The following is a 94536-nucleotide window of genomic DNA, read 5'->3' as shown; positions in this document are numbered from 1 at the left end:
CGCCGCCCGGAAGACCGCAGCGGCGGCACGTTTCTGCTGGTGGTGCGGGGGTTCAGCGCTCGTCGTGCTGCACGGCGCGGCGTGCTTCGGCGTCCAGCACGCCCCAGCTGATCAGCTGCTCGGTGAGGACCGAGGGGGACTGGTCGTAGATCACGGCGAGGGTGCGCAGGTCGTCCTGCCGGATCGAGAGCACCTTGCCGTTGTAGTCGCCGCGCTGGGACTGGATCGTCGCCGCGTAGCGCTGGAGCGGGCCGGCCTTCTCCTGCGGGACGTGGGCCAGTCGCTCCAGGTCCAGGACCAGCTTCGGCGGGGGCTCGGCGGCCCCGCCCGGGGTCGTGCCCGGCAGGAGCTCCTGCACCGGCACCCCGTAGAAGTCGGCCAGCTCGGCAAGGCGCTGCACGGTCACCGCGCGGTCCCCGCGCTCGTAGGAGCCGACCACGACCGCCTTCCAGCGGCCCTGGGACTTCTCCTCCACCCCGTGGAGGGACAGACCCTGCTGGGTGCGGATGGCACGGAGTTTGGCCCCGAGCTGCTTTGCGTATTCGCTGGACATAACGCTCCCGGACGCTGTGACGACATGCGGCTGCGCCGCGCGGCTGGTAACTCACTGTGATGTTACGCAGCGTTACACCTACCCGTCAAGCCGAAAGGTCCGTACCGCCTCCTCCCGGGGGACGGCGCCCGGAGGGGGGCGGAGGGGGACGGAGGGGAGCGTGGGACACGCCCGTCCGCCCCTGGTAAAGTGAACGGCGCAAATCCGACGTCCTTTAAGAACCGTCCCGTGAGGCGGAGAAGGAGGTCCGTTTTTCATGGACACCCAGCAGCAGTACGGCGATGACGCCCGGCCCGTGCTCGAGGCCCCCGACATCGCGAGGGTCTTGACCCGCATCGCCCACGAGATCGTCGAGCGCGCCAAGGGCGCCGACGACGTGGTTCTGCTCGGCATTCCCACCCGCGGCGTCTTCCTCGCCCGTCGGCTCGCCGAGAAGCTCGAATCGGTCACCGGTGCCAAGGTTCCGGTCGGCTCCCTGGACATCACCATGTACCGGGACGACCTGCGGATGAAGCCGGCACGCGCCATCGGCCGCACCGAGATCCCCGGCGACGGCATCGACGGCCGCCTCGTCGTCCTCGTCGACGACGTGCTCTTCTCCGGCCGCACCATTCGCGCCGCCCTCGACGCCCTCAACGACATCGGCCGCCCGCGCGCCGTCCAGCTCGCCGTCCTCGTCGACCGGGGCCACCGCGAGCTGCCGATCCGCGCCGACTACGTCGGCAAGAACCTCCCCACGTCGTTGCGGGAGACGGTCAAGGTCCAGCTCGCCGAGGAAGACGGTCGCGACACCGTCCTGCTCGGTTCCAAGCCCACGGCCTGACCGGACCGGCTTCCCGCCCGGGCCCGGAGCACACCCCTGTGCCCCGGCACGCCCTCTCACCTCCCCACCACGGAGAGAAACACCGATGATGCGTCACCTCATCTCGGCCGCCGACCTCACCCGCGACGACGCCGTCCTGATCCTCGACACCGCCGAGGAGATGGCCCGGGTGGCCGACCGGCCCATCAAGAAGCTCCCGACCCTGCGGGGCAGGACCGTCTGCAACCTCTTCTTCGAGGACTCCACCCGGACCCGGATCTCCTTCGAGGCCGCCGAGAAGCGCCTCTCCGCCGACGTGATCAACTTCGCGGCCAAGGGCTCCAGCGTCTCCAAGGGAGAGTCCCTGAAGGACACCGCACAGACCCTGGAGGCCATGGGCGTCGACGCGGTCGTCATCCGGCACAGCGCCTCCGGCGCCCCCTACCGCCTGGCCACCTCCGGCTGGATCGACGCCCCCGTCATCAATGCCGGCGACGGCACCCACCAGCACCCCACCCAGGCCCTCCTCGACGCCTTCACCATGCGCCGCCGCCTCGTCGGCCGCGACGCCGGCCTCGGCAAGGACCTGGCCGGTCGGCGCATCACGATCGTCGGCGACGTCCTGCACAGCCGCGTCGCCCGTTCCAACGTCGACCTGCTGCACACCCTCGGGGCCGAGGTCACCCTGGTGGCCCCGCCCACCCTGGTCCCCGTCGGCGTCGAGACCTGGCCCTGCGAGGTCTCGTACGACCTCGACGGCGTGCTGCCGAAGTCCGACGCGGTGATGATGCTGCGTGTGCAGCGCGAACGGATGAACGCCGCCTTCTTCCCCACCGAGCGCGAGTACTCGCGCCGGTACGGGCTGGACGGCCACCGGATGGCCAAGATGCCCGAGCACGCCATCGTCATGCACCCCGGCCCCATGGTCCGCGGCATGGAGATCACCGCAGAGGTCGCCGACTCCGACCGCTGCACGGTCATCGAGCAGGTCGCCAACGGCGTCTCCATCCGCATGGCCGTCCTCTACCTGCTGCTCGGCGGCAACGACTCCGCCGCCCCCGCCCCCAGCGCCACCCGCACCGAGGAGAACAAGTGACCATGAGCAAGATCCTGATCCGCGGTGCGCAGGTCCTCGGCGGCGACGTCCAGGACGTCCTGGTCGACGGGGAGACCATCGCCGAGGTCGGCTCCGGCCTGTCGGCCGAGGGCGCGACCGTGATCGAGGCCGCGGGCCAGATCCTGCTGCCCGGCCTGGTCGACCTCCACACCCACCTGCGGGAGCCCGGCCGCGAGGACTCCGAGACCGTCCTCACCGGCACCCGCGCCGCCGCCTCCGGCGGCTACACCGTCGTGTTCGCCATGGCCAACACCCATCCGGTCGCCGACACGGCCGGCGTGGTCGAGCAGGTCTACCGGCTCGGACAGGAGCACGGCTACTGCGACGTCCAGCCCATCGGCGCCGTCACCGTCGGCCTCGAAGGCAAGAAGCTCGCCGAGCTCGGCGCCATGCACGACTCCGCCGCCGGCGTCACGGTCTTCTCCGACGACGGCAAGTGCGTCGACGACGCCGTCATCATGCGCCGCGCCCTGGAGTACGTGAAGGCCTTCGGCGGCGTCGTCGCCCAGCACGCCCAGGAGCCGCGCCTCACCGAGGGCGCGCAGATGAACGAGGGCATCGTCTCCGCCGAACTCGGCCTCGGCGGCTGGCCCGCCGTCGCCGAGGAGTCGATCATCGCCCGTGACGTCCTCCTCGCCGAGCACGTCGGCTCCCGCGTCCACATCTGCCACCTCTCCACCGCCGGCTCCGTCGAGATCGTCCGCTGGGCCAAGTCCCGCGGCATCGACGTCACCGCCGAGGTCACCCCCCACCACCTCCTCCTCACGGACGAGCTGGTCCGCACGTACAACCCGGTCTACAAGGTCAACCCGCCGCTGCGCACCGAGCGGGACGTGATGGCGCTGCGCGAGGCCCTCGCCGACGGCACGATCGACATCGTCGCCACCGACCACGCCCCGCACCCGCACGAGGACAAGGACTGCGAGTGGGCCGCCGCCGCCATGGGCATGGTCGGCCTGGAGACCGCCCTCTCCGTCGTCCAGCAGACGATGGTCGAGACCGGCCTGCTCGACTGGGCCGGCGTCGCCGACCGGATGTCCTTCGCGCCCGCCCGCATCGGACAGGCCAAGGGGCACGGGCGTCCCGTCTCGGCAGGTGAGCCCGCCAACCTGACGCTGGTCGATCCGGCTTACCGTGGTGCCGTGGACCCCGCGGACTTCGCCTCCCGCAGCCGCAACACCCCCTACGAGGGCCGCGAGCTGCCGGGACGCGTCACCCACACCTTCCTGCGGGGCCGGGCAACGGTCGTGGACGGGAAGCTGGCGTGACACCACTCATCGCAATCGCCGCAGAGGCTGCCGAACAGAAGTCGGCGGAGGTGACCGATTGGGCCGGACGGCTCGGCTGGGTCGCCGGACTGCTGCTCTTCATCGCCTTCGTGTACTGGCTCATGCGCCAGGGATGGAAGTGGCGCGGCAGCCTCCAGTCGGACCTGCCCGAGCTGCCCACCGCGCCGGAGCCGACCGGTGAGGCCACACTGACTCTCAGCGGGCGCTACCACGGGTCCACGACCGCGGGACAGTGGCTCGACCGGATCGTGGCCCACGGACTCGGCACCCGCAGCCGCGTCGAGCTCAGGCTCACCGACGCCGGGATCGAGGTCGTGCGCCCCGGGGCGAACGACTTCTTCGTGCCGGCCGCCGCCCTGCGCGAGGCCCGCCTCGACAAGGGCATCGCCGGCAAGGTCCTCGCCGAGGGCGGGCTCCTGGTCATCACCTGGGAGCACGGCGGCAAGCCGATCGACTCCGGCTTCCGGTCCGACCGCGCGGCCGAGCACACGGCCTGGGTCGAGGCCATCAACTCCATGAACCCCGTAACCACCACGACGGAAGGCATCGCACGATGACGACCTCCACCAGGGGAGCCGCACAGGTTCCCGCCGTACTCGTCCTGGAGGACGGCCGCGCCTTCCGCGGCCGTGCCTACGGGGCCGTGGGGGAGACCTTCGGCGAGGCCGTCTTCTCCACCGGCATGACCGGCTACCAGGAGACCCTCACCGACCCGTCGTACCACCGCCAGGTCGTGGTCATGACGGCCCCGCACGTCGGCAACACCGGCGTCAACGACGAGGACCCCGAGTCCGGTCGCATCTGGGTCTCCGGCTACGTGGTCCGCGACCCCGCCCGCGTCTCCTCCAACTGGCGCGCGCAGCGCTCGCTGGACGAGGAGCTGCAGCGCCAGGGCGTCGTCGGCATCTCCGGCATCGACACCCGCGCCCTCACCCGCCACTTGCGCGAGCGCGGTGCCATGCGCGTCGGCATCTTCTCCGGCCCCGCCCTGCTCGGCGCCTCCGGCACGGGCACCGCCGACGACGCCGCCCTGCTGGCCAAGGTCCAGGCGCAGCCGCAGATGAAGGGTGCCAACCTCTCCGCCGAGGTCGCCACCAAGGAGACCTACGTCGTCCCCGCGATCGGCGAGAAGAAGTTCACCGTCGCCGCCGTCGACCTCGGCATCAAGGGAATGACCCCGCACCGGATGGCCGAGCGCGGCATCGAGGTCCACGTCCTCCCCGCCACCGCCACCGCCGAGGACATCTTCGCCGTCGACCCCGACGGGGTCTTCTTCTCCAACGGCCCCGGCGACCCGGCCACCGCGGACGGCCCCGTCGCCGTCATGCAGGCCGTCCTCGCGCGCAAGACCCCGCTCTTCGGGATCTGCTTCGGCAACCAGATCCTCGGCCGCGCCCTCGGTTTCGGCACCTACAAGCTGAAGTACGGCCACCGGGGCATCAACCAGCCGGTGCAGGACCGCACCACCGGAAAGGTCGAGGTCACCGCGCACAATCACGGCTTCGCCGTCGACGCGCCCCTCGACAAGGTCTCCGACACCCCCTACGGGCGTGCCGAGGTCTCGCACGTCTGCCTGAACGACAACGTCGTGGAAGGCCTCCAGCTGCTCGACCAGCCGGCCTTCTCCGTCCAGTACCACCCCGAGGCGGCTGCCGGCCCGCACGACGCCGCGTACCTCTTCGACCGCTTCGTATCCCTGATGGAGGCCGAGCGTGCCTAAGCGCACCGATATCCAGTCCGTCCTGGTCATCGGCTCCGGCCCGATCGTCATCGGCCAGGCCGCCGAGTTCGACTACTCCGGAACCCAGGCGTGCCGCGTCCTCAAGTCCGAGGGCCTGCGGGTGATCCTGGTCAACTCCAACCCGGCCACGATCATGACCGACCCGGAGATCGCCGACGCCACGTACGTCGAGCCGATCACCCCCGAGTTCGTCGAGAAGATCATCGCCAAGGAGCGCCCCGACGCCCTCCTGCCCACCCTCGGCGGCCAGACCGCCCTCAACACCGCGATCTCCATGCACGAGCAGGGCGTGCTGGAGAAGTACGGGGTGGAGCTCATCGGAGCCAACGTCGAGGCCATCCACAAGGGTGAGGACCGCGACCTCTTCAAGGGCGTCGTCGAGGCCGTCAAGGCCAAGATCGGATACGGCGAGTCCGCCCGCTCCGTCATCTGCCACTCCATGGACGACGTGCTCAAGGGCGTCGAGGAGCTCGGCGGCTACCCCGTCGTCGTCCGCCCCTCCTTCACCATGGGCGGCGCCGGCTCCGGCTTCGCCCACGACGAGGAAGAGCTGCGCCGCATCGCCGGCCAGGGCCTCACGCTCTCCCCGACCACCGAGGTGCTCCTGGAGGAGTCCATCCTCGGCTGGAAGGAGTACGAGCTGGAGCTCATGCGCGACAAGCACGACAACGTCGTGGTCGTCTGCTCCATCGAGAACTTCGACCCGATGGGCGTCCACACCGGCGACTCCATCACCGTCGCCCCGGCGATGACGCTCACCGACCGCGAGTACCAGCGGCTCCGTGACATCGGCATCGCGATCATCCGCGAGGTCGGGGTCGACACCGGCGGTTGCAACATCCAGTTCGCGGTCAACCCCGACGACGGCCGGATCATCGTCATCGAGATGAACCCGCGCGTCTCGCGCTCCTCGGCACTCGCCTCCAAGGCGACCGGCTTCCCGATCGCCAAGATCGCCGCCCGGCTCGCCGTCGGCTACACGCTGGACGAGATCCCGAACGACATCACGGAGAAGACTCCGGCGTCCTTCGAGCCCACCCTCGACTACGTCGTCGTCAAGGCCCCGCGCTTCGCCTTCGAGAAGTTCCCGCAGGCCGACTCCACCCTCACCACCACCATGAAGTCCGTCGGCGAGGCCATGGCCATCGGCCGCAACTTCACCGAGGCGCTCCAGAAGGCCCTGCGCTCCCTGGAGAAGAAGGGGTCCCAGTTCGGCTTCACCGGTGAGCCCGGCGACAAGGCCGAACTGCTGCGCGCCTCGGTCCGCCCCACCGACGGCCGCATCAACACCGTCATGCAGGCCATCCGTGCCGGCGCCACCCCGCAGGAGGTCTTCGACGCCACGAAGATCGACCCGTGGTTCGTCGACCAGCTCTTCCTGATCAAGGAGATCGCCGACGAGCTGGCCGCCGCCGAGAAGCTCCACCCCGAGCTGCTCGCCGAGGCCAAGCGGCACGGCTTCTCCGACGCCCAGATCGCCGAGATCCGCGGCCTGCGCGAGGACGTCGTCCGCGAGGTCCGGCACGCCCTCGGCGTCCGCCCGGTCTACAAGACCGTCGACACCTGCGCCGCCGAGTTCGCCGCCAGGACCCCGTACTTCTACTCCTCGTACGACGAGGAGAGCGAGGTCGCCCCGCGCGAGAGGCCCGCCGTCATCATCCTGGGCTCCGGCCCGAACCGCATCGGCCAGGGCATCGAGTTCGACTACTCCTGCGTCCACGCCTCCTTCGCGCTCAGCGACGCGGGCTACGAGACCGTGATGGTCAACTGCAACCCGGAGACCGTCTCCACCGACTACGACACCTCCGACCGGCTCTACTTCGAGCCGCTCACCCTGGAGGACGTCCTGGAGATCGTCCACGCCGAGAGCCTGGCCGGCCCCGTCGCCGGTGTCGTCGTCCAGCTCGGCGGACAGACCCCGCTGGGCCTGTCCCAGGCGCTCAAGGACAACGGCGTGCCGATCGTCGGCACCTCCCCGGAGGCCATCCACGCCGCCGAGGACCGCGGCGCCTTCGGGCGCGTCCTCGCGGAGGCGGGCCTGCCCGCCCCCAAGCACGGCACCGCCACCACCTTCGCCGACGCCAAGGCCATCGCCGACGAGATCGGCTACCCCGTCCTCGTGCGCCCCTCGTACGTGCTCGGCGGCCGTGGCATGGAGATCGTCTACGACGAGGCCCGCCTGGAGTCGTACATCGCCGAGTCCACCGAGATCAGCCCCACCCGGCCGGTCCTGGTCGACCGCTTCCTCGACGACGCCATCGAGATCGACGTCGACGCCCTCTACGACGGCGAGGAGCTCTACCTCGGCGGCGTCATGGAGCACATCGAGGAGGCCGGCATCCACTCCGGCGACTCGGCCTGCGCGCTCCCCCCGATCACCCTGGGCGGCTTCGACATCAAGCGCCTGCGCGCCTCCACCGAGGCCATCGCCAAGGGCGTCGGCGTCCGCGGACTGATCAACATCCAGTTCGCCATGGCCGGTGACATCCTCTACGTCCTGGAGGCCAACCCGCGCGCCTCCCGGACCGTCCCCTTCACCTCGAAGGCGACCGCAGTGCCGCTGGCGAAGGCCGCCGCCCGCATCTCGCTCGGCGCCACCATCGCCGAACTGCGCGCGGAAGGCCTGCTGCCGAAGAACGGCGACGGCGGCACCCTGCCGCTCGACGCGCCGATCTCCGTCAAGGAGGCCGTGATGCCGTGGTCGCGCTTCCGCGACGTGCACGGCCGCGGCGTCGACACCGTCCTCGGACCGGAGATGCGCTCCACCGGCGAGGTCATGGGCATCGACGCGGTCTTCGGCACGGCCTACGCCAAGTCGCAGGCCGGCGCCTACGGCCCGCTGCCCACCAAGGGCCGCGCGTTCATCTCGGTGGCCAACCGCGACAAGCGCTCGATGATCTTCCCGGCCCGCGAGCTCGTCGCACACGGCTTCGAGCTGCTCGCCACCTCCGGCACCGCCGAGGTCCTCAAGCGCAACGGCATCAACGCCACGGTCGTCCGCAAGCTCAGCGAGGGCGAGGGCCCGAACGGCGAGAAGACCATCGTCCAGCTCATCCACGACGGTCAGGTCGACCTGATCGTCAACACCCCGTACGGCACCGGCGGCCGTCTCGACGGCTACGAGATCCGTACGGCCGCGGTGGCCCGCAGCGTCCCCTGCCTCACCACGGTCCAGGCGCTCGCCGCGGCCGTCCAGGGCATCGACGCGCTCAACCACGGCGACGTCGGCGTCCGGTCGCTCCAGGAACACGCGGAGCACCTGACCGCGGCCCGCGACTAGCAGCCCGAACGACGAGGGGGACACCGAACACCTGCGGTGTCCCCCTCGTCATGAGCACACCTGGACCCGAGAACCATGTACAAGTTCTTCTTCGACCTCGTCTTCAAGCGCATGGACCCCGAGGAGGCCCACTACCTGGCCTTCCGCTGGATCCGCCTCGCCGCCCGCATCCCGGTGCTCCGCACCTTCGTCGCCGCCGTCCTCGCCCCCCGCCACACCGAGCTGCGCACCGAGGCGCTCGGTCTGCGCATGCACGGCCCCTTCGGGCTCGCCGCCGGCTTCGACAAGAACGCCGTCGCCATCGACGGCATGTCGATGCTCGGCTTCGACCACGTCGAGATCGGCACTGTCACCGGCGAGGCCCAGCCGGGCAACCCCAAGAAGCGCCTCTTCCGGCTCGTCCCGGACCGCGCCCTGATCAACCGCATGGGCTTCAACAACGAGGGCTCCGCCGCCGTCGCCGAGCGCCTCGCCGCCCGCACGCCGGTCTTCAGGACCGTCGTCGGCGTGAACATCGGCAAGACCAAGCTCGTTCCCGAGTCGGAGGCCGCCGCCGACTACGTGAAGTCCACCGAGCGCCTGGCCGCCCACGCCGACTACCTCGTCGTCAACGTCTCCTCCCCGAACACCCCCGGACTGCGGAACCTCCAGGCCACGGAGTCGCTGCGCCCCCTCCTCACCGCGGTCCGCGAGGCGGCCGACCGCACGGTCACCGACCGCCGGGTCCCGCTGCTGGTCAAGATCGCCCCCGACCTGGCCGACGAGGACGTCGACGCGGTCGCCGACCTCGCCCTGGAGCTCGGCCTCGACGGAATCATCGCCACCAACACCACCATCGCGCGCGAGGGCCTCGGACTGAAGTCCGATCCCGCACTGGTCAAGGAGACCGGTGGCCTGTCCGGCGCACCCGTCAAGGAACGCTCCCTCGCCGTCCTGCGCCGACTCCACGCCCGCGTGGGCGACCGCCTGGTCCTGGTGGGCGTCGGCGGCATCGAGAACGCCGAGGACGCCTGGCAGCGCATCCTCGCCGGCGCCACCCTGATCCAGGGCTACAGCGCCTTCATCTACGAGGGCCCGTTCTACGCCCGCGCGATCCACAAGGGCCTCGCCGCACGGCTCGCGGCCTCCCCGTACGCCACCCTCGCCGAGGCCGTCGGCGCCGACAACCGAAAGGCCGTCCAGTGACCGCCCTCCCGTCACCGTCCGCCCCCCACCCCTCGTCGACGCCCTCCGTGCAGTCCCCGGCCTTCGGCGCTCGTCTGCGCTCCGCCATGGACGAGCGCGGCCCGCTCTGCGTCGGCATCGACCCGCACGCGACCCTGCTCGACTCCTGGGGCCTGACCGACGACATCAGCGGTCTGGAGCGCTTCACCTTCACCGTCGTCGAGGCGCTGGCCGGGACGGTGGCCGTCTTCAAGCCCCAGTCCGCCTTCTTCGAGCGCTTCGGTTCGCGCGGCATCGCCGTCCTGGAGCGTGCCGTCGCCGAGCTGCGGGCGGCGGGCGGCCTGGTCGTCATGGACGCCAAGCGCGGCGACATCGGCTCCACCATGGCCGCGTACGCCGAGACCTTCCTGCACAAGGACTCCCCGCTCTTCTCCGACGCGCTGACGGTCTCCCCGTACCTCGGCTACGGCTCGCTGAAGCCGGCGGTCGACCTGGCCCGGGAATCCGGCGCCGGCCTCTTCGTCCTGGCCCTCACCTCCAACCCGGAGGGCGCGGAGGTCCAGCGGGCGGTCCGCGAGGACGGTCGTACGATCGGCGCGACGATGCTCGCCCACCTCGCCGAGGAGAACGCGGGAGAGTCTCCGATGGGGTCCTTCGGCGCGGTCGTCGGTGCCACCCTCGGCGACCTGTCCTCCTTCGACCTGGACATCAACGGTCCACTCCTGGCTCCCGGCATCGGCGCCCAGGGCGCCACCGCCGCGGACCTGCCGGCGGTCTTCGGCGCGGCCGTCGGCAACGTCGTCCCGAACGTCAGCCGCGGGGTCCTGCGGAACGGGCCGGACGCGGTCGCGCTGCGGGACTCGGCACTCCGCCACGCCGACGAGATCCGGGCGGCCGTCGGCGGCTGACCGCCCGCCCGGACAATCCGCAGGTCGGAGCGGACGGGGCCCCCGATGGTGAGCCGTCTCACTCCTTGACGAAAACTTGGCTCAAAACCGGGTCGTTTTGCCTGAAAAGTCCTAGTCGGTCGATCCTGACCAGGACTTTTCTGCTGTTCTCGCTGACTGGAGCGGCCTTGGCCGCTAGTCTCCGGGGCAGAGCAGGCGTTCAACGGCCACTCCGCTGAACCGTGCTCCGCTGGTGAGGGGCGACTGAGGTTCCCCACCGGTCCGTATCCGACAGATCGACATCCGAGGTGACGTAGGCGTGGCTCTTCCGCCCCTTACCCCTGAACAGCGCGCAGCCGCGCTTGAAAAGGCCGCCGCGGCTCGCCGGGAGCGGGCCGAGGTCAAGAATCGACTCAAGCACTCCGGCGCCTCCCTCCACGAGGTCATCAAGAGTGGCCAGGAGAACGACGTCATCGGCAAGATGAAGGTCTCCGCCCTGCTCGAGTCGCTGCCCGGCGTCGGCAAGGTCCGCGCCAAGCAGATCATGGAGCGGCTCGGCATTTCCGAGAGCCGTCGGGTCCGTGGCCTCGGTTCCAACCAGATCGCTTCGCTGGAGCGCGAGTTCGGCAGCACCGGAGCCTGATCCGGGACACGCGTCCCGGGCATACCGGGAGAGCTGGAATAATCGCTGCATGGCAGCAGAGGCACGTCCGCGACTGACCGTGCTCTCCGGCCCCTCAGGGGTCGGCAAGAGCACGGTCGTCGCTCATATGCGCAAGGTCCACCCCGAGGTCTGGCTCTCGGTGTCGGCGACGACCCGGAAGCCCCGCCCCGGCGAGAAGCACGGCGTCCACTACTTCTTCGTCACGGACGACGAGTTCGACAAGCTGATCGCCAACGGTGAACTCCTCGAATGGGCCGAGTTCGCGGGCAACCGCTACGGCACTCCGCGCGGCGCGGTCCTCGAGCGCCTGGACGCCGGAGAGCCCGTGCTCCTGGAGATCGACCTCCAGGGCGCCCGACAGGTCAAGGACTCCATGCCGGAGTCCCAGCTGGTCTTCCTGGCCCCGCCGAGCTGGGAGGAACTGGTCCGTCGGCTCACCGGTCGCGGCACCGAGTCGCCCGACGTGATCGAGCGCCGGCTGGACGCCGCGAAGGTCGAGCTGGCGGCGGAGTCGGAGTTCGACACCACCCTCGTCAACACCTCCGTCGAGGACGTCGCACGCGAGCTGCTAACGTTGATGCACGTTGTCTGATCTTTTTTCCATCTTCGGAAGGTAGAGCGTGTCCTCTTCCATCACCGCGCCCGAGGGCATCATCAACCCGCCGATCGACGAGCTGCTCGAGGCCACCGACTCGAAGTACAGCCTCGTGATCTACGCGGCCAAGCGCGCGCGTCAGATCAACGCGTACTACTCCCAGCTCGGCGAGGGCCTGCTGGAGTACGTGGGTCCGCTCGTCGACACCCACGTCCACGAGAAGCCGCTCTCGATCGCGCTGCGCGAGATCAATGCGGGTCTGCTGACGTCCGAGGCCATCGAAGGCCCCGTTCAGTAAGCATCACGACGCGAGTCGCATCTGTCACCACGGGCCCGGCGGAACATCCGCCGGGCCCGTGGTGTCTCATGGAGTCGTACGCATCCGAGTGCGGGGAGCAACAGTGGGCGCAGGAGCCAAGCCGAAGGTCGTTCTGGGCGTGAGCGGCGGCATCGCCGCCTACAAGGCGTGCGAGCTGCTCCGCCGGCTCACCGAATCGGGCCACGACGTGCGCGTCGTCCCCACCGATTCCGCGCTCCACTTCGTCGGCGCCGCCACCTGGTCCGCGCTCTCGGGCAACCCCGTTTCGACCGGGGTGTGGGACTCCGTGCACGAGGTCCCGCACGTGCGGATCGGACAGGGGGCCGACCTGGTCGTCGTCGCCCCCGCCACCGCCGACATGCTCGCCAAGGCCGCCCACGGCCTCGCCGACGACCTGCTCACCAACACCTTGCTCACCGCGCGCTGCCCCGTCGTCTTCGCCCCGGCGATGCACACCGAGATGTGGGAGCACCCGGCGACCCAGGAGAACGTGGCCACCCTGCGCCGCCGCGGCGCCGTCGTCATCGAGCCCGCCGTCGGCCGCCTCACCGGCGTCGACACCGGCAAGGGCCGGCTCCCCGATCCGGTCGAGATCTTCGAGGTCTGTCGGCGGGTCCTCACCCGCGGCAGCGCCGCCCCGGACCTCGCCGGACGGCACGTCGTGGTCAGCGCGGGCGGCACCCGCGAACCCCTCGACCCCGTTCGCTACCTCGGCAACCGGTCCTCGGGGAAGCAGGGCTACGCCCTCGCCAAGGCGGCTGCCGCCCGCGGCGCCCGCGTCACCCTGGTCGAGGCGAACACCGGCATCGCCGATCCGGCCGGGGTCGACGTGGTCCACGTCGGCACCGCCGTCCAGCTCCGCGAGGCGGTGGTCAAGGCCGCCGCCGACGCCGACGCGGTCGTGATGGCCGCCGCCGTCGCCGACTTCCGGCCGGCCGTCTACGCCTCCGGAAAGATCAAGAAGAAGGACGACGGGGGTGCTCCGACGGTCGAGCTCGTCCGCAACCCCGACGTCCTCGCCGAGCTGTCCGCCGACCGCGCCCTGCCCGGACAGGTGGTCGTCGGCTTCGCCGCCGAGACCGACGACGTCCTTGCCAACGGTCGTGCCAAGCTCCGCAGGAAGGGCTGCGACCTGCTCGTCGTCAACGAGGTGGGGGAGCGCAAGACCTTCGGCTCGGAGGAGAACGAGGCCGTCGTCCTGGCCTCGGACGGCACCGAGACCCCCGTGCCGTACGGGCCCAAGGAAGCGCTCGCCGAGACGGTCTGGGACCTGATCCTGCCGCGGCTGCGTCCGGCGACCTGACGTATCCGCCCCTTGCCCCGGGGCGCGCGACCGGCGCGACGGTGCTCCTCCAGGAGCGTGAATCGTCGCCCTGCGAGTGATTTGCGCCCCATTCGGGCGGGCAGGTCTGCCTTGCCGGAGGCCGGTTCCGCACCTTCGCCGGCATTCGCCAGGCGAGACACCTGGTCCATTGTCCGACCGTGACCGATAGACTGTTCGTGGAACGTCGCGGGGCGCAGCCCCCTGCCGGTCCGCGTCACGAGTAGCCAGCAGCCGCTGCAACCCCAGGGAGCGTTGTGTCCCGTCGTCTGTTCACCTCGGAATCCGTCACCGAGGGTCACCCCGACAAGATCGCTGATCAGATCAGCGACACCATTCTCGACGCACTGCTGCGCGAGGACCCCACCTCGCGCGTCGCCGTCGAGACGCTGATCACCACCGGCCTGGTGCACGTCGCCGGTGAGGTGACGACCAAGGCGTGGGCGGACATCCCGACCCTCGTCCGGAACAAGATCCTCGAGATCGGCTACGACTCCTCGAAGAAGGGCTTCGACGGCGCCTCCTGTGGCGTGTCGGTGTCCATCGGATCGCAGTCCCCGGACATCGCCCAGGGTGTCGACACCGCCTACGAGAAGCGTGTCGAGGGCGACGAGGACGAGCTCGACAAGCAGGGCGCCGGCGACCAGGGCCTGATGTTCGGCTACGCCTCGGACGAGACCCCCGAGCTGATGCCGCTGCCGATCCACCTCGCGCACCGGCTCTCCCGCCGCCTCACCGAGGTCCGCAAGAACGGCACCATCCCCTACCTGCGTCCCGACGGCAAGACCCAGGTCACCATCGAGTACGACGGCGACAAGGCCGTCCGCCTCGACACGGTCGTCGTCTCCTCGCAGCACGCCTCCGACATCGACCTGGAGTCGCTGCTCGCGCCCGACATCCGCGAGTTCGTCGTGGAGCACGTGCTCAAGCAGCTCGTCGAGGACGGCATCAAGATCGACACCGATGGCTACCGGCTGCTCGTGAACCCGACCGGCCGCTTCGAGATCGGCGGCCCGATGGGCGACGCCGGCCTCACCGGCCGCAAGATCATCATCGACACCTACGGCGGCATGGCCCGCCACGGCGGCGGCGCCTTCTCCGGCAAGGACCCCTCCAAGGTCGACCGCTCGGCCGCCTACGCGATGCGCTGGGTCGCCAAGAACGTCGTCGCCGCCGGCCTCGCCGCGCGCTGCGAGGTCCAGGTCGCCTACGCGATCGGCAAGGCCGAGCCCGTCGGCCTCTTCGTCGAGACCTTCGGCACCCACACGGTCGAGCCCGAGAAGATCGAGAACGCCATCGCCGAGGTCTTCGACCTCCGCCCGGCCGCGATCATCCGCGACCTCGACCTGCTGCGCCCGATCTACTCCCAGACCGCCGCCTACGGCCACTTCGGCCGCGAGCTGCCGGACTTCACCTGGGAGCGCACGGACCGCGTGGACGCGCTGAAGAAGGCCGCAGGCCTGTAAGCGGGACGCACTCCACCGAAGCCCGGCCCCCTCACGGGGTGCCGGGCTTCGGTCGTGTCCGGCTGTCGGTGACGTCTGGTAGGTATGGGGCCGTGAGCAGCGACGACGAGAAGCACGAGGAGCCCGAGCAGCTCGCGCTCATCCGGGAGACCGTGCGGAAGGCCAAGGTGCCGCGGGCCAAGCCGCGGACCTGGCGGGGGGCCGCGCTGGCCAAGGAGCTGCCGGTCGCCCGGGTCGTCGTCAACAAGGGGGCCCTCCACCTCGACCAGTTCTTCGACTATGCGGTCCCCGAGGAGTTGGACGGGGCCGCCCGGCCCGGGGTCCGGGTCCGGGTGCGCTTCGGCGCGGGCGCCCACCAGGTCAAGAACGGGCGGCGCGAAGGCGGTCGGCTCATCGACGGGTTCCTCGTCGAGCGCCGGGCCGCTTCGGACTACTCCGGGCCGCTGGCCGCGCTCGCCGACGTCGTCTCGCCCGAGCCGGTGCTCGGACCCGAACTGCTCGGCCTCGCCCGGGCCGTCGCCGACCGTTACGCGGGAAGCCTCGCCGACGTGCTGCAGCTCGCCGTGCCGCCGCGCAGCGCCCGCGCCGAGTCCCGTCCCTCCCCGGCCCCGCTGCCGCCGCCCGGGCCGCCGGAGCCGGGGAGCTGGACGCGGTACGAGCGCGGCCCGGCCTTCCTGGACTCCCTCGCGCGCGGCGGGACCCCCCGCGCCGTGTGGAGCGCCCTGCCGGGGCCCCACTGGGCCCAGGAGATCGCCCGGGCCGTCACCGCCACCCTCGCCTCCGGGCGGGGCGCCCTCGTCGTCGTCCCCGACGGGCGGGCCGCCGGCCGGGTCGACGCGGCGCTGACCGGGATCCTGGGGGAGGGGCGGCACGCGCTGCTCACCGCCGAGGCGGGCCCCGAGAAGAGGTACGCGCAATGGCTCGCCGTGCGGCGCGGCGCCGTGCGGGCCGTCGTCGGCACCAGGGCGGCGATGTTCGCTCCCGTGCAGGACCTCGGGCTCGTTGTCATCTGGGACGACGGCGACGGCAGCCACAGCGAGCCGCACGCCCCCCAGCCCCATGCGCGCGAGGTGCTGCTCCTGCGCGCCGCCCGCGACCGTTGCGCCTTCCTCCTCGGCTCCCCGAGCTGCACCGTCGAGGCCGCCCAGCTCGTCGAATCCGGTTGGGCGAAGCCGCTCAGACCGGGGCGGGAGGAAGTCCGCAAGGCGGCCCCCCTGATCCGTACGGTGGGGGACGGCGAGCTCGCCCGGGACGAGGCCGCGCGCGCCGCCCGACTGCCCTCGCTCGCCTGGCGGACCGTACGGGAGGGGCTCCGGACCGGACCGGTCCTCGTGCAGGTGCCCCGCCGGGGGTACGTGCCGAGACTGGCCTGCGAGCGCTGCCGCACGCCCGCCCGCTGCCGACACTGCGCCGGCCCCCTGGAAGCCCCCGAGCAGCAGGAACTGCGCTGTGGCTGGTGCGGACGCGGCGCCGACGACTGGCACTGTGCGGAATGCGGTTCCGCCCGGCTGCGGGCCCAGATCGTGGGCGCGCGACGGACGGCGGAGGAACTCGGCCGGGCCTTTCCCGCGGTTCCGGTGCGGACCTCCGGGCGTGACCACGTCCTCGACAGCGTGCCCGGCCGCCCCGCGCTCGTCGTCTCCACGCCGGGGGCCGAGCCCGTCGCCGACGGCGGCTACGCGGCCGCGCTGCTCCTCGACGGCTGGGCCATGCTGGGCCGTCCCGACCTGCGTGCCGGAGAGGAGGCGCTGCGTCGCTGGATCGATGCGGCCTCCCTGGTCCGGGGGCAGGCCGAGGGCGGCACGGTCGTCGTGGTCGCCGAGCCGACGCTCCGTCCGGTGCAGGCGCTCGTCCGCTGGGACCCGGTCGGGCACGCCCAGCGCGAGCTGGCCGAGCGGACCGAGCTGGGCTTTCCTCCGGTCTCCCGGATGGCGGCCGTGACCGGACCGCCGGCGGCCGTCGAAGGCTTCCTGGCGACGGCCGGGCTGCCGGCGGGCGCCGAGGTGCTCGGGCCCGTGCCGCTGCCCGTCGTCCGCGCCGGAGGTCCCCGCAGGCCGGGCGATCCGCCGGCGGGCGAGCAGTGGGACCGGGCCCTGGTCCGGGTCCCCCGGGGCGGCGGCGCGGCCCTGGCGGCGGCCCTGAAGCAGGCCCGGGCGGCACGGCTGGCACGCGGCGGAGCGGAGCCGGTACGGATCCGCATCGACCCCCCGGACATCGGCTGAGGGGGCGTTCCCGGACGCACCGCGGCCGCCCGGCCCCCTGTCGGGGCGGGGCGGCCGTGCTGTCCGCGGGTCCTGGGCGATCAGCCGTTGCGCGGTCCGGGGAGGGCCGAGGCGCGGGTGTCCTCGCGGAGGGTGGAGCTGCCCGAGGTGGGCTGGGGCGGCATCGAGCGGGCGGCGGGGACCGAGGGGAGCGTGTGGGGCGCACCGGCCTCCACCGTCTGCTCCTGCTCCACGGCCGCGCCCTGCTGGGGCGCGCGCCGAGCGCCGTAGCGGCGGTGGACGGCCTGCTTGGTGACCCCGAGTGCGGAGCCCACCGCGTCCCAGGAGAATCCGAGCGAGCGGTCGAAGTCCACCGCGGCGGTCACCAGGGTCTCGACGCTGTCCCGCAGCTCCTGGGCGAGCCGTACGGTCGGGGCTGGCGCGCGCCCGTAGACGACGAAGCCCGTCGACGGGCCGGAGCGGCGAGGTCGGTAGACGTTGCCCAGCTGGGCCGTGAGCGTGCGCAGTGCGTCCACCTGCCGCCGGACCCGCTCGATGTCCCGCACCAGCAGGTGCAGGCTCGCCCGGGCTTGGGCGTCGTGGGCTGCGTGTTCGGCCATGTGAAAGCCTCTCGAACCGGCATCAAGGGGGCGGGCCGCCGGAGGGGAACAGCGGCCCGGTTCGGTCAATCTCTCTTGACCAACGCGCCACCGGGAGTTGGGTCACGGTGCGGGGGCGCAGACGCATATGCGCAGGGCGCTCGTCCTCCCGTACGCCCCCTCGCGAGGTCCCGCCTAGACTGGTGCGTCGCCCACAACGCCCCCGGAGAGACAGGCAGTCGCCCCCCATGAAGCTCGTCTTCGCAGGCACCCCCGAGGTCGCCGTTCCCGCCCTGGACGCCCTGCTCGCCTCCGGGCGGCACGAGGTGGCCGCCGTGGTCACCCGACCGGACGCCCCGGCGGGGCGCGGTCGGCGGCTCGTCGCCAGCCCGGTGGCCCAGCGGGCGGAGGAGGCCGGGATCGAGGTGCTGAAGCCGGCCAGGCCCCGCGACGAGGACTTCCTCGCCCGGTTGCGGGAGATCGCCCCGGACTGCTGCCCGGTCGTCGCCTACGGCGCCCTGCTGCCGAAGGTCGCCCTCGACATCCCCGCCCGCGGCTGGGTCAACCTGCACTTCTCGCTCCTGCCCGCCTGGCGCGGTGCCGCGCCCGTGCAGCACTCCTTGATGGCCGGCGACCAGGTGACGGGCGCCTCCACCTTCCTGATCGAGGAGGGCCTCGACTCCGGCCCGGTCTACGGGGTGGTCACCGAGGACATCCGCCCCACCGACACCAGCGGCGACCTGCTCACCCGGCTCGCCTTCGCGGGTGCGGGCCTGCTCGCCGCGACCATGGACGGCATCGAGGACGGTGCGCTCCAGGCCGTTCCGCAGCCCGTCGAGGGCGTCACCCTCGCCCCCAAGATCCAGGTCGAGGACGCCCACGTCGACTTCGCCGCGCCCGCGCTCCGGGTGGACCGCGTGGTCCGCGGCTGCACCCCCGCCCCCGGTGCCTGGACGGTCTTCCGCGGCGAGCGCCTCAAGCTGATCCAGGTCGCCCCCCTGCCGGACCGCACCGACCTCGCCCCGGGCGAACTCGTCGCCGGCAAGAACGACGTCTACGCGGGCACCGGCTCGTACGCCGTCGAGCTGCTCTGGGTGCAGCCCCAGGGCAAGAAGCCGATGAAGGCCGCAGACTGGGCCCGCGGGGTGCGCATCGCCCCCGGTGAGCGGCTGGGAGCATAGGCGCGGGCGGCTCCGCGGGCGACGTAGGCTGGGAGCGTTCGACCCTCTTCAGCACGTCACGCGGAGCACCTTTTGAGCGAGCAGGCACGTCGTCGTCCCCACAAGCCCTACCGGCGGCCCCAGAAGGACCCCGTCCGGATGCTGGCCTTCGAGGCGTTGAGGGCGGTGGACGAGCGGGACGCCTATGCGAACCTGGTGCTGCCGCCGCTCCTGAAGAAGGCCCGGGAGAAGGGCGACTTCGACGGACGGGACGCAGCGCTCGCCACCGAGCTCGTGTACGGGACGCTGCGCCGCCAGGGCACCTACGACGCGGTCATCGCGGCCTGTGTGGACCGGCCGTTGCGCGAGGTCGACCCGCCCGTCCTCGACGTCCTGTCGCTCGGCGCCCACCAGCTCCTCGGCACCCGGATCCCGACCCACGCCGCCGTCTCCGCCAGCGTCGAGCTGGCCCGGGTGGTGCTGGGCGACGGCCGGGCCAAGTTCGTGAACGCCGTGCTCCGCAAGATCTCGCAGCAGGACCTCGACGCCTGGGTGCAGCAGGTGGCCCCACCGTACGAGGAGGACGCCGAGGACCACCTCGCCGTCGTGCACTCGCACCCCCGCTGGGTCGTCTCTGCGCTGTGGGACTCCCTCGGCGGTGGTCGCGCCGGGATCGAGGACCTCCTGGAAGCGGACAACGAGCGCCCCGAGGTCACCCTCGTCGCCCGGCCCGGTCGTGCCACCACCGAGGAGCTCGCCGCGGCCACCGAGACCCTGCCCGGCCGCTGGTCGCCGTACGCCCTGCGGATGGCCGAGGGCGGTGAGCCCGGTGCCATCGGGGCGGTGAAGGAGGGACGGGCCGGGGTCCAGGACGAGGGGAGCCAGCTGGTGGCGATCGCCCTGGCGAACGCCCCCCTGGACGGGGCCGACGGCCGCTGGCTCGACGGTTGCGCAGGGCCCGGCGGCAAGGCCGCGCTCCTCGCGGCCCTCGCCTCCGAGCGGGGGGCCGCGCTGCTCGCCTCCGAGAAGCAGCCGCACCGCGCCCGTCTCGTGGAGCGCGCCCTGGCCGGCAACCCCGGCCCCTACCAGGTGATCGCTGCCGACGGCACCCGCCCGCCGTGGCGTCCCGGCTCCTTCGACCGGGTCCTCATGGACGTGCCCTGCTCGGGGCTGGGCGCCCTGCGCCGCCGTCCCGAGGCCCGCTGGCGCCGCCGTCCCGAGGACCTGGACGCCTTCGCCCCGCTCCAGCGGGCCCTGCTCACCGAGGCCCTGCGGGCCGTGCGCGTCGGCGGCGTGGTGGGGTACGCGACCTGTTCGCCGCACCTGGCCGAGACCCGGGTGGTCGTCGACGACGTCCTGAAGAAGGTGGGCGGTGCCGAGCTGATCGACGCCCGCCCGCTGATGCCCGGCGTTCCGGCGCTCGGCGAGGGGCCGGACGTGCAACTGTGGCCGCATCTGCACGGTACGGACGCCATGTACCTGGCGCTGCTGCGCCGAACCGGCTGACCGCTCGGTCGTCCCCCCTTCGATCGCCTGACCGTAATCTCCCGGTCCGTACGGGTCCTGGACTCGTCACTTCGTACCGAAAATGGTCTGGACCGGAATCGGAACCGCCCAGCGGCAAAGAAGTGCCCAAGAACGTGGGAGGCTTGGCACATGGCGCAGATCAATCCCAGCATTCTGTCCGCGGACTTCGCCCGGCTCGCCGATGAGGCGAAGGCGGTCGGCGGGGCCGACTGGTTGCACGTCGACGTGATGGACAACCACTTCGTGCCCAACCTGACGCTGGGCGTGCCGATCGTGGACTCGCTGGCCCGTGCGACGGACACCCCGCTCGACTGCCACCTGATGATCGAGGACCCCGACCGCTGGGCCCCCCAGTACGTGGAGGCCGGTGCGGGTTCGGTGACCTTCCACGTCGAGGCGGCCGCCGCACCGGTGCGGCTGGCCCGGGAGATCCGGGCCAAGGGGGCGCGCGCCTCGATGGCGCTCAAGCCGGCCACTCCGATCGAGCCCTACGAGGACCTGCTCCCCGAGCTCGACATGCTGCTCATCATGACCGTCGAGCCCGGCTTCGGCGGACAGGCCTTCCTCGACATCATGCTGCCCAAGATCCGCCGCACCCGTGAACTGATCTCCAAGCACGGTCTGGAGCTCTGGCTCCAGGTCGACGGAGGGGTCTCCGAGTCCACGATCGAGCGGTGTGCCGAAGCCGGCGCCGACGTCTTCGTCGCCGGTTCCGCGGTGTACGGAGCGACGGATCCGGCCGGTGCCGTCGCCTCGCTCCGGGCCCGCGCGGAGGCGGCGACGGCCTCTGCCGCGTGGGCGTGTGGCCACTGAGCTTCCGGTGGATGAACGCGGTCCGTCGGGCCGTCGACAGGACTGATCAAGGCCCGCCGGATCTGACAGGATGGACGGCGAGTCCAAAGTGTGAACAACAGCGGTACCTGAACAGCGGTACGTGAACAGCAGTGAGGAGATCGCGGTGGCGGGAATGTCGGCGGGACGATCAGCCCTGCGGATGGGCCCCGCGGAGCTGGTGCAGGCGGCGGCCATGGCCCGCCGCTTCTACCTCGAGGGCAAGTCCAAGATCCAGATCGCCGAGGAGTTCGGCGTGAGCCGCTTCAAGGTGGCCCGGGTGCTGGAGACCGCCCTGGAGCGCGATCTCGTGCGGATCGAGATCCGCGTACCGGCCGAGCTGGACGCCGAGCGCTCCGACGCGCTGCGGGCCCGCTACGGGCTGCGGCACGCGGTCGTCGTGGAGTCCCCGGCGGAGGGCGACGACGAGTCCCCCGACCCGGAGAACCTCGGAGAGGTCGCGGCCGACCTGCTCGGCGAGCTGGTCACCGAGGGCGACGTCCTCGGCCTGGCCTGGGGCCGCTCCACCATCCACATGGCGGCGGCCCTCGACCGCTTGCCGCCCTGCACCGTCGTCCAGCTCACCGGCGTGTACGACGCGGGGACCGCGGAGCGCGGCTCGGTCGAAGCGGTGCGCCGCGCCGCCCAGGTCTCGGGCGGGGAAGCCCACCCCATCTATGCGCCCATGCTGCTGCCCGACCCGGCGACGGCCGCCGCCCTGCGCAACCAGACCGGCATCGCGCGTGCCTTCGAGTACTTCGACAAGGTGACCGTCGCCTGCGTCTCCATCGGCTCCTGGGAGCCGGGCATCTCGACCGTGCACGACATGCTCTCCGACGCCGAGCGCGCCCACTACGCCTCGCTGGGCGTCGCCGCCGAGATGTCCGCCCACCTCTTCGACGCCGAGGGGCGCCGGGTCGGTCGTGACCTCGGCGAGCGCTGCATCACCGTCGAGGCGGATCGGCTCCGCCGGATCCCCGAGGTCGTCGCGATCGCGGGCGGCCAGCGCAAGGCGGCGGCGATCGGTGCGGTGCTCCGCTCCGGCCTCGTCACCAGCCTGGTCACGGACCGTGCCGCGGCGGACTACCTGCTGACCCAGTCGAACCCGGGCACGCACCCGGCCCTCGACCGCAAGGACCCCGACGGCAGTTGAGCGCCGCTGCCCGTCGGCGAGGGGGCGGAGCCGTTCCGTGACGGTATGTTCGGGGCATGTTGCTCCGGCCCCTGCGCGTGCTCCTCGCGCTCGTCCTCGCCGTCTTCCTGGCCGGGTGCTCCTCGGCCGGTGGCGGTGCCGCCCCGGCTGCTCCCCGCACCCCCACGGCCGCCACCGGCGTCGGGGCTTCCGGACTCCCCGTCGTGCGGATGTCGGAGCTGCCGCCCGAGGCGCACCGGACCCTCGACCTCATCGCGCGCGGCGGTCCCTTCCCGTACGCCAAGGACGGCGCCGTCTTTTCCAACTTCGAGCGGTTGCTGCCCCGAGAGGCGCGCGGCTACTACCACGAGTACACCGTGAAGACCCCCGGTGCACGCGATCGGGGGGCCCGCCGGATCGTGACCGGGGGGAACGGCGAGGCGTACTACACCGCCGACCACTACGCGAGCTTCCGGGAGGTGGTCGCCGATGAGGCATGAGGACCCCGTCCTGTTGGACCTGTCCGGAGTCACGGACAAGGCCGTGTTCATGGACCGCATCGCCGAGGTGCTCGCCCTGCCCGACTGGTTCGGTCGCAACTGGGACGCCCTCGCGGACTGCCTCGGCGACCTGCCCGGACCCGTCACCCTCGTGGTGACCGGCTGGCAGGGGTACGCGGAGACCCACCCGCACGACTGGCGGACGGCCCAGGAGGTCTTCGCCACGGCCGTCGACGAGAGCCCCGGTGGCCTCTCCGTCCTCCTTGCCCTCGGGGCCCCTTCGGAGGATCGTACGAAGCGCCTGCCGTAAGCCTCGGAGGATCAGCCCGGGGCTGGTATTCGTACGGGCGTGGGACAATGAACTACGTGCTTTTTCCCCTGGCTGAAATGCCTAGGGGCCGATCCGAACGACTGGGATGTCAGCACGTGCGTTTCCTCAATGACGTCAAGCCGCCCTACGACCTGACGTACGACGATGTGTTCATGGTGCCGAGCCGCTCGGCCGTCGGTTCCCGCCAGGCGGTGGACCTCTCCTCGCCGGACGGAACCGGGACGACGATCCCGCTCGTCGTGGCCAACATGACCGCCATCGCCGGCCGTCGAATGGCCGAGACCGTCGCCCGCCGCGGCGGGCTGGTCGTCATCCCGCAGGACATCCCGATCGAGGTCGTCACCGACGTCATCGGATGGGTGAAGAGCCGTCACCACGTGCTCGACACCCCGATCGTCCTGGAGCCGCACCAGACCGTCGCCGACGCGCTGTCCCTGCTGCCCAAGCGCGCCCACGACGCCGGTGTCGTCGTCGACGAGAACCGCCGCCCGGTCGGCGTCGTCACCGATGCGGACCTCTCCGGCGTGGACCGCTTCACCCAGCTCTCCGAGGTCATGTCCAAGGACCTGCTGCTCCTGGACGCCGACATCGACCCGCGCGAGGCCTTCAACACCCTCGACGGGGCCAACCGTCGTTACGCCCCCGCGGTGGATGCCGAAGGCAAGCTGGTCGGCATCCTCACCCGCAAGGGCGCCCTGCGCGCGACCCTCTACAGCCCGGCCGTCGACAAGGACGGCAAGCTGCGGATCGCCGCCGCCGTCGGCATCAACGGCGACGTCGCCGGCAAGGCCAAGCAGCTGCTCGACGCGGGTGTCGACACCCTCGTCATCGACACGGCGCACGGCCACCAGGAGTCGATGATCAGCGCGATCCGCACGGTGCGGGGGCTCGACCCGCAGGTGCCGATCGTCGCGGGCAACATCGTCGCCGCCGAGGGCGTCAAGGACCTCATCGAAGCGGGCGCGGACATCATCAAGGTCGGTGTCGGCCCCGGCGCGATGTGCACCACCCGCATGATGACCGGCGTGGGGCGCCCGCAGTTCTCCGCCGTCCTGGAGTGCGCCGCCGAGGCGAAGAAGTACGGCAAGCACGTCTGGGCCGACGGTGGCGTCCGTCATCCGCGCGACGTCGCCATGGCGCTCGCCGCCGGTGCCTCCAACGTGATGATCGGCTCCTGGTTCGCCGGCACGTACGAGTCCCCGGGCGACCTCCAGCAGGACGCCAACGGCCGGCTCTACAAGGAGTCGTTCGGCATGGCTTCGGCCCGCGCCGTCAAGAACCGGACCTCGGAGGAGTCCGCGTACGACCGCGCCCGCAAGGCGCTGTTCGAGGAGGGCATCTCCACCTCGCGCATGTTCCTGGACCCGCAGCGTCCGGGCGTCGAGGACCTGATCGATTCGATCATCGCGGGCGTCCGTTCCTCCTGCACCTACGCCGGTGCCGCCTCGCTCGCCGAGTTCGAGGAGAAGTCCGTGGTCGGCATCCAGTCCGCCGCCGGCTACGCCGAGGGCAAGCCGCTCCACGCCAGCTGGAGCTAGTCCCGCGTGCGTCGTGGGCCCCGGGGAGGTTCCCTGGGCCCACGGCGTTTCCGTCCCGTTCCCTTCCCGCCGCCCTTCCCGCGCGGCATCCGCCGGGTCAGGCCTCGGCCGTGCCCGGGAGGCACGGGCCCAGGGCCTCCGCCACGGCCCGTGCGATCCGGGCATGTCCGGCGTCGTTCGGGTGCAGGCCGTCGGCCAGGTGTTCCGGGCCGAGCAGCGGGCGCCCCGGGAGGACCGACAACCGGCCGTCGCCCTCGGCCGCCAGGTCCCGACCGGCCCGCTCCATGGCCCTGCGTAGCTCCGTCAGGGTGGCGCCGAGGGCGTTGCGGGTGTGCTCGGCCTCCGGGCGCAGCACGGGGGAGACGATCAGCAGCGGGCTGTCGGGATGGCCCCGGCGGACGAGTCCGACGAAGGCGCGGACCGTTGCGTACAGCCAGTCGGCGGTGGCGGGCACCCGGGACCAGCAGTTGGTGCCGAAGGCGAGGGTGACGGCTTCGCCGGGGAGCCGCGCCAGCTGCTCGGCCAGCGGCAGCTCGCCCCTGGCCCCGCCCGCGTACCCCAGGTTGACCGGATCCAGGCCCAGCAGCCGCCCTGCCGTGGCCGGCCAGGAATGTGCCGGGCGGGTCGACCACCAGCCCTCGGTGATGGAATCGCCGTGGACGAGCCAGCGCGGCCGGGGCGGGGCGGGGGCTAGGTGCCCTCCGACGGCGCGCAGGGCGAGTGGCACCGGAGCCTGCCCCTCCGGCAGGTGCACGGTGAAGACGCCGCCGTGCGCGGGCAGCGGAAGGGTGACGACGGCCTCGGCGGCCGGAGCGGTGCAGGTCTCCCCGACGAACCGGTTGCCCTGCCAGAGGGCGAAGCAGTGCCGCAGTGCGCGCAGCGGGTCGTCCGCCGGGGGGACGGCCGCCCGGTAGCGCAGTTCCACCGCGCGCGTGCCGGGCGCGGCCCTGAATTCGATCCGCACGCCGATGGGCAGCGCGGCCCGCTCGGCGGTGTCCCACGGCAGCCGGGCGAGGTCTTCGGGATCGGCGCGCACGGGCCGGTCCCCGTCCAGCCAGGCCGTGCCGCGCAGATAGGGAGCCGGGTCGAGCCAGCCCACTGGTGCCTCCGATCGGAAGTCGTCGGGAAGGTGCGTCAGCAGCCCGCAGGATCGGTCATCGGGCGTGAGGAGTCCCTCTGCGTGACCGTGCCGGTTCACACCCCGATGTGCCGATTCATGCGGGTGAACGCAATGTTTACCCGCCTGCGCCCGAAGTGCGCAATGATCATGCGGGATTGCGCAACAACACTGCATTACGACTGCGAACCTCCGCCCCTTAGGCTCGTGCCCCGTACCAGGAGTGGCGGCGACCGCCTGCTCGGCGGTCCCCGTCCCCCGCGGGCTTGCTCCGGCATGCCCGCACACACCGCCGCGGTCGCCTCCTCAACCACAGGCAGCGATAAGGAGCCTCCGCAGTGCTGGATCAAGGCGCAGCCCCGCCGGTCGACGAAGCGACCACCTCGAAGACCTCCGCCCTTGGCGCGCTCATCCGTCGAAAGCCAGTGGAAGACCTGGTCAACGAGGGAGGGCAGGGTGAGGGCGGCAGCCTCCGTCGATCGCTCTCGATGTGGCAGCTGACGATGATCAGCATCGGTGCCACGCTCGGCACCGGCATCTTCGTGGTCCTCGGGGAGGCCGTCCCGAAGGCCGGTCCGGCCGTCACGATCGCCTTCGTCATCGCCGGTCTCACGGCCCTGTTCTCGGCGCTCTCGTACGCCGAGCTGGCCGGCACGATACCGGTCGCCGGCTCCTCCTACTCGTACGCGTACGCAACGATGGGTGAACTCGTCGCCTGGGTGTGCGGCTGGTGCCTGGTGCTGGAGTACGGCGTCTCCGTCGCGGCCGTGGCGGTCGGTTGGGGCGATTACCTGAACGAACTGCTCGACGGGACCCTCGGCTTCACGATCCCCGAGGTCCTCTCCTCGGCGCCCGGCGAGGGCGGCGTCATCGACCTGCCCGGCCTGATCGTCGTCCTGCTCGCGATGGTGTTCCTGCTCGGTGGCGCCCGCGAGTCCGCCGCGATCAACACGATCATGGTCGTGGTGAAGATCGCCGCTCTGGTGCTCTTCTGCGCCATCGGCTTCATGGGATTCAAGTCCGGCAACTACAAGGACTTCATGCCGCTCGGCACGGCCGGCGTCAGCGCCGCCGGCGCGAGTCTGTTCTTCTCGTACATCGGCTTCGACGCCGCCTCCACGGCCGGCGAGGAGGCGAAGGACCCCAAGCGCGACCTGCCCCGCGCGATCATGCTTTCGCTGCTCATCGTCACCGTGCTCTACGTCCTGGTCGCGGCCGTCGCGGTCGGGGCGTGGAACTGGAAGGAGTTCGAGGGCTCCGAGGCCACCCTCGCGGCGATCATGAACGACGTCACCGGCCAGACCTTCTGGGGCACCATGCTCGCCGCCGGCGCGGTCATCTCCATCGCCAGCGTCGTCCTCACCGTCCTCTACGGCCAGACCCGCATCCTCTTCGCGATGTCCCGCGACGGCCTGGTCCCCAGGGTCTTCGGCAAGGTCAGCGGCAAGACCGGCACCCCCCGCGTGAACACGGTCATCGTGTCGCTCTTCTGCGGCCTGCTCGCCTCCGTCGTCCCGCTGGGCAAGCTCGTCGACGCCACCAGCATCGGCACCCTCTTCGCCTTCGGCCTGGTCAACATCGCGGTCATCGTGCTCCGCGTCACCCGCCCCGACATGCCGCGCACCTTCAAGGTGGCGCTCGGTCCGGTCTTCCCGGTGCTCGGCTTCGTCTTCTGCGCCTACAACATGTTCAACCTCGACGCCTTCACCTGGGGGGTCTTCGGTTGCTGGATGGCCGCCGGGCTCGTGTTCTACTTCCTGTACGGCATGCGCCGCTCCCGTCTGGCCCCGGCAGAGCCCTCAGCAGAGAAGTGATCCACCCGTAGTGCGACTCAACGACCTCGACGAACGCATCGTCCACGCCCTCGCGGAGGACGCCCGACGCAGTTACGCCGACATCGGCTCGATGGTCGGACTCTCCGCGCCCGCGGTGAAGCGGCGCGTGGACCGGCTCCGGGCCGAGGGCGCCATCACCGGCTTCACCGTACGGGTGGACCCGGCGGCGCTCGGCTGGGAGACCGAGGGCTTCGTGGAGATCTACTGCCGCCACAACACCTCGCCCGACGACATCCGGCGGGGTCTGGAGCGCTACCCCGAGGTGGTGTCCGCGTCGACCGTCACCGGCGACGCGGACGCCGTCGTCCAGGTCTTCGCCTCGGACATGCGCCACTTCGAGCGCGTCCTGGAACGCATCGCGGGCGAGCCCTTCGTGGAGCGCACCAAGTCCGTCCTGGTGCTCTCGCCGCTCCTGCGGCGCTTCTCCTCGGGCTCGCCCGCCTGAGGAGGAGGACCGTCCCTCGCACTCGGGGCGCTGCGGGCCGTGCTTCCCGCAGCGCCCCGAGCCGTTGCGCGGTCCGCCCGGCCGTCCGGCCGCACCGCAGGGACGCCACCTCGAACATCGTCCGTCCCCTCGAACGCCGCCGGTCCCCTCCACGACCTCCTCGAACGGCACGCGGCGGGGATCCTTCCCCCGCTCCGAGCCGCACGCAACGAATCGACGCTCCGGCCGCGGATCGCGCAACGCTTCGACGGTCGGTCCGCAACGCTGCCGCCTTGTCCCGGCCGAGCACGAAACCGTACCGTTTTTTACGTCTTCTCCTTGTACTCCGAGCACCAAGGACCGCCCATGCCCGCGCTGCGCACCGCCCTGCTCCAGAGCTCCGGAGAGCTCGGTGACGTGGCCGCCAACCTCAAGGTCCTCGACGAGGCCGCCGCCCGGGCCGCAGCCGCCGGCGCCGGCCTGCTGCTCGCCCCCGAGCTGTTCCTCACCGGCTACGCCATCGGCGCCGACCTGGCGCGTCTGGCCGAACCGGCCGACGGGCCCTCCGCGCGCGCCGTCGCGGTGATCGCCGCACGTCACGGGCTGGCCATCGGCTACGGATATCCGGAGCGGGACGCCGATCAGCACGGCGTCCTGTACAACTCCGCACAGCTCATCGGTGCCGACGGAGCCCCCCTCGCGCAGTACCGCAAGACGCACCTCTTCGGTGACTTCGAGCTCGCCTGGTTCACCCCCGGTGACCGTGCCGTCGTCCAGGCGGAGCTCCACGGACTCACCGTCGGCATGATGATCTGCTACGACGTCGAGTTCCCCGAGAACGTCCGGGCGCACGCACTGGCCGGCACGGACCTCCTCCTCGTGCCGACCGCGCTCATGCACCCGGCCGAGATCGTGCCCCTGTCCGTGGTGCCGGTCCGCGCCTTCGAGAACCAGCTCTACATCGCGTACGCCAACAGGACCGGCCCCGAGGGCGACTTCGAGTTCGTCGGCCTCTCCACCCTGGCCGGCCCCGACGGCACCCCCCGGGCCCGCGCCGGACGGGGCGAGGACCTCGTCGTCGGCGAGGTCGACCCGGCCCTCCTCGCAGCCTCCCGCGAGGAGAACCCCTACCTCCGTGACCGGCGCCCCGGCCTCTACGGCCCCCTCGTCTGAGCCCCAGCCCCCGCCGCCCCACCCCCTTTCCGCGCAAGGAGTCCGTACCCCATGACGTCCACGGTGCCCACGACCGCCGTTCCGCACAGCGACGGCCAGCCGCCGATCACGATGTTCGGTCCGGACTTCCCCTACGCCTACGACGACTTCCTCGCCCACCCGGCCGGCCTCGGCCAGATACCGGCCACCGAGCACGGCACCGAGGTCGCCGTCATCGGCGGAGGCCTCTCCGGCATCATCGCCGCGTACGAGCTGATGAAGATGGGCCTCAAGCCCGTCGTCTACGAGGCCGACCAGATCGGCGGCCGGCTGCGCACCGTCGGTTTCGAGGGCACCGGTGCCGAAGGCCTGACCGCGGAGATGGGCGCCATGCGCTTCCCGCCCTCCTCCACCGCGCTCCAGCACTACATCGACCTCGTCGGTCTGGAGACCAGCCCCTTCCCGAACCCGCTCGCCGAGGCCACCCCGTCGACCGTCGTCGACCTCAAGGGCGAGTCGCACTACGCCGAGACCATCGCGGACCTGCCGCAGGTCTACCGCGACGTGGCGGACGCCTGGAACAAGTGCCTCGACGAGGGCGCCGACTTCTCCGACATGAACCAGGCCATGCGGGAGCGCGACGTCCCCCGCATCCGCGAGATCTGGTCCAAGCTCGTCGAGAAGCTCGACAACCAGACCTTCTACGGCTTCCTCTGCGAGTCCGAGGCCTTCAAGTCCTTCCGCCACCGCGAGATCTTCGGCCAGGTCGGCTTCGGCACCGGCGGCTGGGACACCGACTTCCCGAACTCCATCCTGGAGATCCTCCGCGTCGTCTACACCGAGGCCGACGACCACCACCGCGGCATCGTGGGCGGCTCCCAGCAGCTGCCGCTGCGCCTGTGGGAGCGCGAGCCGGAGAAGATCGTCCACTGGGCGCCGGGCACTTCCCTCAGCTCCCTGCACGAGGGCTCCCCGAAGCCGGCCGTGACCCGGCTGAACCGCACCGCCGGCAACCGGATCACGGTCACCGACGCCTCCGGCGACATCCGCACCTTCCCGGCGGCGATCTTCACCGCCCAGTCCTGGATGCTGCTGTCCAAGATCGCCTGCGATGACTCGCTCTTCCCGATCGACCACTGGACGGCGATCGAGCGCACCCACTACATGGAGTCCTCCAAGCTCTTCGTGCCCGTCGACCGGCCGTTCTGGCTGGACGAGGCCGTCGACGACGAGGGGAACCCGACGGGCCGCGACGTCATGTCGATGACGCTCACCGACCGGATGACCCGCGGCACCTACCTCCTGGACGACGGCCCGGACAAGCCGGCCGTCATCTGCCTCTCGTACACCTGGTGCGACGACAGCCTGAAGTGGCTGCCGCTCTCGGCGAACGAGCGGATGGAGGTCATGCTGAAGTCGCTCGGCGAGATCTACCCGAAGGTCGACATCCGGAAGCACATCATCGGCAACCCGGTCACGGTCTCCTGGGAGAACGAGCCCTACTTCATGGGGGCCTTCAAGGCGAACCTGCCCGGCCACTACCGCTACCAGCGCCGCCTGTTCACCCACTTCATGCAGGACCGGCTGCCCGAGGACAAGCGGGGCATCTTCCTCGCGGGCGACGACATCTCCTGGACGGCGGGCTGGGCCGAGGGAGCGGTGCAGACGGCGCTCAACGCGGTCTGGGGCGTGATGCACCACTTCGGCGGCGGCACCGACGCCACGAACCCGGGGCCGGGCGACGTGTACGAAGAGATCGCCCCGGTCGAGCTGCCGGAGGACTGAGCACCGGTGCCGACACCGGGGTCAGGGCCTGGCGAGGGGGGTCAGCAGCATCCGCCCCACCAGGCCCACCGACCGGTCGAGGCGCTCGGTGAACTCCCCCGCTAACTCGGGGAGGCCGCGCAGTTGCCACAGCGACCGCGCGGCCAGCCAGGCGCCGTCCCTGGCCCGGTCCAGGCTCCAGCAGCCGAGCAGGTGGGTGAGCGGGTCCGCGACCTCCAAGAGGTCCGGGCCCGGCATCAGTTCCTCCCGGATGCGCTCCTCCAGGAGGACGAGGACGTCGCCGACCCGGTCGAACTCGTCCTCCAGGTCGGCCGGTGCGCACTCCAGGGTCCGGCAGGTGTCGACCACCGCGAGCGCCAGGTCGTGTCCGATGTGCGCGTTGATCCCGGCGAGCGCGAACTGCAGCGGCCGTACGCCGGGGTGGCGCCGGTAGTGGAAGAGGGGTCGCCAACAGGCGGGGACGGGTCGACCGGTGGTGACGGCGTCGACGGCCGCGAGGTAGCGCTCGGCGAACCGCACGTCGAGGGTGGCGGCAGCCCGCCGATCGGTGAACGCGTCCGATGCGATCGCGTGACCGATCTCTTCGGTCACCGTCAGGTAGACCCGGTTGAAGACGGCGACGCCGTCCGAGGGATGCCACGCCGCGCGGAGCGCCCGCATCCGGTCCACCACGGGGTCGACCGCGACGAACTGCCCGAGTTCCTGCCCGATCCGCTGGGTCTGCACCATGGGGGCAGGCTTCCAGTCGCGGGGGCCGGGAGGGAACTCCTCCGGCCGGGCTTCCCCAGAACGGGCGAATCACTCGGCTCTTCGACGCGTCCTCGGGCCCCGTCCCACGGGCCCGTACCGGAAGTCCCACGGCGTTTCCCGGTCCTCGGGCCGGGCCGGGCCGAAGGCCCGCAGCACGTGGTGCCCGGTGATGACGACGACCGTGCGGAGTGCGGTGCCGTCCACGGTCGTGGAGCCGCCCGCGTCGAAGGCGACGGCCCCGGGACTCTTCATCGAGCCCGTGGGGAGGGGCGGCGCTCCGAGTGCTGAGGCGTGGCCTTCCCGGACGTTGAACCGGTCGATAGGTTCGCCTCCACGAGATCACCACGGGCGGACGTGCACCATGCGGCTCCTTCCTGGCGGCAGCCCCTTCCTCCGGCGGCTTCCGCCGAGCGCAGCATGCTGGTCGAAGAGGCCGCCGAGCGCATCCACCTCCAGGAAGTCGACCCGCTGCCGAGGAGGGACGTCGTCATCGACGACTCGGTGTTCGCGCGTCCCCGGCGGCTGACGGGGAAGCGGTGGTCTCGCCGGCGTGGGGGAGCGGGGGAGTGGTCGAACGGGCGGTGGGGCCAAGGCCGTCGTGAACCCGGTCTAGGCGACCGGGCCGGCACTCCGTACCGGGGCCGGCGCCGGGGGCGCCGTCTCGCGGCCCCCGGCCCTCAGCACGCCCGCGCCGCACACGAGTCCCAGGGTCAGCAGGGTGACCAGACCGAAGGAGACGACCAGGGAGGTGGCATCGGCGATGCCACCGATCGCCGAGGGGGCGATGAGCCCCGAGGTGTAGGTGATCGTGGCGACGCCCGCAATGGCCTGGCTGGGGTTCGGGCCGCTGCGCCCGGCCGCGGCGAAGGCCAGCGGGACGACGACCGCGATGCCGAGGCCGATCAGGCCGAAACCGGCCATGGCGACCGCCGCGTGCGGGGCGAAGACCACCAGGAGGCCGCCGAGGGTGGCGACGGCGCCCCCGACCCGTACGGTGCGGACCGCCCCGAAGCGGTCCACGACCCGGTCGCCGGCCAAGCGGGCCACTGACATCGTCAGGGCGAAGGCGGTGGTGGAAGCCGCTGCGGCCCCTGCCGAGCCGTCCAGTGCGTCCCGCAGGTAGACCGCCGACCAGTCGAGGCTGGCACCCTCCGCGAACACCCCGCAGAAACCGACGGCGCCGATGACCAGGGCGGATTTCGGCGGCAGCGAGAAGCGCGGCGGCGGTTCTTCCTCCGGGGCGCCGCGCACGTCGAGCACCCCCTGGCAGAAGACCAGGCCCAGCGCGGTGAGCGCGAGGGCCGCGACCAGGTGGTGGAGCCGGGCGTCGCCGCCGAGGTGGGCGGCGACCGTGCCGGCGGCGGAGCCGAGCAGGGCGCCCACGCTCCACATGCCGTGGAGGCTCGACATGATGGACCGGTCGAGCCGGATCTCGGTCTCCACGCCCAGCGCGTTCATCGCCACGTCGGACATGCCGGCGGTCGCCCCGTACACGAAGAGCGCGCCGCACAACCCCCAGATGTTCGGGGCGAGCGAGGGGAGCGTGAGGGAGAGCGTCCACAGGACGAGCAGGCCGCGCAGCGCCGTGCGACCGCCGAAGCGGTGGGAAACGGCTCCGGCGAGCGGCATGGCGAGGGAGGCGCCGAGTGCGGGGAAGGCGAGCGCGAGTCCGAGCTGTCCGGCGCTGACGCCCGCGTGCTCCTGGATCCAGGGAATCCGGGTCGCGAAGCTGCCGGTGACCGCACCGTGGACGCAGAAGACGGCGGCCACGGCGAGGCGCGCGCGTCGGAGGTGCTCGGTGCTGGTGACGGTCCGCGCCGCCATGGGCCCTCCCGGGGGTCGTGGTGTGTCGCGTAAACTATCAGGAACCTTGCCTGATAAATAGTTTTCGAGGGAAGCCCAGCCCTCCGCGAGTCTGAGAGGATCGCCGCATGGCCGCATCCCCGAGCACCGCACGGGCCATCAACGACCGGCTCGCCCTGCGACTGCTCCAGGACGAAGGCCCGTTGACGGCCGCTCAGCTCAAGACGCTCACCGGACTCTCCCGCCCGACCGTCGCCGACCTGGTCGAGCGCCTCCAGGAGTCCGGGTTGGTGCACGTCGTCGGCGAGGCCGGGGCCGAGCGCCGCGGCCCCAACGCCAAGCTGTACGGGATCGTCGCCGACCGCGCGCACCTCGCCGCCCTCGACGTCCGCACCCGTTCGGTTTCCGTCACCGTCGCCGATCTCCTCGGCGCCACGCTCGCCGAGGCCACCGTGCCGGTGGGCGACGAGGGCGGCACCGCACCCGCCGTCGAGAAGGCGGTGGAGCTCCTGGAGCGGACCGTGAAGGACGCGGGCGCCGACCGGCTGCACAGCGTGGTCATCGGCGCTCCCGGCCTCATCGACCCCACCACCGGTGAGCTGCGCGACTCCTCGGGGCTGCCCGCTTGGCACCGGCTGCTCGTCACCGTCCTGCAGGAGCGCCTCCCCGCCCGGGTCCTCGCCGAGAACGAGACCAACCTCGCCGCCGTGGCGGAGCTCCGCGAAGGCGCGGCCCGCGACCGCGAGGACTTCGTCCTGTTCTGGCTCGGTCAGGGCGTCGGTTCCGCCGTGGTCCTCGACGGGAAGCTCCGGCGGGGGGCCTCGGGCGGAGCCGGCGAGATCGGTTTCCTCCCCGTTCCCGGCACCTCGGGGCTGCCCTCGGCCACCGGCTGCGACGGTGGTTTCCACGAGCTCGCCTGTGTGGCGGCCGTCCGGGAGCTCGCCGCGACCCACGGGGTCGATCCGGTCGAGGCGCTCGCCGAGGGGCGCGGTCCCTTCATCGACGCCCTCGCCCACCGCCTCGCGGTCGGTGCGGCTGCGGTCGTGTCCGTCCTCGACCCCGGCTGCGTGGTCCTCGGAGGGGAGACGGGGCACCGGGGAGGACCGGAACTCGCCGCGCGGGTCGGGGCCGAGCTCGCGGCCCTCTCACCGCTGCGCACCGAAGTCCGCGCCACGGCCCTCGGGGACGCGGCGGTCCTCCGCGGAGCCCTGCTCCGGGCCCGGGACGCAGCGCAGGAACAGCTGTTCCCCTAGGGCGCGCTCCGTTTCGGGGCGCGGGCCTCCGTGCGCAGCGACGACGGTCGAGGGGCTCCTCACCGCCGGAGCGCCCGTGCGGCCCGTGCGCACGCGGACGCGCCGCGCCCCGGACAGGGGGGCGCGGCGCGAAGCGGGCCCGGCGGCGGCAAGGGCCGTGAAGTCCGCCGCCGGGGGTTGGGGAGGGGGCGTCAGCAGGCGCCGAGGTCCTTCCAGACGCCCCAGTCGCCGGTCGTGCCGGGCTCCTCGTTCTGGGTCCACCACTGGGCCTTCCAGGTGTGGCCGTTGTGGGAGACCTCGGTGCCGCCGGTGTAGATGGTGCCGGCCACGTACGCCGGTGCGGTGCAGCCCGTGGGGGGCTCGGTGGTCGGCGGGGTGGTGGGCGGCGTGGTGGTCGGCGGGGTCGTGGGCTCCGTCGTCGGCGGGGTGGTCGGCGGGGTGGTGGTGCCCGGCTCCACGACCGTCGTGCCGCGCGCCAGGTCACCGACGAGGGCGTACGCCGTGCCGTTGATGTTCACCGTCCAGTTGGAGGGGGTGGACACCGGCAGGTAGTAGTTGAACGCCAGGTCGATCGTTGCGCCCGGGGCCAGCGACTGCCAGGCCGGGAGCTTGAGCGACACGCGGTGGAAGTCGCCCTTCAGCCCGCCCACGTTGGAGCCGGTGTGGTCGCTGCTGATGACCTTGGTGCCGAAGCCGGACTGGTCCGAGGCGTTGCTCGGGGCCGAGGTGCCGTAGTCGAACTGGAACTCGGTGCCGCCGGGCAGCGTCGTCGCCGTGTTGTTGGTGATCTTGATCTTCGGCGTGATCGGGTAGTTCGAGTCGCCCAGCTTGAACTCGGTGAACTGGGTGTCGATCTTCACGGCCTGGGTCGGCAGCGTCGCGTTGGACTTCTTCGCGCCGTACGGGGCGGCCGCCTTGAACTTGTCGTACATCAGCGAGGTGAGCGTGGAGCCCATCTCGTACTGGCCCTTGGTCGCGTTCCAGGCGTAGTCACCGGCCATCTCCCAGACCATGGTGCCGCCGATGCCGCGGTCGACCACGTAGTCGGCCTTCGCGGCCACGGACTGCTCGTCCTCGGTGGAGAGGAAGACCTTCTTCTCGGCGTTCCACAGCCACGGCGCGACCAGGGTCGAGTCGTACTTGCGGGCGTAGGTGCCGGTCAGGGTGGTGCCGGCCGGGAAGCCGTACTGCGTGACGTAGTCGCCGACGATCCCCTTCTCCAGGTTCTTGGCGTGCCACATCGGGTTGGAGCCGGCGGGCGACTCGACGCCGTTGGTGTCCTTGTCGTGCCACAGGTTGTCGATGCCGATGGCGCCGTCGCCGCACTTGGTCAGGCCGGATCCGGCCGGGCAGGTGGTCGCGGAGGCCTTGCCCCACAGGCCGTCGGTGCCGCCCTGCACGTTCTTGTGGCCGCGGGTGTAGTAGGGCAGGCCGATGTTGATGCGGCCGGCCGGCATCGAGCCGCGGAAGTAGTGGTAGGCCCAGTCGGTGTTGAGGTAGCCGATGTTGCCGTACTGCTGGCTGCCGTAGACGTTGGCGGCGGCGAGTTCGGCGTCCTTCCCGTCGTCGAAGAGGGAGGCGTTGGGGCCGACGTACTCGTTCCAGGCGCCGTGCAGGTCGTAGGACATGATGTTGACGTAGTCCAGATACTTCTGCATCTGGAAGGTCTCCATGCCGCGCAGCAGGTAGCCGGAGGAGGGGGCGGCGACGGTCAGCAGGTAGTGCTTGCCGTCGGTGGCGCCCGCCGTGTCCAGCTTCTCGCGCAGGGACTTCATGAGCGCCGCGTAGCCCTGCACGAGACCGGCGCGGCGCGCGTTGGCGAGCTGCCAGTCGAGCGGGTTGCCCGCGTCCTTCATCGTGGTCGGGTACTCGTAGTCGATGTCGACGCCGTTGAAGCCGTACTTCCGGATGAAGTCGACGGCGGAGGTGGCGAAGGTGTCGATCCCGGCCTGGTTGACCGAACCGTCGGCGTTGGTGGCCATCGAGTAGAAGCCGCCGGAGGCGACCCGGTCGCCGTTGTCGGCGAAGTAGCCGCCCGTCTCCGCCCAGCCGCCGACCGAGATCAGCGTCTTCACGTTCGGGTGCTGCTTCTTGAACTTGTTGAGCAGGTTGAAGTGGCCCTTGTAGGAGAACCCGGGGTCCATCTCCGCACCGGCGACGCCGGGCCAGGTCATTCCGGTGGCCGCGTTGTCCGGGCCGTCCGTGCCCACGGACAGTTTGTTGTCGCTGCCGACGTGACCGAAGGCGTAGTTGATGTGGGTGATCTTGTCCCACGGGATGTCCTTGGCCAGGTACGCGGGCTCGCCGTTCTTGCCGGTGCGCCAACCCGTGAAGTAGCCGATGACCCGGCGCTGGTGGTCCGCGCCCATCTTCTCGCGGCCGTCGGCGTCGTAGACCGAGCAGTAGGGGACGTCGACGCCCGGGGTCTTGTACAGGCCGTCGGGGCGACAGGACTCGTTGTCGGCCGCGTACGAGACGCCACCGGAGAGCGAGCTGAGCAGCAGTCCGGCGACGGCGGCGCCGGACGCGAGCAGCGAGGCTCTCTTGGTCGTGGGGGACAGCACGATCGGTTCCTCCTGGGGCGGGGAGTCTCCCCACGCCCTCGGGCGCGGGGGTCGGACGAACGCAACGAACAGGGGGGTGGAGCGTGTTGGGCCCGAGGAGTGCACGCCGCCGGACCGGTACCTCGGAGGTGACACGGACATTAAAAGGACTAGACCAGTGCGTCAATAGGTCTGGACCATAGAAGAGTTCTCCGAGGGGCTGTGACCCAGCCCACAGGACCCCGCTCCTGTCGACCGTCGTCGGCCGTGGCACACTGGCCCTGTATCAGCAGCAGCGCACTCCGGGGTCGGTGTAATTCCGAACCGGCGGTATAGTCCGCGACCCGTCCGCAGCCAGCGGCCGGTTGACCAGGTGAAATTCCTGGACCGACGGTGAAAGTCCGGATGGGAGGCAGTGCGCGGCGGGTGGCCCCTTTCGAGGGTGCGCCGGCCGTACGTCCGCTGGTCGTCGATCCCTCGTTGATCGGCGTACCCGGAAACACGGCCATCGGCGCATCCTGCCCGAGGTGTCCTTCCCGCTCCTTGTCGTCATCGACAGGCCCCGGAGTCCGTGCCCGAAGAGGCAGGAGGACCCGGTGGCCCAACAGGCCGACACCACCGCCATGCGACGCGCCGTCGAGCTCGCCGCCCGCGGTCTCGGCGCCACCAGCCCCAACCCCGTCGTCGGGTGCGTCATCACCGACGCCTCGGGCCACCGGGTGGGCGAGGGACACCACCAGCGCGCCGGCGGCCCCCACGCCGAAGTCCACGCCCTGCGCGAGGCGGGCGCCCTGGCCCGCGGCGGCACCGCCTACGTCACCCTCGAACCCTGCAACCACACCGGTCGCACCGGCCCTTGCGCCCAGGCCCTCATCGAGGCCGGGATCAGCCGGGTGGTGTACGCGGTCGGTGACCCGAACCCGCAGGCCACGGGCGGCGCCGACACCCTCAGGGCTGCCGGGGTCGAGGTCTCCCAGGGGCTCCTCGCCGACGAGGCCGAGGCGGGCAACATCGCCTGGCTCACCTCCGTGCGCCGCGGCCGGCCCTTCGTCCGCTGGAAGTACGCCGCCACCCTCGACGGCCGGATCGCCGCCGCCGACGGCACCTCCCGCTGGATCACCTCCGCCGAGTCCCGTGCCGACGTCCACCGGCTGCGCGCCGAGGCCGACGCCGTCGTCGTGGGCTCCGGCACCGCCCGTACCGACGACCCCCACCTGGCGGTGCGGGGCATCGAGGGCGCCGTGCAACCGCTGCGGGTCGTCGTCGACACCGAGGCGACCGCCGTCAAGCCCGGGTCCCGGGTCCTGGACGGCGCCGCGCCCACCCTGATCGCGATCGCCGAGGACGCCGGGACCACCCTCACGGAGGTCGTACGGCTCCCCAGGGCCGAGCGCGGCCTCTCCGTTCCCGCCCTCCTGGACGCCCTGCACGCACGCGGCGTCCGCTCCGTCCTCCTCGAAGGCGGCCCCACCCTCGCGGGCGCCTTCCTCGCCGCGGACGCCGTCGACCAGGTCGTCGGCTACCTGGCCCCGGTCCTCCTCGGCGCGGGCCCCACCGCCCTCGCCGACGCCGGAATCACCACCATCACCGAGGCGTTGCGGCTCCACATCACCGAGACCGCACCCATCGGACCCGACATCCGCATCACCGCCACCCTCAAGGGAGCCTGACCGTGTTCACCGGAATCGTCGAAGAGCTGGGCGAGGTCGTCGCCGTCGAGCAGCTGGAGGACGCCTCCCGCTTCCGACTGCGCGGCCCCCTGGTCACGGAAGGCGCCCAGCACGGCGACTCCATCGCCGTCAACGGTGTCTGTCTCACGGTCGTCGAGTTCGGCGACGGCGAGTTCACCGCCGACGTCATGGCCGAAACGCTCAAGCGTTCCAGCCTCGGCGCCCTCGGCGTCGGCTCCCGGGTCAACCTGGAGCGCCCCATGGCCGTGGGCGGCCGGCTCGGAGGCCACATCGTCCAGGGCCACGTCGACGGCACCGGCACCGTCCTGGAGCGAACCCCTTCCGAGCACTGGGAGCTCGTCAAGGTCGGTCTCCCCGCCCACCTTTCCCGGTACGTCGTGGAGAAGGGCTCGATCACGGTCGACGGCGTCAGCCTCACCGTCGTCGAGGTCGCCGACGACTGGTTCACCATCAGCCTCATCCCGACCACCCTCGACCTGACCACGCTCGGCATCAAGCGGTCCGGCGACCCGGTCAACCTCGAAGTGGACGTCATCGCCAAGTACGTCGAGCGACTGCTCGGCACCGACGCCAAGGAGAACGAGAAGTGAGCTGGCTCAACTCCGAGGCGTTCACCGTCTTCGGCCAGTCCATTGTGTGGTCCGACATGATGGGCAACACCATCGGCCTGATCGCGCTCGCGCTCGGCTGGCGCCGTTCCCTCCTCACCTGGCCCGCCCAACTGCTCTCCGGCGTGATCCTCGTGGGCGCCTATGCCTCCGCGCACCTCTCCGGCGGCGTCGGCAAGCAGCTCCTCGTCATCGGCGTCGCCGCCTGGGGCTGGTGGCAGTGGAAGCGCGGCAAGCAGCAGGCCCAGGACGGCTCCATCGCCGTCCGCTTCGCCAGCTGGCAGGAGCGCGGACTGCTCCTCGGCGGTGCCGTCGCCGGAACCCTCGCCGTCGGGGGCCTCTTCACCCTCTTCCCGCAGCTCTCCTGGAGCCCCTGGGCCGACGCGTACATCTTCGTCGGCACGCTCGTCGCGATGGTCGCCCAGGCCCGGGGCCTCGTCGAGTTCTGGTTCGCCTGGCTCCTCGTCGACCTCGTCGGCGTCCCGCTCGCCTTCAGCAGCGGCCTCGCCTTCTCCGGAATGGTCTACGTCATCTACTTCGTCCTCGTCATCTGGGGCATGCGCGACTGGTGGCTCCGGACGCGCACGCCCTCCGCTCTGGAAGGAGCCACGGCATGAGCGCGCTTCCGATCTGGGACACCACCGACCTGGCCCTCGACCCCGTCGAACAGGCCATCCGTGACATCGCCGCGGGCCGCCCCGTCGTGGTCGTCGACGACGAGGACCGCGAGAACGAGGGCGACCTCGTCATCGCCGCCGAGAAGGCCACGCCCGAGATCATCGCCTTCATGATGAGCGAGTGCCGCGGCCTCATCTGCGCCCCGATGGAGGAGGACGAACTCGACCGCCTCCAGCTCCCGCAGATGGTCGAGCACAACACCGAGTCGATGCGCACGGCCTTCACCGTCTCCGTCGACGCGTCCTCCGCCCACGGCGTCACCACCGGCATCTCCGCCGCGGACCGCGCCACCACCCTGCGGATGCTCGCCTCGGGCCACCACGAGCCGTCCGACTTCGTCCGCCCCGGTCACGTCTTCCCCCTGCGCGCCAAGGCCGGCGGCGTCCTCGTCCGCAACGGACACACCGAGGCCGCCGTCGACCTCGCCCGTCTCGCGGGCCTCCGCCCGGCCGGCGCGATCGTCGAGATCGCCGGCGAGGACGGCGTCATGCTGCGCCTGCCCGAACTCGTGCCCTTCGCCCGCAAGCACGGCCTCACCATCATCTCGATCGAGGACCTGATCGCCTACCGGCGTTCCGCCGAACCGACCGTCCGCCGCGAGGCCGAGGTCCACCTCCCCACCGAACACGGCGAGTTCACCGCCTACGGCTACCGCTCCACGGTCGACGGCGTCGAGCACGTCGCCCTCGTCCACGGTGAGATCGGCGACGGCGAGGACGTCCTCGTCCGGGTCCACTCCGAGTGCCTGACCGGGGACATCTTCCACTCCCTGCGCTGCGACTGCGGGCCCCAGCTCCAGGCCTCCATGGACCGGATCACCGAGGCGGGGCGGGGCGTCGTCGTCTATCTGCGCGGCCACGAAGGCCGCGGCATCGGCCTGCTGTCCAAGCTGCGGGCGTACGAGCTCCAGGAGCGCGGGCGCGACACCCTGGACGCCAACCTGGAGCTCGGGCTGCCCGCCGACGCCCGCGACTACGCGGCCGGCGCACAGATCCTCGGCGACCTCGGCGTCCGCAGCCTGCGCCTGATGACCAACAACCCCGACAAGATCGGTGCACTGACCCGACACGGCCTCACGGTCGAGGGCCGGGAGCCCATGCCGGTCCAGGCCGGCGAGCACAACCTCCGCTACCTGCGCACCAAGCGGGACCGGATGGGGCACGACCTGCCCTGGCTGGACGGCTCCCCGGCCTCCACCTGCGGCAACCAGTAACCACGCACACACGAATCGGCAAGGAGAGACATGAGCGGCAAGGGCGCACCCGTCCTCAGCGTGAAGAACTGCGGCGACCTCCGGGTCGCGGTCATCGCGGCGCAGTGGCACGAGAAGATCATGGACGGACTCGTCGACGGTGCCCTGCGCGCCCTCAGCGAACTCGGCATCGACGAGCCGACGCTGCTGCGCGTCCCCGGCAGCTTCGAGCTCCCGGTCGTGGCGAAGGTGCTCGCCGGGCGCGGTTACGATGCCATCGTGGCGCTCGGCGTCGTCATCCGCGGCGGAACGCCGCACTTCGAGTACGTGTGCCAGGGCGTCACCCACGGCCTCACCCAGGTCTCGATCGACACCGGCGTACCCGTCGGATTCGGCGTCCTCACCGTCGACAACGAGGAGCAGGCCCTCGACCGGGCCGGCCTCGAAGGCTCCTCCGAGGACAAGGGGCACGAAGCGGTCACCGCCGCCGTCGCCACCGCCACCACGCTGCGCACGGTCAGCGAACCCTGGCGCTGAGCCCGCCGCCCTGCCGCCACCCCAACGGAGGCGCCGTACGCCGGCCTTCCTCCACCCCGTACTCTTAGGACCATCATGGCGAACAAAACCTTCGAAGAGCTCTTCGCGGAGCTCAAGCTCAAGGCAGAAACCGGCGACCCCGCCACCTCCCGCACCGCGGAACTGGTGGGCAAGGGCGTCCATGCCATCGGCAAGAAGGTCGTCGAGGAGGCCGCCGAGGTCTGGATGGCCGCCGAGCACGAGGGCAAGGAAGCCGCCGCCGAGGAGATCTCGCAGCTGCTGTACCACGTCCAGGTGATGATGGTCGCCCGCGGGATCTCGCTCGACGACGTCTACGCCCACCTCTGAGCACGCCCGTTCCCCTCCCCGAAACTCCCAGGCAAAGGAAGCTCATCCCATGCTGCGCATCGCCGTCCCCAACAAGGGTTCCCTCTCCGGACCTGCGTCGGCAATGCTCCATGAGGCCGGCTACCGCCAGCGCAAGGAGTCCAAGGAGCTCGTGGTCATCGACCCCGACAACGAGGTCGAGTTCTTCTACCTGCGGCCGAAGGACATCGCGATCTACGTCGCCTCCGGCAAGCTGGACATCGGCATCACCGGACGTGACCTGCTCCTGGACTCCGGGGCCAGCGCCGAGGAGATCCTCCCGCTGAACTTCGGCCGCTCCACCTTCCGCTACGCCACCCGCCCCGGGACCGCGAACGGCCCCGAGGACTTCGGCGGCATGACGATCGCCACGTCCTACGAGGGCATCGTCGCCAAGCACCTGGCCGACCAGGGCATCGACGCCTCCGTCGTCCACCTGGACGGTGCCGTCGAGACCGCGATCCAGCTGGGCGTGGCCCAGATCATCGCCGACGTCGTGGAGACCGGAACCAGCCTGCGCAACGCGGGCCTGGAAGTGATCGGCGAGCCGATCCTGACCTCCGAGGCCGTCGTCGTCCGCCGCCACGGCGCCGACCTCGACCACCCGCAGGTCCAGCAGTTCCTCCGCCGCCTCCAGGGCGTCCTGGTCGCCCGCAGCTACGTGATGATGGACTACGACTGCCGGGCCGAGCACCTGGAGCAGGCCGTCGCCCTGACCCCGGGCCTTGAGTCGCCGACGATCTCCCCGCTGCACAACGAAGGCTGGGTCGCCGTCCGGGCGATGGTCCCCGCCAAGGAGGCGCAGCGGATCATGGACGACCTCTACGAGCTCGGCGCCCGAGCCATCCTCACCACCGCCATCCACGCCTGTCGCCTCTGAGGGCGACCCGACCCGCACGTCCACCAGGCACCGAGGAACCCCGATGTCCCAGTCGATCACGCCCACCCTTCCGGTCACCTTCCGTCCCGGTCGCACCCGGGCCGTCCTGCTGACCGTCGGGGCCGCGATGTTCGCGGTCATCACCGGCATCGCGCTGATGTTGGAGCGGCTGGGGCCGGGGGAGCGGGTCAGCTTCGTCTTCACCGCCGCGCTGCTCTTCGGGGTGCTCATCCTGTTGAGCCGCCCCAAGGTCGTCGCCGACGACGAGGGCGTCACGGTCGTCAACATCACCAGGACCCGGCGCCTCGCCTGGGCGGAGATCCTCAAGGTCAACCTCCGCCCCGGCGACCCCTGGGTCTTCCTCGACCTGAGCGACGGCACCAGCCTGCCCGCGCTCGGCATCCAGCCCGGCATCGCGAAGGAATCGGCGATCCGCGACGCCCGGGCCCTGCGGGCGCTCGCGGACAGTCGGGGGACGGGCGAGGAGACCGGCTGAGGCCCGGCTGAGGCCCGGCGGATCCCGGCTCCGGGTCCCGGCTTTGGTACCCGAGCCGGTGCTGCTCCTGCGGGCGTTGGCGAGCCCCACCCCGTGGAACGGCCGGGAAAATCCCCCTGCTACCCGGGGAACACCCGGGAAAACCCCGGACCGTCCCCCATCCGGGGCCGGCCCCCTGCCCTTCGGGGCGTTCGCCTGATTACTCTGGAGGCGGTGGTGCCGAGCGGCACCACCGCCTCGCACGTGCAGGGCCGCTGCCGCGGCCCGCGAGGCCCCTCCCTTCGACCCGAGGAGTGACTCCCTCCAGCAATGGACGGATCGTCCGGTAGTACCTGCGCCGCCCCCTCTCCCGAGGCGGCGGCATGATCATCTCCCTGTTGCTGCTCTTCGCGGCCTTCCTCCTGATCCTGGCCAACGGCTTCTTCGTGGCCGCCGAGTTCGGCCTCGTCACCGTCGAGCGCGCCGAAGCCGAACGCGCCGCGGCCGCCGGCGACCGACGCGCCCGCACCGTCGTCACCGCGTTGCGCGAGCTGTCCTTCCAGCTCTCCGGCACCCAACTCGGCATCACGATCACCTCGCTCGTCGTCGGCATGCTCGCCGAGCCCGCGCTCGCCGGGCTGCTCCACGGCCCGCTCACCATGACCGGGCTGCCCGCCGGAGCCGTCTCCGGGGTGTCGGTGGTCATCGGCATGCTGCTCGCCTCCGCCGTCCAGATGGTGGTCGGCGAGCTCGTACCGAAGAACTGGGCGGTTTCCCGGCCGCTCCAGGTAGCCCGCTTCGTCGCCACCCCCCAGCGCCGTTTCTCGGCGCTCTTCCGGCCGGTGATCTCCCTGCTCAACAGGGTCGCCAATCGGCTGGTGCGGCTGCTGGGCGTCGAGCCCACCGAGGAACTGGACTCGGTCCGAACCCCCGGTGAGCTCGTCTCGCTCGCCCGGCACTCGGCCCAGGCCGGCACGCTCGAACAGGACACCGCGGACCTCTTCGTCCGGACCCTCTCCCTCGGCGGCCTCACCGCCGAGCAGGTCATGACCCCGCGCGTGAAGGTCAGCGCCCTCCAGTGGGACGCCACCGCCGCCGACGTCCTCAACCTCACCCGGGCCACCGGCCTCTCGCGCTTCCCGGTCTACCGGGACCGCATCGACGAGGTCGTCGGCATGGTCCACCTCAAGGACGCCCTCGCCGTCGCCCCGCACGCCCGGCTGCGCACCCCCGTCGGACGGATCGCGGTTCCGCCGCTCCTCGTCCCCGAGACGCTGCCCGCCCAGGCGCTCCTGGAGCGCCTGCGCAGGGAACAGCCGATCGCGGTGGTCGTCGACGAGTACGGAGGCACGGCCGGCGTCGTCACCCTGGAGGACATCGTCGAGGAACTCGTCGGAGAGGTCCGAGACGAGCACGACACCGCTGCCGACGGCCGGCCCGAGTTGGCCGCGGCTCCCGCGGAAGACGGCCGTCCCGTCTGGGAGGCCGACGGCTCCTGCCGGGTCCACACCCTGCGGCGGATAGGACTCGACGTGCCCGACGGGCCGTACGAGACCGTCGCCGGGCTCGTCGCCGATCTCCTGGGGCGCATCCCGGCCCCCGGTGACCGGGCCGAGCTGCCCGGCTGGCGGTTCTCCGTCCGCCAGGTCGACCGCTACCGCGCCGAGCGGGTGCGCATCGTCCGTACCGCCCCGGACCAGGACGGGCCGTCCGTCGCTCCGGTGGCCGTGGTGGCGGAGGCGGCCCGATGAGCACCCTGCAACTCTTCTTCGCCCTCCTCCTGGTCCTCGCCAACGGCTTCTTCGTCGGGGCCGAGTTCGCCCTCGTCTCCGTCCGGCGCAGCCAGATCGAGCCACTCGGCGGGGCCAGGGCCAAGCAGGTCCTCCACGGGCTGGAGAACCTGCCGCAGATGATGGCCGCCGCCCAGTTCGGCATCACCGTCTGCTCGCTGACGCTGGGCGCCGTCGCCGAGCCGACCGTCGCCCACCTCCTCGAACCGGTCTTCCACGCGATCGGGGTTCCGGAGGGCCTGATCCATCCGCTCGGCTACGTCATCGCCCTCGCCGCGGTGGTCTTCCTCCACCTCGTCATCGGCGAGATGGTTCCGAAGAACCTCGCGATGGCGGCCCCCGAGCGCACCGCCCTCTGGCTCGCTCCCGGGCTCGTCGGCTTCGCCCGACTCTGCAAGCCGGTCACCACCGCGCTCGGAGCCTGTGCCCGGTCGGTGCTGCGGGTGTTCAAGGTCGAGCCGAAGGACGAGGTGGAGGCGGTCTTCACCAGTGCCCAGCTCGGCCGGCTCGTCGAGGACGCGGGCCAGGCGGGGCTGCTCGACCCGGTCGAGCAGGAACGCCTGGAGGACGCCCTGGAGCTGGGCAGCCGCCCGGTGACGGACGTCCTGATCGCATCGTCCTCCCTGGTCACCGTCTTGCCGTCGGTCACCCCGCGCGAGATCGAGGAGCTGACCGTGCGGACCGGGTACTCCCGCTTCCCGGTCCGCGCCGAGGGCCGGCCCACCTTCATGGGCTTCGTGCACGTGAAGGACGTACTGGACCTGGAGGACCGCGAGCGGGCGGTGCCGCAGCGGTTGTGGCGCCCGATGGCCACGCTCCGCGCCGAGCTGCCGCTCGACGACGCCCTCACCGTGATGCGTCGCGCGGCCACCCATTTGGCGCAGGTCGCCGACGGATCGGGCCGGGTCCTCGGACTGGTCGCCCTGGAGGACGTCCTGGAGATGTTGGTGGGCGAGGTGCGCGACCCGGCGCACCGCGTCCAGCCGCTGCCCGGCCCGGCCCCCACCACGGCGTCGGCCCCCACCACGGCGCCGGCCCCCGTCCGGGGCTGATCAGTATCCCGGGGGCTCCTGCCTCGGGCCGCGGTTGACCGGACCGCGGCCCGACAGGACCTCCCCGTACGCCTGCATGAGGTCGGCCAGCCGGAGGGTGGCGAGGTCCTCCCGGCTCAGGGTCCCGGGGTAGCCGGAGAGCCGCAGGTCCCGATAGGCGCAGGACTTCTCGTACAGGGTCCGGAGGAAGCGGCCGTTGCCGAGCTCGTCGATCCAGCCCTGCTCGACGACGTGCCCGCTGATCGAGCGCAGCTCGTCGCGGGCCTCTTCGTCCCAACCGTCCCCGTTGGCCGCCGCGAGGGACTCGCCGATCGCGGTGAGTTCCAACGGACGGTACGAAGGGAAGTCGACCCGGGTGGTGAACCGCGAGGACAGGCCGGGGTTGGTGTTGAGCAACCGGTCCATGCCCTCGGGATAGCCGGCGAGGATGACGACGAGGTGGTCCCGGTTGTCCTCGGCCCGCTTCAGGAGTACCTGGAGGGCCTCGTCGCCGTACGCGTCTCCCTTGCTGTAGCCGGTGTTGGACAGCGCGTACGCCTCGTCCACGAACAGCACCCCGCCGACCGCCGAGTCGATCAGCTCATTGGCCTTGACCGCGGTCTGTCCCAGGAACTCGCCGACCAGATCGGCCCGCTGCGCCTCCACGAGGTGGTCGCCGCCGAGGAGCCCGAGCGCGTAGAAGACCCGCCCCAGGATCCGGGCGACGGTCGTCTTTCCCGTTCCCGAAGGGCCGGAGAAGACGAAGTGGCGCTTCGGAGGCTGCACCGGAAGGCCCTGACCGGCTCGCAACCGGGCCATCTCCAGCTGCGCCGAGAGCGCCTTGACCTGCCGCTTCACCGGTTCGAGGCCGACCATGCCCTCCAACTCGGCGAGCGCCTCCGCGAGCAGCACCGGATCGGTGGGGCCGGCCGGGAAGGGCGGCGGCGTCGGCTGGCCGGGCAGCGACACCTTCTGCCGCACGGTCTCGGGAGGCCCCACGGGGGCCGTCGGCGTCACCGGGTCGGGTGCGAGGCGCAGGCCGTCGCCCAGCCCGCCGGGGTCCGCTTCGGCGCCGGGCACGGTGTCCACCGCGTCCTGGCCGAGGCCTCCGCCGGCGGGGCCGGTCACGACCGTTGCCAGGCCGGCCGGGTCGTCCACCCCGTCGTACCCCTCGAAGCCGTCGTACTCGGCGATCGCCGCGAGCCGGGCCGCCGTGTCCATGAACGTCGGGTCGACCCGGTGCACGGCCCGGTACAGCGGCAGGGCCGCGGCGCTGCGGCCGGTGCCCTCGTGGGCCCGGGCGAGCCAGTAGCGCAGCTCCTTGCGCTGGGGCTGCTCACTGCGGCACCGCATCAGCGAGGCCGCCAGCAGCGGCTCGGCCTGGCCGTACATCTCCAGGCGCACCCGGGCCATGCCGCCGAAGAGACCGGCCTCGATGCCGAGCAGCGGATCGTCCACGAGGGTTTCGGTGTGTCGGACGAGTTGTTCCCAGTCCTTGACGAGGTACGCGCGACAGGCGTGCAGGAAGCGCACCTGTGGATCGGTGTCGATCGGGGGGAGCCCGGCGAGTGCCCGGTCGAGCTCCGGCACGTGCCGGCCGTCGAGCCAGTGCGAGGCGTGTGCGAGGAGCAGGTCTCGCGGGCTCTCCAGGACGGGCTGTACCCACCAGCCGAGCCAGTACCAGGAGTTCAGGGTGCGGCGGTAACGGGTCCGCTGCTCGCCGAAGCGCTCCCGGTTCCGGTACATGCGCAGCAGCGCGGTCGTGGTGTCGACCCGGAGGGCGTGCAGCCCGAGCCAGGCGTCCGCCATCCCGGGGTCGATCTGTACCGCCGCCCGGAACTCGTCCTCCGCCTGCGGATACGCGCCCATCGTGTAGGCGTCGACTCCGCGCAGCCAGGCGAGCTCGGCCGGGGGCTGTGAGCCCTGCGTGCCGATGTCCATCGGGTCCCCCACAACCGTCATCGCATGGACGGGATTTGACCGCACCTGGGGGCATCGTACCTGCGCAGGGGGTGGGTCCTTAAGGAGAAGTGCATGATCCGGAAGGGGTGACCCTGGGTGATCAACGGGGTCCGCAAGGGGCTCCCGGCCGCCCGGAAAGGGGGATCGAGGGCAGAACGAAGCCCCCGATCACGGGGGAACAACCGGGGGCTTCGTGTCTGCGGCAGCTCCGAAAAGCCGCACATTCAGAACGTAAGACCTGTACGCCCCCGGGGTCAAGCGGAGTTGAAGCACTTGCGGAAGTGGACTTTCGGCCACTCAGTTCATGGAAGAAGGATCGTGACCCTGTGTGACGACATGGTGCGTGCCCGTTGTCACGGCCGGCCCCGGAAGCCAGTCGTACCCCTCCTGACACTCCCGTACCAGCGTGTCGGCGAAGGCCCGAGAGGGGTCCCGAGCGAAGTGGCGAGTCTCTGCCACGGTCCAGCCGTCCCAGAAGGCGGCCTGTTCCGGCCCGTCCCGGTGACGGCCCCGTACCCAGGACTGCTCGGGACCGCGCTCCATCCACAGCAGCCGCGCGAGGAACGGCCGCACCGCCCGGCGGCCCGCGCCGACGCCCTCGACCAGGACCACCGGGGCCGGAGACAGCGTCCGTGCCCCGCCGAAGCGCCGCAGCCGCCAGTCGTAAGGCCGGTAGGAGGCCGTTGCGCCCCGGGAGAGCGGCTCCAACACCTGGGTGCGCAGCCGGTCGGTCCATGCGAAGAGCTCTTCGTGCGTGGCGAGGTCGTCGAGGTGGAGGACGGGGGCGTCACCGAGGACGGTGGAGAGGCGCGCCGCGAGGGTGGACTTGCCGGAGCCCGCGTGGCCGTCGACCGCGACGAGCCGGACCGGCCCGCAGGAAGGCGGCAGGCGGAGCAGTGCGTGCGCCGCACGGTCGAGGTCGCTCATGGCCCCAGGGTAGGGGAGTGGGAACCGTCGCAGGTCAGAGAGGTGCCGCCGGTCGTGGTCAAGACCCACATTGGTCCGGCGACGCGTGCCGAAGTGCTGGCGGAGCCCCCGCGGGAGCCGGGATAGTGGGCCGCGCGGCCCTCGCCCTTCCCGGCGGAGGGTCCCGTGCGCCCGTCGGTTCGCCCACCCCGGGTGCCCACCGCCCGGTCCGTCCCCACCGCTCCGTTCGCCCACCGCCGTGCGGGCCCGTGCCCGTCCCGTCCGCCCGCCGTTCTCGACTGGGGGTCGTCGCCCATGACCAGTTCCACCCCGCGCAGGACCGTCCTCGCCGCAGCGCTCGCAGCCGCCGCCGGACCGGCCGTCGCCGCCGGACCGGCCGCCGCGGCCGACCCGACCACTGGACCCGAGGCCCCGGCCGCCGGGGCCGACGGCCTCGCCGACCGGGACCGCGTTCCCGCCGCCGGGGCCGTCGACAACCGCTTCTGGTCCTCGTACACGGACTGGCGCTGCGGGACCTCGAACGGCACGAAGGCCACGGCCGGTGACCGTCCCGGGCTGATCCTCGCCGCGCCCGTCGGGAGCCGCGAGTACACCGACCCGCACACCGGACGGACCTCCGTCTGGGAGTACGCCGAATGGACCTCACCCGTCCACGTCCCGACCGTGCCCGCCACCGAGGTCATCGCCTCCTGGAACGCCGACACGCCGCCCGGCACCTGGCTCCAGGTCGAGCTGTCCGGCTCGTACTCCGACGGCACGGACACCCCCTGGTACGTGCTCGGCCGCTGGGCCTCCGGCGACGGCGACGTACGGCGCACTTCGGTCGACGGCCAGGCCGACGGCAGGAGCACCGTGTGGACCGACACCCTCGCCATCGACGATGCGGCGAGCGGACTGAGACTGTGCTCCTACCGCCTGCGGCTGACCCTCTACCGCGCACCGGGGAGCAAGCTCACCCCGACGGCGTGGCGGCTGGGCGTCATGGCTTCGGACGTTCCCGACCGCTTCGTCGTTCCCGCCTCCGAACCCGCCCTCGCCCGCGAGCTGGTCGTGCCGCGCTATTCCCAGAACACCCACGTGGGCCAGTACCCCGAGTACGACGGCGGCGGCGAAGCCTGGTGCAGTCCGACCTCCGTGCAGATGATCGTCGAGTACTGGGGATGCCGTCCCTCGGCCGAACAACTGGCTTGGGTGGAGCCGTCCTTCGCCGATCCGCAGGTCTGCCACGCCGCCCGCTCCACCTATGACCACCAGTACCGGGGCTGTGGCAACTGGCCCTTCAACGCCGCTTATGCGGCCACCTACCCGGGTCTGAGCGCTGCGGTCACCCGACTCCGTTCGCTCACCGAGCTGGAGGGGCTGGTGCGGGTCGGCATTCCCGCCGTCACCTCACAGTCCTTCCGCGAGGAGGAGCTGACCGGGGCCGGATACGGAACCGCCGGCCATCTGATGACCGTCATCGGATTCACCCCGGACGGCGACGTCATCGCCAATGATCCCGCCTCGCCCGGCAACGAGGCGGTCCGCCGGATCTACCCGCGGCGCGAGTGGGAGAACATCTGGCTGCGTACGAAGCGGTACGACGCGAACGGCAAGGTCAGAGGCGGTACGGGGGGTGTCTGCTACCTCTTCTGGCCGGTCAAGTCAGCACCAAGTCAGCACCGCGCGCTGCAGGCGCTCGGCCTGGTGTGAGCATGTGCGGCCCGACGGTCGTCTCGACGACCTGACGCCTGCACCACCAAGCCGGTCAACGGCACCGGAGGCCCGGCCCTCGGCACTGTCGATCCGTACTGGACCAGCTGGACCTTCACCCACTCCAGCGACCGAGCCACCGAAACCCAGCACAAAGCCGGCGCCATCACCGCCGATACCACCCGCAGCTACACGTACCCCGGCACGACCGGCGCCGCCCAACCACACGCCGTGCGCACCGTCACCGCAACCGGCGGCGTCACCGGTGCAGACACCTACCAGTACGATGCCACCGGCAACCTCACCAAGAAGTCCCCCGCCTCCGGAGCCGTCCAGGACCTCGTCTGGAACGACGAAGGCAAACTCGCCGCCTCCACGGTCTCCGGCGCGACTACCGCGTTCCTCTACGACACCGAGGGCACCCGCATCCTCAAGCGAGAGCCGACCGCCACAACCCTCTATCTGCCTGGCGGTCAGGAACTCGTCCTCACCAAGTCCACTGGCGCGTTGTCCGGCACTCGCTACTACGCCGTGCCAGGAGGTTCGGCCGTCCATACCAGCAGCGACGGCAGAGTCCGTCTCCTGGTCGCCGACCACCAAGGCACCAATCAGCTCTCCGTCAGCGCCAGCACCCTCGCATTCAATCGCCGCAAGAGCCTCCCCTATGGCGCTCCCCGTGGCACCGCCCCCACCTTCTGGCCCGGTCAGAAGGGCTTCGTCGGCGGAGACATCGACACCGTCTCCGGCTTCACCCACGTCGGCGCTCGCGAATACGACACCACGACTGGCCGCTTCATCAGCGTCGACCCCGTCATGCACCCCGATGACCCCCGGCAGATGCAGGGTTACGCCTACGCCAACAACACCCCGGTGACGCAGTCAGACCCCACCGGCCTCGAAAGCTGCTACCCCGTCTACTGCGCGGGCGACAACGGCACCTACGGCGACTTCAAGGAGCCCACTCCCACGCCGGACGCCGATCCGGCTGGTTCTGGCGGGACCGGTGGTACAGCCTCTGGCAGCAGCAACACTGGTGGGGCGACCAACAGCGGTGGGCTCGGGCCGGTCTGGGTCATTCCCACGCTACACGGAATCATATTCGTGAACATGGAGGAACATTTCCGAGAGCAGCGGAAATTCGAGAACCAGATCTGCCAGTCAGACCCCATCTCACTCATATGCACGGACCCGATAGCCAGCACCGATCATCTTCAGACAACCGTCCAGAGCGCCGTGCTGGACTGGATCACTGGCTCCGGAGCGCAGGCGCGCGTCTACGGAGACGACAGCCTCATAGCCGGCCTGATGGCCAGGACGGACAAGGCCCAGGAAGCGCGAAACAAGGCAGTCGAGAAGTGGCTGGCGAACGGGAAGGGTGACCTGGGGAAGCTCAGCGTCTACTCTCTTGGGGAAATGTCGAATAGAGAACTCGTCGATCAGATAGACAAGGATTTCAACAGCATCCTCGGCGGGCTCCAGGACCCCAACTCCGTCAAGGTGATGCTGGGATCGTTCTCGATCACGGGCAGAGTCATCGCATCCAGCCCCAAAGGCATTCAAGTGAGGTTCGAGGTCGACGAGGACATGACCGTCAGCTCGGCAGGACACCTCGTCACCGGCTACGACACCTGGGCGGAGAAGTACGTCACCAAGCCCCTCAACAGCGGAGGCTGGCTCAGGAATCATTCCATTCTGGACCCCAGAATGAGGGACGTGAATCAAATAGTTACTTGGAGGGAGACCCTGACGTTCTAGGAATTGACTTGAAAGCAGATCGTTGACCCCCAGATGCGGTCCGCGTGTCCCGCAGACCGCATCTGGGACGCAGTTGACTCCATGAGAAGGTAGAAGGGGGAGGCGTGTGATCGCCTTCTGTAACGGTCTCCCGGGGCGCGTCAGGCTCCGCGGGAAGCGCACGGCCATTGCTCTCCTGGCGATTGCCTTGCTGACCGGATGCGGCCGCTTTGAGTTTGAAGAGCGCGACGCTACTCGGGCCGAAATTGTAGGAACATGGAAGGGGGCGGATGGTGCAACGCTGGATCTAGGTGAGCAAGGCACTTTTACTGCGCATGAGCTGAGCGTCGAAGCGCAGGAAGGGGCCGGCACAGAAATCTCGGACCGCAGCCTGGTGAGCGGGAGGGGGGAGTGGTCCTTCGGGGACTACTCGACAGGACCTGAGTTGGATCTGCACTTCACGGACGGTGGGGGAGTCACCCTGTGGCCGGCTGACAAGGACGGCGAGTTGGTTCTGTGGGGACTGCGCCCTCACGGCGACGGTGCAGCATCAATCCTGACAAGGTGAGACGACGAGGCCGACCTGTTCCTCCGACTTTGCTTTTGCCGACCGTGGCAGGAACGAGTAGAAAGTGATCTGGAGGTGCGGTCGAGCCTCAGATGGCGGGCGGCCCCAGCTTCACGGCCACTCGTGGCCATCGCGGCAATTCAGATTGTCGACGGGGGGACTCGTGCAGCGAAAGAGCGCACGATGCTGGCGAGTTCGGTCGGCCTCCGGATGCGTGGCGAGGGGAGCACCGAGCAGCGCGTGCGCCTGTCGCGGCGGATCGGCGTGCCGCGGGAACATGTTCCGAGGGCGGCTTTGTCCGGGGGACGTTCATCGCTGCACGCGCGCCGCGAACTTCCAGGCCCAGCGCCCAGCAGCGGGGGGCCTGAAGCTCGCCACTTCTTCGTTGAGATGATTGTCGTGCACCCGAGGGGTCGGCTTCCCGAGCCGATGCTCCAGCCGTAGATCTTCATCGTTGTTGGGCTGCTTGCCGCTGGTAGTGGCCGGTGCGGGCGCGTGCTTGATGCCGACGCCGCCATTCCGACCAGCGGAGCCAGTGGGCGAGGTCGCGGACGGGCTGGGTGAAGAAGGCCGCGAACAGGCGTCGGATCTCGCTGCAGGGCAGCGGGCTGAGTTCGGCCGCCGCGATGTTCGTGGCCCGTTCGATGGCGGTGGCGACGGCGAGGAAGGCATGCGCGAGCAGGGCCAGGGTGGTCCAGCGATGCCAGGAGGCCCAGCGGCGGACCTGGCGCTCGTCGAGTCCGGCCAAGCCCTTGGTGGCGTGGAAGGTCTCCTCGACGGTCCAGCGGCGTCCGGCCACCTTGACCAGCGTGGTGAGCGGGACCGGGCGGGGCGAGTAGCGGTGGAAGGCGAGTTCACCGGTGCGCCGGTTGCGTCGGACGAGCAGCCACCGGTGGCCGGGGTGCCCGGGCGGGCTGTCGATGTCGACCTGAGCCCCGTAGTAGAAGCGGTGGCCCTTGGCCCCGGCTCCCGCCGAAAGCCGCTGCCAGGCATGTTTCGGACGGCCGTGGGCCAGCACGCCGGCGCGGAAGACACCCGCGCGGGTGGCGAGCGGCCACTTGCGCGAGACGGCGAGGACACATCCGATCTGGCGCCTTTCCAGCTCGCCGCTCAGGTGCGGGTCGCCGCCGTAGACTTCGCTCGCCGGACCAGCTGGTCTTCCAAGATCCCCGACAGGGTCGCTCACGGACGCCAGCGGAAGCCGGCACCAGGTCGGCACCAGCGCGTCTACCTCTTCTGGCCGGTCGCGCCCACACCGGACCAGCGACACGCCCTGAGGTCGCTCGGCCTGCTGTGAGCAGGCACGGCCACACGGCCGTCCCGACGACCCGGCGCCGTGTCGTGAACGTCCCCGATGCGGCGGAACCCCCGTTGACGCTGTGGGCCGGCCCGTTCACCCGTCCCTTCTCGTACGGCCGGTGGCCGTGCCCTTCGGCGGGGGCCGCGATGGCATCCGTGCGGGCGCGTTCACGTCGAGGGACGGCGGCCGGCACGTCGGGGGCGAGCGGATACGCTGCCGTGCGTACACGTTCGTTCGGAGGGAATGCATCAGGCCATGGCACGTCAGAAGCGGTTGCGCATAGCGAGTTTGGTGGCCGGGGCGGTCCTGCTTTCGGTAGCGGGGTGCTCGGTGGAGGACGGTGGCAAGCCCCCCGGGGGCGAGGACGCGAAGCCGTCCCCGACCCGCAGCGGCGCGGCCGGCGGTGGTCCGGTGACGGACGGGACGCTGCCCGGCGTGCCGACCGTCGAGCAGGCGCGTGAGCAGCTCGCGGGACTGAAGGTCGCCGCCCACGGTTCGATGTCCGGCTACAGCCGTGACCGCTTCCCGCACTGGGCCTCTCAGGGAGAGAGGTGCAACACCCGCGAGACGGTGCTGAACCGTGACGGTGCGAACGTCCAGCGGGACACCGAGTGCCGTGCGGTGTCCGGAACCTGGACGAGCGTCTACGACGACCTGAGGTTCAAGGACGCGGCGGACCTGGACATCGACCACACCGTGCCGTTGGCCAATGCCTGGCGGTCCGGGGCGAACAAGTGGACGCAGGAGAAGCGCAAGGAGTTCGCCAACGATCTGACCCACCCGCAGCTCCTTGCCGTCTCGGCCGCCTCCAACCGTTCCAAGGGCGACCAGGGCCCTGACGAGTGGCAGCCGCCGTCCAAGACGTACTGGTGCACGTACGGCCGGGCCTGGACGTCGGTGAAGGCCACGTACGAGCTGTCGGTGACCGCGTCGGAGAAGGACATGCTGGGTCAGATGCTGGACACTTGCTCCTCATGACCCACGTTCGCACCCCCGGCCCGCACGCCCATCTGGACGACGTGAAGACGGGCCCCGGCGGCGCCATGACCGACGAGGTCGGCGTCATCACCGGTGATCTCACCGTGGCGACCGACACCCTCGCGGACGGGCGGGCCGTCGTCCTGGTCCAGTACAAGGACGCCGATGAGTGGTACGCCCTGACCGGCGGCCCCGTGCCCGTGCCGTCCGGCGGAATCGAGGACTTGCACGCTGCCGTGCTCGACCGGGTCCGTGCGGGCGGTGGAGCCCGCGTGCCGGACGGAAGCGGGGAGGCGTCGGCGTAGTCGCCACGTCGGGGTCCCCGCCGGCGCGGTCAGGGCCGCGCACGCCCCTGCGCGCAAGGGCGGGTGCGCCCCGGTGGTCGTCCCGTACGGCTCCGGCACCCGCCCCGGTGCTCGCCGTCGCGCGGAAGCGGGGTGGGATCCGGGCCGAGGAGGAGCCCCTCACCGCTTGCCCGCGCTCCAGCCGCCTCGCCCCGGCCGGTCTGCGTCACTTGCTCACGGCGAAGCGCATCAGGGCGTGTTCGTCGCCCTGCTTGACCTTGCCGGTCTGGTTGATCACTTCGAGCTTCCAACCGTCGCCCACGCGCATGGCCTTGGCCACGGCGCAGCCGTTGTCGTTGGTGAGCAGGCTCGGCCAGATGTCGGCCACCTGCTGGGAGCTGCCTCCGGTCGCGTCGTACACCTTGAAGCTGATGTTGCGCGCCTGCTGGAAGGAGCTGCCCTTCTTGTGGGCGGCGGCGACGAAGACGATCGAGGTGATGTGGGGCGGTATCCGCGCGAACTCGACCGTCACGGTTTCGTCGTCGCCGTCCCCGTGCCCGGTCTGGTTGTCGCCGCTGTGCACCAGGGAACCGTTGCCCATCGGGTCCAGGGAGTCGAGGCCCGCCAGGCGCACCGGGTCCCCGTTGTGCATGGCGATGGCGATCAGGTCGAGGTCGGTGCCCTTCTTGCGGCGGAGCTTGCCCATCACGCCGCCACTGCTTCCCGCAGTGGGGTCCCAGGAGACGCCGATGGACATGTGGGTCACCCCGTCCAGGTCTGCCGGGCCGTCTTCCTTCGTGAGCGTCATCATGCGTGGATCATCCTCTTCATGGCGGCGGCGTGCGGCGGGAAGCACATCCGGAGCGTGCGGTGTTCTCCGCTTCGCCGCCGGCCGCAGCCGGGTCTGTCGTTCGTGTGCGGTGGGGAGCGACGGACCGCCGCGTACTCCACTCCCGTGAGGGGGAGCTGGCGGGGTGGCCCCGGGCGGCTCGCTCCGCCGGCGATCGTCCCTTCGGGCTTCAGTTGCGCGAGTTGCCGAACAGGAGCCGGCAACCGACGAGCAGGATGAAGGAACCGCCGATGGCCGCACCCCATGTGGCCAGGTCGAAGAACTCGTTGGCCACCGGCCGGTCCAGGAAGCGCGCGGACAGCCAACCGCCGACGAAGGCGCCGGCGACCCCGATGAGGGTGGTGATGATCAGGCCGCCCGGGTCCCGCCCGGGCAGCAGCAGTTTGGCGATGGCTCCAGCCACGAGCCCAAGGACGATCCAGCTGATGACACCCACGTCGTGGTCCTCTTTTCCTGTCGTGCCGGATGCAGTTCGGCCACGGCAACCGTGCATGGTGCGGTTGCGCAACCGTACACAGCGAGAATGACGCCGATCGGCCATGGGTGGTTGCGCCTCCGTCGGATCGTCGGATCTTCGGATCGTCAGAGCAGGGGATCGAGCCGGTCGCTGACGGGGCGGACGGCGGACGGTTCGGCCGGCACGCGAGCCATCCCGGAGGGGGCGCGCTCGCGGGTGCCCGGCACCCGTCCGTTCCCCGGAATTAACGCACAGACCCTTGGCGCCCCTCCCTCTACGCGCGTAACTTGAGCCGACTTCCCATTGCCCACTGCTCCGCGCGCCACCGCACACGGTGCGTGCACGCACAAGGAGACATCCAGCGTGTCCAAGACCACAGACGGCAGACCCCGGTGGCGTCGTGCTGCCTATCCCCTCATATCGACCGGTGTCGCCGGCGCGTTCGTCCTGAGCGCGCTTCCCGCGGCCTCCGCGGCGCCGTCGACCGACGCGCTGATCGCCGAGGTGTACGGCGGCGGGGGCAACTCCGGTGCGACGCTCACCCGGGACTTCATCGAACTCGGCAACGCGGGCACCACGGCCTATGACCTGACGGGGCACAGCGTGCAGTACCTGCCCGGCTCCCCGTCCGACTCCTCGAAGTGGGGCGTCACCGCGCTGAGCGGCTCGATCGCCCCCGGCGGCCGTTTCCTGATCGCCGAGGCCGCGGGCAGCGGCGGTACGACGGCCCTGCCCACCCCCGACGTGACCGGCTCGATCGCCATGAGCGCCACCAAGGGAACGGTCGCGCTGGTCAACGGCACCGACCCACTGACCTGCAAGACCGCTGCGGACTGCGCGGCCGACGGCCGCATAGTAGACCTCGTGGGCTACGGCACCGCGGTCGTACGGGAAGGCAGCGGCCCGGTGGCGGGCTCGTCGAACACCGCCTCCGTCGCCCGGGCGGCGAACCTCGCCGACACCGACGACAACGCCGTGGACCTGGCTCCCGGCGCTCCCACACCGGTCAACTCGGCGGGCGAGGGCCCCGGTTCCGGCGACGGGGGCGACGACGGCGGCGACCCGACGCAGCCCGGCGCCGTCCGCGTCCACGACATCCAGGGAACCACCCGGGTGTCACCGCTCTCCGGGCAGACCGTCACCGCGGTCCCGGGCGTCGTCACCGGGGTGCGTGCCGCGGGCTCCAAGGGCTACTGGATCCAGGACCCCACGCCCGACGGCGATCCCCGCACGAGCGAGGGCGTCTTCGTCTACACGGGAACGGTCGCACCCACGGTGACGGTCGGCGACGGCGTCCTGGTCAGCGGCAAGGTCACCGAGTACTACCCGAACAGCGCCTCCCAGTCGGTCACCGAGATCACCGCGCCCACCACCACGGTCCTTTCCACCGGCAACCCCCTGCCGTCGCCGGTGCGGCTGGACGCCGGCAGCGTCCCCGACGACTACGCGCCCGCCGCGGGCGGCGGCAGCATCGACGCGCTCGGTCTGGAGCCGCAGAAGTACGCCCTCGACTTCTACGAGTCCCTGGAGGGCATGCTGGCAGAGGTCGTCGACGCACGCGTGGTCGGAGCCACCACCTCCTACGAGGAAGTGTGGGTGACGGCGAAGCCGGCTGAGAACCCGGCCCCGCGCGGCGGCACCGTCTACGGTTCGTACGACCGGCCCAATACGGGCCGGATCAAGGTCATGTCGCTCGATCCGGCCGTCGCCGTCCCCCGCGCGAACGTCGGCGACGCGCTGAGCGGCACCACCGCCGGTCCGCTCGACTACGCGTCCTACGGTGGCTACACCCTCCAGGCCACCCGGCTCGGCAGCCTCGTGGACGGGGGGCTTGAGCGGGAGGTGACCAGGAAACAGAAGGGCAAGGAGCTCGCGGTCGCCACGTACAACGTGGAGAACCTGGACGCCCTCGACCCGCAGGAGAAGTTCGACCGGCTCGCCGAGGGCGTCGCCGTCAACCTCGCTTCTCCCGACATCGTCGCCCTGGAGGAGATCCAGGACGACAACGGGCCGGTGAACGACGGCACCGTCACCGCCGAGGCCACGCTGGCCCGGTTCGCCGACGCGATCGTCGCCGCCGGTGGCCCGCGCTACTCCTGGCGCTCCGTCGCGCCGGAGAACAACGAGGACGGCGGTCAGCCCGGCGGCAACATCCGGCTCGCCTACCTGTACAACCCGAAGAGGGTCGGCTTCACCGACCGACCGGGCGGTGACGCGACGACCGCGACCTCGGTCGTCAGCACGAAGAAGGGCGCACGGCTCACGTACTCGCCCGGCCGGATCAACCCGACCAGCCCGGCGTGGGAGAGCAGCCGCAAGCCCCTGGTGGGCGAGTTCACCTTCCACGGCGAGCGGGTCTTCGTGATCGCCAACCACTTCGGTTCCAAGGGCGGGGACCAGCCGCTGCACGGCCGCTACCAGGAGCCCACGCGCAGCTCCGAGGCCAAGCGCCACCAGCAGGCGGCCGAGGTCAACGCCTTCGTCGACGAGTTGCTCGCCGCCGATGCGAGGGCCCAGGTGGTCGTCCTGGGCGACCTGAACGACTTCGAGTTCTCCCGGACGACGGACATCCTCACCGGCGGTGGCGAGGTGCTCACCCCGCTGATCACCACCCTGCCCGCCGCCGAGCGCTACACCTACGTCTACGACGGCAACGCCCAGACCCTGGACCACATCCTGACCAGCCCGGCCGTCACCGCGTACTCCTACGACGTCGTGCACGTCAACGCCGAATTCGCGGACCAGGCCAGTGACCACGATCCCCAGATCGTCCGGATCGACGTGAAGAAGTCCGGAAGGCGGTGAAGCCCGGACTCCGTCCGTGAGACGGGGGCGAACCCGGCCGGAGCACGCCCGCACCCGGTCCGGGCGCCGGCTGGTCCCGTCCGGTCCGCGCCCGTGAACCGGACGTGTGCGCGAGGGGGCGCCGCGCGGTGCGCGGCGCCCTCCCCGGTGGAGAACCCCTGGGGCGGGCCCCCAGCGGTACGGCGCGAACGGTCGGGACAGAAGCGGTGCGGCGGGTCCGCCACGGACCCGTCCACAGCGCACCGGGCCGGGGTACGAGGGCTTCCGGCCCGGTGCGGGCGAGAGGGCGCACGCCGCCGTTCCGGCGCGTGTTCCGGTTCCCGTGCGGGGCGGTCGTGGCGGGGTCCCCCTCAGCCCGCCGGCAGGACGGCGGGGGAGGCGGCTCCGGGCACCAGGAGGTGGGGTGCGCCCGAGCCGTCGGCGGGGACCGTCCAGACGTCGTTGGTGCCGTCCGGGCGCTGCAGGGCGTACGCGACGGTGGTTCCGTCGAGCCAAGCCGCCTGGTCGTCCACGCTGTGCGTTTCCGCGAGTCGAGTGCGCCGGAGGGTCGCCAGGTCGAGGACGGACACCCGCCAGCCCTTGGCGGGGTCGGCGCCGACCGCCTCCTTGAAGGCGATCCTCCTGCCGTCGGGGGACAGCGACGGGCACTCGACGTTGTCCGCCAGGGTGCGCAGGGTCCCGGCCGTGACGTCCCCCTCCACCAGGGACCGGGTCCCGGCGCTCGACAGCGTGGCGTAGAAGCGGTTGTCGTCGGCGGCGAAGGTCACGCCCCAGACGTTGATGTCCGCGGCACGGTAGCGGCGTCCTTCCCGGAACACCGCGAAGTCCTCCAGGGAGGCGATGACCCGGCCCGTGCGCGTGTCCAGGATTCCGGTCCGGGTCGAGAAGCCGCCACCGGCATAGGAGTCCCCGCCCACGAACAGCGTCCAGGCGACCATGCGGCCGTCGGCCGAGACCCGGGTGCGGTTGGGCAGGCCGGTCAGCGGAACGGTGCGCCGGGTCTTCAGGTGTGCGTCGAGGACCAGGAGCTTCGGCCCGCTGAGTGCTTCGGCCGGTGTCAGACAGGCGGTGGTGCCGCCCGCCGTGTACGCCCGGTCGCAGCGCATCGACGTGACGGTGCGCGGGCCGGACGGGTCGGCGAGGGACACCGTGGACAGCAGCCCGTTGCTCAGCACCCGGAGCTGAGCGCCCGGGCGGCCGACCGCTGCCGGGGCGGCAGCGGCGGCCACCGGATCCCCGGCCTCCGCAGCGGAGCCGGGCGCCGCGTCCTGTCGGGCGCGTACGACGACGGTGGCGGCGAGGGCCGCCAGCAGTACCGCGGCGAGCAGGGTGACCAGGACCTTCACGTGCACGTGTCGGGCGGGGGTGTTCATGGCCTTCATGAGGGGGAGTCGGGCCTTTCGTCCGGGGACCGGGAATCCGTGGAAGCGGCGGGGGAGTCCAGGGGGGCCGGGCCGCCGCCGGCAGCGGGGGAGCCCTCGGGGGGCGGGGCGGCCCGGCGGGACAGGGGAGCGAGGAGGAAGGCCGTCGCCACCCCCACGACGACCACCGCCACCGCGGCGCCCCGGCTCGCCGCTGCCGCGCCCCAGGCCTGCCACGCCGTGCCGAAGAGCACGGACGAGCCGAGGTACGCCAGGGCCTGGCCGCTCTGCACCAGGGCGAGGCCCGTGGTGCGCAGGCGCTCCGGCAGCACGGGGCCCGCGAGGGCCATCAGGACGCCTTCGGTCGAGGCGTAGAACAGGCCGTGGAGGAAGAGGACCGTGACGAGGAGCACGGGACCGTCCAGCGGGCCGTGCAGCAGGAGGTAGACCAGGGCCAGGACGCCGTAGCCGCCGAGCATCACCGGCAGGCGGCCGATCCGGTCGGCCAGTGCGCCGAGCGGGACGGCCAGGAGGAGGTAGGAGAGGCTCGTGCCGACGGCGAGCAGCGGGAACCAGCCGATGGACAGGGACGTGTGCCGCTGCAGCAGCAGGTACACGAAGCCGTCGCCGATCGTGGCCAGTCCCAGGAGGGCGGCGGCACAGACCAGGCGTCGCACCGGGGCCGTGCGCGCCAGCCGGCCCACCGCGCGCAGCGAGACGGTGCCCGCCGGTGGCCGGGCCTCCCTGCGGTCCCGGACGAAGAGGAAGAGGACCAGCACGCCCAGGGCCGCCACGCAGAAGCTGGTGACGAAGACCGCCTCGAAGGACTGGCCGGCCGCCGTGAGCACGGCGAGGGCCGCGAGGGGACCGAGGAAGGCGCCGAAGCCGTCCATGGCGCGGTGCACCCCGAAGGCCCGGCCCAGTGCGTGCTCGGGGGCGGAGAGGCTGATGAGGGCGTCGCGCGGGGCCGTGCGCAGGCCCTTGCCCGCCCGGTCCGCGGTCAGGACGAGGCCCAGCGACGTCACGGAGTTGCCCACGGCCACCAGGCCGAGCTTGGCGAGGGCCGACAGGCCGTATCCCGCTCCGGCGACCGCCTTGCGCCGGCTGACCCGGTCGGCCGCGTAACCGCCGACGATCCTGAGCAGGGCCGTCGCCCCGGTGTTGAGACCGTCGAGGGCGCCGTATGCGACCGGGCTGAGCTGCAGTCCGAGGACGAGGTACAGCGGTAGCACGGCGGTGACCATCTCGGCGGAGACATCGGTGATCAGGCTGACCGTGCCGAGCGCGAGGACGTTCCCCCCGACCACCTTCCAGCGGTCGCGCCGACCGGGCGCCGGGGGGTCGGTCGACAGTTCCGTCCTGCCGATCGTGGAGAGGTACACGGGGGTGACGACCTCCGGGTGAAGGGGCGGGTGTCGGACGCCGTCCGCGCCGCCCGCGGTGCGTGCCGGGCGGTGCGAACGGCGTCCGGGCCGGGCGGACGGGATCAGTGGCAGGTGCCCGTGCCGCTGTCGTTGTACGTCTTGCCCGCCTGCGGCACGAACTCCCAGTCGTAGCTGTTCGCGTGCAGGGTCAGCTTCAGGACGCCGAAGGTGTCGTTGTTGCGGGCCTCGCTGTTGGGCTGGATGGTGCCGAAGCCGTAGAGGCTCGCGCCGCCCATGCCGGCGACGAACTGCCGCAGACCGCGCGCGGTGTCCAGCTGGCCGCCGGGGTTCTGCGGGGCGAAGCGCTCGTACTGGTGGTTGTGGCCGGTCAGGATGACCTCGGCGTCGTAGTCGTACAGCGCCTGGACCAGCGGACCCGTCGAGGTGCTCGGGCCGTGGCTGGAGCTGGAGGTCCAGCGCGGCTTGTGCCAGTACGCCACGGTGCAGGGCTTGTTGCTGGCGGCGAGGTCGGCGCGGAGCCACTGCTCCTGGGCCGACCCGACGGCCATGGAGGTCTCGGAGTTCAGCGAGACCACGTGCCAGTTGCCGAGGTCGTAGGAGTAGTAACCCCGTCCGGACGGACCGGCGTTGGCGCCGAAGTAGTTGTAGTACGCGGATGCGCCGGAGGTGTGGTAGTCGTGGTTGCCCGGTGCCGGTCGGGTGCGGTCCTTGTGGCGGCCCCAGGTGGGCGCGTAGTAGTTCGAGAAGTCCGAGGCGGTGCCGTCGGGGTAGGCGTTGTCACCGGTGGTGAAGACCGTGCCGGATATGCCGTCGAGCAGGTTCGCGGTCGCGGTGTCCCCGGACCCCGAGGTGGCGATGTCGCCCGCGCCGACGAGCACCGGGTCGCCGCTCGGCGGAGTGCTGGTGGTGGAGGTGCTCGGGGTCGGGGTCGGGGTGCCGCCCGTCTCGATCACCAGTTGCGGGGCGGTGGCGCCGGTCTCGCGTGCGTCGTAGTCGGCGCCGTTGCTGCTCGACGAGGTGACGCCGATGGAGAAGGTGCCGTTGCCCGTGACGTACGAGGACACGTCGACCTCGTACCAGGTGTTGCGGGCGACCGAGCCGAGGGTGCCGAGCGTGGCGCCGTCGATGGAGGGCCGGTTGTTGTAGGTGACGGACGTCTCGGACCACGTGGTGGTGGACATCGCACGGAACGTGCCGCCGTTGCTGCTCTCCGCGCCGGACACGTCGTCGACGTGGATCCGGAGCTTCGCGCCGGTCACCTGCTGGGTGACGCCGGAGACGTCGAAGCGCAGCAGCATCTGCTTGACCGGGCTGTTGTCCACGCCGAGCTGCTGCGAGGAGCCGTAGTTCGTGCTGGGGTTCTGGCTGCTGACGTAGGTGTCCGCGGTTGCGGTGAACGTGGTGTCGGCGGCAGCGGCGGTGGGTGCGAGGCCGGTCAGCGCCGTGGCGGCCAGGGTGCCGGTGGCGAGGGTGCCGACGAGGGTCACCATGGTGACCTTCCGACTGGGCATGCCAAACCTTTCGATCGCAGGACGAGGGCGATCGGAAAGTAGGCCCCGCGCGCAGATGCCCGGTGTTGCGGTGGAGTGGACGGGGTGGCGGTTGGATGAACCGCGGGGTGCGGACCCGTCTCAGCCGGCAGCGCCGCCCGCCCGCGAGCCGGACGGGGCGCCCGGGCGCGGGTAGACCCTCGACTGCTTCACGCTGCCGAAGGCGAAGCTGGACTCGATCGAGGCGATGCCCGGAATCGCGTGGATCCGGGTGCGGACGAAGACCTCGTACGCCTCCAGGCTCTCGATGACGACCCGGAGCAGGTAGTCGCTGCTGCCGGCCATCAGGTAGCAGTCCTGGATGTGGTCGATGAGCCCGACGTGCTGCTCGAACACGCCGACCGCCTCGGCCGTGTGGCGCTCCAGGCGGATGCGTACGAAAACGGTGATCGGCAGGCCGAAGGAGACCTGGTCGACGGTGGCCGTGTAGCCGCTGATCAGTCCCGATTCCTCCAGGCGGCGCACCCGGCGGAGGCAGGGGGAGGGGGAGAGCCTGATCCGGTCGGCGAGGTCCTGGTTCGACAGGCGTCCGTCGGCCTGCAACTCGTGGACGATCTGGAAATCCACGGCGTCCATGGGCTCTCTCCGGCTGTTCTTGGCAGATTCTGCCCCCAGGCTATGTCTGGAGGGCAGAACTGGCAATCATCTGCTCCGCTCGAAGTTCTAGCCTTGCTTCCTGGGGCAAAACCGCACATCGGTTCGCCCTGAGGGTTCTGGAAAGACGTCGAGCAGGAGGAACGGGCGGTGGCCGCAACGCAATCGGTGGGGGTGGGTACGGCGGGAACGCCGCACGCGCCCGTGCCTCCCACGACGGGGCACGACGGGGACTCCGCATCCCGTACGCCCGGGACCGGTCCGCTGCGAGGGCTCTCCCCGCAGGCCGTGGGCATGGTCGCCCTGGCGCTCACCGTGTCGGTCTGGGCGGCCTTCGCGCTCAGCGCCCGCGCGCTGAGCGCCTCCACGCTGATGCCGGCCGACGCCGCGCTGTTGCGGTTCGGGGTGCCCCTCGTGGTTCTCGCGCCCGCCCTGTGGCGCCGTAGGCGCAGGCTGCTCGCGGTCCGCCCCGCCCCCGCGATCAAGATCGTTTGCGGTGCCGGGGTCCCGTTCTTCCTCGCCGCCATGTACGGCGGCTCCCTGACCTCCGCCGCGTTCGTCGGGGCGATCGTCCCCGGCATGGTCCCGCTCTTCGTCTCGGGCCTCATGGTCGCGGGCGGCAAGAGCCTTCCACGCGGGACGCAGGCGACCGGCCTCGTCCTCATCGTGGCCGGCGTCGTGGCCCTGGTGTGGCGCTACACCGCCGCCCTCGACGCGGACGTCCTGCTCGGCACGGGAACGCTGCTGGTCGCCAGCGGCCTCTGGGCCCTCTACACCGTGGGGCTGCGGGAGGTGGACCTCGACCCCGTGGGGTCCATCGGGCTGCTCTGCCTGCCCTCCTTCGTGGTCATCGGGCTCCTGGCCCTCACCGGGGTCCTGCCCACCGGCCTGGCCCACGCGGCCGGCGCCGACGTCGTGCTCTTCCTCGTCGTCCAGGGGCTCGGGGTCGGCCTGTGCGCCGGACTGCTGTACGCGTTCGCCATCCGCCGGCTCGGGCCGGAACGCTGCTCCGTCGTCGGAAGCCTCAGCCCCGTCGCCGTCGTCCTGCTCGCCGTTCCCCTCCTCGACGAGGCGCCGACCCTGCCCGTGGTGATCGGGGTCCCCCTCATCACCCTCGGCGTCGCCCTCGCCAACCGACGTACCCAGACCAAGGTGTCCGCCGATGCTTGAGCTGCTCCCCGCCCCGCCCGCCGACCCGCTGTGGGACCTCACGGCCGAGTACGCCGCCGACCCCCGCCCCGAGCGCCTCAACCTCGTCCTCGGCGTCTACCGCGACCACACCGGGATCACCCCCGTCATGGCCGCGGTGAAGGAGGCCGAGATGCTCCTGGCGGAACGCTCCGGCTCCAAGGAGTACCGCGGCCTGTCCGGCAACGCCGCCTTCAACCGGGCCATGCTCGCCACCGTCCTCGACGACGGGTCCCTCACCGCGCGTGCGACGGCCGTCCAGACCGTGGCCGGCACCGGAGCCCTGCGCCTGCTCGCCGACCTCGTGCGGCAGACCCGCCCCGGCACCACGGTGTGGATCAGTGACCCCGCCTACGTCAACCACCGACCCATCATCGAGGGCGCGGGCCTGACCGTGCGTCCGTACCGGTGGCTCGACCCCGCCGGACGGCCGGACGGCGCGGGCATGCTGGACGACCTCCGCCGGGCGGGCCCCGGCGACGTCGTCCTGCTGCAGGGCTGCTGCCACAACCCCACCGGAGCCGATCCCTCCTTCGAGACCTGGGAGGAACTGGCCCGACTCGCCGAGGCGAACGGCTGGGTCCCCTTCGTCGACCTCGCCTACCACGGCCTCGGTGACGGCCTCGACGCCGATCTGCGGCCGACCCGGATGCTGGCCGAAAGGCTCCCCGAGGTGCTGATCGCCGTCAGCTGCTCCAAGAACTTCGGCCTCTACAGCGACCGCACCGGGTGCGCCATCGTGCTCGGCCCCTCGGCGCGGGCGCTCCGGCACGTCGAGACCGCCCTGCAGAACGCCGCGCGCACCCTCTACTCGATGCCCCCGGACCACGGCGCCGCCGTGGTCGCCACCGTGCTGGAGGACGAGCGCCTGCGCACCGTCTGGCGCACCGAACTCGACGTGATGCGCCACCGCATCACCTCCAACCGGACCGACCTCGTCGCCCATGTGGGGGCGCTCGGCCACGAGGAGCAGGCGCAGGCCCTCGCCCGGCAGAAGGGCATGTTCTCGATGCTGCCCCTCACCCCCGAGGCGATGCTCCGGATGCGTCGCCGGTCCGGCATCTACGGCACGACCGCGGGTCGCATCAACATCGCGGGAGTCCCCGCCCACCGGATCCCGTTCCTCGCCCAGGGCATCGCCGAGGCGCTGCGGGCGCCGAGCGCGTCGGAGGTCTGCTGATCCGTGGTGCGGCGGCCGTACGGCCCGTCCGGTGTCCGGTCGACGGCCGTGCGGCCCCGCGGGACGGCCCGTTCTTTGCCGGTCCGGCCCGCACGGCGCGGCCGGACGCCGAACGGTCCGTGCGCGCCGTTGCCGGTGCGGCCAGGGGACGAATGCGGCGCGGGTTTCAGTGGGCCGACAAATGAAGCCCGGACACGCATGGTTGACGCGCGTCGACCCGAGCCGCCAACCTTCGGGGACGGCCCCGTTCCGAGGGCCGTTCCCGGCCCGTTCGGTGATGGAGGTTCGATGCCCGGATCCACCGCCCAGTCCCGGTCCGTACGCCTATTCCTCTCATTTGTCATGCTCTTGTCATCTGTGGTGCTGGGGGTGATGGCGACCGCCGGCACCGCCCGCGCGGACAGCTGCTACACCTGGTCGCGCACCCTCGCGCAGGGAGCCTCCGGCGCCGATGTGAAGACCCTGCAGATCCGTGTCGCCGGCTATCCCGGCTACGGCGCAGTGCTCGACATCGACGGCTCCTACGGTCCCGCCACCGCCGCGGCCGTCAAGCGCTTCCAGTCCGCCTACGGGTTGACCGCCGACGGCATCGCGGGACCCGCGACCTTCAGCAAGATCTACGCACTCCAGGACGACGACTGCACGCCGGCCCACTTCTCCTACGCCGAGCTCAACCGCTGCAACTCCACCTGGGAGGGCGGCGCCGTGAGCGCGGCCACGGCCAAGGCCAACGCGCTGCGCACCATGTGGAAACTGGAGGCCCTCCGTCACGCACTGGGGGACCGGTCCATCACGGTCACCAGCGGCTTCCGCAGCCGGGCCTGCAACGACGCCGTCGGCGGGGCCACGTCCAGCCGGCACCTGTACGGCGACGCCGCCGACCTCGGCGCCGGGCCGCACTCGCTGTGCACGCTCGCCCGCCAGGCCCGCAACCACGGGTTCAGCGGCATCCTCGGCCCCGGCTACCCCGGGCACGGTGACCACACCCACGTCGACCACCGCTCCAGCCGCTTCTGGTCGGCGTCCAGCTGCGGGATCTGAGTCCCCGGAGGCGCCCGGGGGCACCGGACACCGGGCATCGGGCGTCGCCGGTGCCGTGCTGTCGAGCCCCTGTGGTCCGCCGCCGCATCACCGCGTCCCGAACCGTCGGTGACGACCGACGGTTCGGGACGCGGTGCGGGCTGCGCCTCAGACCACCGTCAGGACGATCTTTCCGGTGGTGCGCCCCTGCTCGCCGATCTCGTGCGCCTTCGCCGCCTCGGCCAGCGGCAGCACCGCGTCGACCACCGGGCGCAGGGCGCCCCGGTCCACCAGGGCGGCGATCTCGCGCAGTCCCAGGTGGTCGGGCTCGACCAGCATCCACAGCGCCCGCACCGCGTCAGGCGCACCGGGTACGTCGTCCGGCCCCGGCAGGGTGACCAGTCGGCCGCCGGGCCGGAGCACCTTCAGGGAGCGTTCGGCCGTCTCGCCCCCGAGGCCGTCCAGCACGACGTCGACGTCGGATGCGGCGTCCTCGAAGCGCTCCGTGCGGTAGTCGATCACCTCGTCCGCACCCAGCCCGCGCACCAGGTCGTGCTTGGCGGCGCTGGCGGTGCCGATGACGTACGCGCCCCGGGCCTTCGCGATCTGCACGGCGAAGTGGCCCACGCCGCCGGCCGCCGCGTGCACCAGTACGCGTTCCCCGGGACGCACGTCCGCCGTGTCGACCAGGGCCTGCCACGCGGTCAGTGCGGCGAGCGGCAGGGCCGCTGCCTCCACGTGCGTCAGGGAGGAGGGCTTGGGGGCGAGGTGCCGGGCCGGGGCCACCACGTATTCGGCGTAACCACCCGCCTGTCGGGGGAAGAGCGGCATCCCGAAGACCTCGTCACCGGGGCGGAACGCGCCGACGCCGGGGCCCACGGCCGCCACGGTGCCGGAGACGTCCCAGCCGACGACCGGCACGTCGCCCCAGGCGACGAGGGCCCCACTGGCGCGGGTCTTCCAGTCCACCGGGTTGACCCCGGCCGCGTGCACCCGCACCAGCACTTCGTTCAGGCCCGGCTCCGGCCGCTCCACCTCGCGCTCGACCAGGTTCTCGGGCCCGCCCCACTGCTCCACGACCATCGCGCGCATGTTCTCTCCGCCTCGTTCCGTTTCGATCCGTGTCCCGCCGGAACCCTTCCGGTGGCGACACGGAAGACGATCCGCCCACCCGTCCCTCCGCGGTGTTGGCCGTTTGGTCATGATGTGACAGGATCTGGCCATGACGGATGTGCGGGACGCGGTGGCGGACGGCGAGCGGGTCGGGGACGACCCCCGTGAGCCGCAGCGCAGGCACCGCATTGCGGTGCTGGCCCTGCCGGGCGTGCCCCCCTTCGAGCTCGGCATCCCCTCCCGCGTCTTCGGCAGCGTGGCGGACGCCGAGGGACGGCCCCTGTACGAGGTCGTCGTGTGCACCGCCGACGGCGGCCCCGTCCTCAGCGACGCCGGATTCGTCGTCCAGCCCGCGGCCGGCCCCGAGGCCCTCGCCGCCGCCGACACGGTGATCATCCCGCCCACACACGCCATGCCCGAGCTCGCCGGGGGCGGCCCGCTGCCGCCGGAGGTCGACGCGGCGATCGCCGGCATCCGTCCCGGAACCCGATTGGTGTCCATCTGCTCCGGCTCGTACGTCCTGGCCGCCGCCGGACTGCTCGACGGGCGGCCGGCCACCACCCACTGGAACCTGGCTCCGGAGTTCCGTCGCGCCTACCCGGAGGTCAAGGTCGACGAGGAGGTGCTCTTCGTCGACGACGGCGATGTGCTCACCTCCGCCGGTGTGGCCGCCGGCGTCGACCTCTGTTTGCACATGATCCGCCGGGACCACGGCGCCGCGGCTGCCAACCGGGCCGCCCGCATCTGCGTCGTGCCCCCGTGGCGCGACGGCGGGCAAGCCCAGTTCATCGACCGGCCGGTACCCGAGCCCACCCTCTCCAGTACCACTGCCACCCGCGCGTGGGCCCTGGAGCACCTCGACGAACCGCTGCCCCTGGGCAAGCTCGCCGAACACGCGCGGATGAGCCTGAGGTCCTTCACCCGCCGTTTCCGCGACGAGGTGGGCATGACCCCCGGGCAGTGGCTCACCGCGCAACGGCTGGAACTCGCGAAGCAGCTGCTGGAGACCACCGACCTCTCCATCGACCTGGTCGCCCACCGGGCGGGACTCGGCTCGGGCAACTCGCTGCGCGCCCACATGAAGTCGTCCTTCGGGATCTCGCCCGCCGCCTACCGCCGGACCTTCAGCTCCGCGGCCTGAGGGCCGCCCCGCGGACGTCCCCCGGCCCGCAGTCCTCGTCGACCGGTGCCCCCGGCGCCCGTACCGACGACGTCCGGACGGGCGGGGCCGCTCGCGCCCCCTCCCCAGAGCGGCCGACCCGTCGTTCGGCACGCGTTCACCCGGCGACCGGGCCGATGCCCAACGCCGTTCGGCGTCGGCCGGAACCCTCGTCTCGCCCAGACACCGCTCCCCTCCTCCTCCCAGGACGGACACCGTGCCCGAAGTACGTGCTCCCCGCGGGCGTCGTCGCCCCGCCCCCCTTCGCACCGCACCGCTCCGCCTCGCCGTGGTCGGCTCCGTGACGGCCGCCGCCGCCGTGCTCGCGCCCGCGGCACACGCGGCCCCGGCGGACGACGTCCGCATCAACGAGGTGGTGACGACCGGCCAGGTGAACGACTCGATCGAGCTGTTCAACAAGGGAACGGCCGCCGTGGACATCTCCGGCTGGATCCTCAAGGACGAGAAGAACGGCTCGAAGTTCACCGTGCCGGCCGGCACGACGCTCGCCGCGGGCGCCGTCCGCGCCTTCGACGTCTCCGGCTCGTTCGGCCTCGGCTCCAACGACAAGGCCCGCCTCTACCTGCCCGGCGGCGGCACCCTGGTCGACAGCTTCGCCTGGAGCAGCCACTCCGCTCCGTCCTGGTCCCGCTGCCCCGACGGCACCGGGTCCTTCGGCCAGGCGCCCCTGACCCTCGGCGCGTTGAACGACTGCGGCGACGGCACGGCCCCCGAGGCCTGGCCCGGCGGCAGCTCCGTGGCGACGGCCGACGGCTCCCACGTCATCGGCCCGGACCTCAGCGGTCTGTACGAGGAGGGCTCCGTGCTGTGGGGGGCCCAGAACTCGGGCAGGCTGTGGCGTCTGGTCCGTGACGGTTCGGGAGGTTGGCAGCCGGACACCACGAACGGCTGGACCTCCGGAAAGTCCCTGCGCTTCCCCGGCGGCACCGGTGCGCCCGACAGCGAGGCGGTGACGCTGACCGCCGCGGGCGCCGCTGGAGGCGCGTACGTCGCGAGCGAACGCAACGGCGACGCGTCCGGCACCAGCCGCCTGTCGGTGCTCCGCTACGACGTCACCAACGGCAGCGGCACCAGCCTGACGGCCACGAAGGAGTGGAACCTGACCGCCGGCCTGCCCGCCGTGGGCTCCAACGCCGGCTTCGAGGCCATCACCTGGATCCCCGACGCCACCCTCACCACCGCGGGGTTCGAGGACGAGTCGACCGGGGCGGCCTACGATCCCGACCGCTTCGGCGCGCACACCGGCGGCGTCTTCTTCCTCGGCGTCGAGGGCACCGGATCGGTCCACGGCTACGTGCTCGAGGACGGCGGCGCCGCCACCCGGGTCGCCACGATCGCCAGTGGCATGTCCGGCGTGATGGAGCTCCAGTGGGAACCGCAGGCCGCGCGCTTGTGGGTGGTGTGCGACGACACCTGTTCCGGCCAGCACCGGACCATGCGCATCGACGCCGACGGCGCCTTCGCCCTGGCCGCCGTCCACGAGCGCCCGAGCGGCATGCCCGACCTGAACAACGAGGGCTTCGCGCTCGCCGCGGCCGAGGAGTGCACCGGTGGCACCAAGCCCGTCTACTGGGCCGACGACGGCAACACCGGCGGCCACGCGATCCGCAGGGGCACCGTCGACTGCTGAGCGGGGGCGGATCGCCGACCGGGCGGGACCGGGGGCGTCCGACAACGGCCACGACCGGTGTCGGACGCCCCCGCCGTACCGGTCACCACCTGCACCGGAGGAAGTGACGGCCGGTCATCGTCCGCTGTTCCTGGCGTCGGCCGGGCCGACGGCGGCGGATGACTCGCAGGCGGTGGCCGGGGCGCGTCACAGACCGGGGATCCCGTAGGCCATGAGCATGAACGCCAGGGGAAAGCCCACTGCGGTGAGGCCTCCCAGTGCGCCCGGCCGGGTGTGGGGGTCCAAGAACGCCGCCACGAGGAGCAGCACGGCGGCCGGAGCGAACAGGAACATCCCCACCGCGAGGCCGACGACCGACCAGGCCAGCAGGCCCGTTCCGAGGGCGAGGGACACCCAGGCGAAGGTCCGCGGTGCCCATCGGAGACAGGGCGGGAGGAGCACCGGGAGGGCGGTCAGGAAGAAGAGGCCTCCGAGCACGGTCGGCAGGCCGATGATCAGAGCCGGCGCCATCGATACGGCCGCGGCTACCGCAAGCGCGGATTGTCCCGTGAGGACCGATTGCCTTTCCAAGACCCACCCCGTTGATGGAACGCGTTCAATGTGAACGCGTTCAAAATATCGGTCCTCGGGGTCCTTGCCAAGCTCCGCCTCCTCGCGCCCGCGGCAGCGGGCCATCCCCGCACCGGCGGGGGAGCGCACCGGCCCTCCCCGCACCGGTGCCCCTTCCCGTTCACGTTCGACGAACCGGAAGCAGCCGCCGGAGCCAGGGGTGGTGGGGTTCGACCACCCCGATGGCCCCCACCAGCCAGGCGCGCGCCGCGGCGTCGAGCAGCGGCAGCACGGCTTCGAAGTCGATCTCGTCCTTGTCCCGGGGGGCCTTCGCCTTGTAGAAGAGCTGCACCTCGGGTGCGAGGTACGGGATGCCCGTCCCGTTGGTCCGCCCGACCCGGTCGATCGGAAGCCGGACCTCCGGGGTGCGCCGCGAAACCCACCAGGAGCCCTCGGCCTCGTCCAGCATCAGTTGCACCGACCAGGGTGCCTCCGGTGTCCGACGGCACCAGACGTCGTGGAGCGGCGGTCGGAGGACTTCTCCCGGGTGCCACGGCCGCAACTCCCCCCGACCGGGCGGATCCGCCACGTACAGGTCCCAGTCGGCCAGCGCCGCACGCACCGGGGCCTGGTCGCGCCGGAGGACGAGGACGTCGAGGTCCCCGTGCCCGCGCAACTCCCGGCCCACCGCGAGTTCGATCGCGCAACCACCGGCGATCCACCACGGGAAGTCCGCCCGGGCGAAGAGCAGGGCCATGGCCTCGGGACGATCGGGCATCCAGCGTTCTCGCGCGTCAGGGCTCACCCCCCTGGTGATCCCACCGTGCGCGCGGCGGGAAACGCGGCCGGCCCTCGGCGAGGGCGTCCTCCGCGTTCAGGAAGCGGAGCCGCTGACGGGCGCCTCCTCCGCCCGACCGTCGGGGGACACGAGCCGTTTGCCCGGGGTGCGGGCCCCCGGGCGGCGCAGCCACAGGCCCGCACACACGGCCAGGGCGGCCGCTCCGTAGGCGAACGTGGCGACGCCGTAGCCCACCACCGGGCCGGCCACATAGGCGACCGCGCCGGCGAGGGCGATCCCGAGCCACTCCGCGCGGCCGTCGAGCGCGACGAGCGCGACCAGCAGGAGCGCGTACCAGGAGTAGCCGGGGGTCAGCAGGAGGAAGGCCGCCCCCGTGGTGTGCAGGGCGCCGCGCCAGGGGCGTTCGGGATCGCCGCGCCACCACACCGCGAGCGCCACCACCGTCACGACCAGCAGGACGGCGGGGAGCGCCCAGGAGTCGGGCAGCACGAGCCGGAGCAGGGCGTAGCGTCCGCCGGCCCCCGCGTCGTCGTATCCCTCCTCCTCCGTGTAGCCGCTGAGGTAGCCGAGGACGGAGTCGTGGGACAGCAGCACGTACGGGAGGTACACCAAGCCGACGACGGCCACGGTCGGAGCGACGACCGTCAGCAGGGCACGGGGCCGGCGCAGACCGGAGACGGCGCCCGGGAGCAGCACGGCGGGCAGCAGTTTGGCGGCGATCGCGAGGCCGAGCAGGACGCCGCCGGTCACCCGCCGCCGGGCGACGACGGCGAGGGCGGCGACCGAGAACAACACGGCGAGGACGTCGACGTGGGCGTTGTTGACGGCCTCGACGGGGACGGCCGGGCACCAGGCCCAGAGGGCGGCCTGCCGGGGATCTCCCCGCCGGCGCAGGACGCCGACCAGCAGGCCGGTCACCGCGAGGGACAGGACGGCGGCACCGGCCTGGAGGGCCTTGTGGCGGCTGTCGGCCGGTGAGAGGGCATGGACCAGGAGGAACCAGCCCTCGGCGACGGGCGGATAGATCGTGTGGACGGTCGGCCGGTTGATCCGGGTGCAACCGCCGTCGGGCAGCGAAGCGAGGTTCCGGCCGTGTGCGCAGGCGGCACGGTCGGGGAAGAGCCAGTCGTCGCGCAGCCGGTCCAGTGCCGGGGCGGCGGGTGCGTGGTCGTACGGGGAGATGCCGGCGGCCTGCACCCGACCGTCCCAGGCGTACCGGTAGGAGTCCGTGCTCGTGCGGGGCGCCGCCACCAGCCCGGTGGCGGTGACGGCGACCGCCCCCGCGAGCACGAGCGGGACCACCGCGCGCACCGGGACCCGGCGCAGGGCGACCAGGGCAACGGCGAAGAGCGCCCAGCAGCCCGCGTACCCCGTCACCAAGGCGCCCCCGGAGGCGTTTTCGTGGAGCAGGGCGGTCAGGACCGCGGTCAGGACGGCGAGCAGCAGGGCGGTGACGAGGACCGGACGGGCACGAAGCATGGGCGCAGCCTGGCAGTGCACACGGCCGTACGGCGGGCGACCCGTCGCGGCGTTCGGGTTTCGTAAGGTGTCGGACCGTCCACGGGGCCTTCCGCGGCGGTGTCATGGACGGCATGAGCTTCCGCATCCCCAGACCGCCCCGGATCGTTCCGTCCGAGCTACGGCCACCCGCCTTCACCGGCCGTCTGCACGACGCACGGACGGCGACCGCCGTGGGCCGTTGGCTCGGCGCGGCCTTCGCCGTCTGCTTCCTGACCGGCCTCATCAGCCACTACCTCCAGCATCCGCCGGACTGGCTCGCGAACCACCTTCCGGCCCGACCCGCATGGGGCTACCGGCTCACCCAGGGGCTGCACGTCGCCAGCGGTCTCGCGGCGATCGCGCTGCTGCTGGTGAAGCTCTGGACGGTCTACCCGCGGTTGTTCGTCTGGCCGCCGTTGCGGTCCGTGCGGCACGCGCTGGAGCGGCTCTCCGTCGCGGTCCTGGTCGCCTCGGCCGTGTTCCAGGTCCTGACCGGTCTGCTCAACATCGTCCAGTGGTACCCGTGGCCCTTCTCCTTCGTCCCGGTGCACTTCGCGGTCGCCTGGGTCGTGGCCGGCTCGATCCTCCTGCACGTCGCGGTCAAGGCCCCCGAGATCTCCGCCCACTGGAGCAGGCGGTCGAAGGGGACCCTCGCCCTGCCCGCCGAGGACGTGTCCGACCGCCGCTCCCTCCTCCTCGGCATGGGAGCGGCCGTCGGAGTGGTCACGCTGACGACGGTGGGACAGTCCTTCACCCCGCTGAAGACCTTCGACCTGCTCGCCCCCCGGCATCCGGACCACGGACCGCAGGGGCTACCGGTGAACCGGACCGCCGCCGCGGCCGGCATCTCGGCACCGGCCTTGCGGACCTGGCGCCTCGACGTCGTGGGGCCCCGCCCGTACGCCCTCACCCTCGATGACCTGTACGCGATGCCCCCGGCCACCTCCGACCTGCCGATCGCCTGCGTCGAGGGCTGGAGCGTCCAGGCCCGCTGGGCCGGGGTCCGGGTGCGGGACCTGGTGGCCCGAGCGGGGGGACGGCCGGGCCGGGACGCCGTGCGCGTCACCTCGCTGGAGGCGAGCGGCGCCTACCGGGTGATGGAGATGGGCACGGAGTACGTCGACGACCCGCTCACGCTCCTCGCCCTCACCCTCAACGGGCAGCAGCTCTCCCTCGACCACGGCTTCCCGGCGCGGATCATCGCCCCCAACCGCCCCGGAGTGCTGCAGACCAAGTGGGTGCACCGTCTGGAGGTGCTGTGATGACGACGGCGAAAGCACTGCGCTACACGGCCGGCGGGTTCGGGCTCGTGCTGATCGGCATCGGCGCCTGGCTGGTGGTGCGCCAGCCGGGCCCGGCCGGCGTCCTGCTGTGGCTCGCCGGAGCGCTCCTGCTGCACGACGCGATCATCGCCCCGCTGGTGCTCGCCGTCGGGCTACTGCTCGTCGGACGCCACCAGCGGGGAGTGCTGCGCGGGGCGCTGATGGTGGCGGGGAGCCTGATCCTCGTCACGCTGCCCGCGTTGGTCCGCCCGGGAGAGCCCCCCAGCTCCTCTTCCCTGCCCCTGCCGTACGGGCGGAACCTCGTGATCGTCCTGGCAGCCGTGGCCGCGGTGGCCGGAGCGGTCGTCCTCGTACGGTGGTGGCGGGTGCGTCCTCACCGGAGCCGGCGGGCGGACGACTGACGGGTGAGGGCCGCGAAGCGGCGGCCCCCGCTGTCCCACTGCTCGGTCACCGTCCAGCCCGCGGCGGCTGCGTGCACGGTGAGCGCCGGAATGCCGACACGGGCCCAGCGGAACGGCGCGCCCAGACCGCCCCGGCCGTCGTCCACCCGCACCTCGCAGCGTTCGTCGACGTCCACCGGCACGCATTCCGCAATGACCCGGCCGGATCGTGACACCACCCGCACCAGCCGCCGCAGCAGGGCCGCCGGGTCCCCGCCGATGCCGATGTTCCCGTCGATGAGCAGGGCCGTGCCCCAGCGGCCTTCGCCCGGCAGGGGGTCGAAGACGGAACGGCACAGGGCCGTCGCCCCGAGCCCGATGGTGCGGGCGACCGCCTCCGGGCTGATGTCGACGCCCAGCGCGCGGCGCCCCTCGGCGGCGAGCGCGGCGACCAGCCGTCCCGGTCCGCAGCCGACGTCGAGCACCGGCCCGTGACAGCGGCCCAGGACGGAGCGGTCCGCACGATCGGGCGCCTCGCACCAGCGCTCGACCTCCAGGGGGAGGAGCCATCCGTCGTGGCGGCGCAGGAAGAGCGGTCCCTGCCCGGTGCGCAGGGCATCGGCGTACGGGTCGGCACGCCAGGCCGTCGTCATGGTCACGCGCCCGCTCCGGCCGGCGTCGCGGTCAGCGCACCGTGCAGCGCCGCGAAACGGGTGTCGGGGGCCTCGGCCGCAACGAGGGCCGCGTCCTCGGCGGTGTCCACGTCCCGCAGGACGGGCAAGGCACCGATCCGCAGCCCGGCCGCGCGCAGCCGCGCGCGTTGGACGGAGCCGGTGTCGGACCGGGACATCGGAACGCCGAGCAGGAGGGCGGGATCGGGGGAAGCGAGGCCGAGGGCCCAGAAGCCGCCGTCCGACGCGGGGCCGAACCAGGCGTCGTGCTCCTCCCAGCACAGGGCCGGGGCCAGGACGGCAGGGGTGACCTGCGGGGTGTCCATCCCGATGAGCAGGGCAGGACCGTCGAACGCGGCGAACGCGGCGGCGAGGCGCACGTCGAGGCCGCCCGCCACCTGGGGGAGGAGTCGGAACCCCGACGGCAGCCAGGCGCCGGGCCGTCCGTCGAGGACGAGGACGTGCCGGTCGGCGGGGACCTCGAGGGCCGCGGCGAGCGTGTCGCCGAGCGCCGCCTCGGCGAGGGAGGCGGCCTCCGCCGGAGTGAACGGGGGAGTGAGACGGGTCTTCACCCGACCGGGCAGCGGCTGCTTGGCGATGACGAGGAGCGTCGTCACGGGCGCTCACCGCCGACCAGTGCCGGCTCGTCCAGGACGCGGCGCATGTCGTGCACGGCCTGCCAGGTGCCCCGCCACGTTCCGGTGACCTTGGACCGCCCGGAGCGCGGCCGGTACGGCACGTCCACTTCCCGCACGCGCCAGCCCGCGTCGGCGGCCCGCACGACCATCTGGAGCGGGTAGCCGCTGCGCCGGTCCGTCAGGTCCAGCGACAGCAGGGCCTCGCGCCGGGCGACCCGCATCGGCCCGAGGTCGCGCAGCACCAACCCCGTCCTGCGCCGCAGCAGGCCGGACAGCGCGAGGTTCCCGGCCCGGGCGTGGGCGGGCCACGCGCCGCGCTCGGTGGGGCGCCGTCGGCCCAGGACGAGGTCGGCCGAGCCGTCGGCCACGGAACGCAACAGATCGGGCAGCAGGCCGGGGTCCAGGGAGGCGTCGCAGTCGCAGAAGCAGACGAACTCGGCGTCGGAGGCGAGCAGCCCGGCGTGGCAGGCGGAGCCGAAACCACGACGGGGCTCGTGCACGACGGTGGCGCCGAGGCCGGCCGCGAGCGCGGCGGAGCCGTCGGTGGAGCCGTTGTCGACGACGATCGCCCGCCAGCCGGCGGGGATGCGGGCCAGCACCCAGGGCAGGGCCTCGGCTTCGTCGAGGCAGGGAAGGACGACATCTGCGGTCATGGGGATCACGGCTCTCACCGTAGGAACTGCGGGGCGCTCCGGGGCCGTGTAAGTCCTTACGAAACGCGGACGCCGTGCGACGTGCGCCCGGATGGCCGTGGCCCTCCGGCGGGGGCTGATGCGAGGCTGGGGCCCATGAGTGAGCGCAGCGCCCCCCACGAGACCGCCCGGATCCTGGTGGTGGACGACGACCCGACGGTCGCCGAGGTCGTCACCGGTTATCTGGAGCGGGCGGGATTCATCGCCGAACACGCGGCCGACGGCGTCGACGCCTTGCGCCGGGCCGGGGAGCGGTGGCCCGACCTCGTCGTCCTCGATCTGATGCTGCCGGGGCTGGACGGCCTCGAGGTGTGCCGCCGGCTGCGGACGGCGGGCCCCGTTCCGGTGATCATGCTGACCGCGCGGGGCGACGAGGAGGACCGGGTCACCGGGCTCGAGGTGGGCGCGGACGACTACGTCACGAAGCCGTTCAGTCCGCGTGAGCTCGTGCTGCGCGTCGGGTCCGTGCTGCGCCGCAGCCGTGCGGCGCTTCCCGAGGCGCACCGCGGGGTGCTGCGCGCCGGTGGCCTGTCCGTCGACCCCGCCACCCGCAGGGCCACCCGGCACGGTGGCGAACTCGCGCTCACCCTGAGGGAGTTCGACCTGCTCGCGTACTTCCTCGAGCACCCCGGCGCGGCACACAGCAGGGAGGAGCTGATGCGCCGGGTGTGGGGCTGGGACTTCGGTGACCTGTCCACCGTCACCGTGCACGTCCGCCGACTGCGCGCCAAGATCGAGGACGATCCGGCGCGGCCGTCACTGATCCAGACCGTGTGGGGCGTCGGCTACCGCTTCGAACCCGCGCACGCGGAGGGCGGCACGGCATGAAGGACATCCTGCTCATCGCCGCGTTCGCGCTGGCCGGGGCCGCCTGCGCGGGACTGGTCGGGGCGGTCGTGCTCCGTCTGGTCCGCCACCGCTCGGTCGTCGTCTCCCTGGCCGTCGTCGCCTCCGTGACCGTGACGGCGATGCTCGCCGGCACGCTGGCCGTCGCCCAGGCGATGTTCCTGTCCCCGCACGACCTGTGGGTGGTCACCGTGGTCGTCGCCATGGCCGCCCTGGTGTCCCTGTGCACCGCCCTCGTCCTCGGCCGGTGGGTGGTGGCCCGCAGCCGTGCGCTCACCCGGGCCGCTCGGGACTTCGGCGACGGGGGCAGCTTCGCCGCGCCCGACGGGGCCGCCACCGCCGAGCTCGCCGCGCTCACCCGTGAGCTGGCCGTCACCAGCGCCAAGCTCGACGCGTCCCGGCGCCGTGAGCGTTCCCTGGAGGCGTCCCGTCGGGAGCTCGTCGCCTGGATCTCCCACGACCTGCGCACCCCGCTCGCCGGGCTGAGGGCCATGGCGGAGGCCCTGGAGGACGGGATGGCCGCGGACCCCGCCCGCTACCACCGCCAGATCCGCACCGAGGTCGAACGCCTCACCGGCATGGTCACCGACCTCTTCGAGCTCTCCCGCATCCACGCCGGAGCGCTGGCCCTCAGCCCCAGCCGCATCTCGGTGTACGACCTGGTCGGCGACGCCATGAGCGGCGCGGACCCGCTCGCCCGTGAGCACGGGGTCCGGCTGGTGGGCGCGGAGGTCGAGGCGGTCCCCGTCGAAGTGGACGGCAAGGAGATGACGCGCGTGCTGGCCAACCTCCTCGTCAATGCGATTCGGCACACCCCCACCGACGGCACGGTCGCGGTGGCCGCCGAGCGCAAGGACGGAGCCGTCGTCCTCTCCGTCACCGACGGCTGCGGCGGCATCCCGGACGAAGACCTGCCCCGTGTCTTCGACACCGGCTGGCGCGGCACCGAAGCCCGTACCCCGCCCGCCGGAGCCGGATTGGGCCTCGCGATCGTCCGGGGCATCGTCGAGGCCCATGCGGGCCGGGCGGAGGTGCACAACGTGCCCGGCGGCTGCCGCTTCGAGGTCACGCTGCCCGCGGCGGCGGGCTGATCCGCTCCACCCGACGGACGAGGGTCGGGCGGGAGACCCCGGGGGGCCGTTCCTCCGCGGTCGTGCCGCCCGCCCCGTGCCGCCGTCAGCCGACCGCGGCCGAGGCCCGTTGCCCCGCCCGGGCGAACTCCGCCATGCCCTCCGTGAAGCCGGTCTCCGGGCGCCAGCTGAGGTCGCGCCGCAGTCGCGACGAGTCCGCGGTGATGTGCCGTACGTCCCCGAGCCGGAACTCCCCGGTCACCACGGGCTGTGGGCCGCCGTGCGCCAGGGCCAGTGCCGCCGCCATCTCTCCCACGGTGTGCGGGGTTCCGCTCCCCGCGTTGTACGCGGTGAGGGTGCCCGCCGGTAGCCCGTCGGCGGCCTCCAACACCCGTACGTTGGCCGCCGCCACGTCCCTGACGTGGACGAAGTCCCGGCGCTGACCGCCGTCCTCGAAAACGCGGGGGGCCTCTCCGCGGGCCAGGGCGGAACGGAACAGGGAGGCCACCCCCGCGTACGGGGTGTCGCGCGGCATCCCCGGCCCGTACACATTGTGGTACCGCAGCGAGACCGCCGTTCCGCCCACCGCGCGGGCCCACGCCGCCACCAGGTGTTCCTGGGCCAACTTGGTCGTCGCGTACACGTTGCGGGGGTCGCTCGGGGCGTCCTCGTCGACCAGGCCCGGGACGAGCCCGGCGCCGCACGTGGGGCAGCGCGGCTCGAAGAACCCCGCCGAGAGGTCCTCGGGGCGGCGCGGCCCGGGACGGACCAGCCCGTGCCGGGGGCAGTCGTACCGCCCCTCCCCGTAGACCACCATCGAGCCGGCGAGGGCGAGTCGACGCACCCCGGTCTCCGCCATCGCCGCGAGCAGGACGGCCGTGCCGAGGTCGTTGCAGCTCACGTATGCGGGGGCGTCCGCGAAGTCCTTGCCCAAGCCGACCATGGCGGCCTGGTGACAGACGGCGTCGATCCCGTGCAGGGCCGCCCGCACGCCCGCGGCGTCCCGGACGTCCACGGGGAGGAACTCCGCCGGTGGCGGCTCCGGGGCGGTGGGGTGTGCACTGGGCAACAGTGCGTCCAGCACGACCGGCTCGTGGCCGGCCGCCTGCAGCGAGCCGATGATGTGCGAGCCGATGAAACCGGCTCCTCCGGTGACGAGTACGCGCATGCACGCGACGCTACGGACCGGTGCCCCCCGACGGTGCCGTCCGCGCCGGTCCGTAAGACTTCCGTCATCCCGGCGGGGGCACCCGCTCCTCGACCCCGCCCCCCCCGGGGGGGCGATCCGAAGGCGTAAGACTTCCGTCATCGGGCCGGGCCTACCGGGACCCGGCGCCTTCCCGTTGGATGGGCGCAGAAGACGGAACGTCGAAGGAGGTGCGCCGTGGGGCGCGTCACGAGGAAGCAGGGATGGATCGCGGCCGCCGCCGTGACCGTGGTGGTCGTGGTGGCCGGTCTCGTGTGGTTCAAGCCCTGGGCACTGTGGGTGAACGAGACGGTGCACGAGGCACTGCCCTCCGCACCCGCTCCGACGGCGGCGCCCGGTGCCCCGTCCGCCTCCTCGGACGTGCCGTCGCCGTCGGTTCCGGCGGAACCGACCGGTCCCGTCACCGTTGCACAGGGGCGCTTCATCACCCATGAGCACGCCACGACGGGCGTGGTGAAGATCGTCCGCCTCGCCGACGGCAGCCACACCCTCCGCCTCGAAGACCTGGACACGAGCAACGGCCCCGACCTGCGCGTGTGGTTGAGCGACGCCCCGGTGAAGGAGGGGAAGGCCGGGTGGGGCGTCTTCGACGACGGGAAGTACCTCAACCTCGCCAAGCTCAAGGGCAATCGGGGGGACCAGAACTACCCGCTGCCGGCCGACGTCGATTGGTCGGCGTACACGAGCGTCAGCATCTGGTGCGACCGGTTCGACGTCTCCTTCGGCGCCGCGGAGATCGCCCGCGTCTGACGTCCGCGTCTGACGTCCGCGACGCCGTCCCCCGGGGGGCCGCGCACCCGGGCGCCCCGCCCGGGACGCGGCCCCGACCGTCCCGGCTCACTCCTCCTGAGCGGTGAGCGCCGTCGAACCGACGGTGGAGCCGCCGTCCAGGACGAACTCGACGCCGGTGGAGTAGGTGGCGTCCGCGACGATGAAGAGGACCATGCGGGCCACCTCCTCCGGCTCCCCGAAGCGGGGGATGGGCTGCCCGGCGGCGAAGGACTCGTCCATGCCCGCCGTCATCGGGGTGCGGATGGGACCGGGGTGGACGGAGCAGACGCGGACCCCGTCGGCAGCCAGTTCGAGCGCCGCGGCCTTGGTGAGCCCCCGCAGGCCCCACTTGCTGGCCACGTAACCGCCGATCTCGCTGTAGCCCATCAGACCGGCGGTGGAGGAGACGTTCACGACGACGCCGCCACCGGCACGACGCAGGGACGGTGCGAGGGTGTGCATGCCCAGCCACGGTCCCTGGAGATTGATGTCGATCACGCGGCGGAACGAGGCGAGGGACTGCTCCTCGATGCTTCCCCACTCGACCACGCCCGCATTGTTGACCAGCACCGACACGGGCCCGAAGGAGTCCTCGACGTTCTTCAGCGCCGCGTTCCAGGACTCCTCCTCGGTCACGTCGAGGTGGAGGTACCGGGCGCGCTCACCGATCGCGGAGGCGACCGAGGCCCCCGCGTCGTCGAGGACGTCGGCGACGGCCACCCGCGAACCCCCGTCCGCGAGGAGGCGTGCGACCGCGGCTCCGATGCCCCGGGCCGCGCCGGTGACGAGCGCCACCTGGTTGTCCAGCCGTCCCATGGTGTCCTCCTCGGGCGATCGGGCCTGTGCCGTGAGGGTCGGGAACGGGGCGGGGCCCGGCGGCGTCACCGGTCGGCCCCGTCCGCGCGGTTCCCGTCCGTACCTTCTGTTTCCCGCACCCCCTCTGCGCACGGCAGGGCCGAACGGTCCCCAGTCCTGCCCCGATGGCCCACCCGGGCACCTGAGGTCGGCCCACCCGGGCCCCTGCGGTCGGGTGCCCCGGCCGGTCCTCGTCGTGCCCGGCCCGGGACGTCGGACCGCTCGGAGTGCGTCGTTGCGCCGCCGCGGACCGGGTGTCAGACCGCCCGGGACCGTTCCGGGGCCGTCTCCAGCCGTACGAAGGGGATCTGCTCCCCCGCGGCGCCGAAGCCGGCCCCGCTGCCGTCCACCGGAAACCCCATGAACCGGCAGAGGGCACGGGCGGCCCGGGGGTGCCTGCGTGCGTACTCGGCCATGATCCGGCCGCCTTCCTCCGGGGTGGGGAACTGCGCCGTGACCGCGTGGTACTGCCGCCCGAACTGGACCGTGGCCTGGGGCGTGTGCCGCAGGTTGCGGTACCAGTCGGCCTTCGGCCCGAATCCCGAAGCAACGGTCCAACTGCCGTCCGCAGGGTCGTGCGCGACCACTTCCAGGACGACTTCCCTGGACTGACCGGACGTGCGCCCGATGTGGATGAGTCGCAGGAACCGGGAGCCGAAGAGCGGGCCCAGGCCGGCCCGGAAGAGCGCGATCGGGAGGCGTGCGAGCCTGCGCTTCATTCCCCGCGGCGGCTGCGGGCGCTTGGGCCCCGGGCGATGGGGTGCGGCGGGAGCCATGACGTCCTCCTGGATCGGCCGAGAGAGCGGGCCGCTTCGGTTCGATGACCGAGGCCGTGGGCGCATTCGCTTTCCAAGGTGAACCATTGCACAGCCCAAGGGTGAGGGAAAGGTCCTTCCCGGTGGTCGGACCCGTGGGCTCGTCGCCCCGGAGGCGGGGCGCCGAGGGCGTCCGGTCCGTCCCGCCGTCGGTGCGTCCCCCCTACATGCCGGCGACCGGGTCCGCCCACCCCAGCGGGTGCGGTGCGGCGGCATCGCCCGTACCGGGTTCCCGGCCGGCCGAGTTGAACGCACCCAGGGCATCGAGCAGGGCGGCGCGGCGCCCCGGTGCGAGGCGCTGGAGGATCGCGCGGATCTCCTCCCTGCGGCGCGCGGTCACGTCGTGGACGACACGGTGTCCGGCTTCCGTCAGGCTCAGCTCGGACTCGCGCCGATTTTCCGGGTTCGTCCGCTTGCCCACGAGTCCTGCCGCGATGAGGCGGTCGACCATCCGCAGGGCCGTGGACGGCTGGACCCCGAGATGCTCCGCGAGGACGACCAGCTTGGAGGGGCCGTGGGTGGAGAGCACGACCAGCATGCGGAACTGGGGCAGCGTGATGCTGTCCTCCACGGTGGCCAGGGAGCGGGCCGAGACGGCCACCAGGAGCCGGGACGCGGTGAGCACCGCCTCCGTCACGGCGTCGATGTCCTGCTCGTCGGGCCTCACGTCCCCGTGCTTCACCATGAGGTCCTTTGTACCGCGGTCGGACTCGGGGCGTCCTGCTCGCGGTCCTCGTCACCCGGGCGGGCCCGAGGGGAGGGGAGGGCCTGCGGAAGGGCCGGCTCCGGCCGGCCGACGGCACCGCGGCCCCTCCGCCGCCCGTGTGATCCCCCGGTGCGGAACGGGCATACTCCCCGTGATCTCGGCACTCCGCGCGCCCTGCGCGCCCGGCAGGGAGGAGCCCGGCCATGGCCGAAAGCACCGTGGGCGGCGTGCAGCGTCGACTGCCCACCGACGAGGCCCGGGAGCTGCTCTCCCTGGTGCGGGACATCGCGCGGCGGGACGTCGCCCCGTACGCCGCGGAGGAAGAAGCCGCAGGGCGCTTCCCCCGCGAGCTGTTCGCCCTGCTGTCCCGTTCCGGGCTGCTCGGCCTGCCGTACGGCCCCGAGTACGGCGGGGGCGGGCAGCCGTACGAGGTCTATCTGCAGGTGCTGGAAGAGCTCGCCGCGGCCCGCCTCACCGTGGGTCTCGGGGTCAGCGTCCACACGCTCTCCTGCCACGCGCTCGCCGGCTTCGGCACCGCGGAACAGCGGGCCGCGCACCTGCCCGCGATGCTCGGCGGAGGGCTCCTCGGTGCGTACTGCCTCTCCGAGCCCTCGGCCGGGTCGGATGCGGCGGCCCTGCGGACCCGGGCCGTCCGGGAGGAGGAGGGGTGGGTGCTCGACGGGACCAAGGCCTGGATCACCCACGGTGGGATCGCGGACTTCTACACGGTGATGGCCCGCACCGGTGGTCCCGGGGCGGGTGGCATCACGGCCTTCCTGGTGCCCGGGGACGCTCCGGGGCTGAGCGCCGCGCCGCCCGAGCGGAAGATGGGCATGCGGGGGTCTCCCACCGCGCAGCTCCACTTCGACGGGGTGCGGATCGCCGACGACCGCAGGCTCGGTGGGGAGGGGCAGGGCTTCGCCCTCGCGCTCGACGCCCTGGACTCCGGGCGGCTCGGCATCGCGGCCTGTGCCGTGGGACTGGCCCAGGCGGCGCTGGACCGGGCCGTCGCGCACGCGAAGGAGCGTCGGCAGTTCGGTCGGCCGATCGCCGACTTCCAGGGCCTGCGCTTCCTGCTCGCCGACATGGCGACTCGGGTCGAGGCGGGGCGGGCGCTGTACCTGGAGGCGGCTCGGCTCCGGGACGAGGGGCGGCCCTTCGGACGCTGTGCGGCGATGGCCAAGCTCTTCTGCACGGACGCCGCCATGCAGACCACGACGGACGCGGTGCAGGTGCTCGGCGGCTACGGCTACACGGCGGACTTTCCCGTGGAGCGGTACCTGCGCGAGGCGAAGGTGCTCCAGATCGTCGAGGGGACCAATCAGATCCAGCGCGTGGTCATCGCCCGTCACCTGCTCGGAACAGAGTCCCGCTGACCCGCACGGTGCGGTCCGCCCAGACCGGCCCGGCGACCAGCCGGGCCCACTCCTGGTCGCGGCGGCCGGGGAGGGTGCGGCCCTGACTGGCCCAGAGGGAGAGCACGTCGCGATAGATGGGCGGATCGACCGGGGCGCTGGGCGTGGCCCGGGCCCGGGCCTGCACCTGGGTGGGCATCGCCACGGGGGGTGCGCTCGGGGTGGCGGCCACTGCCGGAACCGGAGCGGGAGCCGTCGGCGGGACGGGCCCGGAAGCCGTCGCGCGGGTGGTCGGGGCCGCTGTCGCGGGGGCGGGTGCCGGTGCCGCCGGGGGAGTCGGCACCGTCGGAGCGGGGGAGGCGTCCGGAGCCGTGGCGGTCGAGCCGGAAGGGGGCCCCGACAACTGAAGAACCGATTCTTCAGTGCCCGGCTGCACCTGTCGGTGTCGACCGAAACTGCTGGGTGTCGTGTACAGCGTGGTCATGTCGGGACCAACGCGCCCCGGCGCTCCGGAGTCACCGCCGGGCGGATTCGAGCGGCAGTTCACCCGCTACCCGACGCACGCCCCTGGCCCCTGGAAGTGTATCTGACGTACCGTCAGATCCCACTCGCCGATCAGGAGGTCAGCCGTGGACGACCGGCCCGTCGCGCTCGACGAATACCCCGTGCACCAGGCCCCGCTCTCGATGAAGCACCACATCAGCGGCGATCGCAACGCCTACGACCGGTGCATCTTCCACGTCTTCGACCACGCCGGCCGCGCCCTGCTCATCGCCGGCCTCGGCGTCTATCCCAACACCGGGGTCGTGGACGCCTACGCCACCCTGCGCATCGGTGACCGGCTCCATGCCGTACGCGCCTCGGACGCCCTCGGTGACGACCGTACGGACCTCTCCGTCGGCCCGCTCGCCATCACCGTCGACGAACCGCTCCGACGGCTCTCCCTGCACTGCGCGCCCGACCCCGCCGAGCCGGACGGACTCTCCTTCGACCTCACCTGGACCGGCGACTTCCCCGCGGTCTGGGAGCCCCACCACACCCAACGCCACGGTGGGCGGCTCACCCTCGAAGGCCGCCGCTTCGTCCAGGCCGGGAGCTGTGCGGGCACCCTCACGGCCGGTGGCCAGGAGTTCGTCGTCGCCCCGGGAGAGTGGACCGGCACCCGCGACCGCAGTTGGGGCGTTCGTCCCCTCCCCGGAGAGGAACCCGGGCGTGCCGTCGAGTTCCGCCCCGAGGGCTTCCACTGGCTCTGGGTCCCGATGCGCTTCGAGGACCGCTTCCTCATGGTCATCGCCCAGGAGGACGCCGACGGGTACCGCACCCTCAACGAAGCACTGCTCGTCCGCAACGGCCGCCGTGACGTCCAACTCGGCTGGCCCCGCACCGAGATCGCCTACCGTAGGGGTACCCGCCACCCCGAGAGGGCCACCATCCACCTCGCCGACCGGTCCGGGAAGCCCTTGGAGATCGGCGTCGAGGTCCTCGCCTCCTCGCCGCTCGCCGTCGGCGCCGGCTACCCGCCCGCCACCGACTGGCAGCACGGCGCCTGGCGCGGTCGCGGCTGGACCGACCGGCGCGTCTACGACCTCTCCGACCCCGCTGCGCACCCCGTGGCCGCCTACGGGGTCACCGATCACGCGGCCCGCTTCACCCTCGACGGCCGCACCGGCTACGGCATCTTCGAGCACGGTTCCTTCGGCCGCCACGACCCCAGCGGATTCACCGACTGAGGGCCGTTCCGTGATCCGGGGAGCGGGTGCGCCGCACCCGGCGGGTGCCGGGGGCGTGTCCCCGGACCCGGCGCCCCGCGGACGAACCGAGACCCGAGATGAGAGGAGCACCCGTGACCAGCGCGCCCCGCCCCCGCACCACCACCCGGGACCCCGAGGAGATCGCCCGTCGGCTCACCGCCTGGCTGGACCGCCGGCTGCCCGGTGCCCGCATCGACGGACTCGCCGTGCCCGGATCCAACGGCATGTCCAGCGAGACCCTGCTCTTCGACCTCGACCACGCGGACGCCCCCGTGCGCGGCTGTGCCCTGCGACTGGCCGCGGACCCCGCTGCGTACAGCGTCTTCCCCGTCTACGACATGGCGCGTCAGCACCGCGTGATGCGCTTGGTCGGCGAGCACACCGACGTCCCCGTACCACGCGTGCTGTGGCTGGAGGAGGACCCCGGGCCGCTCGGCGCACCCTTCTTCGTGATGGCCCGTGCCGAGGGCCGCGTACCGCCGGACGTCATGCCCTACACGTACGAGGGGAACTGGCTGCACGCCGCGAGCGACGCCGAGCGGGCCCTTCTGGAAGCCGAGTCCGTCTCGGTGTTGGCCCGGCTGCACGACCAGTTTCCCGCGCGGGAGGCCGCTTTCCTGTTGCCCGAGGGCGTCGGAAGCCCGTTGCGCCGTCATGTCGACGCCCAACGGGACTATTACGCCTGGGTGGTGGAGGGGCTCGCGCCTTCGCCGCTCATCGAGTCGGCCTTCGACTGGCTGGAGGACCACTGGCCGGTCGACGAGGGCCCCGCGGTCCTCTGCTGGGGTGACGCGCGCATCGGGAACATCGTCTACGACGGCTTCTCCCCGGCCGCGGTCCTCGACTGGGAGATGGCCGCCTGGGCACCGCGGGAGGTCGACCTCGGGTGGACGGTGTACCTGCACCGCTTCTTCCAGGACCTGACCGTCGGCTTCGGCCAACCGGGGCTCCCCGGTTTCCTGCGGCGCGACGCGGTCGAGCGGTGCTACGCGGAGCGCACCGGACACGCCCCGCGCGACATGGAGTTCCACACCCTGTACGCCGCCCTGCGGCACGCGATCGTGATGCTGAGGATCGCGTACCGCCAGGTCCGCTTCGGCGAGGTCGAGGTGTCCGACGACCCGGACGGCCTGATCCTGCACCGCGCCGCGCTCGCGGCGATGGTGCGGGGGGACTACTGGTGACGGAAGGTCAGGCCGCGTGCCGCATCTGCGGCACCCGGATCGGACGCGAGCCCGGACCGCCCACGTGGGAGAAGGGCTGCCTGCGCCAGTCGAGCCCCTGGGGGAGCGTCAGGAGGAGGGCGGTGTCCTGCTCCTGGACCCCGAGGGCGTCGTCGGTGGGGCGGGCCTCGGCGGCAGGGAGGCCCGTGCCCCGGCACACCGTCAGGACGAACGGGTTCCACGGCGTCGGGCAGAGCGCGTGCTCCGGCAGTGCGTTCTCGTCCGCGAGCAGCGCGATGGGGCGCGTGCACTCCGGGCAGAGGACCCGGAACATCTCAAAGGTGTCATAGGCGTCGAGCTCGTCGGACGTCTCGACCGAATTGACAGGCTCCTGCATTGGGATCTCCCCCTCGACTGGGTCGGCCGGATCTGTGTGGCCTCGACCACAGCAAGCACTTCCCATGCGGAACTCCGCATAACCACGGGGATGCATCCGGGCCCGGACGCAAACCTGTGGCGTTCGTCACATGCCCGTCGCAGGTGCCCCGTGACTGCCCATAGCGGCACATACGGGTCGCCTTCCGGCCGTGCCCCCGTCCTCCCGGAGCAATAGGGTCACTGCATGGAGGAGCTGGATCGTCAGATCGTGGAGTTGCTCGTCAAGGACGGGCGCATGAGCTACACCGACCTGGGCAAGGCCACGGGCCTGTCCACGTCGGCGGTGCATCAGCGCGTCCGCCGCCTGGAGCAGCGCGGTGTCATCCGCGGCTATGCCGCGGTCGTCGACCCGGAGGCCGTGGGCCTGCCGCTCACCGCCTTCATCTCGGTCAAACCCTTCGACCCCAGCGCCCCCGACGACACCCCCGACCGACTCGCCGACATCCCCGAGATCGAGGCCTGTCACAGCGTCGCGGGCGAGGAGAACTACATCCTCAAGGTCCGGGTCGCCACCCCGCTGGAACTGGAGCACCTGCTCAGCCGCATCCGCTCCCAGGCGGGCGTGTCCAGCCGCACGACGGTCGTCCTGTCCACTCCGTACGAGGCCAGGCCGCCGCGCATCTGAGGCGACCCCGGCCGCCGGGGGGACCTGCCGGACAAACCGGGTCCGGCCAGGTCCTAGCCTGGTGGCATGAGTGAGACCACGTCTGCCGGCGAACACCGCACCGTGCTGTTGCGCGGTGGAGAAGTACACAGTCCCGCCGATCCCTTCGCCACCGCCATGGTGGTGGAGCGCGGTCACGTCGCCTGGGTGGGTTCGGAGGGGGCGGCCGATGCCTTCGCCTCCGGAGTGGACGAGGTGGTCGACCTGGAGGGCGCGCTCGTCACCCCGGCGTTCGTCGACGCCCACGTGCACACCACGGCCACCGGATTCGCCCTCACCGGGCTGGACCTGTCCGCTGCTGCTTCGCTCGCCGACGCGGCCGAAATGATTCGGGCCCATGCCGCAGCCCGCCCCGAGGACGGGATCCTCATCGGCCACGGCTGGGACGCTTCCCGCTGGCCCGAGCGGCGCGCCCCCAGCCGGGCCGAGCTCGACGAGCTGACCGGCAACCGGCCGCTCTACCTGACCCGGATCGACGTCCACTCCGCCGTCGTCACCACGGCCCTCCTCGACCTGGTGCCCGGCGTCCGGGCCCTGGAGGGCTTCCACGACGGGCGGCGCCCGCTCACCGGGGACGCCCACCACGCGGTGCGCGCCGCGGCCTTCGGCGCCGTGTCGCCCCGGCAGCGCACCGAGGCCCAGCGCGCCGCCCGGCACCGGGCCGCCTCCCTCGGCATCGGCACCCTGCACGAGTGCGGCGGTCCCCGGATCTCCTCGGAAGAGGACTTCACCGGGCTCCTGGACCTGGCGCGCGACGAGGCGGGTCCCCGGGTCGTCGGCTACTGGGCGGACCTCGACGTCGAGCGGGCGCGGGCCCTCGGTGCCCTCGGCGCGGCCGGAGACCTCTTCGCCGACGGATCCCTCGGCTCCCACACGGCCTGCCTCCACGAGCCGTACGCCGACCACGCCGATCCCGGTCACACCGGGGCGGCGCACCTGGACGCGACCGCCGTCGCGCTCCATGTCGTCACCTGTACCGAGGCGGGGCTCCAGGCCGGCTTCCACGCCATCGGGGACGCGGCCGTGACCGCGGTCGTGGAGGGGGTCCGCGCTGCCGCCGAGAAGCTCGGCCTGGCTCGCGTCAGGGCCGCCCGCCACCGCGTCGAGCACGTCGAGATGCTCACCCCCGAGACCATCGCCGCCTTCGCCGAGCTGGGGCTCACCGCCTCCGTCCAGCCCGCCTTCGACGCGCTGTGGGGCGGAGCGGAGGGCATGTACGCCGATCGCCTCGGTGTCGAGCGGGCCCGCACGCTCAACCCGTACGCGGCGTTGCTGCGGGCCGGTGTCCCCCTGGCCTTCGGGTCCGACAGCCCCGTCACCCCGCTCGATCCCTGGGGCACCGTCCGGGCCGCCGCCTTCCACCGCACCCCGGAGCACCGGATTTCCGTCCGGGCCGCCTTCACCGCCCACACCCGGGGCGGTTGGCGGGCCGTGGGCCGGGACGACGCGGGGACGCTGGTCCCCGGTGCGCCCGCCGACTACGCGGTCTGGAACGCCGAAGAGCTCGTCGTCCAGGCGCCCGACGACCGGGTCGCCCGCTGGTCCACGGACCCCCGCTCGGGGACCCCCGGCCTGCCCGACCTGTCGCCCGGTGCGGACCTTCCCGTCTGCCTGCGCACGGTGGTGCACGGACAGACGGTGTTCGTACGACCGAACGAGTGATATGGGGCATTTCGCACTCTGATGCACTGCTCCGTGCACTTCCCCCGACCTGCTGATCTTCCCCCTCCGGCCTGGCCTTATGGGGAGTCTTCGCAGGTCGGGCAGGTGTTGACAGCCGCCCTCCGGAGCCGGGTAGGTTCTCCGCGTCCACCACAGGACGTCCGACCGGACCGCATGCCCGCCCCGTAGCCGAACGCCGCCCGCGCTTCGGTCGCGAGGGAAGGTTTCTCCGGCGGAAGGTGCGACCCGGGTGGGGCCCGGACGTTCAGTAGACAACGGCTCTCGGTCGACCCGCAGCCAGCGGTTCCCAGGTCGGACCGAAGGACTCCGGGCCCCGCACCGCACGCAGACCGTCACACTCGACCCGCCGCGCCGGATCATCCCCGGGACCTCGCTATGGTGGGTGCCTGCGTATGTATCCGAAGGGGCAGTAGTGAACGACGGTGGCCAGAGGCGTTACGGCCCGCTCGGCAAGGCCTTGGTGATCATTCCGACCTACAACGAGGCGGAGAACATCAAGCCGATCGTCGCGCGGGTGCGGGAGGCCGTACCCGAGGTGCACGTTCTCGTCGCCGACGACAACAGCCCCGACGGCACGGGCAAGTTCGCGGACGAGATCGCGTCCGAGGACGACCACGTGCACGTCCTGCACCGCAAGGGCAAGGAAGGGCTCGGCGCCGCGTACCTGGCCGGCTTCCGCTGGGGCATCGAGCACGGCTACGACGTCCTCGTCGAGATGGACGCCGACGGTTCCCACCAACCCGAAGAGCTCCCGCGCCTCCTCACCGCCCTCAAGGGGGCGGACCTGGTCCTCGGCTCGCGCTGGGTGCCGGGCGGCCGGATCGTGAACTGGCCGAAGTCCCGCGAGTTCATCTCCCGGGGCGGCAGCCTCTACTCGCGCGTGATGCTCGACGTGCCGATCCGCGACGTCACCGGCGGGTACCGGGCCTTCCGCAAGGAGACCCTGGAGGGGCTGGGGCTGGACGACGTGGCCTCGGCGGGCTACTGCTTCCAGGTCGACCTGGCGCGGCGCGCGGTCGCCGCCGGCTTCCACGTCGTCGAGGTGCCGATCACCTTCGTGGAGCGCGAGGTGGGCGACTCCAAGATGAGCCGGGACATCCTGGTCGAGGCGCTGTGGCGGGTCACCGGGTGGGGGCTGACGGCCCGTGCGGAGAAGGTCGGCAAGTTCCTCGGCCGCCCGTCCTCCTGATGCGGTCCCCCTCTCCCGCCGGTCCGTTCGCGGCCCGGCGCGGAGCCGACCGGAGAACCGCGTCCGGATCCTTCCTTTACGCCGTTCCGGCGGGACGCCAGGCACACTGGGGGCATGACGACCGGCGTACCGCCCTCCCCCGCCCCCAAGCGCTCGCGCGCACGTACGCTGCTCCCCCTGGGCGTGGCCGCCTGGTTGGTCCTGGAGATCTGGCTGCTCACGGTGGTGGCGAACGCGGCGGGCGGTCTCGTCGTGCTGGCCCTGCTCATCGGCGGTGTCGCGCTCGGCGCCGTGGTCATCAAGCGGGCCGGCCGCCGCGCCTTCCGCAACCTCACCGCCACCTTCCAGCAGGCCCAGGCCGCGGCCCGGACGGGCGCGGTGCCCGAGTCCCCCCGGGCCGGTGCGGACGACCGCAACGGCTTCCTGATGCTCGGCGGCCTGCTCCTGATGGTCCCCGGTCTGCTCTCGGACGCGGCCGGCCTGCTCCTCCTGGTCCCGCAGGTCCGTTCCTTCCTCGGGCGGTACGCGGAGAAGGCCGTGGAGCGCCGGATGAGCGCCGGGCCTCCCGGCAGCCTCCAGGACGCCTTCCAGCAGGCCCGCATGCGCCGGCCGGACGGAAAGGTGGTCCAGGGCGAGGTGATCCGCGAGGACGCGCCCCGGGGGCCTCGCCCGTCCGAAGGGCCCCGCCCGCCCCTGACCCCCTGACGCTCCGCTCCCGGTGCGTCCCGCCCGCCGCTCGCGATGGGGCAGGACGCACTCGGGGTGGCGAAGGGCGGATCGGGAGCACCAACGCCGCGGGGCCCAGCACACGACGTGTGCTGGGCCC

86 protein-coding genes, 1 pseudogene and 1 riboswitch are annotated in these 94536 nt (G+C 72.0%); of the genes and pseudogenes, 59 read left to right on the top strand and 28 right to left on the bottom strand.

Annotation, left to right across the window (positions count from 1 at the left end; genetic code table 11):
- Positions 1-52: 52 nt before the first annotated feature.
- Positions 53-553 carry a transcriptional regulator BldD gene (gene bldD / locus ACFW22_RS18775; RefSeq protein ID WP_386405499.1) on the bottom strand — a complete coding sequence of 167 codons (501 nt, stop codon included), beginning with the start codon at positions 551-553 and terminating at the stop codon, positions 53-55.
- A 256-nt stretch (positions 554-809) separates the two neighbouring features.
- Between bldD and pyrR the strand changes: the two genes are divergently transcribed.
- The 14 genes from pyrR to ACFW22_RS18705 all read left to right on the top strand — a co-directional run bounded on the left by pyrR (position 810) and on the right by ACFW22_RS18705 (position 17420).
- Positions 810-1376: a bifunctional pyr operon transcriptional regulator/uracil phosphoribosyltransferase PyrR gene (gene pyrR / locus ACFW22_RS18770; protein ID WP_386405496.1), complete on the top strand. Its 567-nt coding sequence runs from the start codon at positions 810-812 to the stop codon at positions 1374-1376.
- A gap of 85 nt (positions 1377-1461) precedes the next feature.
- The gene (locus ACFW22_RS18765; RefSeq protein WP_386405493.1) at positions 1462-2451 is read left to right on the top strand and encodes an aspartate carbamoyltransferase catalytic subunit; all 990 of its coding nucleotides are present in this window, start codon (positions 1462-1464) and stop codon (positions 2449-2451) included.
- A gap of 2 nt (positions 2452-2453) precedes the next feature.
- Positions 2454-3740 (top strand): dihydroorotase, encoded by a 1287-nt coding sequence (locus ACFW22_RS18760; RefSeq protein WP_386405490.1) that lies wholly within the window; start codon positions 2454-2456, stop codon positions 3738-3740.
- Entirely contained in the window at positions 3737-4318 is a 582-nt protein-coding gene (locus ACFW22_RS18755; RefSeq protein WP_386405487.1) for a hypothetical protein, read from the top strand. Before ACFW22_RS18760 ends, ACFW22_RS18755 begins: the two co-directional genes overlap by 4 nt.
- Positions 4315-5481, top strand: coding sequence for a glutamine-hydrolyzing carbamoyl-phosphate synthase small subunit (gene carA, locus ACFW22_RS18750; protein WP_386405484.1), 1167 nt, complete (start codon positions 4315-4317; stop codon positions 5479-5481). Before ACFW22_RS18755 ends, carA begins: the two co-directional genes overlap by 4 nt.
- Complete coding sequence (carB, locus tag ACFW22_RS18745) at positions 5474-8782, top strand: carbamoyl-phosphate synthase large subunit (RefSeq protein WP_386405481.1); 3309 nt, start codon at positions 5474-5476, stop codon at positions 8780-8782. The genes carA and carB overlap by 8 nt, the downstream gene beginning before the upstream one ends.
- A 75-nt stretch (positions 8783-8857) precedes the next feature.
- Entirely contained in the window at positions 8858-9967 is a 1110-nt protein-coding gene (locus tag ACFW22_RS18740; protein WP_386405478.1) for a quinone-dependent dihydroorotate dehydrogenase, read from the top strand.
- A 47-nt stretch (positions 9968-10014) separates the two neighbouring features.
- On the top strand, positions 10015-10854 hold the full coding sequence (gene pyrF / locus ACFW22_RS18735; RefSeq protein ID WP_386405517.1) for an orotidine-5'-phosphate decarboxylase: 840 nt from the start codon (positions 10015-10017) through the stop codon (positions 10852-10854).
- Between the two features lie 298 nt (positions 10855-11152).
- On the top strand, positions 11153-11476 hold the full coding sequence (locus tag ACFW22_RS18730; RefSeq protein ID WP_030693098.1) for an integration host factor: 324 nt from the start codon (positions 11153-11155) through the stop codon (positions 11474-11476).
- 49 nt (positions 11477-11525) lie between these two features.
- The gene (gene gmk / locus ACFW22_RS18725) at positions 11526-12089 is read left to right on the top strand and encodes a guanylate kinase (protein WP_386405474.1); all 564 of its coding nucleotides are present in this window, start codon (positions 11526-11528) and stop codon (positions 12087-12089) included.
- A 28-nt stretch (positions 12090-12117) separates the two neighbouring features.
- Complete coding sequence (rpoZ, locus tag ACFW22_RS18720) at positions 12118-12390, top strand: DNA-directed RNA polymerase subunit omega (RefSeq protein ID WP_030810584.1); 273 nt, start codon at positions 12118-12120, stop codon at positions 12388-12390.
- A 103-nt stretch (positions 12391-12493) separates the two neighbouring features.
- Positions 12494-13714 carry a bifunctional phosphopantothenoylcysteine decarboxylase/phosphopantothenate--cysteine ligase CoaBC gene (gene coaBC, locus ACFW22_RS18715; RefSeq protein WP_386405469.1) on the top strand — a complete coding sequence of 407 codons (1221 nt, stop codon included), beginning with the start codon at positions 12494-12496 and terminating at the stop codon, positions 13712-13714.
- Between the two features lie 275 nt (positions 13715-13989).
- Complete coding sequence (gene metK, locus ACFW22_RS18710) at positions 13990-15198, top strand: methionine adenosyltransferase (protein ID WP_386405466.1); 1209 nt, start codon at positions 13990-13992, stop codon at positions 15196-15198.
- A 92-nt stretch (positions 15199-15290) separates the two neighbouring features.
- Positions 15291-17420, top strand: a complete 2130-nt coding sequence (locus ACFW22_RS18705; RefSeq protein ID WP_386405463.1) for a primosomal protein N' — start codon at positions 15291-15293, stop codon at positions 17418-17420.
- Positions 17421-17500: 80 nt separating this feature from the next.
- Here the strand turns inward: ACFW22_RS18705 and ACFW22_RS18700 are convergent, their stop codons facing one another.
- Positions 17501-18019, bottom strand: coding sequence for a hypothetical protein (locus ACFW22_RS18700; protein WP_386405461.1), 519 nt, complete (start codon positions 18017-18019; stop codon positions 17501-17503).
- Positions 18020-18246: 227 nt separating this feature from the next.
- Here ACFW22_RS18700 and fmt point away from each other — a divergent pair, with 227 nt between their 5' ends.
- The 7 genes from fmt to ACFW22_RS18665 all read left to right on the top strand — a co-directional run bounded on the left by fmt (position 18247) and on the right by ACFW22_RS18665 (position 25017).
- On the top strand, positions 18247-19179 hold the full coding sequence (gene fmt / locus ACFW22_RS18695; RefSeq protein ID WP_386405458.1) for a methionyl-tRNA formyltransferase: 933 nt from the start codon (positions 18247-18249) through the stop codon (positions 19177-19179).
- A 72-nt stretch (positions 19180-19251) separates the two neighbouring features.
- Entirely contained in the window at positions 19252-20664 is a 1413-nt protein-coding gene (locus ACFW22_RS18690; RefSeq protein ID WP_386405455.1) for an RsmB/NOP family class I SAM-dependent RNA methyltransferase, read from the top strand.
- Positions 20665-20814: 150 nt separating this feature from the next.
- Positions 20815-21498, top strand: coding sequence for a ribulose-phosphate 3-epimerase (gene rpe, locus ACFW22_RS18685; protein ID WP_386405452.1), 684 nt, complete (start codon positions 20815-20817; stop codon positions 21496-21498).
- 121 nt (positions 21499-21619) lie between these two features.
- Positions 21620-22669 (top strand): sugar-binding transcriptional regulator, encoded by a 1050-nt coding sequence (locus ACFW22_RS18680; protein ID WP_386405449.1) that lies wholly within the window; start codon positions 21620-21622, stop codon positions 22667-22669.
- A gap of 56 nt (positions 22670-22725) precedes the next feature.
- Positions 22726-23148 carry a ribonuclease domain-containing protein gene (locus ACFW22_RS18675; RefSeq protein ID WP_386405446.1) on the top strand — a complete coding sequence of 141 codons (423 nt, stop codon included), beginning with the start codon at positions 22726-22728 and terminating at the stop codon, positions 23146-23148.
- A complete protein-coding gene (locus ACFW22_RS18670; RefSeq protein WP_386405443.1) occupies positions 23138-23458 on the top strand; it encodes a barstar family protein in 321 nt (106 codons plus the stop codon). Before ACFW22_RS18675 ends, ACFW22_RS18670 begins: the two co-directional genes overlap by 11 nt.
- 116 nt (positions 23459-23574) lie before the next feature.
- The gene (locus tag ACFW22_RS18665; RefSeq protein ID WP_386405440.1) at positions 23575-25017 is read left to right on the top strand and encodes a GuaB1 family IMP dehydrogenase-related protein; all 1443 of its coding nucleotides are present in this window, start codon (positions 23575-23577) and stop codon (positions 25015-25017) included.
- A gap of 97 nt (positions 25018-25114) precedes the next feature.
- On the opposite strand, the gene ACFW22_RS18660 is transcribed toward ACFW22_RS18665, so the two are convergent.
- A complete protein-coding gene (locus ACFW22_RS18660) occupies positions 25115-26116 on the bottom strand; it encodes a GDSL-type esterase/lipase family protein (protein WP_386405437.1) in 1002 nt (333 codons plus the stop codon).
- A 356-nt stretch (positions 26117-26472) separates the two neighbouring features.
- On the opposite strand from ACFW22_RS18660, the gene ACFW22_RS18655 reads away from it, so the two are divergent.
- The 4 genes from ACFW22_RS18655 to ACFW22_RS18640 all read left to right on the top strand — a co-directional run bounded on the left by ACFW22_RS18655 (position 26473) and on the right by ACFW22_RS18640 (position 31330).
- Positions 26473-27948: an amino acid permease gene (locus tag ACFW22_RS18655; protein WP_386405434.1), complete on the top strand. Its 1476-nt coding sequence runs from the start codon at positions 26473-26475 to the stop codon at positions 27946-27948.
- Between the two features lie 10 nt (positions 27949-27958).
- The gene (locus ACFW22_RS18650; protein WP_384887623.1) at positions 27959-28414 is read left to right on the top strand and encodes an Lrp/AsnC family transcriptional regulator; all 456 of its coding nucleotides are present in this window, start codon (positions 27959-27961) and stop codon (positions 28412-28414) included.
- A 345-nt stretch (positions 28415-28759) separates the two neighbouring features.
- Positions 28760-29566, top strand: a complete 807-nt coding sequence (locus ACFW22_RS18645; RefSeq protein ID WP_386405430.1) for a carbon-nitrogen hydrolase family protein — start codon at positions 28760-28762, stop codon at positions 29564-29566.
- 51 nt (positions 29567-29617) lie between these two features.
- Positions 29618-31330: a flavin monoamine oxidase family protein gene (locus ACFW22_RS18640; RefSeq protein ID WP_386405427.1), complete on the top strand. Its 1713-nt coding sequence runs from the start codon at positions 29618-29620 to the stop codon at positions 31328-31330.
- Positions 31331-31351: 21 nt separating this feature from the next.
- On the opposite strand, the gene ACFW22_RS18635 is transcribed toward ACFW22_RS18640, so the two are convergent.
- The 3 genes from ACFW22_RS18635 to ACFW22_RS18625 form a co-directional block, all read right to left on the bottom strand.
- Entirely contained in the window at positions 31352-32059 is a 708-nt protein-coding gene (locus tag ACFW22_RS18635; RefSeq protein ID WP_386405424.1) for a DUF5995 family protein, read from the bottom strand.
- Positions 32060-32128: 69 nt separating this feature from the next.
- A complete protein-coding gene (locus ACFW22_RS18630) occupies positions 32129-32332 on the bottom strand; it encodes a hypothetical protein (RefSeq protein ID WP_386405421.1) in 204 nt (67 codons plus the stop codon).
- A gap of 357 nt (positions 32333-32689) precedes the next feature.
- Complete coding sequence (locus ACFW22_RS18625; protein ID WP_386405418.1) at positions 32690-33904, bottom strand: MFS transporter; 1215 nt, start codon at positions 33902-33904, stop codon at positions 32690-32692.
- A 107-nt stretch (positions 33905-34011) separates the two neighbouring features.
- Here ACFW22_RS18625 and ACFW22_RS18620 point away from each other — a divergent pair, with 107 nt between their 5' ends.
- Positions 34012-35136: an ROK family transcriptional regulator gene (locus ACFW22_RS18620; protein WP_386405415.1), complete on the top strand. Its 1125-nt coding sequence runs from the start codon at positions 34012-34014 to the stop codon at positions 35134-35136.
- A gap of 191 nt (positions 35137-35327) precedes the next feature.
- Here ACFW22_RS18620 and ACFW22_RS18615 read toward each other — a convergent pair whose 3' ends face one another.
- Positions 35328-37700, bottom strand: a complete 2373-nt coding sequence (locus tag ACFW22_RS18615) for a chitinase C-terminal domain-containing protein (RefSeq protein WP_386405412.1) — start codon at positions 37698-37700, stop codon at positions 35328-35330.
- Positions 37701-37972: 272 nt separating this feature from the next.
- Positions 37973-38102: riboswitch (FMN riboswitch) on the top strand.
- 173 nt (positions 38103-38275) lie between these two features.
- Here ACFW22_RS18615 and ribD point away from each other — a divergent pair.
- The 10 genes from ribD to ACFW22_RS18565 all read left to right on the top strand — a co-directional run bounded on the left by ribD (position 38276) and on the right by ACFW22_RS18565 (position 46948).
- Positions 38276-39349 carry a bifunctional diaminohydroxyphosphoribosylaminopyrimidine deaminase/5-amino-6-(5-phosphoribosylamino)uracil reductase RibD gene (gene ribD / locus ACFW22_RS18610; RefSeq protein ID WP_386405409.1) on the top strand — a complete coding sequence of 358 codons (1074 nt, stop codon included), beginning with the start codon at positions 38276-38278 and terminating at the stop codon, positions 39347-39349.
- A 2-nt stretch (positions 39350-39351) separates the two neighbouring features.
- Positions 39352-39960 carry a riboflavin synthase gene (locus tag ACFW22_RS18605; RefSeq protein ID WP_386405406.1) on the top strand — a complete coding sequence of 203 codons (609 nt, stop codon included), beginning with the start codon at positions 39352-39354 and terminating at the stop codon, positions 39958-39960.
- Between the two features lie 56 nt (positions 39961-40016).
- A complete protein-coding gene (locus ACFW22_RS18600) occupies positions 40017-40595 on the top strand; it encodes a nicotinamide riboside transporter PnuC (protein WP_386405514.1) in 579 nt (192 codons plus the stop codon).
- The gene (locus ACFW22_RS18595) at positions 40592-41869 is read left to right on the top strand and encodes a bifunctional 3,4-dihydroxy-2-butanone-4-phosphate synthase/GTP cyclohydrolase II (RefSeq protein WP_386405403.1); all 1278 of its coding nucleotides are present in this window, start codon (positions 40592-40594) and stop codon (positions 41867-41869) included. Before ACFW22_RS18600 ends, ACFW22_RS18595 begins: the two co-directional genes overlap by 4 nt.
- A 30-nt stretch (positions 41870-41899) precedes the next feature.
- Complete coding sequence (gene ribH, locus ACFW22_RS18590; RefSeq protein WP_024760819.1) at positions 41900-42385, top strand: 6,7-dimethyl-8-ribityllumazine synthase; 486 nt, start codon at positions 41900-41902, stop codon at positions 42383-42385.
- Positions 42386-42460: 75 nt separating this feature from the next.
- Positions 42461-42733 carry a phosphoribosyl-ATP diphosphatase gene (locus tag ACFW22_RS18585; protein ID WP_386405400.1) on the top strand — a complete coding sequence of 91 codons (273 nt, stop codon included), beginning with the start codon at positions 42461-42463 and terminating at the stop codon, positions 42731-42733.
- A gap of 49 nt (positions 42734-42782) precedes the next feature.
- A complete protein-coding gene (gene hisG / locus ACFW22_RS18580) occupies positions 42783-43631 on the top strand; it encodes an ATP phosphoribosyltransferase (protein WP_386405397.1) in 849 nt (282 codons plus the stop codon).
- 43 nt (positions 43632-43674) lie between these two features.
- Complete coding sequence (locus ACFW22_RS18575; RefSeq protein WP_386405394.1) at positions 43675-44127, top strand: PH domain-containing protein; 453 nt, start codon at positions 43675-43677, stop codon at positions 44125-44127.
- Positions 44128-44489: 362 nt separating this feature from the next.
- Complete coding sequence (locus ACFW22_RS18570; protein WP_386405391.1) at positions 44490-45857, top strand: hemolysin family protein; 1368 nt, start codon at positions 44490-44492, stop codon at positions 45855-45857.
- A complete protein-coding gene (locus ACFW22_RS18565) occupies positions 45854-46948 on the top strand; it encodes a hemolysin family protein (RefSeq protein ID WP_386405388.1) in 1095 nt (364 codons plus the stop codon). Before ACFW22_RS18570 ends, ACFW22_RS18565 begins: the two co-directional genes overlap by 4 nt.
- Here the strand turns inward: ACFW22_RS18565 and ACFW22_RS18560 are convergent, their stop codons facing one another.
- Entirely contained in the window at positions 46949-48868 is a 1920-nt protein-coding gene (locus ACFW22_RS18560) for an AAA family ATPase (protein WP_386405511.1), read from the bottom strand.
- 318 nt (positions 48869-49186) lie between these two features.
- On the bottom strand, positions 49187-49816 hold the full coding sequence (locus ACFW22_RS18555) for a uridine kinase (RefSeq protein ID WP_386405385.1): 630 nt from the start codon (positions 49814-49816) through the stop codon (positions 49187-49189).
- A gap of 294 nt (positions 49817-50110) precedes the next feature.
- Here ACFW22_RS18555 and ACFW22_RS18550 point away from each other — a divergent pair, with 294 nt between their 5' ends.
- Positions 50111-51508 (top strand): peptidase C39 family protein, encoded by a 1398-nt coding sequence (locus tag ACFW22_RS18550; RefSeq protein ID WP_386405382.1) that lies wholly within the window; start codon positions 50111-50113, stop codon positions 51506-51508.
- A 231-nt stretch (positions 51509-51739) separates the two neighbouring features.
- The gene (locus ACFW22_RS18545; protein WP_386405379.1) at positions 51740-53263 is read left to right on the top strand and encodes an RHS repeat domain-containing protein; all 1524 of its coding nucleotides are present in this window, start codon (positions 51740-51742) and stop codon (positions 53261-53263) included.
- 995 nt (positions 53264-54258) lie between these two features.
- Here the strand turns inward: ACFW22_RS18545 and ACFW22_RS18540 are convergent.
- Positions 54259-54948, bottom strand: a pseudogene (locus tag ACFW22_RS18540) (transposase); the annotation flags it as partial.
- 417 nt (positions 54949-55365) lie between these two features.
- On the opposite strand from ACFW22_RS18540, the gene ACFW22_RS18535 reads away from it, so the two are divergent.
- Both ACFW22_RS18535 and ACFW22_RS18530 read left to right on the top strand, forming a co-directional pair.
- The gene (locus tag ACFW22_RS18535; RefSeq protein WP_386405376.1) at positions 55366-56088 is read left to right on the top strand and encodes an HNH endonuclease family protein; all 723 of its coding nucleotides are present in this window, start codon (positions 55366-55368) and stop codon (positions 56086-56088) included.
- Positions 56085-56393 (top strand): hypothetical protein, encoded by a 309-nt coding sequence (locus ACFW22_RS18530; protein ID WP_386405373.1) that lies wholly within the window; start codon positions 56085-56087, stop codon positions 56391-56393. The genes ACFW22_RS18535 and ACFW22_RS18530 overlap by 4 nt, the downstream gene beginning before the upstream one ends.
- A 205-nt stretch (positions 56394-56598) precedes the next feature.
- Here the strand turns inward: ACFW22_RS18530 and ACFW22_RS18525 are convergent, their stop codons facing one another.
- Entirely contained in the window at positions 56599-57183 is a 585-nt protein-coding gene (locus ACFW22_RS18525) for a TerD family protein (RefSeq protein WP_386405370.1), read from the bottom strand.
- Between the two features lie 208 nt (positions 57184-57391).
- Complete coding sequence (locus ACFW22_RS18520; RefSeq protein ID WP_386405367.1) at positions 57392-57658, bottom strand: GlsB/YeaQ/YmgE family stress response membrane protein; 267 nt, start codon at positions 57656-57658, stop codon at positions 57392-57394.
- Positions 57659-58096: 438 nt separating this feature from the next.
- Between ACFW22_RS18520 and ACFW22_RS18515 the strand changes: the two genes are divergently transcribed.
- A complete protein-coding gene (locus ACFW22_RS18515; protein WP_386405508.1) occupies positions 58097-60484 on the top strand; it encodes an endonuclease/exonuclease/phosphatase family protein in 2388 nt (795 codons plus the stop codon).
- A gap of 350 nt (positions 60485-60834) precedes the next feature.
- Here the strand turns inward: ACFW22_RS18515 and ACFW22_RS18510 are convergent, their stop codons facing one another.
- From ACFW22_RS18510 to ACFW22_RS18495, 4 genes are all read right to left on the bottom strand, one after another.
- Positions 60835-61857 (bottom strand): hypothetical protein, encoded by a 1023-nt coding sequence (locus ACFW22_RS18510; RefSeq protein ID WP_386405364.1) that lies wholly within the window; start codon positions 61855-61857, stop codon positions 60835-60837.
- 5 nt (positions 61858-61862) lie between these two features.
- On the bottom strand, positions 61863-63227 hold the full coding sequence (locus tag ACFW22_RS18505) for an MFS transporter (RefSeq protein ID WP_386405361.1): 1365 nt from the start codon (positions 63225-63227) through the stop codon (positions 61863-61865).
- 104 nt (positions 63228-63331) lie between these two features.
- The gene (locus ACFW22_RS18500; RefSeq protein WP_386405358.1) at positions 63332-64741 is read right to left on the bottom strand and encodes a DNRLRE domain-containing protein; all 1410 of its coding nucleotides are present in this window, start codon (positions 64739-64741) and stop codon (positions 63332-63334) included.
- Between the two features lie 120 nt (positions 64742-64861).
- Positions 64862-65356: an Lrp/AsnC family transcriptional regulator gene (locus tag ACFW22_RS18495; RefSeq protein ID WP_386405355.1), complete on the bottom strand. Its 495-nt coding sequence runs from the start codon at positions 65354-65356 to the stop codon at positions 64862-64864.
- Between the two features lie 168 nt (positions 65357-65524).
- Between ACFW22_RS18495 and ACFW22_RS18490 the strand changes: the two genes are divergently transcribed.
- The 3 genes from ACFW22_RS18490 (at position 65525) to ACFW22_RS18480 (ending at position 68783) form a co-directional block, all read left to right on the top strand.
- Positions 65525-66544, top strand: a complete 1020-nt coding sequence (locus ACFW22_RS18490) for a DMT family transporter (protein ID WP_386405352.1) — start codon at positions 65525-65527, stop codon at positions 66542-66544.
- Complete coding sequence (locus ACFW22_RS18485) at positions 66537-67742, top strand: aromatic amino acid transaminase (RefSeq protein WP_386405349.1); 1206 nt, start codon at positions 66537-66539, stop codon at positions 67740-67742. Before ACFW22_RS18490 ends, ACFW22_RS18485 begins: the two co-directional genes overlap by 8 nt.
- Positions 67743-68084: 342 nt before the next feature.
- Positions 68085-68783, top strand: coding sequence for a D-Ala-D-Ala carboxypeptidase family metallohydrolase (locus ACFW22_RS18480; RefSeq protein ID WP_386405346.1), 699 nt, complete (start codon positions 68085-68087; stop codon positions 68781-68783).
- Between the two features lie 147 nt (positions 68784-68930).
- Here the strand turns inward: ACFW22_RS18480 and ACFW22_RS18475 are convergent, their stop codons facing one another.
- Positions 68931-69854: an NADP-dependent oxidoreductase gene (locus ACFW22_RS18475; RefSeq protein WP_386405343.1), complete on the bottom strand. Its 924-nt coding sequence runs from the start codon at positions 69852-69854 to the stop codon at positions 68931-68933.
- A gap of 130 nt (positions 69855-69984) precedes the next feature.
- Between ACFW22_RS18475 and ACFW22_RS18470 the strand changes: the two genes are divergently transcribed.
- Both ACFW22_RS18470 and ACFW22_RS18465 read left to right on the top strand, forming a co-directional pair.
- Positions 69985-71016, top strand: coding sequence for a GlxA family transcriptional regulator (locus tag ACFW22_RS18470; RefSeq protein WP_386405340.1), 1032 nt, complete (start codon positions 69985-69987; stop codon positions 71014-71016).
- Positions 71017-71251: 235 nt separating this feature from the next.
- Positions 71252-72685 (top strand): lamin tail domain-containing protein, encoded by a 1434-nt coding sequence (locus tag ACFW22_RS18465; RefSeq protein ID WP_386405337.1) that lies wholly within the window; start codon positions 71252-71254, stop codon positions 72683-72685.
- Positions 72686-72871: 186 nt separating this feature from the next.
- Here the strand turns inward: ACFW22_RS18465 and ACFW22_RS18460 are convergent, their stop codons facing one another.
- The 3 genes from ACFW22_RS18460 to ACFW22_RS18450 all read right to left on the bottom strand — a co-directional run bounded on the left by ACFW22_RS18460 (position 72872) and on the right by ACFW22_RS18450 (position 75512).
- On the bottom strand, positions 72872-73195 hold the full coding sequence (locus tag ACFW22_RS18460; protein WP_386405334.1) for a hypothetical protein: 324 nt from the start codon (positions 73193-73195) through the stop codon (positions 72872-72874).
- 220 nt (positions 73196-73415) lie between these two features.
- Positions 73416-74012: a nucleotidyltransferase domain-containing protein gene (locus tag ACFW22_RS18455; RefSeq protein ID WP_386405331.1), complete on the bottom strand. Its 597-nt coding sequence runs from the start codon at positions 74010-74012 to the stop codon at positions 73416-73418.
- 96 nt (positions 74013-74108) lie between these two features.
- Complete coding sequence (locus ACFW22_RS18450; protein ID WP_386405328.1) at positions 74109-75512, bottom strand: glycosyltransferase 87 family protein; 1404 nt, start codon at positions 75510-75512, stop codon at positions 74109-74111.
- A gap of 113 nt (positions 75513-75625) precedes the next feature.
- On the opposite strand from ACFW22_RS18450, the gene ACFW22_RS18445 reads away from it, so the two are divergent.
- Positions 75626-76795 carry a molybdopterin-dependent oxidoreductase gene (locus tag ACFW22_RS18445; RefSeq protein ID WP_386405325.1) on the top strand — a complete coding sequence of 390 codons (1170 nt, stop codon included), beginning with the start codon at positions 75626-75628 and terminating at the stop codon, positions 76793-76795.
- The gene (locus tag ACFW22_RS18440; protein WP_386405322.1) at positions 76795-77217 is read left to right on the top strand and encodes a hypothetical protein; all 423 of its coding nucleotides are present in this window, start codon (positions 76795-76797) and stop codon (positions 77215-77217) included. Before ACFW22_RS18445 ends, ACFW22_RS18440 begins: the two co-directional genes overlap by 1 nt.
- Here ACFW22_RS18440 and ACFW22_RS18435 read toward each other — a convergent pair.
- The 3 genes from ACFW22_RS18435 to ACFW22_RS18425 are packed head-to-tail and all read right to left on the bottom strand — an operon-like array spanning position 77190 to position 79158.
- Complete coding sequence (locus ACFW22_RS18435) at positions 77190-77849, bottom strand: class I SAM-dependent methyltransferase (RefSeq protein ID WP_386405505.1); 660 nt, start codon at positions 77847-77849, stop codon at positions 77190-77192. The genes ACFW22_RS18440 and ACFW22_RS18435 overlap by 28 nt on opposite strands.
- Before the next feature lie 2 nt (positions 77850-77851).
- A complete protein-coding gene (locus ACFW22_RS18430; protein ID WP_386405319.1) occupies positions 77852-78484 on the bottom strand; it encodes a DUF2064 domain-containing protein in 633 nt (210 codons plus the stop codon).
- The gene (locus tag ACFW22_RS18425; RefSeq protein ID WP_386405502.1) at positions 78481-79158 is read right to left on the bottom strand and encodes a glycosyltransferase family 2 protein; all 678 of its coding nucleotides are present in this window, start codon (positions 79156-79158) and stop codon (positions 78481-78483) included. The genes ACFW22_RS18430 and ACFW22_RS18425 overlap by 4 nt, the downstream gene beginning before the upstream one ends.
- A 135-nt stretch (positions 79159-79293) precedes the next feature.
- Between ACFW22_RS18425 and ACFW22_RS18420 the strand changes: the two genes are divergently transcribed.
- Entirely contained in the window at positions 79294-80025 is a 732-nt protein-coding gene (locus ACFW22_RS18420) for a response regulator transcription factor (RefSeq protein ID WP_386405316.1), read from the top strand.
- Positions 80022-81134, top strand: a complete 1113-nt coding sequence (locus ACFW22_RS18415) for a sensor histidine kinase (protein ID WP_386405313.1) — start codon at positions 80022-80024, stop codon at positions 81132-81134. The genes ACFW22_RS18420 and ACFW22_RS18415 overlap by 4 nt, the downstream gene beginning before the upstream one ends.
- Before the next feature lie 85 nt (positions 81135-81219).
- On the opposite strand, the gene ACFW22_RS18410 is transcribed toward ACFW22_RS18415, so the two are convergent.
- Positions 81220-82281 carry an NAD-dependent epimerase/dehydratase family protein gene (locus ACFW22_RS18410; protein ID WP_386405310.1) on the bottom strand — a complete coding sequence of 354 codons (1062 nt, stop codon included), beginning with the start codon at positions 82279-82281 and terminating at the stop codon, positions 81220-81222.
- A gap of 216 nt (positions 82282-82497) precedes the next feature.
- Here ACFW22_RS18410 and ACFW22_RS18405 point away from each other — a divergent pair, with 216 nt between their 5' ends.
- Positions 82498-83070, top strand: a complete 573-nt coding sequence (locus tag ACFW22_RS18405; protein WP_386405307.1) for a DM13 domain-containing protein — start codon at positions 82498-82500, stop codon at positions 83068-83070.
- An 87-nt stretch (positions 83071-83157) separates the two neighbouring features.
- On the opposite strand, the gene ACFW22_RS18400 is transcribed toward ACFW22_RS18405, so the two are convergent.
- From ACFW22_RS18400 to ACFW22_RS18390, 3 genes are all read right to left on the bottom strand, one after another.
- Positions 83158-83907 (bottom strand): SDR family oxidoreductase, encoded by a 750-nt coding sequence (locus ACFW22_RS18400; RefSeq protein ID WP_386405304.1) that lies wholly within the window; start codon positions 83905-83907, stop codon positions 83158-83160.
- 296 nt (positions 83908-84203) lie between these two features.
- Positions 84204-84722 (bottom strand): nitroreductase family deazaflavin-dependent oxidoreductase, encoded by a 519-nt coding sequence (locus tag ACFW22_RS18395; protein ID WP_386405301.1) that lies wholly within the window; start codon positions 84720-84722, stop codon positions 84204-84206.
- 202 nt (positions 84723-84924) lie between these two features.
- Positions 84925-85446, bottom strand: a complete 522-nt coding sequence (locus tag ACFW22_RS18390; RefSeq protein WP_386405298.1) for a MarR family winged helix-turn-helix transcriptional regulator — start codon at positions 85444-85446, stop codon at positions 84925-84927.
- A gap of 224 nt (positions 85447-85670) precedes the next feature.
- Here ACFW22_RS18390 and ACFW22_RS18385 point away from each other — a divergent pair, with 224 nt between their 5' ends.
- The 4 genes from ACFW22_RS18385 to ACFW22_RS18370 all read left to right on the top strand — a co-directional run bounded on the left by ACFW22_RS18385 (position 85671) and on the right by ACFW22_RS18370 (position 89757).
- Positions 85671-86843, top strand: coding sequence for an acyl-CoA dehydrogenase family protein (locus ACFW22_RS18385; RefSeq protein WP_386405296.1), 1173 nt, complete (start codon positions 85671-85673; stop codon positions 86841-86843).
- Between the two features lie 116 nt (positions 86844-86959).
- Positions 86960-87229 carry a hypothetical protein gene (locus tag ACFW22_RS18380; protein WP_386405293.1) on the top strand — a complete coding sequence of 90 codons (270 nt, stop codon included), beginning with the start codon at positions 86960-86962 and terminating at the stop codon, positions 87227-87229.
- A gap of 222 nt (positions 87230-87451) precedes the next feature.
- Positions 87452-88552: a hypothetical protein gene (locus ACFW22_RS18375; protein WP_386405290.1), complete on the top strand. Its 1101-nt coding sequence runs from the start codon at positions 87452-87454 to the stop codon at positions 88550-88552.
- A 113-nt stretch (positions 88553-88665) separates the two neighbouring features.
- Entirely contained in the window at positions 88666-89757 is a 1092-nt protein-coding gene (locus tag ACFW22_RS18370) for a phosphotransferase family protein (RefSeq protein ID WP_386405287.1), read from the top strand.
- 7 nt (positions 89758-89764) lie between these two features.
- On the opposite strand, the gene ACFW22_RS18365 is transcribed toward ACFW22_RS18370, so the two are convergent.
- Positions 89765-90133, bottom strand: coding sequence for a hypothetical protein (locus ACFW22_RS18365; RefSeq protein ID WP_386405284.1), 369 nt, complete (start codon positions 90131-90133; stop codon positions 89765-89767).
- A gap of 225 nt (positions 90134-90358) precedes the next feature.
- Here ACFW22_RS18365 and ACFW22_RS18360 point away from each other — a divergent pair, with 225 nt between their 5' ends.
- The 4 genes from ACFW22_RS18360 to fxsA all read left to right on the top strand — a co-directional run bounded on the left by ACFW22_RS18360 (position 90359) and on the right by fxsA (position 94415).
- Positions 90359-90799, top strand: coding sequence for an Lrp/AsnC family transcriptional regulator (locus ACFW22_RS18360; RefSeq protein WP_024760806.1), 441 nt, complete (start codon positions 90359-90361; stop codon positions 90797-90799).
- A 66-nt stretch (positions 90800-90865) separates the two neighbouring features.
- Entirely contained in the window at positions 90866-92500 is a 1635-nt protein-coding gene (locus tag ACFW22_RS18355; protein WP_386405281.1) for an amidohydrolase, read from the top strand.
- A 433-nt stretch (positions 92501-92933) separates the two neighbouring features.
- Complete coding sequence (locus tag ACFW22_RS18350; protein ID WP_386405278.1) at positions 92934-93710, top strand: polyprenol monophosphomannose synthase; 777 nt, start codon at positions 92934-92936, stop codon at positions 93708-93710.
- A gap of 114 nt (positions 93711-93824) precedes the next feature.
- A complete protein-coding gene (gene fxsA / locus ACFW22_RS18345; RefSeq protein ID WP_386405275.1) occupies positions 93825-94415 on the top strand; it encodes an FxsA family membrane protein in 591 nt (196 codons plus the stop codon).
- The last annotated feature ends 121 nt before the right edge of the window (positions 94416-94536 follow it).

The sequence above is a fragment of the Streptomyces sp. NPDC058872 genome (genome assembly GCF_042743065.1).
Lineage (GTDB): Bacteria > Actinomycetota > Actinomycetes > Streptomycetales > Streptomycetaceae > Streptomyces.
Note: the sequence above shows the minus strand (reverse complement) of the source record. Positions and strands in the feature narration are given on the sequence as shown.

Coding starts and splice junctions, on each gene's coding strand:
- bldD (WP_386405499.1), bottom strand. CDS start 553: ATGTCCAGCGAATACGCAAAGCAGCTCGGGGCCAAACTCCGTGCCATC.
- pyrR (WP_386405496.1), top strand. CDS start 810: ATGGACACCCAGCAGCAGTACGGCGATGACGCCCGGCCCGTGCTCGAG.
- ACFW22_RS18765 (WP_386405493.1), top strand. CDS start 1,462: ATGATGCGTCACCTCATCTCGGCCGCCGACCTCACCCGCGACGACGCC.
- ACFW22_RS18760 (WP_386405490.1), top strand. CDS start 2,454: ATGAGCAAGATCCTGATCCGCGGTGCGCAGGTCCTCGGCGGCGACGTC.
- carA (WP_386405484.1), top strand. CDS start 4,315: ATGACGACCTCCACCAGGGGAGCCGCACAGGTTCCCGCCGTACTCGTC.
- ACFW22_RS18740 (WP_386405478.1), top strand. CDS start 8,858: ATGTACAAGTTCTTCTTCGACCTCGTCTTCAAGCGCATGGACCCCGAG.
- gmk (WP_386405474.1), top strand. CDS start 11,526: ATGGCAGCAGAGGCACGTCCGCGACTGACCGTGCTCTCCGGCCCCTCA.
- ACFW22_RS18700 (WP_386405461.1), bottom strand. CDS start 18,019: ATGGCCGAACACGCAGCCCACGACGCCCAAGCCCGGGCGAGCCTGCAC.
- fmt (WP_386405458.1), top strand. CDS start 18,247: ATGAAGCTCGTCTTCGCAGGCACCCCCGAGGTCGCCGTTCCCGCCCTG.
- rpe (WP_386405452.1), top strand. CDS start 20,815: ATGGCGCAGATCAATCCCAGCATTCTGTCCGCGGACTTCGCCCGGCTC.
- ACFW22_RS18675 (WP_386405446.1), top strand. CDS start 22,726: ATGTTGCTCCGGCCCCTGCGCGTGCTCCTCGCGCTCGTCCTCGCCGTC.
- ACFW22_RS18670 (WP_386405443.1), top strand. CDS start 23,138: ATGAGGCATGAGGACCCCGTCCTGTTGGACCTGTCCGGAGTCACGGAC.
- ACFW22_RS18645 (WP_386405430.1), top strand. CDS start 28,760: ATGCCCGCGCTGCGCACCGCCCTGCTCCAGAGCTCCGGAGAGCTCGGT.
- ACFW22_RS18640 (WP_386405427.1), top strand. CDS start 29,618: ATGACGTCCACGGTGCCCACGACCGCCGTTCCGCACAGCGACGGCCAG.
- ACFW22_RS18635 (WP_386405424.1), bottom strand. CDS start 32,059: ATGGTGCAGACCCAGCGGATCGGGCAGGAACTCGGGCAGTTCGTCGCG.
- ACFW22_RS18630 (WP_386405421.1), bottom strand. CDS start 32,332: ATGAAGAGTCCCGGGGCCGTCGCCTTCGACGCGGGCGGCTCCACGACC.
- ACFW22_RS18625 (WP_386405418.1), bottom strand. CDS start 33,904: ATGGCGGCGCGGACCGTCACCAGCACCGAGCACCTCCGACGCGCGCGC.
- ACFW22_RS18620 (WP_386405415.1), top strand. CDS start 34,012: ATGGCCGCATCCCCGAGCACCGCACGGGCCATCAACGACCGGCTCGCC.
- ACFW22_RS18600 (WP_386405514.1), top strand. CDS start 40,017: ATGATGGGCAACACCATCGGCCTGATCGCGCTCGCGCTCGGCTGGCGC.
- ACFW22_RS18595 (WP_386405403.1), top strand. CDS start 40,592: ATGAGCGCGCTTCCGATCTGGGACACCACCGACCTGGCCCTCGACCCC.
- ribH (WP_024760819.1), top strand. CDS start 41,900: ATGAGCGGCAAGGGCGCACCCGTCCTCAGCGTGAAGAACTGCGGCGAC.
- ACFW22_RS18585 (WP_386405400.1), top strand. CDS start 42,461: ATGGCGAACAAAACCTTCGAAGAGCTCTTCGCGGAGCTCAAGCTCAAG.
- hisG (WP_386405397.1), top strand. CDS start 42,783: ATGCTGCGCATCGCCGTCCCCAACAAGGGTTCCCTCTCCGGACCTGCG.
- ACFW22_RS18575 (WP_386405394.1), top strand. CDS start 43,675: ATGTCCCAGTCGATCACGCCCACCCTTCCGGTCACCTTCCGTCCCGGT.
- ACFW22_RS18570 (WP_386405391.1), top strand. CDS start 44,490: ATGATCATCTCCCTGTTGCTGCTCTTCGCGGCCTTCCTCCTGATCCTG.
- ACFW22_RS18565 (WP_386405388.1), top strand. CDS start 45,854: ATGAGCACCCTGCAACTCTTCTTCGCCCTCCTCCTGGTCCTCGCCAAC.
- ACFW22_RS18560 (WP_386405511.1), bottom strand. CDS start 48,868: ATGGACATCGGCACGCAGGGCTCACAGCCCCCGGCCGAGCTCGCCTGG.
- ACFW22_RS18555 (WP_386405385.1), bottom strand. CDS start 49,816: ATGAGCGACCTCGACCGTGCGGCGCACGCACTGCTCCGCCTGCCGCCT.
- ACFW22_RS18550 (WP_386405382.1), top strand. CDS start 50,111: ATGACCAGTTCCACCCCGCGCAGGACCGTCCTCGCCGCAGCGCTCGCA.
- ACFW22_RS18535 (WP_386405376.1), top strand. CDS start 55,366: ATGGCACGTCAGAAGCGGTTGCGCATAGCGAGTTTGGTGGCCGGGGCG.
- ACFW22_RS18530 (WP_386405373.1), top strand. CDS start 56,085: ATGACCCACGTTCGCACCCCCGGCCCGCACGCCCATCTGGACGACGTG.
- ACFW22_RS18525 (WP_386405370.1), bottom strand. CDS start 57,183: ATGATGACGCTCACGAAGGAAGACGGCCCGGCAGACCTGGACGGGGTG.
- ACFW22_RS18510 (WP_386405364.1), bottom strand. CDS start 61,857: ATGAACACCCCCGCCCGACACGTGCACGTGAAGGTCCTGGTCACCCTG.
- ACFW22_RS18500 (WP_386405358.1), bottom strand. CDS start 64,741: ATGCCCAGTCGGAAGGTCACCATGGTGACCCTCGTCGGCACCCTCGCC.
- ACFW22_RS18495 (WP_386405355.1), bottom strand. CDS start 65,356: ATGGACGCCGTGGATTTCCAGATCGTCCACGAGTTGCAGGCCGACGGA.
- ACFW22_RS18485 (WP_386405349.1), top strand. CDS start 66,537: ATGCTTGAGCTGCTCCCCGCCCCGCCCGCCGACCCGCTGTGGGACCTC.
- ACFW22_RS18480 (WP_386405346.1), top strand. CDS start 68,085: ATGCTCTTGTCATCTGTGGTGCTGGGGGTGATGGCGACCGCCGGCACC.
- ACFW22_RS18475 (WP_386405343.1), bottom strand. CDS start 69,854: ATGCGCGCGATGGTCGTGGAGCAGTGGGGCGGGCCCGAGAACCTGGTC.
- ACFW22_RS18470 (WP_386405340.1), top strand. CDS start 69,985: ATGACGGATGTGCGGGACGCGGTGGCGGACGGCGAGCGGGTCGGGGAC.
- ACFW22_RS18460 (WP_386405334.1), bottom strand. CDS start 73,195: ATGGCGCCGGCTCTGATCATCGGCCTGCCGACCGTGCTCGGAGGCCTC.
- ACFW22_RS18455 (WP_386405331.1), bottom strand. CDS start 74,012: ATGCCCGATCGTCCCGAGGCCATGGCCCTGCTCTTCGCCCGGGCGGAC.
- ACFW22_RS18450 (WP_386405328.1), bottom strand. CDS start 75,512: ATGCTTCGTGCCCGTCCGGTCCTCGTCACCGCCCTGCTGCTCGCCGTC.
- ACFW22_RS18445 (WP_386405325.1), top strand. CDS start 75,626: ATGAGCTTCCGCATCCCCAGACCGCCCCGGATCGTTCCGTCCGAGCTA.
- ACFW22_RS18440 (WP_386405322.1), top strand. CDS start 76,795: ATGACGACGGCGAAAGCACTGCGCTACACGGCCGGCGGGTTCGGGCTC.
- ACFW22_RS18435 (WP_386405505.1), bottom strand. CDS start 77,849: ATGACGACGGCCTGGCGTGCCGACCCGTACGCCGATGCCCTGCGCACC.
- ACFW22_RS18425 (WP_386405502.1), bottom strand. CDS start 79,158: ATGACCGCAGATGTCGTCCTTCCCTGCCTCGACGAAGCCGAGGCCCTG.
- ACFW22_RS18420 (WP_386405316.1), top strand. CDS start 79,294: ATGAGTGAGCGCAGCGCCCCCCACGAGACCGCCCGGATCCTGGTGGTG.
- ACFW22_RS18415 (WP_386405313.1), top strand. CDS start 80,022: ATGAAGGACATCCTGCTCATCGCCGCGTTCGCGCTGGCCGGGGCCGCC.
- ACFW22_RS18410 (WP_386405310.1), bottom strand. CDS start 82,281: ATGCGCGTACTCGTCACCGGAGGAGCCGGTTTCATCGGCTCGCACATC.
- ACFW22_RS18400 (WP_386405304.1), bottom strand. CDS start 83,907: ATGGGACGGCTGGACAACCAGGTGGCGCTCGTCACCGGCGCGGCCCGG.
- ACFW22_RS18395 (WP_386405301.1), bottom strand. CDS start 84,722: ATGGCTCCCGCCGCACCCCATCGCCCGGGGCCCAAGCGCCCGCAGCCG.
- ACFW22_RS18390 (WP_386405298.1), bottom strand. CDS start 85,446: ATGGTGAAGCACGGGGACGTGAGGCCCGACGAGCAGGACATCGACGCC.
- ACFW22_RS18385 (WP_386405296.1), top strand. CDS start 85,671: ATGGCCGAAAGCACCGTGGGCGGCGTGCAGCGTCGACTGCCCACCGAC.
- ACFW22_RS18380 (WP_386405293.1), top strand. CDS start 86,960: ATGGGCGGATCGACCGGGGCGCTGGGCGTGGCCCGGGCCCGGGCCTGC.
- ACFW22_RS18365 (WP_386405284.1), bottom strand. CDS start 90,133: ATGCAGGAGCCTGTCAATTCGGTCGAGACGTCCGACGAGCTCGACGCC.
- ACFW22_RS18360 (WP_024760806.1), top strand. CDS start 90,359: ATGGAGGAGCTGGATCGTCAGATCGTGGAGTTGCTCGTCAAGGACGGG.
- ACFW22_RS18355 (WP_386405281.1), top strand. CDS start 90,866: ATGAGTGAGACCACGTCTGCCGGCGAACACCGCACCGTGCTGTTGCGC.
- fxsA (WP_386405275.1), top strand. CDS start 93,825: ATGACGACCGGCGTACCGCCCTCCCCCGCCCCCAAGCGCTCGCGCGCA.